Origin of the sequence: Sphingobacterium sp. PCS056 (assembly GCF_023273895.1) — a bacterium.
Taxonomy (GTDB): Bacteria; Bacteroidota; Bacteroidia; order Sphingobacteriales; family Sphingobacteriaceae; genus Sphingobacterium.
The window spans coordinates 2,191,513-2,306,855 of the sequence record NZ_CP096883.1; the positions used below are offsets into that span (position 1 = coordinate 2,191,513).

Sequence of the window (115,343 nt, forward strand, 5' to 3'; positions counted from 1 at the left end):
ATCTAATTCGATCGTTTCATAAACAATCTCTCTTTTTTTTAATCGATATTCTAAAATATGGATCATTTTTTCGAAAGCGATTTTTCCAATATTTTTTGCAGGTTGAGAGATACACGTGAGTGGTGGATTGAATGAAAATGCATAGTTTGTATTTGAGAATCCAATCAAAGCAATCTCTTCTGGAATTTTAATTTTCTGTTGCGCTAATAATCCTATTGTGCGATTTGTCAATAGATCGGTAGCCGTAAAAATTGCGTCAGGAAGGTGCTGTTCTTTTTCTAATTCTTTTAATTTAGATAGAATTTGCTGTTCTACGATTTGAATCTGGGATAGATCACAGCGTAAAAGAAGAGTCTCATCGAAAATTATTTTGTTCTGTTTTAAGGCTTCTTGAAAACCGATGAGCCTTTCATTGGTAACACCATTAGTAAGTCCCGTAATATGCAAAATATTACGATAATTTCGATCAATAAGTTCCTGTGTTGCTCTTTTGGCAGCTTTCTTATTGTCTATTCCAATTTGAAATGTATTGAAACTGTTATTGATACGATCAAATATAACAATAGGGCAATCGCTATGATGTAACTGTTCTAGATAATTTAAGTTTGCTCTATCAGATACCGGTGAAATCAATATGCCATCTACCCCTTTGGAATAAAGAATATCAATGCATTTCTTTTCAATTGACGGATTTTCTCTGCTTTGCATAATAATAATATTATACTGTTGAAACAGTGACGATTCTTCAATTCCTTCTAAAATTTGAGAAAAGAATGAATTGCTTATTGTTGAAACGATGACACCGATAATGTTTGTTTTACCAGTTTTTAAACTTCTTGCTAGTGCATTATATTGATAATTATGTTCATGTGCATAGGCAACGATTTTCTCTTTTGTCTCTTTCTTGATCTCATGGCTATCGGAGAGTGCTTTGGAAATCGTAGGGACTGATAAGTTTAGCGCTTTTGCAATATCTTTAAGAGTTAATCTTTTCATAATTTCCTAATGTAACTCATAAAGATAATAAATTGTGTAAAGATTAGTCTATTTGAAGCCATATATTATAATTGAAATAATTAAAACCTCTGAATTCTTTCTATCTTTGCATTTATGAGTACATTATTAGACATAGGACAAAAACCATATCATCATTATGGATCTTATTTAAAAAAGAAATATGATGGTCTGCGTGTGTATAAAGTCATTGTAGATGGCAATTTTACTTGCCCTAATCGTGATGGAAGTAAGGGGTATGGTGGCTGTTCGTACTGTAATGTGGATTCATTTACTCCCGAATCAGCTCGTAAATTGCCGACTATTCGTGAACAGGTAGAAGAAGGTATCAAACGTGCTAGAGAAGGTTATCGTGCAGATAAATTTATTATTTATTTTCAACCTAATACCAATACTTATGCTCCTGCACATTTTTTAAAGGCGATGTATGATGAGGCATTAGCTGTTTGTCCAGAGGATACAGTGGGTTTATCTGTAGGTACACGTCCTGATTGTATTGATTTTGAAAAAGTGGCTCTTTTGGAGAGTTACTGCGATCGCTATGATGTTGATTTGGAGATGGGCATGGAATCAATTTACGATGAAACTTTGGATAGAATCAATCGTGGCTGTTCACATGAGGAATTGCAAGTGGCTTTGAAATTAGTGGAAAATAGTCCATTAGAAATTTGTGTGCATACTATTTTTGGCTTCCCTTGGGAATCTAAAGAGATGATGTTGAAATATGCTGATGAAATCAATAAACATCCGCAGATCAAATTTGTGAAGCTGCATCATTTACATATTGTAGAAGGATCCATTATGGGCGTTCAATATAAACGGGAACCTTTCCATGTTTTTTCTATTGATGAATATTGTGACTTTTTAGCGGAGTTTATTCCATTATTACGTCCGGATATTGTCATCCAAAGATTATTTGGATTGGCTGATCAAGAGTTATTGATTGCTCCAAATTGGGGGATGAAAAAATCAGCGATTCAGTCGTATATTGATAAAGCACTTGAGCGAAAAGAGGCCATACAGGGTTCTCAATATAGAGGATAAAAAAAGGTTTGCTAATAGCAAACCTTTTTTTATTTTTCTATGATTGATTTTAGATCTGCTGGAGAATAATTGATTGATTTTAATGTTTTGTTATCCTCTGTTCTGAATACTAAAAACAAGCCATCTACTTCTTTGTAGTAACTGTCTACATCTTTTGTATTTTTATAGTGGTCTATAGTGGCTTCTGCTTCTTCTATTGATTGACAAGCTTTACTCATATTGGAGCGTTGAACTTCTTCAAATAACTCATTAAACTTATCTTTTAGACCAAATTCTAGAACGGCACCTGCCAATACATACTGGATATCACATAATGCATCTGCTACTTCTACAAGATCGTTATTTTGAATAGCTTCTTCCAATTCTTTCAATTCTTCTGCAATCAGAGATACGCGTAGTGCACTGCGTTTCTCACTTGGAATTGTTGGTTTTTCTAATATCGGATGTTGGAAAACTTTATGAAATTCAGCTACGGATGTTAATGTTTTTGGATCAGTCATGTTATATTTTATTTGTTGCTAAATTATGTAATATTATCTAATTTAAAAATTAGGTGTAATAAAAAAGCAGCTGTGAAGCTGCTTTCTGTATAAAGGAGTAATAATTAAATTAAATGCTTCAATTGAACTAATTCTCGCTCTTCAATATATCTCCAACGACCTCTAGGTAAATCCTTTTTAGTCAAATTGGCATAAACAACGCGATCTAGTTTTACGACTTCATAGCCTAATGATTCAAAAATACGTCTTACAATACGATTTTTACCACTATGGATCTGTACGCCAATTTCTTTTTTACTTCCACCTATTACGTAGCTCAGGTCATCCGGTTTTACAAAACCATCTTCCAGCTCAAGACCGAATACAATTTTATTGAAGTCACCTTGAGTTAAACTTTTATTAAGTTCTACGTTATAGATTTTACTGATATTATTGCGAGGATGCGAAAGCTTTTCTGCTAAATTACCATCATTTGTCATCAACAATAAACCTGTTGTATTTCTATCTAAACGACCGACAGGGTAAATACGTTCTTTTGTTGCTTTTGATACTAATTCCATTACTGTGTGACGTTCTTGCGGATCATCAGTTGTCGTGATGTAATCTTTTGGTTTATTTAATAAAACATAAACCATTTTCTCACGTTTCAGACGTTCACCGTTATATTTGATGTCATCTTTTGCAGGATCTACTTTAGCGCCTAATTCAGTGACAGCTTCACCATTTACGCTCACAACACCTGCTGCAATCAATTCATCTGCTTTTCTTCTGGAACATACCCCAGAATTAGCGATATAGCGATTTAAACGAATTAAGCCGTCATTTTGAGATGAAGATTTAGCACGCTGAGGTCTTTCAGAGCTTCTTCTTTCTGTAGATCCTTCTTTACGATCTTCTTCACTATTGAATTTTTTATAAGAAGATTTGTATTGTCTATCTGATTTATCCCTAGCAGGACGCTTAAAGTCTGTCTGTTCTCCTTCAGATTTTTGAAAAGATCTACCTTCTTTATTAAAAGGTTTGTCAAAACTTCTTTTTCTATCTGAGTTTTCACCGTCTTTTTTGAAAGGTCTATCACCTCCAAAAGATCTACCTTCTTTATTGAAAGGTTTGTCAAAACTTCTTTTTCTATCTGAGCTTTCACCATCTCTCTTGAAAGGTCTATCGCCTCCAAAAGATCTACCTTCTTTATTGAAAGGTTTGTCAAAACTTCTTTTTCTATCTGAGCTTTCACCATCTCTCTTGAAAGGTCTATCGCCCCCAAAAGATCTACCTTCTTTATTGAAAGGTTTATCAAAACTTCTTTTTCTATCTGAGCTTTCACCATCTCTTTTGAAAGGTCTATCGCCTCCAAAAGATCTACCTTCTTTATTAAAAGGTTTGTCAAAACTTCTTTTTCTATCTGAGCTTTCACCGTCTCTTTTGAAAGGTCTATCGCCTCCAAAAGATCTACCTTCTTTATTAAAAGGTTTGTCAAAACTTCTTTTTCTATCTGAGCTTTCACCATCTCTCTTGAAAGGTCTATCGCCTCCAAAAGATTTACCTTCTTTGTTAAAAGGTTTGTCAAAACTTCTTTTTCTATCCGAGTTTTCTCCATCAAATTTTTTGAAAGGTCTATCACCTCCAAAAGATTTTTTGTCGTTACTATATGGTCTGTCTGTGTTATCTTTATTGCCGAATGATGAACTTCTCGGTCTTTTACTATCTTTGAAATTAGATGATCTATCATCTTTTGAACGATCACCTCTTGGTTTGAAGTTTTCTGAGGTACTTCTTGAGTTTTTGGAGTTGTCATCACGACTGTTCCGTTTATTGCTGAATGGCATCTTATTACTATAAAATAATGTGAATGGCAAAGTTAGCTATAAAATTCTTTTTTTTCTAGGATTTAATTTAAATATTTTTTTTGTGGATTTAAAGTTACAAAATAATCAAGGTTAAAATAGCTTTAAACCCTGAAAATGGTAAGTGTTTGTTTTTTAAGTAAATAGTCTTTATCTTTGTAGCCTTGAATTTGTACCAAGCTATTTTTTGATCGATTTTATCGTGGATAGGGTAGCATTAAGGGAGTGAATGTTTAGAAAAAAAGTACTATGTTGTAGTCTGATTTTGTCGGCGTTAGTGTTGTCAAAATTATACTCAAACCCAAACACAATTGCTACAGGTGATGATAAGATCATTGCTATGAAAGCGCCAAGTAATCTTGCTCATGAGGAAGATGAAAAGGAAAAGAATGATAATGAAGAAAATAATCATTATTTAAGTTCATTGACATTTGCTAATGATACATTACCGATCGATCGGCCACATGTTGAAAGCAAATTGTTACGATATTTTAAAAACTTCTCTTTCAGTAAGAGAGGCTCTTACAGTCTTCATAAAAAAGCAGAGACCTATCTGCCGCAGATTGAAAAGATTTTAGCATCCTATGGTATTCCTGAAGACTTTAAGTACGTTCCATTAGTAGAAAGTGGATTGGACAGAGGAGTAGTTTCAACTAAAGGCGCTGGTGGTTATTGGCAATTTATGCCTGCAACTGCAAGACTTTATGGGTTGAAAGTAAATGGAAGTGTAGACGAGAGACGGGATTTGGTTAAATCCACTCATGCCGCAGCTAAATACATTAAATCACTTTACAAACAGTTTGGAAATTGGACTCTTGTAGCAGCTGCATATAATGTAGGTGGGGGTAGTCTTAAGGGCTCCATCAGACGCCAGAAGGAGGATAGTTATTACAATTTGAAATTGAATAATGAAACTGGATCGTATGTTTATAAATTGATCTCGATGAAGGAAATCATTGAAAACCCTCAAAAGCATGGTTATAAGCGTTATGCTAATCGGGTTGACGAAGAGGATCCAAACAAAAACATGTTATAAAAAAAGGGCTTGAATTTTTCAAGCGGGAGTGTAACGTCAACTGTGTCATTGGATTAAAATCTTAAAAACCTCTTTCCAGTTTGAGTCTATCCCCAAATTTAATATAAAGTTGGGATATGGTCAAACCCCAGTTATGCATTGGCATCGTCCATTTTTTTGCGATATCCTTTATGATCAGATACATCAATTTCATTAGTGCCTGTTCAGAACTGAAAGCGCCTTTAGATTTAATGATTTTTCGTATCTGACGGTGCATTCCCTCAATCGGATTTGTGGTGTATATAATCTTGCGAACCTGATCCTCGTACTCAAAGAAAGTGGAAAGATTGGTCCAATTATCCATCCAGGATTTGGCAGCAAGAGGATATTTCTTGCCCCATTTTTCCTCGAAAGACAGCAGGTTTTCATATCCCATTTCTTCGTTCACGGCTTTATAGACCGGTTTTAGATCCTCCATTACAAGCTTTTTATCTTTCTCAGTTACATAACGCATGCTTGTTCTGATCTGATGAACAATACACAGCTGAACCTTTGTTTTTGGAAAAATAGTTTCTATGGCCTCGGGAAACCCTTTTAGACCATCAATACAAGCAATAAGGATGTCTTCAACGCCACGCTGCTTCAGATCTGTAAGCACAGAAAGCCAGAACTTAGCCCCCTCATTTTCTGAACTATAAAGACCGATCAGATCTTTTCTACCATCCATACCGACTCCTAGTATGTTATAAATAGCTCTTGATTCAACCGTTCCATTCTGGCGAACCTTAATGTGCATACAGTCTAAGAATACAAAAGGGTAAACAGCTTCCAAGGGCCTACTACGCCACTCATTTACTGCCGGAAGCACACTTTCTGTTATACGGGATATTTCTGTGGCAGAGATCTCCATAGCATACATTTCGCGGATAAACTCACTTATAGCCCGTGTGCTCATTCCTTTGGCATACATGCTCAGCACGTGTCCCTCAAGTTGTTCAGTGATGATTAATTGTCTTTTAGGCACTACTTTAGGCTCAAACGTGCCGGATCTATCACGGCTTGTTTCTAGCTCAAATGTTCCGGTATTGAGACCTCGGACAGTCTTTTTTGTCTTGCCATTTCGACGGTTGCTATTACCTGACGCTTTTTCTTCGTTCAGATGATTCTCCAGCTCACCATCCATCATTGATTCCAACAGATGCTTCATTAACGGCGCTAGGACGCCATCATTGGGAGACAAACTTTTACCTTCGTAAAGACCTTGTATGGCTTCTGCCTTGAAGCGTTCAAAGTCGAATGGGTCTTTTTCTTTCATGACCGTGTCGTTTGAATAATTGAATATAAATAATCTTATTGAATTATTCCTCTGACACAGTTCAGGTTACAGTCTCTTTCAAGCCCTTTTTTATGTTATTATTTATCTTAAATCTACGATTTCATATCCGCTATATTTGCTCTTATTAAAAGTAAATAGACTGTTGTCTAAGCTCTTATTTGGGGTCTGACTTTTAATCGTGTAATTATATTGACCTCCATTTTTATCATAAATGGTAGCATCGTGAATCAACTTTGTTGATTTATTAATGCGAAGTTTGATTTTAGTATAATTCTTTTTCGTATCAGTTGGCGTTAACTGGACGACATTAAGTACTGTAGTCCCAGCTTTTTCATTACCAACTAAGGTATATTTAAAACCTGTTTTATAAAAGCTGAAAATATTGCTTGGATCTATCGCATCTGTATTCTTTTCTATTTCGGCTATTTGAACTTCTTTTTCATCTTTCAATATGGTGTGCAAATTTTTACTGTCTGATATCAAATCTTGACTGTTCATCGTAATTTGATATTTATTATTTTTTTTGTCCAAATAAAGAATTCCAGTATCTGAATAACGCCCTTTATTGGCTGCTTGAACCACTGAAAAAGAAAAGTTTGCTTGAATAGTTTGATAGCTATCATACTTTTTACTCACCTCAGCTAATAATTTTTTTGCAGCATCTTGCTGTGCAAATGCTGGCATTGCGCCTACTAATGTGATGACACCTAGTAATACGGACATTGTTTTTTTCATTTTTTTAATCCTTCCTTAATGTTTCTAAAAACTGTTCTAAAGAATATTCGTCGGGATAGAGTACTTCACGGGCTTTGCTGCCTTCAAAAGGTCCAACAATTCCTGCTGACTCTAACTGATCAATTATTCTCCCAGCTCTATTGTAGCCCAGCTTTAACTTACGCTGGATTAAAGATGTTGATCCTTGTTGATGCATGACAATCAGGCGCGCTGCCTCTTCAAATAATTGATCTCTATCGGAGAAATCAAAATCTGTTGAACCAGATCCATCGCCACTTTCGTCCACATATTCAGGTAGCATAAATGCGGATGGATATCCACGTTGACCACCAATAAAGTCAGAAATCATTTCTACTTCTGGCGTATCTACAAATGCACATTGAATACGTATCAGATCACTACCTGTCGATAACAACATATCTCCTCGACCAATTAATTGGTCAGCACCTCCAGAATCTAAAATAGTTCGTGAATCTACTTTAGATAAAACGCGGAATGCCAAACGTGCCGGGAAATTGGCTTTAATCGTACCTGTAATGATATTTACTGATGGACGTTGCGTGGCAATTACTAAGTGAATCCCTACGGCACGGGCTAGCTGCGCTAAACGTGCAATGGGTGTTTCAACCTCTTTACCAGCGGTCATCATCAAGTCGGCAAACTCATCTACTATAAGAACTATAAAGGGTAAGAATCGATGACCCTCCTCAGGGTTTAATCTGCGATTGACAAATTTTGCATTATATTCTTTTAAATTACGTACTTGTCCATTTTTTAACAAGTCATAACGTTGATCCATTTCGATACAAAGTGAGTTTAATGTATTGATAACCTTCTTTGTATCTGTGATAATGGCATCTTCTTCACCAGGTAGTTTCGCTAAAAAGTGACGTTCTATTTTTTTAAATAATGAAAGTTCTACTTTTTTTGGATCGACTAGTACAAATTTTAATTCTGCTGGATGTTTCTTATATAAAAGAGATGTCAAAATAGCATTGATACCTACTGATTTACCTTGACCTGTTGCACCAGCAACTAGTAAGTGAGGCATTTTGGCCAAATCTGCTATATAAACTTCATTCGAGATGGTCTTTCCTAAAGCAATCGGAAGATCCATATCTGTTTTTTGGAATTTTTCCGTTGCAATTACAGATTTCATCGAAACCATTTCTGGATTGCTATTTGGTACCTCGATACCGATCGTTCCTTTTCCTGGCATCGGTGCAATAATACGAATACCTAGAGCGGCTAAACTTAAGGCGATATCGTCTTCCAGGTTTTTGATTTTCGAAATACGTACACCAGGCTTAGGGATGATTTCATATAAGGTTACAGTTGGACCAATGGTCGCCTTGATGTGTTCAATCTCAATGTTATAGTTTCTTAACGTATCAACAATTTTATTTTTATTGACTTCTAGCTCTTGTTGGTTAATCGTAATTTTCCCCGTTCCATAATCTCGCAATAGGTCTAATGTTGGATGTTGGTATCCTGCTAGATCTAACTTGGGATCATATTGACCAAACTGTGCAACGAGATCATTAGCTGTAATGATTTTTTCTTCTTTTAATGATTCGACCTCTAATTCGTGATCCGTTTCGGGAGTGTCCTCTATAACTGGATCTAATTCTATCGGGTCGTCTACCGTAAATGAAATGCTGTTATCCGAAGCAACCTCTTGTTCTTCCTTAACTTCACGAGCTGGTTCTTCAATTTCAAATGGAATCACAACCTTATTTTCAGGTTTGATTTCCGAGATGGGTAAAACAATCTCTTTATGGGGAGGAGGCAGGTCTTCATTTAATCGAATATCTCCATTTCTATGAGACTGAAATTTATCGTTGAGGCTAGGTGCAGGAGTATAAGTCTCCCTTCTATTGATTAAAGGCTCTGATACGATCGGTTCAGAAGACCGAATCGTGTTGGTATAACTATCTTCTTCCTCAACATTTAATTCGTCCTCATCTTCTTCGCTGTTTTTACGTGAATCGAAAATACTGAATTTAAGGTCCAGATTGTATACTAAGATCAATGTTGTTAAATACGCAAAGATCAATATACCAGCTACACCTACTGTACCGATTTGAGCCTCCAATAACTTATTTGTCCAAAAACCAAACTTTCCTTCTAAGATATGGGGAACTTTGGCAAAAAAACTATGTAGAAATCCTAATGTAACAGATATGAAAACAATCGCTATAAAGGAATAGATAATAGTACGGTAGACCGGTAGGATTGATTTTTTGTACAATAATTTATACCCAATTACAAAAAATACAAGTATAAACAAGAAAGAAGCTACACCAAACCAATTGTAGATAAATTGATTTGCGAATAATGCACCGTATTTTCCTAGTCTATTTTGTACAACAGGAAGCTCTATATCAGGATTATCGATTTCTTCGGCTGTATTCATCACGACGCCCCAACCACCATTATTAGTGGCGATATAGCTTTGATCTTCTGACCAGGTGAATAAATACGAAACAAATGCAATCCCCAATAAGACTGCACATAGTATGAGAAATGCACCTAAAATTTTTACTAATTTTTGTTGCATTTCTGATAAGTCTCTAGCTGGAGCTTCCTCTTTATCTTCTACCTTCTTATTCTTGGGAGTCTCTTTTTTTGTACTCCTCTTAAATGATGTATTAGCGCTAGATGGTCTGAATGTATTTCCTTTATTTGACATGAATGTTTCACAGTTATCCTTCATACAAACTTAGGTATTTAGAAGGAAATTTAATTGTCTTATAAACCTTTTATTTTTTGTTGTAGCATTTTATTTATAACAAACGTTTTTTATACAGACGATCGTTGAATTTGTTGAAAAATAAAAAAATAAAAATGAAAAAAGTATTATTTTTTGGATTCAGTGTAATAGTTTTTATGCTGACATTAAATTCATGCAATAAGCTAGATGATGATTTCACTTATGTAGAAATCTCTGCAGTGTCTGCCGTGAATGTTGTACCTGGTTCTGCTGGATTGGATATCGGTCTGGATCAGAATAAATTGAATAATAATTGGGAAGGTGTTTTTTCTTATAACCGATATTTGTTTTATAAAAATGCTTATCCCGGCAGTAGACTAGTACGCGTTTTTGATCCAAGATCTAATACCGGAGATACCGCATTAGTAAGTAAAAAGGTAATCTTTACACCGGGTAAATTCTATAGCCTTTATGTGATCGGTAAAGACAAAGTTGATGTGCTGGCTACTGAAGATGATTTTGGTACATTAAAGCCTGGATATGCTAAATTTAGATTTATGAATTTAAGTCCTGAAGCACCTAAATTGACGCTTACGTTAAATGATGTGGATAGTTTAGCTGTTAAAGATAAAGCTTATAAGGATCTTACTCCTTTTAAGACTATTAAAATTGCTGATGTATATAAGCTGAAAATAAATGGTGCTGGAATGACTGAATTGTTAGGGGATTTTAAACCTGAAGATAAAGAGGTGTATACGATTTATGCTTCGGGCTTAACCTCGAGTAGCGATACCAACAAAAAATATGGTTTTCAAATTATTAAGCATAAATAAATATTTCCGTTATAATTTTGGTTGATTATAATCATGAAGCCTGTTCTGAGAAGAACAGGCTCTTTTTTATCTGGAATAATTCGTCCTATTTTCAGAAACTGTATTTAATCGGATTGGTAAGATGTAACTAACATTGACGGGAATACCTCTTTGCTTTCCAGGTTCCCATTTTTTCATTTTTTTAGCTACTCTGAGTGCTGCCTCGCCGGTACCATATCCAAGATCACTTTTGATTTTAAAATTTCTTGGTTCCCCACTTTTATCGATAACAAATTCCACTTCTACTACTCCGTTTATTCCTGACAACAATGCTTCTGATGGAAAATTATAGTTTAAGCCTATAAATCTCATCAATGATGTGATCCCCCCCGGATACTCAGGTTGCTTACCTGCGCTAATCGAATCGTAGGGTGTTTGCTGACCTAATGAATCTGTTGTAACGCCCGAAATCAGCTTACCTGCTGTGAAAGTCTCAACGAACGTATATCGCTTACCATTAAAATGACCTTTCCATTCGCCTTCTTTTTTATGGTTTACATAATTTCCTTCTTCATAGCTATATTTATCGCTATCATCCGAGACTGCGTAGCCATTTCCATTTCTTAATAGCATGTTTCCTATAGAATCGATATAGGCTAAATAGAGCGGTTCTTCGATTTTATATTTTCCTTTTTTATTTATGGTGTAGGGAAAATATAGGATGGATTTAACTCTACCATTCTCATGATAGTAAAAAGCGGTATCGATCTGTTGGGAATGCTTCGAGTACATGACTTCAGATTTCATGTTTCCGTTTTCAAACAGTTCATATTTTTTACCTTTAAATTTTGTTGCAAAAATATCGGTTACTTTACCTTGAAGCTTGAGCGCATTATTTGAAAGGTAAAACTCCTCGATAATCGTATCATTAGATTTTTTTTCAGGAATAGTTACTATGCGTGCGTAGTATGCTTTTTCTAACTCTTTGGTTACTTTATCTTCTTTTGTATATAAGGTCTGAATATTGATTTGACCATAAGCGATGGTACATGTAAGTAGCGATAAAAAGATAATTAGCGCGATATTTCTCATTAAATTTAAAATTTTGATGCAAATGTAATTTTATAAAGTGTAAAGATAGCAAAAGTTTATAAAACAAAAATGACCGATCAAATCGGTCATTTTTGTTTTATAAACTTAAAAAAACTTACTCAGCAATAATTAAATAGTAATTTTTCTTTCCTCTTTGTGCAATGATATATTGATCATTGATCAAGTGTGATGTGTTGATTACTTGGTCGATATCTGTCGCTTTCTCGCGGTTGATCGATACACCACCACCTTGTAGCATTTTACGTGCTTCACCTTTAGAAGGGAATACCTGTGTATTGACCGCTAGCAGATCTAAAATATTGATCCCGCTGCTTAGCAATTCTTTTGAAATATTAAATTGCGGAATACCTTCGAATACATCTAAGATCGCTTCATGGTCCAATCCATTTAAGAATTCAAGCGTACCATTACCAAATAAGAAATCTGACGTTTTGATTGCCGTTTCATAAGCTTCTTCCGAATGGGTACGGATGGTGATGTCTTTTGCCAAAGCTTTTTGTACTGCTCTTGTATGTGGAGCAGCATCATGCTCTGCTATAATGGCGTCCAGTTCTTCTTTTGATTTTAAGGTGAAGATCTTAATCCAGTTTTTAGCATCATCATCTGAAGTATTTAACCAAAATTGGTAATATTTATAAGGGGAAGTCTTCTTTGGATCTAACCATACTGCTCCTGATTCTGTTTTACCAAATTTTTGACCGTCTGCTTTCTTAATTAATTGTGTTGTGATCGCAAAAGCAGTTCCTTGATCTTGACGACGAATAAATTCGGTACCTGTTACGATATTTCCCCATTGATCCGAACCGCCCATTTGTACTTTACAATTGTGATGTTTCCAGAGATAATAGAAGTCATATCCTTGAATCAGTTGGTACGAAAATTCTGTAAATGAAAGGCCGTTTTCACCTTCCAAACGCTTTTTTACAGAATCTTTAGACATCATATAGTTAACAGTAATCAATTTACCCACATCACGAATAAAATCCAAAAATTTGAAATCTTTGAACCAGTCGTAATTGTTAACCATTTTGGCGTCGTTTTCACCTTCTCCAAATGCCAGGAATTTCCCTAATTGATTTTTCAAACAGTTCACATTATGATTTAATGTGTGTTCGTCCAATAGGTTACGTTCTGCAGATTTGAAAGAAGGGTCTCCAATCATTCCCGTTGCACCACCAACCAAAGCGACAGGCTTATGTCCTGCATTTTGGAAGTGTATCAATGTCATGATTTGTGTCAAGTGACCTACGTGTAAAGAGTCACCAGTTGGATCAAAACCAATATAACCAGATACTTTTTCTTTATTTAGTAAGTCTTCAGTTCCTGGCATAATGTCTTGAAGCATGCCTCTCCAGCGTAATTCTTCTACAAAGCTCATTGTGTAAAATGGATTAAAAATTTTAATATAAGCCACAAATATAAGAGATTAAGCTGTATATTGAGTCAATATTTATCGTTAAATGACTACGACGGGTATAAAAATGATGTTATGAATTTTTTGTCACACTTTTATTTCGAACGTTTTGCAACGACTCCAGAGCGAGTTGTCGGTAGTTTACTACCTGATCTATTGAAAAATGCAGATAAGAATTTTGTACTCAGACCCAATAATTTTGAAGATAAACTTAGTGTCAATCCTTTACATTTGGATTTATTGAAAGGATGGAATGGACATGTCGAAGTGGACCGCTTATTTCACAACTCGGATTATTTCTTTCACCACACGCACGAAATTAAAGAATCCATCCGGCAGGAGCTAATCGGCTTGCCGATCCGTCCATCTTTTTTTGCCCATATTGCACTTGAATTACTGTTGGATCATCTTTTGATAGTGGATAAAGCAATATCTATTGCTAAATTGTATACGGCATTGGAAAAAGTGAACCGTAGTGCTTTACGATCTTTTTTAATGATCAGCGAATTGAAGGACATAACCAAGTTTGAGACCTTTTTTGATAAATTTCAATCCTCGCAATATCTGTACGAGTATGCTGATATGCAACAGCTTACTCGAGCTTTATTTCAGATTTGTAAACGTTTATGGTCTTTTGAAGTCGGAGAGGAGCAGGTTTTATTGGTAAACAGTAAATTAACGGCATATATGGATGCAAATTTGATCGATTTCCACAAGATTTATCAGTATATCCAATATGAAATGATAGATTTTGAATAGTATGCGTATTATATGCTTACTATCCATCTATTTTTTTTATTTTCGTAACCAATTACATAACTTATTAACATAAACTACATGTTTAAAAGACTTTTTCGCAAGAAAAGTGTTGATCAAATTATATACGACTCCCAACATGGAGAGGGTTCTGGGCTTGCAAAAGTACTAGGTGTAAGAGATTTGGTTTCACTTGGTATCGCTGCCATTGTTGGTGCTGGGATTTTCAGTACAATTGGATTGGCAAGCTATGAAGGTGGACCAGCGGTTTCACTTTTATTTATTTTCACCGCTTTTGCATGTGTATTTACAGCTTTATCTTATGCGCAGTTCGCGAGTACGGTTCCCGTTTCAGGTAGTGCATATACTTACGCTTATGTTGCTTTTGGCGAATTGTTTGCTTGGATCATAGGTTGGGCATTGGTTTTGGAATATGCTGTATCTAATACGGTTATTGCGATTTCGTGGTCACAGTACTTTGCTTCCATGCTTGAAGGATTTGGGATCCATATACCGGCATGGCTATCTATGGCGCCTGGTTATGCATTGGATGCATCTAAGAAGCTTGCAGAACACGGTGCAGCAGCTTTAACTGCTGCTGATAAACATGGGTTAGAAGCTTATTTGAGCGCTCCTCGCGTAGGAGGGGTACCTATTATATTTGATCTTCCTGCGGGCATTATCACCGTCTTAGTGACTGCTTTAGTTTATATCGGGATTAAAGAGTCTCAGCGTGCTAGTGCTATTATGGTGATGATTAAAGTTGGGATTATCTTGGCTGTTATTTTTGGTGGTATGTTTTACGTTAAACCGGAAAATTGGACACCATTTGCTCCAAATGGAATGCATGGTGTCATGGGAAGTGTTGCCGCTGTCTTTTTTGCTTTTATCGGTTTTGATTCTATTTCAACAACAGCTGAGGAATGTAAAAATCCACAGCGTGATCTGCCTAAAGCCATGATCTGGTGTTTGGTGATCTGTACGGTCCTATATGTAGCCATTACGTTGATATTAACGGGAATGGTCAACTATACGGAATTGAATGTAAAAGATCCGTTGGCTTTTGTATTTAAATATGTTGGCTTTGACTATATGGCAGGTATTATATCGGTTACTTCAGTGATCGCTATTACAAGTGCCCTATTGGTCTATCAATTGGCACAACCGAGAATCTGGATGACTATGAGTCGTGATGGACTGATGTCCAAGAGGTTTGCTCGTATTCATCCAAAATATAAAACTCCTTCTTACGCAACAATTGTGACAGGCATTGTCGTTGGCGTACCTTCCTTATTTTTTAAAATGGACTTTTTCGTTGATTTGACTAGTGTAGGTACTTTTTTTGCTTTTATCATGGTATGTGCGGGTGTACTGTATATGGATTATTCCGGATTATCTGAAAAATCAAAATTTAGGGTACCTTATTTAAATGGTAAATATCTGGTTGGGGTGGGGTTATTGACTGCGATTGTTTTGATCGGGATATACGGTCAGTCTATTTTAGTAGAATGGAAGAACTTAACCTTTATGGAGATCGTCGAGCATAAAGTGCTGGTAATTATTTTTTGGTTGACCTGGTTGGGGCTGAGTATCTATAGTTTTAAGATGAATTTTTCATTATTGCCCGTTACCGGTATTTTGATCAATCTTTATTTGATGACAGAACTGGGGGCCAGTAATTGGATTATATTTATTATATGGCTCATTGGAGGTCTCGTTATTTACTTTTTGTATGGATATAAACATTCAAAACTAAATAAGGAAAGTCTTTCTCCCGAATTGTAAAGACATAAAAAAAGCTCTAAATTATTTTTAGAGCTTTTTTTATGTCGTCTAGAATCTCCAAAGGAGTATTCGACCCACTTTATTTCCTTGTTCCATTCGGATTACCTCTACTTCTGCGACATTGAGTTTTTTCAGTTTGTGCTGCAAACTTCTAATATCTTCTCGATGTGCGACCAATGTGGAGAACCATTTTACTTGATCTTTATAGAACTGACTTTCAAAGATCATTCGTCCGATAAAAGCCTTTTCACCACCATCACACCACAGCTCGCTTCCTTGACCTGCAAAACTTTGAACGATATGCTCCTGCTCTGCCGACTTTAAGCTTTTTATCTTACGGTCTGCTTGTGCCAATGCTTCTAATTGGGATGAGAAGAATGGGGGATTACAGATCACCATATCATATTTTTCATTTTCAAGAATGATATCCTTGAAGATGGCTTTGGGATTATTTTGTAACCTAATCTGAACATTATTTTTAAGTTCTGTATTTAGGCGGACTATCTCAATGGCATTTTTGTATGCTTTTTTTACAATCTCCGAACCTACAAAGGACCAACCGTATTCATGATGACCTACAATTGGGTAGATACAATTAGCTCCAACTCCAATATCTAAAATTTTGACTTGCTTTCCTTTTGGGATCTCGTTGTTGTTTCCTTTAGCTAAGATGTCAGCAACATAGTGGATATAATCTGCACGACCTGGAATTGGTGGACATAGGTTTTCCTTTGGAATATCCCAAAATTGAATATTATAGTATTGTTGAAGTAATGCTTTGTTTAAAAGTTTTACTGCTTCTGGATTTGTAAAATCTATGGTTTTTGTACTATAATCATTAACAAAAACAAAAGGTTTGAGTTCAGGAACGATTTTAATTAATTTATTAAAATCGTATGCATTAAGATGTTTATTTCTAGGGTGAAGTTTTTTTGTGGGAGCTGTTGCTGTTCCTGCCATAATGTTGTATTTGATGCAAAAATAAGCTTTTATTTTAACACATTTCTTAAATAATAATAGCTTGCATTAAAATCTAATAAATGATTGATCGATATTTCTTTTTCCTTTTGTCCTGACAATTATTGGGTATAGCGGCATTTCAATGAACCTGAAGGGAAATGGGGATTTTTAATATATAAAAATGCCTCCAAATCGTTTTGATGTATTTGGAGGCATAACGTTTTCAATAGTATGTTTTATTAATTGTTCTTTCGCTTTAAGTCTATCGTAGTGGTTTGTGGTAAACTTAAAGGGACCCGTTCAATGGTTACAAAACTAGCATCCAATCCAAATCCTTTTTCTTCAGAAAGACTTAGTTTTTTGAGATAACCATATATTTCCATAATGATACGTTCCGACCAGCTCAACTGATTTCCTTTTGACAATACTTTTTCCAACACGACAAATTTAAAATCTCCGGGGATTTTGTGTTTTTTTAAAGTATCGTATTGGCTTGTGATATCGATTTCACCTTTTTGAACCATATCTTCAACGACTTTTCTAAAGAGCAAACTGATACGTTGTTCTTCTCTAAAGCCGAGTTTGAAATCTATGCGAATGAGCTTTCCCGGAATTAATTGATCGATCGTATATTCGCGTGTATGCGGGTGGTCCATCACATCAACGTGAACCAACCAATAGACGTCAGCGCGTTTTGGTTTTTTATTCAATATGGAATAAATGATCTTGGATTCAATTTCTGATTTGAAATTGGCACTAGTCAAATACACTAAATGTGATGCGTAAGGTGGTACGGACTTGTCTTCACTCAATTCTGAAATGATAGGATAGTATTTGTCGATATTGATGAAATTAACAAATCTGTTTTTAATGCGTCTAGCACTCCACCAAGCATACATGATGAGAAATAGGAGAGAGGCTAATAATAAGGTAAGCCATCCGCCATGCGCGATTTTAACTCCATTTCCGACTAAAAACACCAACTCTAGTATGAGGTAAAAACCTGTAAATAAAACAATCACATATTTATTGACTTTTTTAGCTGCAAGGAAAAATGTCATTAAGACGGTTGTCGTCAAGAATGTTAAGTTGATCGCTAATCCGTATGCAGCTTCCATATTACTGGATTCTCCAAAAATTTTAATAATCAGCATACATCCAGCCCACAGAATCAAATTGATTGAAGGTACATATAATTGTCCTTTTTGATCACTTGGGTACCGAATGGCAACCTTTGGCCAAATATTTAACCTTACAGCTTCTGATATGAGCGTATATGATCCAGAAATCATTGCTTGACTGGCAATAACTGCAGCCATGGTGGCAATCGCAATACCATAACCAAGAAACCAATGTGGCATGATGGCATAAAAGGGGTTGTTTTCTCCTAAGACTTTCCCTTCTTGGGTTAATAACCACGCACCTTGACCAAAATAATTAAAAACGAGTGTTAGTTTTACGAAAATCCAACTGATTCGAATATTATCTTTTCCACAGTGTCCCATGTCAGAATATAGCGCCTCAGCTCCAGTTGTACATAAAAATACCGCCCCAATAATAAAAAGTGCATTGGGATAAGCAATCAGTAATTTAATGGCATAGTACGGATTGAGAGCTTTGAGCACTTCATATTCGAGGTGAATATTGCTAAGCCCCAAAATACCAATCGTCGAAAACCAAATAAACATGAGTGGCCCAAATATCTTACCGACGACGGATGTTCCAAATCGCTGAATGGCAAATAAAAGGGTGATGATGGTCACCACAATTGGAATTGTCGGTAGACCAGGATACTTAATGTCCAAACCTTCAATCGCAGAGGAGATGGTGATTGCCGGTGTAATCATACCGTCGGCAAGAAGGGTTGCTGCTCCGATCATCGCAGGGAAGATCAACCATGGTGCTCTTTTGCGTACCAATGAAAATAGGGATAAGATACCTCCTTCACCTTTGTTGTCGGCCTGCAGTGTAATCAGTACATATTTTACAGTTGTTTGTAAGGTTACTGTCCAAAAGACACAGGATAACCCACCAAGAACAAGGTCTTTGTCGATGACCCCCTTATTCATGATAGCCTTAAATACATAGAGCGGAGAAGTACCAATATCTCCAAAAATAATCCCTAAACTAATTAGGAGACCTGCAAGGCTTACCTTTTGTGCGGTACTTTGATGACTTGTCGTCATTTTTTTATTTGATTTAAGTAAAAAAACCTTCATTTTAACACGAATATGAAGGTTCGTTGCAATTGAAAAACTCGTGCCAAATTTTAGCAATTTGTTTGACAACGCCAAATCTTGTTAAAAATTGTTAAAACACAAATTTTTATTCCATATAAGTTCATAATATCTAAACAAATAACCTACTTTTGTTGTTGATATATTGGTTTAGAAATATTATATTTGATTAAACTATAACCAATCTAAGAAGTCGTATATACAAATGAAAATTAATTTTAAGAAAATAGCTTATTTATGTCTGCTCTGCGTGGTAACGTTGACAGGAAGCTTGGGCTATGCTTCTGTATTACACGCTTCATCTTCTACTAAAAACGAGGATAATCATCATTTATTTTCCTTGGACAAAGCTGATGTTTTAAGTTTTGTCGCAAATCCGGACAATACCAAAGATGCGGATAAGTTAATCAACAATGTTAAGGTTTTTTATAATCCCATTTCTGAACAGATCAGTTTATCTTTTAAATTGAATAAACAGAGTTCTGTGGCCATTAAAATTATGGATGCTTTGGGTAATGAGGTTGTTCAGTTAATGAATGGAAGCTTAGATGCCGGTAATCAAAATTTATCTTTTGATCCGAGTGGTAAACTTAATTCTGGTTTTTATTTTATCCGAGTAGTTTCTGGCTCAGAAACGGTTGTAAAGAGATTCTCTGTTCGTAAATAATCGAAATAATATAACATAAGAAAGGCTTAAATGATATCATTTAAGCCTTTTTCTTTTTAATTGGGTATCTCGTTCTCTTCAATCCACAAACCATCAGATTTGATGATATTGATAAGCTCGTCCAATGCATGTGCAGAGCTCACGTTTTTCTTGACTACTTGTTGTCCACGATATAGTGTGATTTTGTCTGGACCAGCTCCTACGTAGCCATAATCCGCATCAGCCATTTCACCTGGACCATTGACAATACATCCCATGATGCCAATCTTTAATCCTTTCAAGTGATTTGTTCGATTTCTGATCATCTGTGTTGTTTCTTGGAGGTCAAAGAGTGTTCGACCGCAGCTTGGACAAGAAATATATTCTGTTTTAGAGATCCGTGATCTTGTGGCTTGTAGTATACCAAATGATAAGGATACGATTTTGTCCAAAGGTGTCGCTGGTGACTCGATCCAAACACCTGAACCAAATCCATCTATTAACAGTGCTCCCAGATCAGTTGCCGCATATAACTGGATTTTAGAAATCGGCTCTTCTGGATTCATAATATCACCAATAGGTCCAGAAAATGCAGCTGGATCATAAGTTCTTTTAATAATCACAGGATTATCTAATCCAATTTCTTGTAGATTTTTAAAAAATTGTCTTTGTTCCGCCATTCCATGTGTGGCTGTTGTTTCTAAGACAAATACGATTGTTTTATCCAGCTGTAGGTTTTCAAATAAACTTGTCGCTAAATCCGTGTTTTTTATTTTGATCAGATTGAGTACAGGATCTTTGTCTGTAGATTGATTGAATTCTTCCAGTGTAAATAAGGGATGGATATTAGCTTTGTTTTGTATATTTCTCCAGGTCTTGTAGTTATAGAGTTGCTTTAAATTTGCCGGCATATTAAATGAGGGCAATTGATCAGCTAAATACACAAAATCAACAGATTGTTCACCCATATGATATTTGTCCAATAGCATATCATATCGATAACCTGCTTGTGACAAAACGTGGGCATCTTTCAAGTTTTGTGTAGATATATCGACAACAACGCGGGGCACTAAGGATCCTCCAATAAAAGTATTGACTTCTTTGGATATATACGGTGTAGCGATATTATTATCTGTTAATTTTAAGATTTGGGGTACCTTTTCCGTATTGATATCATGTTGTCTTTTTGTATATCTATTTACTAAGGCGATTGCCACTGGTGCTTCTTTTTCTGGCTCCTCGGTCAGAGATACGCGCACAGTGTCACCCAATCCATCTTCTAATAAAGTCCCAATTCCTACGGCTGATTTGACTCGACCATCTTCTCCGTCTCCAGCTTCGGTAACGCCTAAGTGCAGCGGATAGTTCATGTTTTCGGAAACCATTTTCTCAACTAAAAGTCGATAAGCACGAACCATTACCTGCGGATTGCTTGATTTCATGGAGATACATAAATTATAGTAATTTAAGTCTTCACAAATTCGAATAAATTCCATGGCTGATTCGACCATTCCTTCTGGCGTATCACCATAATGGCTCATGATCCGGTCAGAAAGAGAGCCATGATTGGTTCCGATACGCATAGCCGTGCCATACTCTTTGCAGATATTGACTAGTGGCTTGAATTTTTTATAGATGCGATCTAGTTCTGCTTGATACTCGCTATCAGTATAACTGAGTTGATCAAATTTTTTCTTGTCGGCATAGTTGCCTGGATTCACACGAACTTTTTCAACAATTCGTGCAGCCACTTCAGCTGCATTGGGTGTGAAATGAATGTCAGCAACTAGGGGTACCTGATATCCCCTGAGGCGCAATTCTTTTTTTATATTGGCTAGATTATTTGCTTCTTTAATAGATGGTGCGGTGATCCTTACATATTCACAACCAGCGTCAACCATTTTTATGGTTTGCTCCACAGAACCTATGGTGTCCATGGTGTCAATGGTTGTCATGCTCTGAATACGTATCGGATTGTCCCCACCCATCGGTACATCCCCAATCTGCACTTCTCTTGTTTTCCATCTTGAATACGTGGTTTGCGAGTTGCAATAAATATCAGGCAATGTCAAAAGTTTACTTGTGTCCATATCTAATTGCAAAGTTATGTATTCTACTGCACTTATTTAAGCTCTTTTAATAACGAGTTATCGATACAGAAGTAATGCCACCATCGATGGAAATCTGGAATTTATTTTTTGCTTTATCAAAATTAGGCGTAGATAGTGTTCCTTTTTCATTGCCTTTTATAAAACTATCGTCAGCATTTACGGAAGACAAGGCCATTTCTGTCATGATCTGACAAGCCGCATCTTTCGGAATGGCAATTTGAATTGAAGATGCTCCAGCATCAATATTTATATTAGAATTTGTTTGCGGATAACCTAATTTTAGGTCCAAATTACTAGCACCAGCATCAATTGTTAGATTTCTAAGTTTGAAATTTGACAAATCACCTTGAATATCTGCAGCGCCTACATCTAAGTTTAGGTCCCAAATGATATTCTTATTGAGCTTGATCAGCGTTGTGTTGCCTTTTGAGTTTATTCCCTTCTTTGTTTTTCCGCTTAAATCCAGCGTCGTATGCTCTTCTTTTGAATCGGCATTCAGCGAAAGAAAATATTTATTGGAATTATTGGTTGCTTCAAATAAATTTGAATCAGTTGTGTCTTTTAACTTGATCTGTGTAGCACCTAAATCAATATTGGCCGTTGCATGTGTGATATTGCCAATTTTTTTAGCGGATACAAAGTTTGAAGTTCCCTTAAAGTCTTCTTCATCCATATCGATATCGATGTGGTTATTTTCCATGATACGAGATATAAAACTTTGATTGGGGGTGGTGATACCGATATAGGTAAATACCGATAAAATAACACATGTTGTTCCGATAGATATCATATAACCAATATCTTTTTTGGGAACTAGAATATTTACTCCTACCAATATAATCAGTAATGGCCAGTAGCGAAAAACCTCAAACCAATTGAAATCTATAACGTCCAACTTACTTAAAAGCAGTATGATTCCAATGAATAAAAATATAATACCTGTTGTGATTCTCTTTGCGTCCATAATATAATCGTTTATTCTTTTATTTTTAAACTACATCACAAATGTAAACTAAAAATAAATTTTTGATTTTATAAATTAGGTTATTCATGTACTAATCTCGGTAAAATATATCATTTCATCGGTAATTGAGTTAAGCTATTTCTGAGGAATGAGTATTTAATAGTTATTTAGAAGTATTGGTTATCTTTGATGCGAAGCATATTTTATCATGGCACTATAAAAAACCAATTTGTATATTATGGTGTTATAATAGTATCTTAGATTTTAATGAAGAAAAAACACTGTAAAAATATATGATATTTCACCATATTGGTTCTTATTTGCTATTGCTACGCTCGGTTTTGAAGAGACCAGAGAAAGGAAAGATTTACTGGAAAGAGACCATGCATGCCATGAACGAAATAGGTCTCGGATCGCTTGGGCTTATTGTTATTATCTCCACCTTTATCGGAGCGGTTATGACGATGCAGATTGCTTTCCAATTGGTTTCTGATTTAATTCCGAATTCAATTATTGGCTCCATCAATCGAGATTCCAATATTTTAGAATTGGGACCTACTATTTCGGCATTGGTGCTCATGGGCAGTGTCGGATCTTCCATCTCCTCACAGATTGGTTCTATGCGTGTGACGGAGCAGATCGATGCTTTGGAAATCATGGGAATTAATGCTCCCGGATATTTGATATTACCTAAAATACTAGCAGGTATCACGATGGTACCGGTTTTAGTGACGATCGCTATTTTTTGTTCTATTGTTGGTGGTCTTATTGGCGGAGCGCTTTCTGGCGCGGTAACACCTTCAGATTACATTATGGGTATCCAAGAAGGGTTTAATGGTTTCACCGTTACGGTTGCATTGGTGAAAGCTTTGGTCTTTGGTTTTATTATTACCTCCATATCTGCATATAAAGGTTTTACTGTAAGTGGTGGTGCTCTGGAAGTCGGCCAAGCAAGTACGAAGGCGGTTGTTATTGGTTGTATAACCATCTTGGCAGCTGATTATTTGATAACGGCGCTGATGCTTTAATTTCTTAAAAAAATTATGATACAAATAGAGCATATTTATAAATCCTTCGGAAGTAACGAGGTACTGAAAGGTATTGATGCTACTTTTGAACCGGGTAAAGTGAGTTTAATTATTGGTGGTTCGGGATCTGGAAAAAGTACTTTGTTAAAATGTATGGTTGGTTTACACGAACCTGATAAAGGTCGTGTTCTTTTTAATGGTCAAGATTTTTCAAAATTGAGTTTTGAAGATCGTATTCCAATCCGTAAAGAAATTGGCATGTTGTTCCAAAATTCGGCACTCTTCGATTCTATGACTGTAGAGCAGAATATTATTTTCTCGTTGGATATGTTTACGGAGATGTCCAAGTCTGAAAAATTGGATCGTGCTAATTTTTGTTTGGAGAGAGTAAATCTGAAAGGACGCAACCAGCTTTATCCTTCAGAGCTATCCGGAGGAATGAAAAAGCGTGTAGGTATAGCTCGTGCAATAGCCATGAGTCCGAAATATCTTTTTTGTGATGAGCCAAATTCGGGCTTAGATCCAGAAACTTCAATCTTGATCGATGAACTGATATTAGAATTGACACAGGAATATAATGCAACCACCATTGTGGTGACACATGATATGAATTCGGTTATGGGAATTGGTGAATACATTCTTTACCTCTATAAGGGACAAAAGTTTTGGGAAGGTTCAAATCAGGATATGATGCGGTCTGATGTAAAGGAGTTAAATGATTTTGTATTTGCAAGTCCATTGATGAAGCGCGCAAAAGAAACGATGTAATCTGTTGATCTTTGCTTATTTGTTTTTAGATTTACGTATCTTTGCGCCAAATTATTGATTTTGACTACAACAGATATACAATTATTGACACCACAACATTGGAAAGATTACGAGTTAATCGATTGTGGTGATTTCGAAAAATTAGAGCGTTTTGGCGATTTAGTCTTAATTCGTCCTGAACCACAGGCTGTATGGCCAAAAACATGGTCAGAGGCGGAGTGGAACAAACGTCATGACATTAAATTTAAAGGTCGTTCTGCTACTTCTGGTGAGTGGATGAAAAAAAATCCTAAAGCACAAGATCGCTGGCATATACAATATAAAAATAATGATGTTGCTATTAAGTTCCGTCTGGGATTGACCTCGTTTAAACATGTCGGTATTTTTCCTGAGCAAGCTGTCAATTGGGATTATATCTCCCAGTCTGTACGTGCCTTTGAAACAGATAAACCGAAGGTTTTAAATTTATTTGCCTATACTGGCGGTGCCTCATTAATCGCGCGTGCTGCTGGTGCTGATACTACGCACGTAGACTCGATCAAACAAGTGGTTACTTGGGCTAATGAAAATCAAGAATTATCAGAAATTGACAATATTCGCTGGGTGGTAGAGGATGCTTTGAAGTTTGTAAAACGTGAGGTAAAGCGCGGAAATAAATACAATGGTATCATATTGGATCCGCCAGCTTATGGACATGGTCCGAAGGGAGAGAAGTGGAAATTGGAGGATCATATCATGGAAATGATGAACGATGTTGTACAATTATTAGATCCTAAAGAACATTTCTTGATCTTGAATACGTATTCACTGGGTTTTTCATCAGTGATCGTAGAAAATCTAATTCGTACTGCATTTCCTAAAGTGGAAAATCTAGAAGTTGGAGAACTTTATTTACAAGCTACAGCAGGGCCTAAATTGCCTTTGGGTGTCTTTGGTAAATTTAGAAAAGTAGCTCAATAGAGATATAAATTACAAAAACAACAAAGGAGTAACATGTTTAGTTACTCCTTTGTTGTTTTTGGACATTAGATTCGCGTAGATCTGATCCCTTAAAATTTGATCCCGGCAAGTTCCCTTTCGGCATTGTTGAGCTGCTCGGGTATACGCTCTATAACATGATTTGAAAAGCCTTTCAAATCATTTTTTAATTTATCATAATAAGCTATTCCTTCTAAAAGCTGATTTTTAAATTTTTCTAAATATTTTATTTTCTTATCATTGACGGTATCGGCATTCATTTCTACGTATTTTTTTATATGTGCCACATAGAGTTGTAGTTCGTTAATAAATAGAAATGGACGGTTATCATTTTTGATCAAATCATCTTTTCCATAGATATGGTTGATCATCTGGTCGAGTGAGCATTTACTTTTAAACCACACCGTATTTGGACCTGGACAAATAGATACAGCGCTTTGTTCTTTAGGTTTTAAAATATCGTATTTTAAATAGGCAGGTGCTGCAAGTCCGTCGCAGAGACATGTTTTTTCAGTAATTCGTGCAAATTCTTTGTCATAGTCTTTTTGTTCTAATGATTTTGCCTCTAATTCTTGAATTTTTTTGTGTTGATATGCGCGAGATGCCGTACAAAGGGGTTCAGCACCAAAATCTGTGTTGGATACAAGGTATTTCTTGATACATGGACTTCCGGGTCTTCCCTGTTGTATTCTTTTTAAACGTAGACGCTCTGCAGAGCTTTTTCTAAAATTATTGAAAGGTACTCCGAGTGGTGAAGCTTCACTGATATAAAAGTCCTGTTCTTCTGAAGTGGTCAGTGCCATTAATGTTTCTTCGTCGACAGTGGTAGCTTCGGGTACGAGTAAAAATGGAGACCCCCAACCTACGGCATCAAATTCATAATATTGGAGTAAAAATTGATGTTCGCTAGCCGTTCCCACTCCGCCTTGTACCGTGTACTTAATGGGTGGAGCTTGTTGAAATTTTTTGTCTTTTTGAATCCAATATTGTTGATAAATATGAAACAGCTCTTGCTGTAACTCTTGTTTTTTATTTTTGAATTCAGATAAAATAGGGCCTAATAAAAAACCATCTGTAGCAAATGCATGTCCACCACAGTTTAAACCCGACTCTACACGGAACTCGGAAACCCAAACTCCTTTTTTTGCTAAATACTTTGCTTGTATTAATGCAGATCTGTAATCACTGACCTTTAATGTTATCTTCTTTTTAAACGTGCCGTCATCTTGTTGCCAAAAAGCAGGCAATTCGGCGACATATGCGTATAGCTTGGGGTTCATACCTGCAGAAAGAATAACGGAAGATTGTAACTGCGAATTTGCATATCCTCTTAATGCTGCTAGTGCATCTGAAAAGATGTCGTCCTGTGCATTTCCGTTTTTATCATAATTGATCTTATCCACTTTAGACATGATATTGACATCAATATCTCCGGCTTGGATCCATGTTCTGAGGTTTTGTTTTTTCTTTGCCTTTTCTACAATATCGGTTTCGGATAGCATGTCATGGTAGATCTTTTTTGCAGGATGAGATTCCGGTATGAGTTGAAAATAGCGATCAATTTCAGAGCCTTTTTCAAAAAATTCGGTACGCATATGCTCAATCTGTTCTTGGACTAATTGAGCAACCAGGTTGAGATAACTTGAAATTCGGTGCGACCTAAAATCGGCCTCTGTTTTTTTTATGGGAACATATTCTTTCTTATTTATCTGACAATAATATGCCCGAATACGTTCAATTAATTCATCATCTACGATGGATATAACAGATGATATCCCAAATCGAGCGACTTTTAACGGGGAATCTATTGAGAATGCTAATCCCAAAACGGGAATATGGAATGAGTGCGTCATATCAGTTTTATTTCAATACGAAATACCGAATAAAAAGGATATGAAAAAGTAATGTTTGCCTGATTAAAAAATGATATAAATCACTTTTTATTGAATGTGAAAATGTTTTCTGCTTTTATATGGCTACTTCGATGTATGGTAGCAGCCATGTCAGTCTGGTGGTCGGTACTTTTTAGATTATAGCAAATGATTGGAAATGCTAGAAAGAAAAAACAAGCGGGGTATCTTAACCCGCTTGTTGTGTTTGTTGTTCTTCTTTAGCAATTCGAGCTAGCTCTTCTTCAAGATCGAGTTCAACGCGAAGATTATTAACAATATGTTTTTGTCTATCGGGAGTATTTTTCCCCATATAATACTCTAATAGTTGCTTTATTTTATTATCCTTGGATAAGAATACTGGATCCAAGCGCATATCTTTTCCGATGAATAGACCAAATTCGGAAGGGGAGATCTCACCAAGACCTTTAAAACGTGTGATCTCTGGTTTGTTTCCTAATTTAGCGATTGCACGTTGTCTTTCTTCATCCGAATAGCAATAGATCGTTTCCTTTTTATTACGCACACGGAATAGTGGTGTCTGCAAAATAGAGACGTGACCTGCTTTAACAAGATCTGGGAAAAATTGCAAAAAGAAGGTTAACAATAATAGTCGTATGTGCATACCATCAACATCGGCATCTGTCGCAAATACAATATTATTATAACGTAAACCGTCCAAGCCATCTTCAATATTTAGGGCATGTTGCAACAAGTTGAATTCTTCGTTTTCGTAGACGATCTTTTTGGACATCCCATAAGAGTTTAATGGTTTTCCCTTTAAACTAAAAACAGCTTGTGTCTGTACATCTCTAGATTTGGTAATAGAACCGGATGCAGAATCCCCCTCTGTAATGAATAATGTAGTTTCTTGATTTCTTTCGTTTTTATCGGAGAAGTGAACTTTACAATCGCGGAGTTTACGGTTATGTAAGGATGCTTTCTTAGCACGCTCATTGGCCAGTTTTTTAATTCCTGCGATATCTTTACGCTCTCTTTCGGATTGAAGGATACGTTTTAACAAGGCATCAGCTGTCTCCGAATTTTTATGCAGATAATCGTCTAATGCTTTTTTAAGAAAATCATTGATGAATGTTCGCACAGTAGGGCCATCTGGTCCAATACTTTGAGAACCAAGTTTTGTTTTTGTTTGCGATTCAAAGACAGGTTCTTGTACTTTTATGGCAATTGCTCCGATGATAGAAGATCGAACATCTGAAGCATCAAATTCTTTTTTGTAAAACTCACGTATTGTTTTTACCAAGGCTTCGCGGAAAGCTGCTTGATGTGTTCCTCCTTGCGTAGTGTGCTGGCCATTGACAAAGGAGTAATACTCTTCACCATATTGCTGACCGTGTGTTATTGCGATTTCGATATCTTCTCCTCTCAAGTGAATGATCGGGTAGCGCATGGATTCTGTATCGATATTCCGTTCTAAAAGATCTTTTAGACCATTTTCAGAGATGAACTTTTGTCCATTGAAATTAATGGTTAAACCTGAATTTAAGAAAACATAATTCCAGATCATGTTTTCGACAAATTCTAAGCGGTATTTATAATTTCTGAATATGGTTTCATCGGGGTAAAATATCACAGCGGTACCGTTACGTTGCGTGGTTTCTTTTTCCTCGTCAGACAATAATTCTCCTTTGCTAAATTGTGCGATACGTGTTACTTTTTCGCGGTATGATTGTACGGTAAATTGTCCAGACAGCGCATTAACCGCTTTTGTACCGACACCATTAAGCCCTACGGATTTTTGAAAAGCTTTACTATCGTATTTACCTCCTGTATTAATTTTTGACACGACATCTACGACTGATCCGATTGGGATACCACGGCCATAATCCCGGACGGCAACTTTATTGTCATTGACCGTAATATCGATCGTTTTACCAGCGCCCATTACAAACTCATCAATAGAGTTGTCGACTACTTCTTTTAATAAGACATAAATACCGTCGTCGTAGGCAGAACCATCTCCTAATTTCCCAATATACATACCGGGACGCAAGCGAATATGTTCTTTCCAATCGAGGGAACGTATACTATCTTCGTTATAAGTACTCATGTTTTTTAATTATTCTTCGGTGTTTAGCAAAAATAGTAAAATAAAGATTAAATATGTGTAGTCAATTTCTTAATTCAATTATTTAGAAGGGCAGAAATCTACAAGCTATCTTTGGTTTGGATAGTGAGCTGTAAATTCTATAAATATTTACTTTAGATTGCTGATTATTTATTTAAATTTAGGAAACGTTATAGCAATAAATTATGGGATTGTTTGATAAAATAAGAAATGAGTTTATCGATATCATCGAATGGGTTGATGATAGTCCTGATACGATTGTGTGGAAATTCCCTCGTTATCAGAATGAAATAAAAATGAATTCACAGCTTACTGTACGTGAGGGACAGGTTGCGGTGTTTATGAACGAAGGGGTGATCGCCGATGTTTTTACTGCTGGGAGACATGTGCTGACTACGCAGAATATGCCTGTGATGACCACCTTGCAAGGATGGAAATATGGATTTAATAGTCCTTTTAAAGCGGATGTGTTTTTTATCAGTTTAAGACAATTTACCAATCAAAAATGGGGAACTAAAAATCCGATTATGCTACGGGATGCTGAATTTGGTCCTGTACGATTACGGGCTTTTGGATCGTATGCTTTTCAGGTTAATGATCCTGCTGTGTTTTTAAAGCAAATTGCTGCAACCAATCCAACATTTACCGTTGAAAATATTAATGAGCAACTTCGCAATATCGCGGTCACTCGCGGGATGGATGCTATTGCTGAGTCTAAAATAGCCGTTTTGGATCTCGCATCTCATTATGATGAAGTATCCAACTTTATCCAAGAGAAAATACGCCCTGAATTTGAAGAGATCGGGTTGAATCTGAATAAATTTTTGATTGAAAATATTTCATTGCCTGAAGAAGTTGAAAAAGTATTGGATAAAAGAAGTAGTATGGGTATTGTTGGAAATCTGGGCGCTTACGCTCAATTTCAAGCTGCAAATGCTATGGAAAAAGCGGCTGAAAACCCCAATGGTGGTGGTCTTATGGGGGCTGGACTGGGGGTAGGACTCGGAGCGGGGATGGCTGGCCAGATGACCAGTGTGTTCCAGCAAAATAAGTTTGACGGTAACCAACCTACGGGTGCCTCTCCATCGGTAAGCCCACCAGTAATACCACAAGCGGTCCAATACTACCTCGCGATCAATGGTGTGCAAGAGGGGCCATTTACGATTGAGCAGCTGAAAGATGAGATACATACTGGTAAACTTACTTCTTCTATTCTGACTTGGAAAGCAGGGATGGAAAATTGGATGGAAGCGCGTGAAATAGAAGAATTGACAAGCTTGTTTCATGCTGGTCCTCCACCAATTCCGGGGGCATAGATTCTGTTTATGAGTTTTGAGGATAAAACAACGGAAATCAGTCAGGATTTGAAGTGTCAGGGCTGCGGAGCGATTTTAGCCTATCAGCCTGGTACGTCATATTTAAAATGTGCATACTGCGGTACTGAAAATCAGATTGTGGAACATGCGGGTATTGGAGCTGCCATACAGACGATCGATTATGATGAATTTACAACTGCAATGCGGGATATTCACGATGCCCGGTTTACGATCACGGCTGAGGTCGTGCACTGTCAAAATTGTGGAGCAAACTCAACTTTGGATCCACATGTTACAGCAGATTTATGTGCTTTTTGCGCCTCTCCTCTGGTTATTGATCATCAAGAAAGACGAATTGTCAAACCTCATGGTTTAATTCCGTTTGTTATTGACGAAAAGAAAGCATTTCCGCTTTTCAAAAAATGGGCTGGGGGATTATGGTTTGCTCCAAATGATTTTAAACGTATATTTAATGCGCAGAATAATAGGTTAAAGGGAGTTTATATTCCTTTTTGGTGCTATGACGCTAAAGCAACCTCTTCTTATCAAGGTCAAAGAGGGGAGTATTACTACGTCACGCGGACGCGTCGTACTGCAGATGGTAAGTCAGAAACCTACGAGGAACAGCAGACACGCTGGTATTATGCGTCTGGCCAAGTGTTGAATCGCTTTAAAGATGTTTTGATTAGTGCATCAACATCGTTACCCAATGATTTTGCTTCGAAAATAGGTCCTTGGAACATGGCCTATTTAAAACCGTTTAATGATCAGTATTTGAGTGGATTTATTGCTGAAACTTTTAGTATCGATCATATTGCCGGGATTCAAGCAGCGAAAAGGGTAATGGAAGATATCATTAGCGATACTGTGCGATCTGACATTGGTGGCGATACGCAAAGCATAGATCATATTGATTCGGATTATGAGGACATCAGGTTGAAGTATATTTTACTTCCCGTATGGTTGTCTGCTTATCGGTATAAAAGTAAGAGTTATCAGATTATGGTGAATGCATTTAACGGTAAGGTATATGGACAGCGACCTTATAGTTTTTGGAAAATAACCTTGTTTATATTGCTGATCATTGTCATTATCCTTTTATTAAGTAATATGGGGTAAATTTGAGGCACTGATAAAAATAAAAAATGGTCTTATTGATTTCAACAAGACCATTTTTTATTGACTCTTTTTAATTGTACTATTTATTTAATGAGAGTAAGAAACCAATTGTAAAGTTGGCATCCCAATCAAAAACAAAGGTATCGCAGTTGGTTGCATCTTTTATTGCTTTATAGATGTTAACACCACTTTTGATTTTGACTTTGTCAGTATTGTATGTTTCGGGATTGTTTAATACCGTAAAACGTTCTTCTCCTGTACGTGTTTGTTGTGCTAATTCAAAAGGAACTCCACCGATGATAAAACAGATTTCTCTATTAGCTGATGGAATTTTTGCTGTCAATGATTTTACTTCATTATAAACATCTTCATCTTTGAGGTTCTTTTCATAATATTTAGCACCCGGAGCCTCCAGTGAACTTGTCTGTCCTGCAACCCAAGAAATTTTGGTGTTACCCGAGCCAATATCAACAACAAAAGAATTATCTTGATAAGAAGGAGGCAATACGCATTTAAGGGCCAATTTACCCTCTTGTTCTGCTGTGACTAAATTGACAACAAATCCCATTTTCTTAAGCTCAGAAACAATGATAGCTGTTTTAGGTTCTTTTTGAGCTCCGGAACTGATCACAAAGTGTATGTTTTTTGATTTTACGCCCTTATCAAACATGGTTCCGATATAATCTTTAAGACCTTTGCGAATATCTTCGGTATTGGCCATACCTTCATATACGAATGATTTGCCAAAATCTTTGGAAATAATCTCCCAATGATTTTCTTTATCTATATTCACAACAAAAGAATTGAAGCCCGAAGCACCTACTTCTATTACTCCTTTGTATTCACCGTTTACCGGTTTTTCGGGTTGGTAATTAAAAGTTCTTTTATCATCATTTGATTTATGGGCAGGATTTGAAGAGGTACTGTTTATTGTGGTATCTGCAGTGGATGTTGCTGTACCATCAAATTTACCAGAATTAAATGCCCAGTAGCCAAGTGCAATAAGTGGAATGGCAATAATTATTGCTTTAATTGGCCAGCGTAATCTAGCCCAAGTTGATTTTTCTTCCATAATTTTTATAATATAATTTGTATAACGATTAATCTAATAATGTAAATCCTTTGTCTATTTTTTCTTCGGGTTTGAGTTCGTAACTTGAATCGGCCATTTGACTGACATTCAACACTTTCAAATTGCGCTCATCAACTTTTCGGATAAACTCTTCCAGTTCTACCTGCGTAGGTGCTCCGCCCACCGTAATATTATTGTTTTGATCTAAAAAGTCTAGATTAGATCTGATCGAAGCAATATTTTGGCTGATAGCACCTGTTGCCGCATTCATTGCTTCTTGGAAAGCCCAGCCATCTTTGATATTAAATACGTCGGCAAGCCCTTCTGTCGCATTTTTCATTTTTTGGGTAGCTTCGAGTTTTTTTGAAATAATAGATATACTACTGTCCAGTGTGCTTACATAAATACGGGCGGCACTTTCATTATCTTTCAATACTTCCAAAACTTTAGCAAATTGGTTGGCATACTGTACATAGCTTCGTGCATTTTGTTCTTCCGATTCTCCTTCTTTACCTAAGAGAAATGCTTTTGTGCGCGTCTCTTTTGCATTTCGCAGGTAAGCGTTTGCTTTTTCGGTATTGTTGTTTTGAGTTTCTTTTTTAGCGCTTTCATCTAAATTTGCGGCTTCTGCGGTAAAGCGCTTTGCATAGATATACTTTTCTTCTGCGGTTTTTTGTGCTGTTTCACCACTTTGAATCATATCGATACGGACGCCATCTACATTACTAATTTTTTCTTTAACCCTTTTTAGGGTGTCCTTTGCATCTTTTGATAAAAGCTGTAACGTCTCTATGGGATTATTGCGGATGATCGCTTTTTCACCTTTAAATAATAAGACAGTACCCAATCGATGTAGTAACGCAATGATTTTTGGAGCTAATAATAATAGTGTTAATAATAGGATGCTGAAAATGACAAATAAAATGCTTTTTGCAGCATATTCCAACATGATCGGAAGAAACTTGAAAAAAGCGAAAGCACCTCCGAGTACTAATGCCCAAAAAAATATACTGGAGATTGTCTTCTTGGCTTGAGGAGTTTGCATCTGCGCGGGCAAATGATCACCCAATACTTGAAAAATAGGTAACTGAGATTTTATTTCAGCGGGTATATTGATATAGTGTTCTTTCTTTTCCATTGATTTGTAACTTATGAGATTGATCTCTCTATAATTGCTAAGGTTGTTTGAATATCGTTAACTACTTCATTGACAGCTGCGTTTCCAATCGAAATTTTTTGTTCGATCTCTTTTAATTTGGGCTCATATTTCGTGTTAATTTGAGCAAGGGCAATTTGTTTTTTCTGTAAGTCGTCTTGAAGCTTAGAAATGCTGTCGGTTAATGTTTTGATTTCATTGTTTAGTGTTGTCTTTTCAAATTCACGGTCTTGTTCTACCTTTTGTATTTCCGCTTCCTTTTGTTGTGTTTCTTTGGCTATGGTTTCTTTCAGTTTGTTAGCATAATTAGTGCCAGTTGTTTTTAACTTTTCTTTGGTCAAGCTACTATCCACATATTTCAGTGAAGTATAGGCTGCTTTTAACGTATTTTCATCTACTTTTCCCATTGCTGCAGCTGCATTCCACACTTCAAAAAAATCTAATCCTTGTTCGTTGAGTCTTTCTAATATGCCAAGAACTTTCAGTTTCATTTGTTTGATATCAGTAGATCCATCATTGGCTGTTATCGGAATAGCGGGGGGCTGTTGATTGTTTGAAAGTGGATTTCCTGCGACGGCAGCTGTGTATTCCTTCGTGATCTTTGGAGGAATAGGTTCTTCTTTTATATGGGGCGATGGGGATCGTTCTTCAGATGGAGTCTCTTGGTGGTCTGTAAAAATTAGCTTTTTAAGACTATTCAATATACTTGAGCTTTTATTGTTTTCTTGATCAGTCATAATCTGTGTTAGTTTAGTTAAGTAAAAATAACAAAAAATGGCAATCTTGGTTCATGTCATTTGATTTTTAAAATGATATATGATGTAGCGCGATTTTCTAACCGAATTTTAGGGAATGATTTGTGGTGTTGAAATCATTCTATTGGTATTTTGAATATCAGATCATGTGTTTGTACAATATTATAGGACATAAAAAAACTCGAAAATTAAATTTTCGAGTTCTTTGTGTTTAATACGAGATGTGATACTCAGGTACTATCTTCCGAAATCATCTTGTACACGAACGATATCGTCTTCATTAGAAGGGTTTTCGATATCGGTGTGTTGCCAAATTTCAGCTAATATGCCATAACCATCTAATCCAATTAACCTGTGGCGTTGTCCTTGACGTAATTTGATAATACTACCTGCTGTCAATGTTTGAACAACAGATTCATCATCGGTATCTGATACCATAACACCAACAGTTCCGTGAATTACCTTCCAAATTTCGGCACGACGGTGGTGATACTGCCATGATAATCTTTTTTCGGGTGCTACCACGAGAATTTTTGGACTTAATTTTCCAGAAATTTTTAGATCTTTTACATCTAATCCGTCGAAATATTCGTCGGCAAATTTTTGCGCTTGATCTTCGTTGATGACAAAGAAACCGCCCCAAGGTCTGGTTTGATCAGATTTATCAATTTCAAATCCTTTTTCTTTTAACGCTTTATCTAATTCCTCAAATAGCGTTGATTTATCCGTTATCATAAATATGTATCTTAGTAAGTCTATTATATGTTTATTTGAGTGATAAATATAAATAAAATCTTTTAAATAAAAATAGCATAAACGTTTTAGCTATTTTTAACGATCATACTACTGGGGCTGATATATTGATGCTGTTGAGTCATGGTGAACACTTTATCGTCAGATCGATACGTATAAATAAACCAAAAGCATAGTAGGTTTTCATTTTTTGACTCGGACTCGCTATTGGCTCATGATCCGATCACAGGTAGATCTAGCTTACGCTGGTCTATCGCTTGAAGAGATGGATCAGTGCTTGTTAAATCTCTAAAAAAAACATGGTCTGGCGTATAATAAACTTATTTTTTCGGGTTATTAGCTTATCAATAAGTATAGCTAAAGTCAGTAGGTTATTCGAATTTCCTTCATCTGTAATGCACACTATATTCTTACCATATACAGCATAAATCCGTGTTAAGTCCGTGGTGACTGCGTGTTAAGTCCGTGTTTTTAGTATTTTGACGATGATATTACCATTTATAGACTCTGCTTACCTATATCAGATATATTGAAATGGCATCCTATTATGATCGGGACGTAGTGCCATAGATTACGGACAAGAGGCGCTATTACTTGATCTTAGAGCAGATCGTATCCAGTATAATCTTGACCAAGATTTCGCTAATAACCATCATTGGGTGTTTTGATATCAATATCAATAATTTGAAAAGTGGTATGGTTTAAAATATACAACAGGTTGTATAGCGGTATATGATGTGCTCATGTTTTTTACGATACCTTACTTCATCAGACTTAGATCGTATCATTATTTCCTCTCAGAATATTTGATTAGTTTTGTAATTCCACATTAAAATTATCAGTATGTCAGAAATAAAAATAGATCGTGAAAATACGGCTTTTATGCAAGCTGTTGCTTTTGTTAATCAAACAAATCAACATATTTTTCTTACTGGAAAGGCTGGAACCGGGAAAACGACATTTCTGAAATATATACGTGACCATAGTTATAAAAAAATGGCGATCACTGCTCCGACCGGAGTGGCGGCTATGAATGCGGGAGGGACTACTCTTCATTCGCTTTTTTGGTTGCCTTTTGGGACTTTTATTGAAGATCATGAATTGAAATGGGACGAACAAGATGGCCACATCTATAACAAAAGCCGTTTGTTTAGTACGATTAAATTAACGAAACAGCGTCGTACTATCCTTCAGGAGCTGGAACTGTTGGTGATCGATGAGGTGTCGATGGTTCGTGCTGATACATTAGATGCTATCAATGTTATCCTGCAATCAGTACGTCGTGATATGCGTCCATTTGGTGGTTTGCAATTGCTTTTTATTGGCGATTTATATCAATTGCCTCCTGTCGTGCGTGACCATGAGTGGCAGGTGCTACGCAATCATTATACTTCGGTATTCTTTTTTAATGCTAAAGTGCTTCGTGATAATCCTCCGATTTTATTGGAGTTAGATAAGATCTATAGACAGCAGGATGAAGGTTTTATTTCCATCTTAAATGCCATTCGAAATAATAACTGTGATACGGAGATGTTGAAGGAACTGAATACGTATTATAAACCTGATTTTGAACCGAAGGAAGGAGATCAATTTATTACGCTTACTTCCCACAATCGGAATGCTGACGATATCAATGGTAAAGCACTGGCTAATCTATCGGGAAAGATGCTCAATTTAAAGGCTGTTGTCAAGGATGATTTTGCACAGGGATCTTATCCTGCCGAAGAAATTCTGTCTTTAAAAATTGGTGCTCAGGTGATGTTCATACGGAATGATACGGGAGAGGATCGAAAATACTATAATGGCAAGATCGGTACGGTGAAGGATATTAATCTGCAAGCGGGCACAGTGGTTGTCAAATTTCCGGACGGGAGTGAGGATGTGACAGCGAAACGAGAGACTTGGGAAAACATCAAATACAACTATGATAAAGGACAGGATCAGATCAAGGAAGAGGTATTAGGTACATTTTCGCAATTTCCGCTGCGGTTAGCGTGGGCGATCACGATCCATAAGAGCCAAGGTTTGACATTTGATAAGGCGATCATAGATGCTGGAACTTCTTTTGCGGCAGGACAGGTGTATGTTGCACTGAGTAGATTGACGAGTTTAAAAGGATTAGTATTGAAATCCATTATTCCGGCATATGCAATCAGAACGGATAGCCAGGTCGTCGAATTTGCTTTGCGTTCTTCATTTCAAACGGATATTAAAGAAATTTTGGAGCAATGTCAAAGAACTTATCTGGCACAAAATTTAATCCAGTGTTTCCGTTGGGACTATTTGACTACTTCCTGTCAAGAACAGGTGGTTGCATTGGCCGACCGCAATATTGACAATAAAGTGGAAGCCGAGGCTTTTTGGTCTACGATGCAATCAAATTTGCTTACGCAAGAGAAGGTGGCGCATAAATTCATTACTCAATTGTACGAGCTATTGAAAAAAACCGACCAACATGTCGATTATGCTTTGATATGTGAACGTACTACATCTGCCGTCAACTGGTTTTTACCTAAGATGGATCAAGATCTGGTCGCCGCATTAGATCAGCACATAAAAGATTGGCAGATTAAGAAGCGAACAAAAAAATATATCGATGAAACCAAAGAGCTGCTTTTGGATTTTAAGCGTAAGCGCGAGCAGCTTCAACAATGTTTGACTATCGCTGATGCTTTATCTAAGAAAGATGATTTTCAACAAGCTTTGGAGCAGGTGCAGGAACAGTCTAAGACAAAAGAAAAAGAAGACCTTGTGGTGCAAAATGAGGAGGGAGAAAGTGCTAAAAAGCTTGATACTAAACAAGTAACTCTCGAGCTTTATAAGGACGGTGCTACTATCGAAGAAATTGCGGTGAAAAGGGGGATGGTAGCAGGGACTATTTATGGGCACTTAATTCATTTTGTTGGTACAGAAGTCGAGGCTACAGAATTGATCGAACAGGATAAATTGGATCTCATTATTAATACCATAAAGGCACATCCTGGTAAATCTTCCTCAGAATTGAAGATGATGTTAGGGGCTAGTATCGATTATCCTCATATTAAAATCGGACAAAAAGTTTTAGAAAATCCAGTTCATGATTAAGATGTTTCAAAATATGTGTATGTTTGTAAAAGTTAGCTATAAATAGCCATGGGAAAGTCTAATAAAAACCCAAATAAGTGGATGGTTTTTATCTCGTTGCCACTGCAAATGGGAGTCACCATTTATTTGATGTATATGTTAGGCACATGGCTAGATGAGAAATACCATTTTTCTAATGGTCTTGCCATGAAAATATGCACATTTATCGGTATTTTCGCCTCACTTTATCATTTTATACGAGAAGCTAATCGATTGAACAGGGATGAATAATTACATTAAATTTATTGCAATACTTCTAATTTTTACTGTTATCCTTTTTGGGGCACACTATTATGCGTTACCATCTTTTGGGATTACTGATTTTAAAAGTTTAACGGGTTTTGAACTGTATAGCTTATATGCATTTGAATCTGTTGCATCATTAGTGCTAGTAATTGTTATCCTGATCTCCGATGCTGTAATGCCCAAAAATATTGGTTTTATTTTTTTGGGATTGATCACGTTAAAGGCTGCATTAAGTTATGTGTTTTTTAGAGGTGGTTTAAATCATTCGTCGGGTGATATCTTCGAATATAATTTTTTAATCGTGTTTTTTCTTTACTTGTTTTTTGATGTATTAGTCGCATTTAAGGTCATTAATAAAGAAGTGGAATCAGTCAATAAGTAATTTTAATAAAAAGTTCAAATTAATCGCAAAAAATGACAAATAATATTGTATTTTTGCGCAAAAATAAAAAAACAGAACATGGGGAGCGTTAAGAAAGCATTTCTTTTTTTTGCAGTGATTTTATTTACTGTTAATCCGTTTTTTGCTAAAGCTAATGAAGTAAGCGAAGAGCCTAAATCTCAAGACGAAGAGATTAAATCCTACATCGAGCATCACTTGCAAGATGATCATTATTTTTCTTTATTTACAGATAAAGAAGCGGGTAAAACTTTTGGATTCCCATTGCCTGTAATATTAATTGATGGTGGAATTAAAGTTTTTATGTCTTCGGCATTCGATTTCGGAAAACAAGTAGTCGAAAAAGATGGTCAATTTTATACATTATACCATGGTAAAATTTATAAAACGGATGCTGCGGGTACACTTAATTATGATGAACATCATCACCCTACCAATAAAAAACCTTTAGACTTTTCTATCACGAAAAATGTTTTTGGTTTACTGTTAACGACTGTAATATTATTTTGGGGCTTTTTAGGCCTAGCAAAAACATACAAAAAAGGTGCTAATAACTTACCAAAAGGTTTTGGACGTGTGTTGGAGCCCATGGTACTTTATGTACGTGATGAGATGGCGATTCCAAATATCGGACATCGTTATAAAGAATTTATGCCTTACTTATTGTCGGTTTTCTTTATGATCTTGGTTTTAAATCTTTTGGGTTTAACACCGCTAGGATTCAATGTGACTGGTAATATCACGGTTACTTTCTGTTTAGCAATCTTTACATTTTTATTTATCAATCTGAAAGCAAATAAGGATTATTGGAAACATATTTTCTGGATGCCAGGTGTACCAGTTCCTTTCAAAATTGCTTTAGCACCCATTGAGTTTTTAGGTTTATTTACTAAACCATTCTCTTTAATGGTTCGTTTATTTGCCAATATTACGGCTGGTCACACAGTTGTAATGGGTTTAATTGCCGTTGTTTATTTGCTACAGGAGCAACTATCGGTAGGTGGAAGTATCGGTGTGTCAATGTTATTGACGACCTTCCTTATGGTAGTTGAAATATTAGTCGCATTTTTACAAGCGTTTATCTTCACGATGTTGTCATCTCTATTTATTGGAATGGCTGTCGAAGAGCATAACGAGGCACATCACTAAGAAATTTTTTGTTTAATTATATTTAAATCATTTATTATGTACAATTTAATTGGAGCAGGTTTAATCGTTATCGGAGCAGGATTAGGTCTAGGTAAAATCGGTGGTTCAGCAATGGAAGCAATCGCTCGCCAACCAGAAGCAGCTAGTAAAATCCAAACTGCGATGATCATTATCGGAGCCTTATTAGAAGGTTTAGCTTTCGGTGCGTTATTATTAGGTAAATAATCACCCAATGAATTTAAAAGTATTATTTATGACGGTTGGTCATAAATAATACTTTCAATTAGACGAAATACAAAAAATATTATCATACATCAATGGAAAAATTAATAGAACAGTTTTCATTTGGTTTGTTTTTCTGGCAAGTCATCATCTTATTAATCATTATCTTTTTATTAGGTAAATTTGCTTGGAAACCGATCATGGCTGCTTTGGCAGAACGTGAACAAGGTATTTCTGATGCTTTGGAATCTGCTGAAAAAGCTAAGTTGGAGATGGCACGGTTGACAAATGAAAATGAATCCTTATTGAAGGAAGCTCGTGTAGAACGTGATCTTATCTTGAAAGAAGCTAAAGAAATGAAAGATAAGATTGTTGCTGAAGCAAAAAATGTAGCGCAAACAGAAGGTGCTAAAATGATTGCTCAAGCTTCAATCGAAATCAATGAGCAAAAGAATAAAGCAATGGCAGAAGTAAAAAATCAAGTTTCTACTTTAGCATTGGATATTGCTCGTAAAGTATTAAGCAAAGAATTTGAAGACCAAAATAAGCAAGAAGCGTTGATCGCAGATTTGCTCAAAGACGTGAAAGTAAACTAATCGGTCATTCAAATTTTATCATTAAAGAAGTATGTCAGTATTTAAAGTAGCATCAAGATATGCGAAATCATTAATTGATTTGGCAAAAGAACAAGGTAGTTTGGACGCTATCAAAACGGATATGGATCAATTCATCGAAGTTTTGAAAGCTAATCCTGAGCTACGTGCAGTATTGTCTAATCCAATTATTAAATTGGACAAGAAAGTAAATATCTTAGAGGCATTATTTAAAGATAAAATCAATCCTGCTATTTTATCATTCTTCAATATCATGATCCAAAAGGGTCGTGCTGAAGTGATCGAAGCTGCTGCTCATGAGTTTGTTCGTGAGTACAATGAAGTAAAAGGAATTGTAAACGCTACAGTAATATCTGCAGCACCACTTTCTGATACTAATTTATCAGAATTAAAAGCAACAATTGCCAATCAAATTAATGCACAGGTATTGATTACAAATAAAGTTGATCAATCGTTGATCGGTGGATTTGTGATTACTATTGGTGATAAACAATATGATGCAAGTATTGCAGGTAAATTAAATAGATTAGAAAGATATTTTGAAGGTCAACGCGTATAGTGTTGATTTTAACATTTAACAAAATCAAGAACCCCTTATAATAATAACAATGATAGAGGTAAGACCAGATGAGGTTTCGGCAGTTTTAAGAGAACAATTGTCGGGCTTTAAATCAGAAGCCGAACTAGAGGAAGTTGGTACCGTACTTAGTATTGGTGACGGTATTGCTCGTATTTACGGCTTAACTAAAGTTCAGTCCGGTGAATTGGTTGAATTTGATAACGGATTACAAGGTATCGTATTAAACTTAGAAGAAGATAACGTTGGTGTTGTTCTTTTAGGTCCTTCAGACATCGTCAAAGAAGGTGATACTATCAAACGTACTAATCGTATCGCATCTATTAAAGTAGGTGAAGGTATGTGTGGTCGTGTTGTAAATACATTAGGTCAGCCAATTGATGGTAAAGGACCTATTACAGGTGAGACATACGAAATGCCAATCGAGCGTAAAGCTCCAGGTGTATTGTTCCGTCAACCAGTAACTGAGCCATTACAAACAGGTATCAAAGCTATTGATGCGATGATTCCGGTAGGTCGTGGACAACGTGAGTTGGTAATCGGTGACCGTCAGACAGGTAAAACTGCTGTATGTATCGATACAATCTTAAATCAAAAAGAATTTTATGATGCTGGTCAACCGGTATTCTGTATCTATGTTGCTATCGGTCAAAAGAACTCTACAGTTGCGAATATCGTTCGTACTTTAGAAGAGCGTGGTGCAATGGCTTATACCGTTGTTGTTGCTGCTTCAGCTGCTGATCCAGCTCCATTACAGTTCTACGCGCCAATGGCGGGTGCTGCTATCGGTGAATTCTTCCGTGATACAGGTCGTCCGGCTTTGATCGTATATGATGATTTATCAAAACAAGCGGTAGCTTACCGTGAGGTTTCATTATTATTGAAAAGACCTCCGGGACGTGAAGCATATCCAGGTGATGTTTTCTACTTACATAGCCGTCTATTAGAAAGAGCTGCGAAAATCAATGCTTCTGATGAGATTGCTAGAAATATGAATGATCTTCCTGAGTCTATCAAACACTTGGTAAAAGGTGGTGGTTCATTGACTGCTCTTCCTATTATTGAGACTCAAGCGGGTGACGTTTCTGCGTATATCCCTACAAACGTAATCTCGATTACTGATGGTCAGATTTTCTTGGAGTCGAACTTGTTTAACGCAGGTATCCGTCCAGCGATCAACGTCGGTATTTCTGTATCTCGTGTAGGTGGTAACGCTCAGATCAAGCCAATGAAAAAGGTTGCTGGTACATTAAAATTGGATCAAGCACAATACCGTGAGTTAGAAGCTTTCGCAAAATTTGGTTCTGATCTAGATGCAGCAACTAAAGGAGTTTTAGATAAAGGTATCCGTAACGTTGAGATTTTAAAACAAGCGCAATACTCTCCGGTTTCTGTTGAAAAACAAGTAGCCATTATTTATGCAGGTACTAAAGGTTTATTCCGTTCTGTTCCAGTAAATAAAGTGAGAGAGTTTGAAGAAGAATATTTAACGTTGTTAGAGCAACGTCATCCAGAGGTTTTAAATGCTTTTAAAGCAGGTAAATTCTCAGATGAATTAACTTCAGTATTAGAAACAGTAGCTAAAGACTTAGCATCAAAATATTAATTAGATATGAGTATAGAGTATTGAGTATAGCGAGTTATACTCAATACACAGTACTCAATACTCAAATCTCAAATTAAATATGGCAAATTTAAAAGAAGTAAGAATCCGTATCGCATCGGTAACATCGACACAGCAGATTACTAAGGCGATGAAAATGGTATCTGCAGCGAAATTAAAACGTGCTACTAATGCAATCGTTCAATTGCGTCCGTATGCGAATAAACTTCGTGAAATTTTGGCAGATGTATCTGCAAGTGTAGAAGGAAGTAACTCTCCTTATACGGTAGATCGTGAACCAAATAAAGTGTTGATTATTGTTGTTTCTTCTAATAGAGGTCTGGCTGGTGCTTTTAATGCGAATGCAATCAAAACTGCTAATAAGTTAGTTGCCGAAAAGTATGCTGATCAATTACGTAAAGGTGATGTAAGTATGATCACCATTGGTAAAAAGGGATACGATTTCTATGCTAAAAAGCCTGCTTATAATATTATTGCCAATCATAGTGATTTATTCGGTGCTTTGAATTTTGAAAATACTTCAAAAATCACTGAATTTGTAATGGAACAATTCAAAGAAGGTAACTTTGACCGTGTAGAGGTGGTGTATAACCAATTCAGAAATGCTGCGGTACAAATTTTGACTTCTGAGCAAATTTTACCATTACTTCCTACGGAAGATACTCTTTCGACTAAGGAAAAAACTGCTGAGGTTGATTATATTATCGAACCTTCGAAAGAGAAGATCATTGAGGAATTAATTCCTAAAGCTATTAAAATTCAATTGTACAAAGCTATTTTGGATTCACATGCTTCTGAGCATGGTGCTCGTATGACAGCTATGGATAAAGCAACTGATAATGCTGGAGATTTGTTAAAAGCATTGAAGCTTTCATACAACCAAGCGCGTCAGGCTGCTATTACTACAGAGTTAACGGAGATTGTTTCTGGTGCAGCTGCATTATCAAATGGATAATTAAGAGTAATATCAATATAGAAAAAGGCGATGCACATACATGCATCGCCTTTTTTTATTTTATGATTTTTTGTTGGTTATTATAGAGTCCTATTAAAAGGCTATTTCCTTTATTATCGACTTTAATTCCTCCAAATTTTGCTTGCTCATATCTTTGAGCATGACCTTCCTGAAAAAAGAAAGACTCTGCACCAATGTTTAGATTGTTCCTGTTGGATTTTGTATAATTAATCAAAAATTCACCGTTATTCAATGGCGTCGTATGCTGTTGGACGCGTACTCCTTGTGCTATGTTCTTTTCATTTAATCTGACCACAAGATAGCCTCTCAATGGAGCTTCTTGTGTGTCAAGGCTATCTGCTATGCTATATCTCATTTGCATATAATCACCTTGCATAAGTGATCTTGGATCTATGGGAGATAATTCTAACAGGATCAGTTTTCCATTCTTAAGGATGTTTTCTTTTTGAATTATAGTGAAACTAAAGTAAGCTATGATGGCAATTAAATTTGCAGCGATGATCCAGTTTTTATATGTTTTCATTCTTGACTTTCTTTGAATTTATGATATAGTAAATGACTAGAAACACGAGTCCAGATAGCATTAAAAATATGGATTTGGTCAATAGCGAAAAGTTTAGGTTGTAGTAGAAATGCGATAGAAAAAATAATAATGCAATTATTCCTGAATAAAGACCAAATTTATATTGATAATAGAAACAAAATAGTATGAGCACTATGGCTCCTGATATCCCGGGATTAATAATTGTTGAAGCGAGTATGAAGGTGACGAATATATAAATTAATATTTGGGTATTAGACTTTACAGTATCAAATTTTGCTATGATTTTGTGCACGATAAATAAGGTTGCAAATGAATATATGATCGATAATGCGTACAATGCGATGGCAGAGGTATTGAAAGGTGATGCTTCAGTCTCAAAATGTGATAGTACAATAAACGCTGTTGTTGCTATTGTCGAAAGTGCGAGCGCAACTCGTATAGGTTGGTAGAGTTTACTGATGAGGTTTCGTTTGGAAAGGATTGGTGCTTCTTGTGTCAAGATATAGATTAACGCGGCTATGAGTACCATGTTGATTAGTGCGATAAAGATTAGATTGTCCGAATTATGGCTGGTCAGTGCTATGCATGAATAGATGATAAGAAGTATGTTTAACAGAGACATGAGATAGCGCTGTACTATAGCTAACGTGCATAGATTAATCATGAGGCATGCGATGAGCATATTATTGATATCATCATGATCTAAACCATAGATCAACATCCATCCTCCCACGACGTAGCAGGTGATACTCGCAGTATCTATGATGATGCTGTTGTATTTTTTAACGCACCATAATGAAAGAATGAGTAATATGGATCCGCAGATCATTACATTTAACTTGTCATCGAGTAGGTGTAGTGAAAATAAAGCGGCTAAAAAACATAAAACACTGCTGATCACTCCGAGTATAGATAGTATTTTTATGGTTATGTTTGAGCTGTTTTTATCTAAATGTGCATACTCAGCTAATACGTTATCCGTATTGATTTGAAAAGCGGGATCACTGTCTTTACTTAGTCTTTCTATTTTATCTCTTATTGCCTGTTTATTTTCCATTGGTCCATTTTAATTGAAGATTTAATAAAAATTTAATAACTGCTGTTACACCCATAATAAATAAGATACTGATGATAAGTAATGCGATGTCATCATTATAAATTTCCAGGATGATACAATTGATCATGATCAATAAGCTGAAAGCTATAGAGCCAATAAAAAATGTGCTTTTGTTTGATAATGCATATCGTATACTGTATAAGTAAAAAGCAATTGTGCCACAGATCAAAAGTGTGCCTTGTTGGAGTTTGGAGTCGAAGATCACGAAACAGATCCCCACAGTTGCAATAGTAGTAACTGCTAGTGCTAACGTATTTCTAAACCACAGGGGAATGTCTGCTTTGTCGTATTTATTTAATGTTAGTAATGCTATGAGTGCCAGACCATCGATGAAAAATAATAGGGTGGTTAAACTTATTGAGTCAAAATTGTTAGACACCTGTTCGTTGAATAAAACGATTGTAACATTGGTCAGGACTATAAATAGTAACCAAAGGGGATAAAAATGAGTGATAATAACCCAAAGTGTAATGAATAGCGTCCATGCCAGAAAAAAGTCGTAGGCATTGGCTCCTGTTTGATATATTTGACCAAAAACTGCAAATAGGACCCCTACTAACATTGCAGCCGCAGTTATTAGCATCTTTTTATAAATTTCTTTGATCCGCAACTGAATGGCGCAGATGATACTGGCAGCCAATAGTAAGAGTATAATGCCTATTTTGATAAATTTATTGAGTTCAGCCCAATTGAATGCAAAGAAAAATACAATTCCAGATACGACAAATCCCAATCCCAAAGTCAATAAAAATAGATCTAGAAACTTTTTCCAATCTTTTGGTTTGGCATAGATATATTTTTCTAATAGTGATTCGATTTGTTTTTTTGACCGATTACTGTGCTTACTGGTAATCATGATATCTTCCCGATCTATTTTTTCCATTTATAAATTTAATAATAAATAGTGGTAATTATCGGCTGTGTTTTTTTGATGCATGGACAGCATTGGAAAGGAGAATTCTTGTTTTGCTATGCGTTATTTTGGTTTTCCACATGAGTTATTAACATAATGTTAATAACTCATGTGGAAAACCCACTATTGCTCTTAATCTGCTAAAATGAAAAGAGCTCGTATATGTTAAAATAAACGAGCTCTTCTATATCTAGGTTTCAAAAGGAATTTACCAGCGTATTAAAGCTGATCCCCATGTAAATCCAGCACCAAAGGCTGCTAGACAAATGAGATCCCCGTCTTTTATTTTGCCAGCTTCCCATGCTTCACACAAGGCAATTGGGACAGATGCAGCTGTGGTATTTCCATATTTTTGAATATTATTAAATACCTGATCGTCATTGAGCTTAAGGGTTTTTTGAATAAACTGTGAAATCCTCAAATTTGCTTGATGGGGAACCAATAGGTCAATATCTTGTGTAGTTAAGTTATTTTTAGTCAATGCTTCTCCGATTACTTCTGGAAATTTTACTACCGCTTTCTTAAAGACGGCTTGACCATCCATGACTGGAAAGGCAGTTCCATCTTCCAACATCTCTGCTGTCATGAGCATTCCTCCGAGTTCTTGTTCAGGCCATGTTGGTTTTTCATCGAGCCAAATTCCTCCTGAAGCACCTGGATAATACATAGCTAATTTTTCAGCATCTGCACCATCAGCGTGTAAATGTGTACTTAATATTCCCTTATTGGCATCTTTTGTCGGTTGAAGTACAACTGCTCCTGCTCCATCTCCAAATATAACCGACACATTGCGACCTCGTGTCGAATAGTCCAAGGCAAATGAATGTTTTTCTGAACCAACTACTAAAATATTTTTGTACATACCTGTTTTGATAAACTGATCGGCTACAGATAATGCATATATAAATCCTGAGCATTGGTTTCGAATATCCAAAGCTCCGACTTCTTTCATTCCCATTTCTCTTTGAAGCAAGACCCCACAACCCGGGAAATAGTAGTCTGGCGATAATGTTGCAAAGATGATGAAATCAATTTCTTCGGCAGTGGTATTGGCACGCTCAATGGCTATTTTTGAAGCTTCGACCGCCATAGTTGTAGTCGTTTCGCCAATGCGATCGGCATATCTTCTTTCTTTTATACCTGTTCTTTCTTGAATCCACTCATCGCTAGTATCCATAAAACGAGTTAAATCTTGATTGGTATAAACATTTTTTGGTACATAGTATCCTATACCTGCAATTTTGGATTGAAACATGTGCTTATATTTATGTTAAGTTCAAATTAAGTAAAATTACGTAATTTTTGAAAATTAAAGTACTTTTGTAGCATGAGTACAGAAACTGCACAAGAAACCTATTCCTTGTCCGAAATTTTAGCTTCCGTTAAAGATTCCAACCGACTAATTCTTTGGAATGATGATATCAATACGTTTGATCATGTTATTTTTTGTATGATGCATCATCTTCAATATTCAGAACCAGAATCCGAAAGGATTGCATTCAAAGTTCATAATGAGGGTAAGTGTGCTGTCCTAGAAGGGTCGATGACTGAAATGGAAGTGTACCGGAAAATTTTGAAGGCAGAGGGCTTGACTGTTTCTGTAGAATAATTTCTATGGTGTGTTTGCTACCTGATTGCATTAAGTAATAAAGTGGTTACGAGTCGTTTTTGTTCAACAAAAAAATACATTTTTGTAAGATTACTGCTTACAATTATATTATGCTCTCTAAAAATCACACCTATTCCTTTGCTTTTTTAATCACTATTTTATTCTTTCCTATATGGGCTTTTGCTCAATCTGGTAAAATATCTGCCATACTGGTGGATGAAAAAACTGGTGCTACTGTCCATTATGCTAGTGCCTCTTTGCTTACGGGTACAGCCCAAGCTTATTTAAAAGGCACTCAATCTGACGATAATGGTGTCATTACTTTCCAAGATGTCCCAGATGGTACTTTTACCTTGCGTGTTACGTATGTTGGCTACGCTGACCTCATAAAACCTAATATTGTTGTTTCGAATGCTTCAAATTTAAATCTTGGCAAATTGATGCTCAAGTCTTCTGGTGAATTGCTAAGTGAGGTTGTGGTAGAGGGAAGGGTTCCGGCGATGCAAATTGGGATTGATCGTAAGGTATTTAATGTAGGAGAGAGCTTGGTCAGTGCAGGTGGTACTGCAACCGATTTATTGGCCAATGTACCTACATTGCAGGTCGATCAAGATGGTACGGTTAGTCTTAGAGGTTCTAATGTGAAGATATTGATCGATGGTAAGGAGTCTGCAATGGCAGGTAATGATGTGACGGCTTTATTACAGAGCTTACCGGCGAATTCCATTGATAAAGTGGAGATTATTACGAATCCTTCTTCTAAATATGATGCCGAAGGACAGACGGGCATTGTGAACATTGTCTTGAAAAAAAATATACGGACGGGTCTGAATGGTGCTGTTAATGCTTCGGCAGGTTCTTATGATAACTACATGGCTGGTCTGACCCTTAATTATCGGGACAAGAAGTTTAATTATTTTGGAAGCTATAATTTTAACCGCCGTAATATGGTGGGTAGCGGTAAGGTGGATAACACTTTATTAGATAATAATAGTCGCATCTATAATGAATCTGAGTCTTCTCGTAAAGGGAAGGGACATAATGTTAAAGCGGGAGTGGATTATAACATAACGGATCATACTACCGTGGGGCTTTCTGGTAATATGAGCATCCGTAATAATGACCGTTCTGAAGATCTGAATTATCAATATTTCAATCACCCTACACTTATAGGTACTAGTAATCGTACTTCACGTCAATTTGAAGATGACTTTGCGTACGACTTGAATTTTGATTTTAGACATCAATTTAAACGATCTGGTGAAGAATTGACGGCTAATGCTAGCTACGGAAATGATAAAGAGGATGGAACAAATGATTTCGTACAAGAGTTTAGTGGTCCCACTCTGGGTAGTGGTCGTAAAAATGTGACTTCTGAAAACGGAAAGGTGATCAACTTACAAGCTGATTATGTTTTACCTTTTTCTGAGACCAGTAAGTTTGAAGCTGGATACCGGACGCAGATCAGAAAATCTTTTGATACGCAGTTTTCAGATACGTTGGTTGTAAGTAATGGGGATTATCTGCCCGATTATAAGATCAGTAATGATTTTGACTTTACAAGTACCGTTCATGCTTTATATGTGAATTATCAGAATAAATTAAGCAAAAGGATTGGTTATCAATTGGGATTACGTGGCGAGCAGTTTGAATTAAAATCAACTTACTTTTCAAAGGATCCTGACGTACTTGATAAAGAAACAAATGCTAATCAGGATTTCTTTCGCTTGTACCCGACTGTTTTCTTGACGTACGATCTGGATGATAATGGTGATAATAAGTTGCAGTTGAGTTATTCTAGAAGAGTGCAGCGCGCCAGAGGGTGGCAGATCAATCCATTTCCTGATGTGACCGATAATATGAACCAACGCCAGGGTAATCCAAATCTGAAACCTGAAGATGTACATGCTTTTGAGTTAAGCTATGCAAAAACTTTTGGTAAAGTAAACTTGGTCAGTTCAGCATATTTTAACCATACCAATGAAGTGATTCAACCTTACGTATTCTTTGTGGATTCAAATAGTGTGACTTACAGTAAATGGGAAAATTTAACAAGCCGTAATTTATCTGGTCTTGAATTTATTGCTAAAGTAAATGCAACAAAAGATTTTGATTTTACATTCAACCTGAACTTGATCAATACCAATTTTAAAGCGAATGACTTGTACCAGTTGCCCAGTAGGAAGGGATTTTCTTATAATTCTAATTTAACCATGAACTATAGGATGACACCAACATTTTCTGCACAGGTTAGAGGCGAATATAATTCTTCTCGAGTAATGGCTCAAGGTAAGATGAATGCGATGAAAGGTATAGATGTAGCTTTGAAAAAAGACGTCTTTAATAAGAAAGCTTCTGTTATGCTGAATGTACGTGATGTATTTAATTCTAGAAAAATGGAAGGGTATACGGAGACACCGAAGTTGATTTCTAATTTTGAAAGACGCTGGATGAAAAGGATGGTTACTTTGTCAGTTTCGTATCGATTCGGAGGCCAGGATTTAACAAAGTCTAAGAAAAAGGAGACCAATACAAATGAAATATCCGGAGAAGAATATTAAGATATATTCTTGATTCCGATGATTTTTTTTTAAATTTAATCCATATAAATACTAGATATGAAATTAAGAACAATCGTTTTAGCAGCTACTATGCTCGCGGGTACTGCAAGTGTGGGTACTGCTGTCGCACAACAGAAGAAAGAAGTCCCTGCATATAAGGTTTTGGATCTACCAAAGGTAGATTTGAAAAATTTTAAAAAAAATAAGCAAGGTGCATATATCATTTTCGACGGTACTTCCATGACCGGATGGAGAGGTTATAATAAAACCGTAGTTCCTAAAAAATGGACTGTTGATGAGGGTGCCATAAAATTTGATAGTAAGGCAAATGTTGGAAATGATGAAGGTGGAGATTTAATTTTCGCACACGATTTTAAAAATTTCGAATTGGAGTTGGAGTGGAAAGTTGCGAAGGGGGCTAATTCGGGTATTTTCTTTTTAGCGAAAGAAATTGAAGGTCAACCGATCTATATTTCAAGCCCTGAATGTCAAGTGCTGGATAATGAAAATCATCCTGATGCGAAGATGGGTGTGGATGGTAATCGTAAATCAACATCTTTGTATGACATGATTCCGGCGAAGCCACAAAATGGCAAGCCATTTGGTGAGTGGAACAAAGTGAAAATCGTTGTGAACAATGGCAAAGTTGAACATTGGCAGAATGGTGTCAAAGTGGTCACCTACACACTTTGGGATCAATCTTGGATTGATTTATTGCAGAAAAGTAAATTTAGTGAATCAAAATGGCCTTTGGCGTATGAGCTCTTGAAAAATGTTGGTGGTAAAACCAAATCAGGTGTGATTGGATTCCAAGATCATGGTGATGATGTTTGGTTTAAAAATATTACCGTAAAAAAACTATAATCTCATTTTAGATATAAACAAAGAGCGAGCTTAATTTTTAAGCTCGCTCTTTGTTTATATCATTTTGCGTTTCTATATTAAGATCGAGTAAGGCTGGCCATGCTGGTCGCTATTTCACTCTTTTGATTGCTATAACCGTTTTCGGAAACGAATGATAGGTGGTCAATCCTTGCTAGAGGATTTCTTGTAGTTCTTTAAGATTATGGATCATATGGTTGATATCCTGTGGTTTTTCAATTTGTGTTGGATTGAAGAATATCGCGTCCATTCCTACATGCATAGCTCCGCGAACATCGGCATCGATATTATCACCGATCATGAGGGAATGATCAGTTTTTGCATGGGCTTTATCTAGTGCATAATTGAATATTCTGGGATCCGGTTTATTGACTCCCACCACTTCCGATATGAATATGTTTTTAAAGTATTTATGAAGATCACTTGTTGCAAGTTTTACTTCACAAGCTTCTTTGAAGCCATTTGATATCAAGTGTAAGTTATAATTATTATACAGATAGCTTAATGTTTCATGTGCATGAGGAAATAGATTTGTCTTTTGCGGACAGATCAATAAATATTCTTCCTCAAAATCATTTGGGAAAAGGGAAGGGTCTACACCAAGCTGTGTGAAGGTGTCTGCAAATCGCGCACGGCGCAGTTCTGCTTTATCGATTTTACCGTGATGGTATAAGTCCCATAGTCGATGATTATTGATCGTATAGGTCTTAATAAATGTCGTAGAGGATTCTTGTTGAAAGAGTTGATCAAATTGGTAGTGGTAATAGAGTTCATCCAATGTCTCTTCCGCATTTTTGTCAAAATCCCAAATGGTATGATCTAAATCGAAGAATATATCTTTTTTTTCTTGTTGAAACATAGTACAAATATAGGGTAAAAGGACTGATTGCAAGAAATATCGAAAATTCGATTTTCCTCTTAGTGTCATAAAGTCTAACACATTTTTTTATACCTCCCATTATCGTTATTTTTGTTCCGTTGCAATATATCGTATGAAAAAAGCACTTGTTTTATTTTATTTTCTAGTATTTTATGCGACTTCTCAGTTGATATGGTGGGGGGTTATGCTTGCTCGATTTCAACCTGAAAGAAAGTCGATGATTATTGGTGAGGGTATTTTTTTCTTACTGATCTTTTTGTGGGGAGCTTTGCGATTAAAAAAGCTTTTTGTACGTGAGCAGAAGTTACAGCAACAGCAGCAGAACTTTTTGCTGGCGATAACGCATGAACTTAAATCTCCATTGGCTTCTGTAAAATTGTACATTCAGACCATTTTGAAAAGAGATCTGGATAAAGAACAGCAACAGGTTTTTTTGACAAATTCTTTGAAAGATATCGAACGACTGGACGATTTGGTTGAAAATGTGCTGATCACAACAAAACTTGAAAGCCGTAACTATAATCTTCCTAAGGAGAAGTTTAACTTAACTGAATTAGTCGAACAGATTGTCGACCGTCTTCAAAAGAATGCTTGTAGAACACAGGTGCTGAAGCCGAAATTGGATGCTGATATTATGTTGTATGCTGATAAATTTGCTATTAGTAATGTGGTGACTAATTTGATCGAAAATGCCATTAAATATTCTCCTCCATGTGCCAATGTTGTTGTCAAATTGACAAATGAGGCTCAAGGAATTATTTTTTCTGTTTCTGATCACGGAATTGGTATCAGTGATGCGGAGAAAAAACTTATCTTTAATAAATTTTATCGTGTTGGAAGTGAAGCAACACGTAAAACTAAAGGTACTGGTTTGGGGTTGTATATAGTGAAGACGGTTTTGCAAAAGCATAACGCGTCTATTAAGGTAAAAGATAACACTCCTTCGGGGAGTATTTTTGAAGTAACATTTGATAAAAATGCAAAGTAAACAACGCATACTACTCGTAGAGGACGAAGAACACTTGTTAGAGGCTATCAAGTTGAATTTGGAGTTAGAAGGTTACCGTGTGACAACAGCTACAGACGGAAAAAAGGCTTTGAAAATATTCAAGGAAGAACGTTTTAATTTAATTATCTTGGATGTTATGATCCCTGAGATCGATGGATTCCAAGTGGCCGAAACTATTCGACTTCAAAATACGGAAGTCCCTATTATGTTTTTAACAGCTAAAAACAGTAGTGAAGATCGTATCACAGGTCTTAAAAAAGGGGCTGATGATTATTTAATCAAACCTTTTAATCTGGAAGAGCTTATTCTTCGGGTGGGTAATTTGGTTAGAAGAAGTTTGAAGCCAGATGATCTGAAAGAGATTAACTCTTACCAAATCGGTGATAAGACCATTTATTTTAATTCCTATGAGTTGCACCATGCAGATGGTACGATTACATCATTGACCAAAAAAGAAACGATGTTGTTGAAGCTGTTAATCGAGCGTCGCAACGAAGCTGTTTCTCGTGAACAAATATTAGAAACGGTCTGGAATTATGATGTTTATCCGTCGACTCGTACTATCGACAATTTCATATTGACTTTCCGTAAATATTTTGAACCTGATCAAAAGCATCCTATTTATTTCCATTCCATTCGTGGCGTTGGATATAAATTTACGGACAATAACCACTAGTACTCTATGATGACATTTAAGGCTCGCGTAGCTGTTATTATTATTGCATTATTGTTAATTGGTTATGGTGTATATGCGGGACATTATCAGACTTCGATCCTCATAGCTGGGGGAGTTTGTTATCTTGTTTGGAGCCATCTACGTGAGAGTTCTGTTGCGATGGCTAGTGATTCTTTTCATAAGCAGAATTATGCTAAAGCAAAAGCATTACTGGCTGAAGTGAAGAATCCGGATCGATTGCGAAAAGGCCGTCGTAATATTTATGAATATATGATGGGTACTATTTCTTTACATGAAGATCGGATCGATGAGGCAGAATATCATTTTCAGCTAGCATCTCGATTGCCATGGAAAAAGGATAATGAAAAGGGAATGATCTTGATCAATTTGTCCAATATCAGTTTAAGAAAGGAAGAGTATGAACGTGCTCAGACGTATATTGATGTTGCTAAAAAGTTGAACTTGACCGAGCGCCAAGCTAGTATAATTGGTAAAATACAAAACGAAATTTCAAAACATATATAGTGATTACTACTTTACAAAACGATTTATTGATTAGAGCTGCGCTTTCGCAGCAAACTGAACGCCCACCTGTATGGATGATGCGTCAAGCAGGAAGATTTATGCCAGAGTATTGGGCAATAAAAAATAAATATTCCTTTTTGGAAATGTGCAAAACTCCAGAGATTGCTGCAGATGTAACCATGTTACCTGTTGATCTATTAGGAATTGATGCCGCAATCTTGTTTTCGGATATCTTGGTTACAGCGGAAGCAATGGGGGGAGATTTAAGTTTTGAACAAGGGGTTGGTCCTCGTTTTGCAAATCCAGTACGTTCATTTGCGGATGCGGATAAATTAGCGACGGATTGTCTACCTAAATTGGAATACGTTGCTGATGCTATTAAAGTTATTCAACAGCGTTTGAATGGAAGTATACCGCTCATTGGTTTTGCTGGTGCACCGTTTACTATTTTAAGTTACTTGGTCGAGGGTGCGTCTTCAAAAGATTTTAAGCTGACTAAGTTAATGTTGAATAATGAACCAAAATTGGCTCACACTATTCTTCAAAAGATTGCTGATGTAACGGTTGAATATTTAAATATGCAAATCGCTGCTGGTGTAAATACTGTTCAGCTTTTTGATAGCTGGGCTTTGGCATTATCTTGGAACGATTACAAAGAGTTTGCTCATTATTATAATAATCAAATCATCTCGAGATTGAATCGTCAAGATGTTCCTGTAATTTCTTTCTGTAAAGGTTCTTCTGTCTTTGCTCCAATTATGGCTGAAGCAAAACCAGATGTAATTTCTGTAGATTGGAATGCTGATCTGAAAAATATCAAACAATCTTTACCTGCTGGTATTGCGGTTCAGGGAAACTTAGATCCGTTTGTACTATATGCGGATAAAAAAGTGATTAAGGATAAGATTCTTCAATTATTTGAACGTATGCGTGGTGAAAATGGCTTTATTTTTAATTTAGGTCATGGAATCATGCCTGATATCCCTTTTGATCATGTAAAATATGCAATTGAGGTTGTTAAGGAATTTAGATACTAACAACAGGCAATTACTACACAAAACAAGGAACAAATTTTTTGTTCCTTGTTTTGTTTAAAGACTGTGAACTTTTTTAAGCAATAAAAATATTCGACTATATTTGTCTTAATTTTATACGACCATGGTGTACTTATACGCTAAAGCAATTCATATTATATTTGTCATTTGTTGGATGGCAGGCTTATTTTATATGCCTCGCTTATTTATCTACCATACCGAAGCAAAAGATCAATCCAAAGAAGCCTATCATGTCTTGCATAAACAGTTTTCCATTATGGAAAATCGACTGTGGTGGGTAATCACGACTCCTGCGATGTATATCACTGTGATTTCAGCTTTAGTGATGTTGTATATAAATCCTGGATTATTACAGATGGGATGGATGCAGGTCAAACTCCTATTTGTTGCCGGTATGATCGTTTATCATTTTGTCAGCCAACGCATGATGTTCAATCTAAGAGATGAAAAATCAACGCTGAGCTCTTCAAAACTTAGAATGTGGAATGAAGTATCAACTGTTCTATTGTTTTCTATTGTCTTTACGGTAGTTCTTAAATCAGCATTAAATTGGATCTATGGTGTTGTTGGCCTGATATCGTTAGCGATTTTATTGATGGTTCTCATTAAAGCTTATAAAAAATACCGTATTTCAAAGGGAGATAAATAAAACCCATGTCCGGTCTAGGTTAATTTGTAACGTGTTGAACATTACCCACCTACTTTAAAAATAAAAAGTATTTGTACTTCATCTTCTCTATTGATACCTGCTCCGTAACTTTTGAGAATAAATAATAGTGTACATTTGCAAGTAAATAAAACGTTTTTATGTCATTTGAGTCTTTAGGATTATCACACAATATCATTAGTTCTGTTAAACAGTTGGGTTATCTAAAACCTTTTCCAATTCAAGAACAAGCCATTCCAGTCATCTTATCAGGTAAAGATCTGATGGGAATCGCGCAGACAGGTTCTGGAAAAACTGCATGTTTTGTGATGCCTATTTTAGAGAAATTGCAAGTTGAGGTTGTTAAACGTGACCGAAATATTGAAATATTAGTTCTAGTTCCTACACGTGAATTGGCGATTCAGATTGATGAAGTTTTTAGAGCTTTCACCACGAATTTGAAACGCGAAATCAAAACGATGGCGGTATATGGTGGTGTATCTATCAATCCACAGATGAAGGGTATGCTTGGGGTTGAAGTTTTGACCGCTACTCCTGGTCGATTGCTAGATCTCATTAATAGTAAAGCATTGAGCATTAGTCATATTCAGCATCTTGTTATTGATGAGGCTGATAAAATGTTTCAATTGGGGTTTGAGGATGAGCTGAAACAACTTTTAGCTTTAATGCCTCAGAAAAAACAAACAACTTTATTCTCCGCAACGTTAAATGATAAAATAGCAGAAATCAATCAACTTCTTGGAATTAAACCTGTGGTGATAGAGATTGCAAGTGAAGAGGCAAATATTGACCATATCGATCAGATTGCTTATCATGTCACTGCCGAATCTAAAGGTCCATTTTTACGCTATCTGATCAAAGAGAACAAGATGACTCAGGTTTTGGTCTTTGTCTCTTCTACACGTACAGCAGATAAGCTAGTGGATAAATTGTTGAAAAATAAAATTAGAGCTATCTCGATACATGGTCAAAAATCACAAGGGAGTAGAAGAGATCATCTTGACTATTTTAAAAAGGGTGATGTCCAAGTTCTCGTGGCTACAGATTTAATCGGTCGTGGAATTCATATTGACGGCTTACCTGTTGTCATTAATTTCGAATTACCTCGCTCTCCTTTGGACTATGTACATCGTATCGGTAGAACAGGTCGTGCAAATGATGTCGGTACCGCCATTACACTATTGACAGATGAGGATTTACATCATTTTTCTGTTATCCAAAAGAAAATGGGTAAAACGGTAGCGATCAAATCTACTGAGGATGTGAATTTGCATGGATATTAATCGATTTTGTTAACCCACTTCCTAGTGGGTTAACTGTTTTTGGTGCTTTTGCATCTTCGCATGTTGAGAACTACGCTACATGTTTTATGCGTTTAAAAATCAAAAATAAGGTTGTTCGATTTCGTTGAATACAAAATTGGTACTGTCGTAGTTGATGGAAACATCGGGGGCATAATAGGGGATATCCATAAAACTCATGACAGCACCCGAGCCTAGTTTTAAGGTCTTTCCTTTCTGTAGCAATGCAAATGGTTTTCTTTTTTTTACTCCACCACTATTTGGCATGTAAAAATAGTCTCCAAGTAATGTGTCGCCTAAAATATTTCCTCTGATTTCACCCGAGTCTTTAGCGCTATTTCCGTATTTTACGATATATTGCCCATAAAAATAATTTTCGCGTTTGGTAATTTTCAGGTATGCCGTGTCTCTTTTTGAAATTGCTAAATAGTGTTTCGAAGGGTAATCTACTGTATTGGAATGGCAACTTATGGCCAATAGTATGATGCTCAGACAGAAGTATCTTAAAATTAGCTTGGCTGAGATCTTATCAATATGTAACATGCAAATTTATAAATGGTGTGTATATGATCGTTGTATTTTTAAAGCTATACACTGATCATTCTGATATATAGTATGAAACTGAATTTTGTATTTCTTCGATTAACTCTTGATCCATGTACTTGTATTCATCTGCTATGTCCAAAATTATTATTTCTAAATCTTTAGTTTCATTTGGAAATTGTTGTATTAATTTTTCTTTATGATGCTTTTCCATAGCAAATACAAGGTCAGCCCATAAAAGCTGTTTTCCATTTACTTTAATTCGGGCATTATTTTCTGTACCAGCCGATTTTGCTCGTATTGTTTTATGTTTCTTATAAATGGTTTCTGCTGTTAAACTTCTCCAGCGGTTGCGGCTACAAATAAATAATACATTTTGCATTTACATTTCTAAGTTTTTTTAAGCAGAAGATTTAATTATTTTAATAATCTCCTGCGGAATTTTAAATTAAGGTCGTTTTTATTACATTGGGTTGATCGGCTAATAGTGTTCCATAGTTAGGTCCAAAATTTTTGATGTATGGTTGTTCGTTGTGTGCATCTAAACCTGCTTGATCTGTCCATATTTCATAAAACGTAAATACATTTGGATCTTCTATACCTTGATGTAGATTGTAAAGCTCGGCTGCGGGCTCTAGTCTTGTTAAACGGACCATTTCTAGTAAGATTGTTTTGATCTCCTCACGATGTGCTTCTTTTACTCGTAATACTACTGTTAAATAAATTTTCATTGTTTTAGATATGATATAAATAAGTTGTACATGATATATTGTTTATTTTTTGATGTTACACAGATTGTGTTTTACTATTGTCTTGACCAATGTAGATACTAACCCAATTTAGTTTTTTACCTGTGCATATTATATCAAAAATATCGTTTATTCCTATCTTCTAAAATAGGATTTTTTTAATAGCTAAACCAATTGTACTTGCATTGTTATCTAAAATTTAGGTGCTCTTGTTGGATCTTTTTGAAATAATGTATAATATTACATTTAATCTTCCAAATGATTATAAAGCTAGATCGAGAATATTTAACATATTTTACTACAGCTTTATTATCGAATAAGAAGGAAGTCTTATTTTTAGAATAATCTTTATGAAGAAATTGAAATTTTTAGTTGCTGTTCTATTGGTGACAGGATCTAGTCTATGTGGATTTGAGAGTGTTGCACAAACATTGAAAAAGAAAGATATAGGCTTACAATTGTATTCTGTTAGAAGTCAGATCAAAAACGATACGGACTATTTTCCTGTATTGAAAAAGTTATCCGCTATGGGCTATACTGCAGTTGAGGCGGCAGGTTTTAGTGACGGAAAATTTTATAATAACTCACCGCAGGAATTTAAGAGTAAAGTGGAGAAAGCAGGGATGAAAGTGATTTCATCGCATGCTACAAGAAATCTTTCAAAAGAAGAATTGGCTACTGGTGATTTTTCTAAAGCTTTGGAGTGGTGGGTTAAGGCGATAGAGGCGCATAAGGCTGCTGGGATGCAATATATTGTTACTCCTTGGATGGAAGTTCCAAAGACAATAAAAGATCTGGATACACAGTGTAAATACTTAAATGAGGTGGGTAAACTATGTCGCCAGCATGGGATCAAGTATGGGTATCATAATCATGCTCATGAATTTCAAAAAGTGGAAGATAAAGTGATCATGTTAGATTATATGATTGAACATACTAATCCTGAAGATGTATTTTTTGAAATGGATGTGTATTGGACGGTTATCGGTAAATCTAGTCCTGTCGATTATTTCAATAAATATCCAGGACGATTTACGGCACTTCATATAAAAGATCACCGTGAAATCGGTCAAAGTGGAATGGTCGGATTTGATGCGATCTTTAAAAATGCTAAAACTGCTGGAGTGAAACATATTTTTGTTGAACTTGAAGAAGTAACGGTTGATCTGGATAAAGGTCTCAAAGAAAGTATTGATTATCTTTTAGCTGCTCCGTATGTTCAAACAAGTTATTCTAAATAATTACTCGGATTAGATGAGTAAGATTTTATAAAAAAGCACGAGCGAATCACTCGTGCTTTTTTTTATATCAAATGATTTATTATTCGCCGAAGCAGAGGTATTTTAGCTCCATATATTCGTCTAGTCCATGTTTGGATCCCTCTCGGCCGACTCCTGATTCTTTTACTCCTCCAAATGGAGCTGCAGCATTTGAAATCAATCCGGTATTGATACCGACCATTCCAGCTTCTAGTTGTTCAGAAACGCGGAAACAACGATTTACATTTTGTGAATAAAAATAGGAGGCTAAACCAAATGGGGTATCATTGGCCAACTGGATAACTTGTTCTTCAGTGGTAAATTTAAACAGAGCACACACGGGGCCAAATGTCTCTTCTTGTGCTATAAGGGCATCATGGGATAGATCTGTCAATACCGTTGGTTCAAAGAAAAGTCCTTTCTGAGGTTTTCCACCTGTTGCAATTTTTCCACCATGTTTAACGGCATCTTCAATATGGTGTTTGACTTTTTCAAGTCCTTTGCTATTGATGAGCGGACCAACTTCAACTCCTTTATCCAATCCATCGCCTACTTTCAGTTTTTTTACGGCTTCAGTAAGTTTTTGAGCAAAGGTATCGTAGATATTTTCTTGGATATAAAAGCGATTGATCGATACACAGGTTTGTCCTGAATTTCGAAATTTACCAGCTATAGCTCCTTTTACTGCAGCTTCGATATCAGCATCTTCAAATACGATAAATGGGGCGTTGCCACCCAGTTCCATCGATACCTTTTTGATGTTAGAAGCAGCTTGTGTTATTAGTGTTTTTCCAACTTCTGTCGAACCGGTAAATGATAATTTTCTGATCACAGAATTGGTTGCCAGCTCTTTTCCAAATCCAGCGCTATCTTTACTGGTGACCACATTGAAAACACCTTTTGGTATACCGGCTTCTTCGGCTAATTTTGCTAGGGCAATTGCTGAAAATGGCGTTTGTGAGGCTGGTTTTAGAATAATGGTACAACCTGCTGCTAATGCCGGAGCTACCTTACGTGTAATCATGGCTACAGGAAAATTCCACGGGGTAATGGCTGCGACCACGCCAATACCTTGTTTGATCGTCATCAGTCTATTTCCATTTTGAGCCAATGGTAGTGTCTCTCCATAAGCGCGTTTGCCTTCTTCAGCAAACCACTCGACAAATGAATTACCATAGTCGACTTCGGTCAACGATTCCTTTAATGGTTTACCGCTTTCGAGTGTTATTATTTCAGCTAAGTGCTCCTTATTTTGTAAAATAAGTTCGTACCACTTTCGAATGAGGGAGCTACGTTCGGCAGCTGATGTTTTACGCCACGATGTCCAGGCTGCTTCTGCTGCGGCTATCGCTTTCTGGCACGCAGCAATTTCAAGATCTGGAACGGTATCAATGACTTTTCCTGTGGAAGGATTGACGACATCGAATGTCTTTTTATCGGAAATGAATTTTCCATTTATATATGCTTGATTAAGCAATAAGGGATTTTTCATCGTTTATTAATTTTATGAAATGAATTTTTTTCGATTTTGCTCAGTAGGTATTTCACAATGATCCTTTTTGCCAAACCATCGATATCTATTTTTTGCTATATAATCATAACAACAGTCTCGCCAAGATGTTGGGAGATACTTGAAAATGCCCATTAATTTATAGGGATATCCTAAATCTTGGGCAATATAAAGAGCTGCGGTACTTTTTATTAAAATTTCTTGGTTTCTAACGTAAACTATCGAGTCTATATTTGAGGGAAGCCTGTGAATGAAACTTTGCCCCAGTTTTGACTGCAGTGTAGCAAATCTAAACTGATCCTTCTTATCATTATGAATGATAAAATTGACGGTGCTATTGCAAAAATTGCAAACTCCATCAAATAAAATAAGCTGTTTGATATCTTGTTTTATCATTTGATGTAATAAAATAAAAGGGAGAACTTACGAACTCCCTTTTACAAGTATGATTATAGATTCTTCATAATGGTATGACCCATTCGATCTCTTTTTGTTTTTAAATAGACCTCGTTAAAAGGGTTTGATTTGATTTCAATCGCAACATTTTCAACGATCTCTAATCCATATCCAACTAAACCAGCTCTTTTGGATGGGTTGTTAGACATTAGGCGCATTTTTGTTACGCCAAGACTACGTAATATTTGAGCTCCTACTCCATAATCTCTTAGATCGGCTTTGAATCCGAGTTGAATATTAGCATCTACGGTATCGACTCCAGTTTCTTGAAGTTTGTAGGCTTGCAATTTATTCACTAGACCGATGCCACGACCTTCTTGGTTCATGTAAACGATGACTCCTTTTCCTTCTTGTTGGATCATTTCCATGGCTTTGTGTAATTGTGGTCCACAATCACAACGGCAAGAACCAAAGATATCTCCCGTAAGGCAAGAGCTGTGTACACGTACAAGAATGGGTTCATCTTCATTCCACTCACCTTTGTAAAGCGCTAAATGATGCTCACCTGTATCCTTTTGTGTATAAGCTTTTAATTTGAAATCGCCAAATGCTGTTGGCATATCCACTTTCACCTCTTCGACGATAAGTGAATCATGCTTTAGACGGTATTCGATCAAATCTTCAATGCTGATGATTTTTAAATCGAATCTTTTAGCTACTTCCATTAATTCTGGAAGTCGAGCCATTTCACCGTCTTCTTTTAAAATTTCAACCAATACCCCGGCAGGTTCAAAACCGGCAAGGCGCGCTAAGTCTACCGTAGCTTCGGTATGACCGGTACGGCGCAATACGCCACCATCTTTGGCAATTAATGGAAAAATGTGTCCAGGACGTCCTAATTCGACAGGATCTATATTGGGGTCAATAAGTGCTTTTATTGTTTTTGAACGATCTGATGCTGAAATACCTGTTGTACAACCATATCCTTGTAAATCGACAGAAACGGTAAAGTTTGTTTCGTATACAGCGGTATTCTTTCCAACCATCAGCTCAAGTTGCAGTTCCTCACAACGTTCTCTCGTCAACGGCGCGCACACTAATCCTCTACCATGCGTAGCCATAAAATTAATTATTTCTGGTGTAGCATTTCTTGCTGCTGTTACAAAATCACCTTCATTTTCGCGGTCTTCATCATCTACGACAATGATCACTTTGCCCGCTTTTATATCTTCGATTGCTTCTTCAATCGTATTTAATTTGAAATCCATGGATATCTTAAATGTATATATGCAAAGTTAGTATAGAATTCTATTTTATTTATAATGTATAAGTCAAAATGAGCTTATTATTGCGCTTTTGCCTTTTTCTTGCTCATCTTACTTTTGATCCAATTGAAGCCGGCTTCAGCTTTTAACTTATACTGGTCGATATCAAATAGTGCCGAATCTGTTGTGGATTTGTAAGTTAGGAATCCTGCCAATGGAGATAATACGATAATCGCCATCCACATTCCCAGAATAGGTGAGATGGCTCCATCTTTTGCAGACTTTTCTGCTACTGTAGAGATGATATGATATATTAAAAAGAAGATAATAGCCATGATAACCGGAAGTCCCAATCCTCCTTTTCGGATAATCGCTCCTAAAGGTGCACCAATGGCAAATAATAATAAACAGGATACTGCTAGCGTGAATTTTCGATGAAACTCAATCCGATAGCGAATATCTTTTCCATTTAAGTCTTTATAGTCAGGCAATTTATTATTCAGATCATCTTTCATGTAGTTCAACTGACTCAGTGCATTTCCTGTAATTTGTGCCCGCTGTTCAACTGGGATCACATCTTGCAATAGATCGTTGAAGGGCTTGATTTTGGCCGGTTTAATCTTTTCATTTCCTTGTCTATTGTTAAAATAAGGTGAATAGAGATTAAAACGATGATCCATCGTATTAGATAACAGGTGTTTGACACTGTCCAATTTCATTTTATTGGAGTCTGTGTACACTTTTAGTTGCTTCAAATTTAACATGGCGTGATGGCTCTTGAACAAATTTTCGTCTGTTCGTTGCATCTTATTCCATTCCATATCAAATTTTTGTTCTGTTTCTTTGAACTTGAATCTGGTGAACTGTTGACGGGGGTCATAACTTTTTGAGCTTTTAACACGTGCGTCTTCATAGCGGATCCCATCTTTGAGCTTTAGGATCATATAGCTGTTGTCGGGAGAATTGTATATAAATCCTTCTTTAGCGATTAATACGGTATTGCCGGCATTTCCACCTTGATTGTCATAAATCATTAAATCATACAGGATGGTTCCATTTTCATTTTTGCCTTTGGCGCGAATGGAATATCCTGGAATGGTGTTATTAAAAATACCGGGTTTAATGAGGAAGTCAGCCTTTTTATTGCGCACGTCATATAGCAATGAACCCATTTTCAAATTGACAATAGGTAGTATATAATCCGAAAATAGGAAGGAGCTTATGCTAAAAAAACCAACTAAGATAAAGAGGGGTGTCATGGCTTTTCTGAGTGATACTCCAGCAGCTTTGATGGCTACAAGCTCATAGCTTTCTCCCAAATTACCAAATGTCATAATGGATGACAAGAGCATAGAAAGTGGCATAGCCATAGAAATCTGAACCGCACATTGATAGCCGATTAGTTTCAGTATGACATACCATTCAAAGCCTTTTCCTATTAAATCATCGATATATTTAAATAAGAAAAGCATTAAAAGCACAAACATCACAATACAAAAAGTGACGAAAAATGGCTTTATAAAGGATTTAAGAATAAGTAAATAAATCTTTTTCATCCGATCACATGTTCCTTTCTAAAGCTTATTTTTTTTGAAGCTTCAGAGGTCTATTTTTTAAAGACCTAATTTAGATGCAAAGATATACTTTTTTATCCTCCAATTACACTTTGGAGATATTCAATTGAATTATTCCAAATCATTTTACGGTTTTCAACATCATCTTCTTTTGCGAAATCTGTAATTCGCAATGCAACATCATTTGTTAGTTCGTCTTGGTCGATCTCCAATTCGAAGTAATAAGGCTCATCTTCAAGCCATTTATAGCGTATCAGCTTATTTTCCTTAATATTGACGATTTTAGCTTTGTGACCTTCATCATCCCAAACAAATTCATACACGGATTCGCGATAATTAACATCATCAGCGAGCCATTGTGAGAGGGCATTAGGTTCTTGTAAAAATGGGAACAGAATTCTAGGTGAAGAATTTACAATATATTCTAAGTTTAATTTTATTTTTTCTGCCATATTGCATGAATATTTATTTTTTATTTATTAAAAAAAATCTATATTTGCATTCCCAAAAACGGCGGGGTAGCTCAGATGGTTAGAGCGCAGGATTCATAACCCTGAGGTCGGCAGTTCGATCCTGCTCCCCGCTACTAAACTCAAAAGCCCCTCTTTATTATTGCGTATGGGTTATACTTTTATAGTATTATATGTAATAATACATATTTATTTTGTCTTTGCAATTATTTTATAAAAAAGTTTTGGATTAAAAAAAATAAAAAATATTGCCTTTTTAGGCGGTATGTTTTTTTATCTAGTCACTTTTATTTTTTTATGATTACTATTTGTTTCATTATAAAGGAATTGCGTTTTTTTTGTGCATAAAGGCATTAAAACAATGAAAAAAAATAAAAAAAAGCTTTTTATTTGACGGGTAATTACTATATTTGCATACCGAAAAACGGCGGGGTAGCTCAGATGGTTAGAGCGCAGGATTCATAACCCTGAGGTCGGCAGTTCGATCCTGCTCCCCGCTACTAAAAGCTTCAACTTTACTTGAAGCTTTTTTTATTTTTGTCTCTTTTTCCCTTTTTATATCATTCTTAATCACTCTACAATGAAGGGATTCTATCTTAGATTTCAATATTTTTATTGATGAGGGATAGACAATAAGCCAGCGCGGTACGGTAGTATCAACTTTTGTCTTCATGAGAGTCTCTTAAAGGAGATCTAACCACTAGGGATGATCGAATTGGAGAATGTATTCAGTATACTGCTAGTGAGTCTTCATGATGAGGGGAAGCGGTATGGGTTATTTATAATTGTGATTCGACGTATTTTTTAAAATTATTAAGAATAGCTTGCCAACCTTTATGTTGCTGCTCTTCTGTATGTGTGGTCTCACTATCAAAACTTTGAACGATGGTAACTACATTTTTATTTTCGAAAAAAGTAGTGCTTACTCTTCGGTTATCTTCGAGACTGTATGAAATATGTCTTAAAGGTCTTACTTCATCGTATTGTCCTCCGAAATCAAAACTAGAGCTTTTGTCTTTTGCAGTCATATGAAAACTAAATCTGCCTCCATTTCGAAGATCATTGGTTGCTGATGTAGTTTCCCAATCATCGCTGGCCGTGTTCCATCGCATAATATGTTCAGGCAGCGTGAATAGTTTCCAAACAAACTCTAAAGGAGCATTGATATCGGCACTGACAGTTATTGTTGACATAATTTTTTTATTTATAAATTGTAAACTTCTTTAAATATAACGCTTTTTTAATCTTCGTCATAGAGCATCTCCACATCTATAGTTGTTTCTTTAATATTGAGGATACCTTTTTCATCGATTATTTTTATTAATCTCCCTGCGAAAAAATCTGCTGGAATTCCGTATGGGAGATGATAGCTAAAATAATTTGTGAATATGATGATAGGTTGTATTTTATTTATTTCTTCTGTCAGGATGTCATCATCATTGTATATAGATTTAACCATTTCTATATAAGAGTTTTGATCAGCGTAGTAGTTATTATAAAAACTAACAAATTTTTCATCGATATAATCGTTATAAAACTCGGATTTACTGACTAAAAGATGATTTGATAGCGGGTTTGGTAATTCAACTTCTGAATAAATAGTATCTTTAGTGTCGTATACGCCGCCATATAAACTGCACAATAATGGTATTTCAGGCAAGATAAAGTTTTCGACTCCAGATTTGGACTCGAACATTTTAGTGTACTTTTCTAATATTAACTCATTGTCGTTTTGATTTGGGCTATTCTTCAACAAACTTTTAAAATATTTAATAGAGAATTCACCGATCACTTTATGATTTTCTATTTCTAAAAACCGACCTAATGTATCCGTTTTGAAGATAATTTGAGAATTATTTAAGGCCATTGCATCCAAGAGTAAATCTTCTGGAACATCTTTTTTTTCTGGATTTAAATTTTCAATAATTTTCCATTCGATGCGATATCCATCTTCTAAAGAGTCTAAGACAATAAATTGTGCAATATAGGCGCGCTCTTCATGTTTTACAAGTTTGTGATCAACGCTATCCGTATTTTTTTTAATGACCTTAAATTTGAAAGTATCTCCTTGATCCCAATAAGCAATAATGGGTACATGGCGTACAGTGTCTTGCACGTTAACCTGTGCTTGCGAGGCTTGGAAAAATAATGTTATTAAAAATATAGATGTGATTATTGTTTTCATTATTATACAATTTTTAATTGTCATCAAAAGCTAAACTTTTCCAGTTTTCTTTTTTTAGGTATTTTATCATAATTAAAAATACAATCCAGGCGATAATAGCTATTGCCCAAATAATTGTTTCGTATTGGTGGATGACAATATGCAAATAACCTACAATGGCTAAGAGCCCTAATACCAAAAGATTGATCAACACTCTACTTTTCCCATTTTCTGCTGCTTGAGAAAAAGGATAGGATTTAACCAAAAAGAGCATTACGAGAACACTCTCAATACCTCCGACAGCTGTAGCTAGCAGAATGTCATTGGTGACATGTGCGCCAAAAAGTGGTACACAAATGATTAGAAATATCAGATTGAAGGGTATAAAATATTTCAGAAATGCAGATTTTAGTACTCCTGACATTAGCTCTCCAGTTTGCTGGATAGGTGCGGCATAATAGATCCATGCTGCTTTGTATTTTTCACTTTTAGTGATCAGTTGGAAGACGGTCAATACCGTAAATAACGATAGATAAAAAATCATGATATAGAGCCCTGATGTATTGACATTATCGATTCGTTCCGCAAATGTATCGTTTTTCCCTTGCAGAAATAGAAATATAAAATAGATGGGTAAATAGGCCATGGTGGGATAGAGCTGCATCTTAAATTCTCGAGATCGTGCCGTTATCAGCCAAATGATGGAAAATCCAGCTTTTTCTAGTGGACTGTTTGTGACTATTTTTTCTATTTTCTTATACAATGGAACTTTTCCTTCTGGATATTGTTGTTTTTTCTCCACTGGGTTATCTCCTCCTGCCAATTGTGCGATTTTTGAATTGAAATCTTTAGAAAATAACTGTGATGATCCTGAGATGGCTATAATGAGTAAACATATGCTGAGTGCAGAGAATGAAAGTGTAAGCGTACTGAAGTCTTGTACAAGTAGTGCTTGGAATGAAGCGATCCAGGTGCCCGGAGAAAGCCAGAGTAATTTTATATGATGGACACTGGTTTGTCCTTCTGTAAAACTTTGCATCACTCTAGGACCAATTTGATAGCCTAAAAAGATAAAAATGGAGAAAAATATTTGGATGTAATTGATGACATCTTTAAACTTTTGAATCGATAGAAACCGTAAACACAAGGAATAAAAAATATTAACAAAAAATACAGCGATCAAGGTGACGAGTATTAATTGGATCAAAAAAGTAAAAGCGGCTAAAATGTTCCAACTTGTAAACACAAAAATTAACCCAGGTAAGGACATGGCCATCAACTGTGTTGAAATCTTGATAAGCATATAAAGTACTCTTGAGAATGCTACTGTTTTATCATTGACGGGTCTTGGCAATATGATATATTGATCTTTATTGTCAAGTAAGATTGTGGAGAAATCAGTTATCAGGGATAACGATAACATGGACAAAATTAGTGTTAAAAACAATGATGTTGCGAGAAATTTGTCAGGAATGACAATAACAAATGCGAGAAACATCAACCCCATTAGGAGAAAAATAAAAAATTGAAACCATGTTGAATATTTGGATGGTTTCTTGTTTTGATTTTTTGTGAATGATGCTAAAGGGCGACGATCATCGATGATCAATTTTGTTTCTATAATTATTTTTAATTGCGCAACATCAATTCCCATATTTGTCCATAATTTGCTAAATAGCAAAATGAATTTTAACGTTAGTTTTTGCATAGGATATTAGCGGATTGCTGAAATTATATGTGATGCCTCTACACTTCCATCTTCTTTGCCCGTGAGTTTAGAAAAGATTTGTTCTAAAGATTCGGATTGGTATGTTTTCAATTGTTCAAAGGTGCCATCTGCAATGATATGCCCCTCAGAAATTAACATGATGCGGTCGGATACTTTTTCCACTACATCCATCATATGCGAACAGTAGAATATTGTTTTACCTTCTTTGGCTAAAAGGGAAATTAATTCTTTGACTATGATGACGGCATTTGCATCTAGACCAGACAAAGGCTCATCCAAGACGATGATCTGTGGATTGTGAATAATACCTGATATCAGTAACACTTTTTGACGCATACCTTTTGAAAAGGTATCCATTCTATTATTTATGTTTTGTTCGAGACCAAATGCTTTGAGCAATTGTTGAGACCTTTGTTGAATCAGTGTATTTTCCATACCGTAGAGCTGACCTACAAAATCAAGATATTCCAGGGGTGTAAGCACATCATATAGCTCTGCATTTTCGGGAACATATCCAATCTGGCTTTTTATAGCTAGTGGATTTTCTTTGATATCGATATCGTTGACCATGACTTCGCCTTCAAAATCATTGATCAATCCTGTAAGAATTTTTACTGTTGTTGATTTTCCGGCTCCATTTGGACCTATATAACCGATGACTTGACCCGGGTAGATGTCTAAGTTGATTCCTTTTAATATTTCTTTAGATCCGTAAGATTTGCGAAGATTGGAAATTCTGATGATTGGTTTGCTTACTTCCATAAAATAAATTATTATGAGCTAAAGATATAAATTCGAAAGCTAATTACATTAATTTAAGAGAGAAGTAAGGTTAGTTTTGTGAGGGGGTAGGAAGGGGGGCTCCAAATGGAACAAGATGTGCGAATAAAATAATTGATAAAAATATTATTTTATTGGTGATCGGTATATTTATTGACAATTGCTAAAAAATAACTGTTAGTCTATTTTTTAGCAATTGTTGACATATGATCTGATTTTATGGAGTTAAATTAGTCATAGTTGATCGGGTAGCCCTCATCATCTAAATCGTCTCGTAAGTCTTCTGGTGTCTCGGCCAGTAATTTATCGATTTCACTTACTTTAACTTCTCCTTCTATACGCATGCCATCTTCATCAAGTTCATCTTCTTCTAGATCTTCCAGATCAGCATACTCATCACCAACATATGGATTTGAGTTATCGTACGTCGAATCATCATCAGCTGCTCCTTCTGCAACAGTTTCATAATCACTGGGATGGTCATAGTCCGGATCATCATCATCTACATCCAAGGAAAATGATTTTTTTTCCTCGTCGTAGGCTAATTGATCGGGGTTTGAATTGTTAATATCTTCGTCTTCAGTTGTTTTATTTTTATCTATCGACATTTTATATTCTCCTTTCTGTAAAAAATAAACAAACTAGAAGCCGAAAAGTTTAAAAATTAGGATTCAATTTTAATATCATATTCAGTTAGCAGACCTGGTAGACTGAGGAGTGAAAATTTGGCTTTTTTTAATTTATTTCTATTCGGAGAAAGAGTTAAATTTAATGCATCACGAAAATCCACCTGTTCAAGATTGGTTTGATCGAATAGGGCTTGATTTAAGTCACAGTGTTGAAAAGATGATCCGGTTAGATCGGATTCTGAAAAATCTACTTCTTTTAATTGACAGTTTTTAAAGGATGTCTTTTTTATCTTAAGCTGATAAAAAGAAGCGTGATCGATATTGCAGTTGTCAAAGGTAAATGATAAACCAAAAGTATTGCATTGCTGAAATTGTAGACCTAATAATTTACAGTTTTTGAAAAATACTTGTTGGAATGTAGTTCCAGAAAGTTCGGCTAACGAAAAATTACAATCTACAAATGTACAATCTGTGAATATGCTGTTGTTCAATTTGTTATTGGAGAAATCACATTTTTCGAAGCGACAATTATCGTATTCTGCCTGTTGAAATACATTTTTTTTAAAATCAATGGAAACTATTTTCTCCCCTTCGTAATATGCGCTAATCATATTCAAAAGTAAAGAATTTAAATCAAGAATATAGGATCAATCCATCCTTTATTTTAGGTAAGATGATCGATTTAATCGATGTCACTTTATGCATCCATCACCATAATAAGGAGTTGATGTCCAATGGGGACACATAGCTATTTTGCGATGAAGCAGAATTCATTTGCTTTAGTGTGCCATTCTTTAGCTAGGTTTACTTGTTCTGCACTTCTAATCCAAACTGTCGAATGTAGTGTTATTGTGGTCATGTGGTTTTAATTTATTCGGTTTCTAATTTTGTTTTTAACCTTTGAAGGCCTACTTCTAGATCTTGACCTAACATTTTGTCAAAGTCCATAAATAGCAGCATGAGATTCATGGGGTAATTCATATGTCCATCAAATCCCCAAATTACTTTTGTCATATTGGACGATAAGGAGTCGGTGATCATATAGGCCTTATCTTTTGATTCAAACGGTTTGATAAATCTAATTTCGAAATCAATACGTTTTCCTTGTTCAATTTTGACAATTTCCTGCTCGCCTTTTCCTACACTATCCGCTTTACTGTCCCATGCAGAAATAAATCCGACAGTTCCATCAGTACCCTGATATGTTTTTTTCATCAGCGGATCCATCATTGCCCATTTGCTGAAGTTGTTTTGATTTCTGAGGTATTTAATATAGTCGAATACCTCTTGATTGGGTTTGTTAATGGTGATTTCTCTTTTGACTGCATAGTCTTTTTTAACAAATAGTGCGATGATCAAAAGTAGTACTACGATGGAAAGTAATACAAATACTATTTTTTTTAAAATTTTCATATAAGTAGATTTAAGAGTTTACATCATCACTTGTTTTGGAAATTTGTCAGCGATTAGGTCTAAATCGATTCCGTGTTCTAGGTATGCTTTACACCCATCGAGTACTGTTGTGAATCCGCCGGTAGAATCCATTAAAACTTGTAGTAGTTCATCTCCCGATTGTTGAAAATCTTTCTCATAGATCGTGACATATGTCCGATCTGTAGATAGTGATTTGAAATTGAATTCCACTAAAGTTTCGGGCGGTCCCCATCGTACTGTAATTTTTTCATTGGTAATAATATCTTGTACTTTAACTGTACTTTTTACAGCATACATTTCCCATTCCCAAATAATTGTTTTGCCAGTTTCCAGTTTTCCGGAGCTTTTGGTAAACCAAAAATGGACCGTAATAGCAGGATCTATAAATGCCTGGAAAACCTGTTCAACAGGTTTTCTAATTAACATTTGAGCTGTCACACATATTTGATTTTTCATCACGGGTATTACTGAATCTGTTTTAGATAATTGATTATGCCGATAACATCTTGCTTTCCAAAACCTGCATCGTGGGCCTGTTGATAAGTCTCGATTAATACCTTGCTCAGCGGACTATTCGCTCCTTCATTTTTAGCTAGATTGATATCTTTTAACATGAGATCTAAAGCAAACGCAGCTGAGTAATCTTGTTGTAGGAGAAGTGGCGTTTTTACCTTCGTGGCACCACTACCGCTTGCGCTTTCATTGATAATTTCTAGCATGTCTTCTCTCTTTATACCACTTTGCTCACCAAATAGTACGGTTTCGGCAAGTCCTTGGTAAGTAATGGATAGAAAATAATTGATAGCTAATTTGGCTGAGATACCTTGTCCGGTAGGACCGAGATGTTTTACTGCTTTACCCAGCTTTTGAAAATAGGGCAGTACCTCCTGAAGATCTTTTTCATCACCACCTGCCATAATAATCAATGTCCCTTCCTTGGCCGGTACTGTACTGCCAGCTACAGGTGCATCGATGAAGCGTGCTTGCTTTTCTTTTAGCTGGCGCGCTGTGCGGAGCGTAAGTTCTTTGGAAATAGTACTCATATCAACGAATAATTTTCCTTCAATGTCTTCAAGTTGAAAAATATCTGCGTATAGATCTATAATGGCAGCATCGTTGGAAACCATTGTAAAAATGATATCACAGTTCTTGACCAATTCAAGGGCACTGATATAGACTTCTGATCGATCTGTAAAAGGTTCTGATTTGCTGGGTGTTCTATTGAAAACAGAAAGCGGAAATCCAGCATTTTCGAGATTTTTTGCCATCGGAAACCCCATGTTTCCGAGTCCGATCCAACCTATCTTTTTATGATGCATATGTTCTAAGTTTACAACAGATATAACAACTCATTTTTAAGTTAGTTTTTATCATCTGTCGTGTTGTGGTTTTTTTGATATTAAATTTTAAATCAATAGGTTATAAAAATAAAAAAATATAATCTAAACGTATCTGCCCATTAGGAGATGAAGCGGATAAATTATCTTTTCTATACTACTGCTAGTACATTTTTTATAAGAAGGTGGATCCCATTATCGCAACTATTTACTTTCGTACTGATATATCTTGAGATACAATTCTTCTACCTTTTTTCTTGCCCAAGGTGTTTTTCTTAAAAAAACGAGTGAAGATTTTATACTTGGATTTTCATTGAAGCATTTGACGTTGATGCGCTCACCTAAGCCTTCCCAACCTCCAAAGTAGGCAACCAGGTATTCTAATATGGTGTCCAATCGTTGTCCATGAAGTGGGTTATTTTTTTGTTCCATTGTTTGTCTGTTTTTTAAAATTGAGATCTTGAAAGTCAAAACTGAAATCTGTCTGCGGAGAAATCGGTTTCATTGTAAATCCAGCGACCTGATTGTCTTGAATGTCCATATATACAAATGCATCAGCATACATAAAGCGATTATACCATTTGACAGCATAGGTGTTGTCTTGATAATAGAATAGTTCCCCAGTGAGCTGTGGCGAACGTTTAGAAATAAATTCTAACTGTCCATTTTTATTCATATGAAGGGCTACTTCCCCAAGCCAATTATCATTATATGTGCCTTCTATGGTTTGATGGTGCTGATTTTTTATATTTTTATGCTCATCTACGATCTGCCATGTTTTTTGCGTTATGAGATCGGCATCGGCATTATTTTTTGCGATCAGATCTTGATAGGTCGTGATCCAATGTTGATCTGGAATACCTAGGTAGAAATCTTTTATACTGTTGCATATGGCAGTGAATGCAGCACCTTCTTGTTGATTGGTCAATACGACAATGCCTAGCTTTAATTGTGGAATCATAACGATTTGAGTGACAATTCCTTCTAAACCTCCGGTATGCGAAACTTCCAATTTTCCTGCTACATCTGTAAGGACAAAGCCTAGTCCGTAATTCTTAAATAAGGAGTGGTATGGTGCAGTGGTCCGCACCGGCATAATGGTCTGGGGACTCGTCAATTCTTTCAGTTGTTTTTTAGATATCAATTGTTTTCCTTGATGCTCCCCATTATTTAGATGAAAGATCATCCATTTGTTGAGGTCTTCAACATTTGAGTATATTCCACCAGCCGCATCTAAGATTGTATTGGTATATCGTGTGCTAACTTGATTTTTTCCATCTATCGGTACGTGAGGGGAAATGACATCGTCTCGATCCATTAATAAGTTCCAGTTTGGAGCTGAATGATTCATCTCTAGTGGTTTAAAAATTCTTTGTTGAATAAATTCTTGCCACTGTTGTCCAGATACTTTTTCTAATACTTCTCCAGCGATGATGTATAAAAGATTGTCATAATCATATTTTGTACGAAAGTCGGAAGTTGGTTTTAAAAACCGGATATTATGGACGATGTCTTTTGGGCTAAAGTCATGTCCGTCTGGCCAGATCATTAAATCTCCTGCTCCCAAGCCTAAACCACTTCTATGGGTCAGCAAATCTCGAATCGTAAAATTCTGACTGACGTAGTCATTATATAATTTGAATTCGGGGATATATTTTTGAACTCGATCATCCCAATTAATTTTCCCTTCATCAACCAAGATCGCTAGTGCAGATGTTGTAAAAGCTTTGGAATTAGATGCAATACCGAAATTTGTACTTGCATAAACCTTGTTTTTTCTGTTTAAATCTGCAATACCGTATCCTTTGGCCAAGATGACTTGATTGTCTTTGACAATACCTACTGCAATTCCGGGTACATTAAAAGCGGACAATGCTTTTTGAACGAGAGAGTCTACGGTATTTTCTGCTATTTGCTGGGCAGATAAAGACGATCCGCTAAAAAATAGGAGTGTTATAAAGGCTATTTTTTTCATTCCTGTGTTATTATTGTCAAATATCTAAATAAAACAACAATTGTCTAGCCTTTGTATAAAAAACAATCGTATTTATTCGCGCTAGTTTAAGTGCTTTTTGCTCCTCGGGTCAATTTTTCTACCGTATCCCACTGTTCATCAGTCACCGCATCGAGTCCATTGAATTCTCCGGCACCTTTTAGCCATTCTCCACCATCTATCGTGATGACATCACCATTGACATAAGCTGAATAATCAGATACGAGATATGCCGCTAAATTGGCCAGTTCTTGTAAGTCGCCCGTGCGACCTAATGGAATTCTATTGATAGGGTTGAGGGTTTCACTTAGGTTGCTTGGAAAAAGACGGTCAAAAGCTCCAGTGGTATGAAAGGGGCCTGGTGCAATGGCATTCAATCGAATCCCTTTACGTCCCCATTCTACGGCTAATGATCTTGTCATCGCCAATACGCCTGATTTGGCGCAAGCTGAAGGAACTACATATCCTGAACCTGTACTTGCATAGGTAGTCACAATATTCAAAATCGTTTTATCTTGATCTTTATTGGCAATCCAGATTTTTCCAAGAGCTAAGGTGCAGTTAATGGTACCTTGTAGGACAATTCCTAAGACAGATTCAAATGCACGGTGGCTTAGTCTTTCTGTAGGGGATATGAAATTTCCAGCAGCATTATTGACCAGAACATCAATGGAACCTAGTTCTTGAATACCAAAAGCTATGACTTTCTCTACAGATTCATAATCACGGACATCGCATGCTATAGCGATGCACCTACCTTTTGTTTCTTGACTTAGTTCTGTTGCGGTTTGCTGTATGACATCATCTTTGCGGCTCGTGATCAGGCATTGGGCACCTAATTGTAAAAAATATCTGGTCATGGCTTTACCAAGCCCAGTACCACCGCCGGTAATTAAAATGTTTTTTCCTTTTAATGCATCATCACGAAGCATGCCTTGTGTCGTACTCATTTTGGATATCATTTAGTGATGTATAATCAATGTTATCAACCAATTTACAAAAAATATGTGCTTTTGGTACTATTTATTTTAAATGTAATAATTTGATCTCTTTAATTTCTAAAGTTGATTTTGATTAATTCTGTTTATTCTATTTAACATAGCTTACTTCATTTTAATGAGTTTTTGAAAGGTAAATAAATTGAAATAAGCAACTGTTAATCATGTAGATTGAAGAGGTAGATTGTAATGGATTGATATAAAATAAAAAGTATATTTGTTTGACCTAAATTTTAAAATTATGAAGAAGTATATCTTTATCATGGCTATCCTGCTTATTGGGCTACCTAGTTTTGGACAGCATGTACGGCAGTTGTTGGGATCTGGTGCAAAAAATACGATACCTGGAATGAGATCTAATTTACATAAATGGCAAGATTCTACTAATTATAAATTAAATGTGATACCTGATTATTTTATGTTGGGCACTTTTAGTGATTATTTGGATCGGTTTAATGGTCGTAATAAGGAAATTAATATTGATGAATATGGTTCTTCAGAAAAAGCATTGTTCACGTATTTAGCTGCATTTTTAGAAGATAATTATCAGCTGAAAATTGAAAAAAAAATATATAATGATATTCAAAGCGAATTGAATAATCCACAATTGGCTCAACATTTTAATACGTTTTATACCGATGATGGTCATTTGATTGGCGAAAATTTTGATAAAGATGAAAGTAGGAAATATTCATTTTTACTTGGATTATATATCCGGTATGGGGAGCGGGTTTATGATGATGTTTATAAAATTAGAATTATAAATTCATCAAAAGATAAGATTTTATATCCTTTACTGAAAGATCTGGGCTGTAATAAAATTTACTATAAAATGTTAAGAAATTTTATTCCTGTGAGTGAGTATTTCTATTTTGAGGCTACCCCGATAATGATTAAGTATTTTAAAACGGTTGATTCTATAAAAGCAGATGATTTGAATGTTTTTGTTCAGCATCCGTTTTTAAAAAATTTAAGAGAGGAAGATAGGAAAGAAATGGAACGGGTGATGATGGAAAATAAGGAAAAGGAGATGCAGATGTTGAAAAACTGGTTTTCTGCAAATGAATTTTAATGATATAGTTTTGAATTAAAATAAGAAGACCTATCTCTTTTGGAAATAGGTCTTCTTTATTGAATAACGTTAATTATGCTCCTAATTGAACACGTTTGAACGCTGTAACTGTTAAACCTTTAGAAACTGAATCTAAGAATTGTGCGATAGATTTAGAGTTATCTTTAACGAATTCTTGGTTCAACAAAGTTGTTTCTTTGTAGAATTTATTCAATTTACCAGCAGCGATTTTTTCTGCCATTTCAGCAGGTTTTCCTTCAGCGATGATTTGTTCTTTAGCAATAGCCATTTCACGCTCAATAGTATGTGAATCTACACCATCTTTATCGATAGCGATAGGGTTCATTGCAGCGATTTGCATAGCTACATCTTTACCCGCTTCTTCAACACCATCAGCAGCAGCTGATAAACCTACTAAAACACCTAAACGGTAGTTTGCGTGGATATAAGCAACAACTTTCTCAGCAGAAATAGTTTCGTATTTAGAAACGTCAATTTTCTCACCGATTTTACCTGTTTGATCGATTAATAAATCAGCGATTTTAGTACCACCGATTTCTAACGCTTTTAAGTCTTCTAAAGAAGCAGGTTTGTTAGCCAAAGCAACTTCAGCAACTGACTCAGCGAAAGCTACGAAATCAGCATTTTTAGCTACGAAATCTGTCTCACAGTTTACTTCAACTACGATACCTGATTTACCATCAGTAGCAGCTTTAGCAATGATAACACCTTCGTTAGAATCACGGTCTTGACGGCTAGCAGCAACTTTAGCTCCTTTTTTACGTAAGTAATCAACAGCAGCTTCAAAATCACCGTTTGCTTCTACTAACGCTTTTTTACAATCCATCATACCTGCGCCTGTTTGTTGACGCAACTTGTTTACATCTGATGCAGAAATTTGTACTGACATGATATATTTCTTTTTTAAATTTTTGACTTATTATTTTCTTGACAATATTAACCTAACTCTTGTTAAGTTAATATAAAGTTTACCATTTCTTTTTAGAGCAATGGTAAACCAAAAAACCGGACAGATAGGTTAGTCCAAGAAAAGAATTCTTTTCCAGAAACCAACGCTACGCTATCCGGTTTGGAATAAAAAATATTATTCTCCGTCTTTCGCTTTACGAGGACGTTTAGCTTCTGAAGCTTCAGTAGTATCAACTTTAGCTTTAGCTGCAGCTGCTTCTTTTTCTGCTTCGTCTTCTTTATCACGTTTACGTTCGTCCAAACCTTCTTGGATTGCTTGACCAATGATTCCAGCGATTAAGCTAATCGATTTACTAGCGTCATCATTTGCAGGGATTGGGAAATCAATGTTTGAAGGGTCAGAGTTTGTATCTACCATTGCAAAAGTAGGGATGTTTAACTTGATTGCTTCAGTTACAGCGATGTGTTCTTTTTTCACATCGATGATGAATAAAGCAGCCGGTAAACGGTTCAAATCAGCAATACCTCCTAATAGAGATTCTAATTTGATACGCTCACGTTGAATCATCAACTTCTCTTTTTAGATAATACATCATATGTACCATCTTTTTGCATTTTGTCAATAGTAGACATTTTTTTGATAGACTTACGCACTGTTGTGAAGTTTGTAAGCATACCACCTAACCATCTTTCCGTAACGAAAGGCATGTTAACTGCCTTCGCTTGTTGAGCGATAATTTCTTTTGCTTGTTTTTTCGTTGCTACGAATAAAACCTTACGACCTGATTTTACGATTTGTTTGATAGCTGATGCAGCTTCTTCCAATTTCGTAAGCGTTTTGTTCAAGTCAATAATGTGGATCCCGTTGCGTTCCATGAAAATGTACTTAGCCATTTTCGGATCCCATTTACGAGTAAGGTGACCAAAGTGCACACCTGCATCCAATAAGTCTTGATAAGTTGTTCTTGCCATTTTTTGATCCTCCTTTGATTAACGTTTACTGAATTGGAATCTCTTACGAGCTTTCTTGCGTCCTGGTTTTTTACGCTCAACCATACGGTCATCACGTGTTACTAAACCTTTAGCACGTAAAGCTGGTTTAACTTCTGGGTCTAATTCAACTAATGCTTTCGCAATAGCCAAACGAACAGCCTCAGCTTGTCCTTTTACACCACCTCCATTAACGTTCACTTTCGCATCAAAATTCCCAGCTTGACCTGCTACTTCTAATGATTGAGTAACAATGTATTGCAATGGCAATGTTGGGAAATATTCTTTGTAGTCTTTACCATTAATAGTAAGGACTCCGCTACCAGCAGTTAAGTAAATGCGGGCAACAGCAGTTTTTCTTCTTCCTGAAGTATTAGTTGTTGACATGTCGATTCTCCTTAAAATTTAACTGGTTTTGGATTTTGAGCCTCTTGTTTGTGCTCAGTTCCAGCATAAACATAAAGATTTTTAAACAATTGACGACCTAAACGGTTTTTAGGAAGCATACCACGAACAGCTTTCTCAATGATGCGCTCAGGGTGTTTTGCCAATAATTCTTTTGGAGTGATGAAACGTTGACCACCCGGGTATCCCGTGTAGCGAACGTAAGTTTTGTCGCCCAATTTATTACCTGTCAATCTAATTTTTTCTGCATTGATAACGATAACATTATCTCCGCAATCTACGTGAGGGGTAAACGATGGCTTGTGCTTTCCGCGAATTACTTTCGCAATTTCGCTTGCCAAGCGCCCCAAAATCTCGCCTTCAGCATCAACAACGATCCATTCTTTGTTGATGGTGTTCTTGTTGGCAGAGACAGTTTTGTAACTTAACGTATTCACTTGCTTTTAATTAAATAATTAATAATATTTTATTCACTTCTTTTCCCTGTATCTCAAGGGTCTGCAAAGGTACTTTTAATTTTTTGATTACGAAAATCTATTTTACTTTATTTTAGGGACTTTCATTATCCATAAGTATGTTTTACTCTAGTTTAAAATAAGGAGATCGTCAAAAATAACCCATTGAATTGCAATACCGTTATTTACAATTGTCGTTTATTAGTATATTGCAACATAATTAACACAGTAATTGGTGAACGAGAAGGATTATTTATGTTTAAAAAATATTTGAAGTATGCGCTATTAGTAACAATGTTATCTGCAGCTGGAGAAACAGCATTAGCACAAAATAGTACCCCAGAAAAACCTTATTCGCAACAATTAAAAAATATAGAAGCTTTTTTAAGAAAGGGTGATTATAAACAGGCGATGGATTCGTTAGATGCGATTACAACGCGTTATCCCAAAGCAGATGACGTTTATTTTACGAAGGCAGTATTATTTGGACAGATGAGAAATGCTGATCGTGCTCTGGAGGAAGTAAATAAAGCGCTCGAAATAGATCCTAAAAACGAATATTTAAGTTTTAGTATTGATGTCAATAAGGGTAAAGGCGACCTAGCAAGTGCAATCCGGTCATTGGATATGTTAATGAATAAGGATCATGTCAATATCGCTGCATTAAATAGGGAAAAAATCATGTTATTGTTCAATAATGAACAAAAGGAAGAAGCTTTTGCACGTTATAAAAATGTCCGTGAATCGGCCGGTGCTACTGATACATTGGATGTCATTGGGGCTACTTTGTTATTGGATAAAAACGATTTTCCTGCTGTAATCAATGTTTTGGAACCTTGGGCTAATAAAAAATCTCCTTTAGCACAAGTATATAGTCAATTGGCGCAAGCGTATCGTGAAAATAAAGAGCCTAAAAAATCACTTGCTGTTTTGAATGCGGGTGTTTTAAATACTAAGGATGATTATCTTTTTTTGGATTTAGCTGATGAATATCGTTTATCGGGTAAAGGAAAACTCTCATTTGAGTACTTAAAACAGGCTTTTTCGTCTAAAACTATTGATTTTTCGGAAAAAAATAGAATTATTTTATCCCTCTTGGCTCCGAATAGCAGCTTCACACTCGATCAGGCGCAAGAGCTGGCGAATATTTTAGTAGATATGCATCCGCGTGTAGCAGAAAGCCATGTCGCAAAAGGGCAAGTAAACTGGATGCGTAATGACCTTGTTGGTGCACAATCATCATTTTCGATTGCCGTAGGGATCAATCCCTATCAAATTGACGCTTGGCGGATGTTGATCAATGTCGATCTGGCCATGGAGCAGTATGATCAAGCGATAGCGCATGGGGGAGAGGCTTTACACAATATCCCAAACAATCCTGTTATCTTGTATTTCAGTTCGATTGCCTATACATTAAAGGGTAATTATGAGCTTGCTCGTAATTTGATGGAAGCTGCACTGAATAATGGGCAAAATGAAAATGCTATTTTTCAATCCAATATATATAGCGGACTGGGTGATATCTACCATTCACTTAAAATGGAATCAGCGTCGGATGTGGCCTATAGAGAAGCGATTCATCTAGATAGTACAAATGTAAGTGCTATGAACAATTTAGCCTATTATTTGTCGTTAAGAAATCAGGATTTAGAAGATGCGGCCCATTTTGCTGAAACTGCAAATAAGTTGAGACCAAATGATGCAACCTTAGAGGATACGTATGCTTGGGTGCTATTTAAACAGGGTAAGTATGCTGATGCTTTGGTCTGGATCGAAAAAGCTATTAAAAATTCAAATACGATTTCTGCAGTTTTATTAGAGCACTATGGTGATATTCTAATTAAAAATAAAAAACCTGCAGAAGCAATGAAGCAATGGAAACTAGCGTTAAGTAGAGGTGGTCAATCAGAAATAGACTTGGATAAGTTAAAAGAAAAAATAAATGCGAAAGCTTATGTGGAGTAGATCTATTGCTATAATGGCCGTGCTTTTAATATTTGCGTCTTGTAGTACGAAGAAGAAAGTTGCGAAAGTGAAGAGTGATCCTGTAGAGATTCTGACGATAGATAAGGAAGATTCTAAGACCGAAATTGCGCAAAAATTTTTATTATCTAACTTGGAGTTTACGACGTTCTCGGGCAAAGCTAAGAGTAAAATAAGTATTGGAAAATCTTCTCAAGATGCAACGGTGAATATCAGAATAGAGAAAGATAAGAAAATATGGATTTCCATTACTGCATTGTTAGGTATTGAGGTTGGGCGAGTTTTGATTACACCGGATAGTGTTCAGATCTTAAATAAATTTCAAGGTGAATATACTGGAAAACCATTTAGTTACTTGTACCAATATGCAAGTGAGGATTTGACTTTTGCAAATGTACAAGATCTGCTTTTGGCGAATTTTTCTACAAATCTGTTAAATGCCAATAATTTTGAAGTGGATCAAAAAAGTATACCGATGCAATTGAAGGGTCAAAAGAATGAACTTACTTATAGGTATTTAGTGAACCAACAAAATAAATTGGACTCGTTTAGCTTAGAACAAGTTGCTAAGGGACAAAAATTGGAAGCAAATTATGCAGGCTATTCAAATAACGGAGGGATGTTGTTTCCGATGGCACTTGAATTACTGATTTCGGGAGGTGATACCGCTATAAGCGCTAACTTTAATTATAGCAGAGTATCGTTCAATGAGGCACTGGAAATGCCTTTTACAATCTCCAACAAATACAAAGTAATTCATTAATGTTAGCACGATAATCCTTAAGATTTATTACTTTCGCATCTGGGACTGTTTTTAATGAAAAGATGTTAATTCGGACTCAACTGCTAGTAAAAGATTACTATAGATGAATTTAAAAAAGATAATACTAAGTCTACTTGCGTTTTTTTTGATGCTTGGAATCGGTTTTTCACAAACCCGGGCGGAGCTTGAAAAGAAACGTGAAAAAATAAATCGTGAAATAGCGGAACTTCAAAAGACGCTTAAGGAGACTACGACGGAAAAGATATTGACGCAGAAGCAGGTGAGTGCGCTGAGTAGTCAGATTAATCTTCGTCAAGAAAAAATTACTACCATTAGTTCTGAACTCAGTTTGATTAATCGCCAGATTAATGTCAATACTGCTGCTGTTGATAAATTGAAGGCTGAGTTGGAAAAGATGCGCAACGATTATGAGAAAATGATCATGTTTGCGTTTCGAAACCGTAATGCTTATAATAAATTGATGTTTATTTTCGCTTCAAAAGATTTTAATCAAGGGTTTCGACGTGTAAAATATTTGCAACAATTCAATGATTCACGGAAGTTAAAGGCGAGTGAGATTGAAGGGACTAAAAAACAAATTGAACAAAAGATCGCACAGCTTCAGGCTGATCGTAATAAACATAAACAGTTATTGAACGAACAAGAACAAGAGAAGAAAACGATCGCTCAGCAACGTGCTATTTTCTCGAATGAATTAAATTCTTTGATTACCACTGAAAGAGGTGTAAAACGCGATATTACGCAGAAACAAAAAGAGGAGCGTAAGTTAAGATCTGCCATTCAAGCAATCATTAAAAGAGAGATTGAAGCCGAGCGTAGAAGACAAGAAGCTGCTCGTAGAGCTGCAGAAGCTGCTGCGGCAAGAAGTGCTAAGAAAAACGACACTAAAGTAGAAGAAAAAGAGTCATCTAAATCTACTGCCCGTAAGTCGGATTCAGAGGTGTTACGCGCTACTCCAGAAGCAGCCCGTCTATCGGCTGATTTTAGATCTAATCGCGGACGATTGCCATGGCCAGTTTCCAATGCTAAAATATTACAAAGTTTTGGTACAGATAGGACAGGAAGAAACGTGTCTGTGAGCCATGAGTCCTTGAAATTACAAACAGCAAGTGGCGCTACGGTTAAGTCGGTATTTTCTGGAACTGTAACAAGTACGTTAACGTTGAATGGACTTAAGGTGATCATCATTTCACATGGTGAATTCTTCTCGGTGTATAGCAACTTAGCAAGTTTTAGTGTTTCGAAAGGACAGAAAGTGTCTGCAGGTCAGTCTATTGGAACTGTTGCTAACGATCCTGATCTGGATGCGCCGGTACTGGATTTTCAAGTTTGGCAGGGTCAAATTCCGATGAATCCACAATCTTGGTTAGCAAATTAAAAAAATATAGAAATAAAAATTATTATGTACATTTGTTTTTAAGGTATAAGTGTATATACTCAAAGAGAATATTGAAAAACAGTAAATCATAAGTTATGTTGACATCAGGGTTATTAATAATGGGTATTGGGGGTCAGGAATTAATTATAATCGTTGTAATATTATTACTACTATTTGGCGGTAAAAAAATTCCTGAATTGATGCGTGGATTAGGTAAAGGTGTAAAAGAATTCAAAGACGGACAGAAAGAGGATTCTACAGATGATACTAAAGAGAAAACAACAGAGAATAAATAATTCTGCTGTGTGTTAGAAATAAGATTTTACCTCTTCGTAAAATCTTATTTCATTTTTTACCATTTCTAATCTTGTAAAAGAAAAGCGTATTTGAAAAAAATTATACTTTATTCTTAGGACGATTTAGTTCTAATTGTCAACCATAATTAAAAAAGATGATTGAAAAAAAGAGGACTCTATTCACCATAGGCTTAGCCATCACGACGTATTGTTTGTGTGCACAAGAAAGGTCTATAGATGAGATGAGAAATTCTACGCAAGCAATTATGTCTGCGAGTATTGATCGCGAAAATGCATCGATCTTACAACAGCTTGACAGCATTAAATTTGTTAATATAGGAGAGAAAGACGCCCAATCGATCGTCTTTGATATTGAAGATGTCAATGTTGTTCGAAAACTAAATTCCTTAGAACGTGAAGTCCCCTTAGACTACAACCAACATGTTCGCAAGTATATTGATCTTTACAATTCCAAAAATTATTCTGGGCATATGTCCCGAATGCTGGGACTGGCGCAATATTATTTTCCGCTTTACGAACGTATTTTGGCTGAAGTGGGCGTTCCTAAAGAAATAAAATACCTGTCGATTATTGAGTCTGCTTTAAATCCTCATGACGTATCACGTGTTGGAGCAACAGGACCGTGGCAATTTATGTATGGTACTGCTAAGATTTATAACTTAACGATGGATACGTATGTTGATGAACGTAAGGATCCTATTGCATCCAGTTATGCTGCTGCCAAATATATGAAAGAAGCTTATGCCGAATTTGGTGATTGGCTGTTAGCGATTGCTTCCTACAATTGTGGAAAGGGTGGAGTCAAACGTGCGATTTTAAGATCTGGAAAGATTCAACCTACATTTTGGGAAGTCGCACCTTATCTACCTAAGGAAACCAGAAATTATATTCCTGCTTACATCGCGATGACTTATACCTTAGGCTATGCACAGGAACATGGCATCGAAGCTCAGGAAAGTGAAATCGCTTTGAATACGCAGGTGTTAGAAGTTGATAAGTTTATTTCGATAGCTGAGGTTGCTAAGGCAATAAATGTGTCAGAAGAGAGCTTAAAACTGCTTAATCCGGCTTATAAGAAAGGAGTAGTCAATGGCTCCGATGAAATTCATCGCCGTTTAATTATTCCTGCACTGGGTGACGGCATCAATAAAGATCAACTTTATCTAGCGCTCAATACAACAGTAGAAGCTCCTGTTCAATCCATTGCGGCTGTAGACGCTGATATTCGTAAGAATAGTAAAGGTAGTGCCCAGCCTAGTCGCCATCAAGTGCGTAGAGGAGAAACCTTGGCTATAATTGCGAGAAAGTATGATGTTAGTGTTCAAAATTTAAAAGCTTGGAATAACGTGAGCGGATCTTCTGTAAAGGCCGGAACTTCTTTAGTTGTCAATAGCAATGGAATAAATAGCCGATTAGCTCAGAAGGCTACTGCAAGCTCGTCCAAAAAGTCAACTGTTCTGGTATATACTGTCAAGAAAGGTGATACACTTTCTGAAATAGCGAATAATAAGGGGGTGTCTTTATCTAAATTGAAAGCGGATAATAATTTATCACACACAAAACTAAAGCCTGGAATGAAATTGAAAATCAATAAGGGTTAGCATCAAGATGTCAATCTATAAAAAATTAAAAGCCTTCCATACGGAAGGCTTTTAATTTTTTATATCGTTTTATGCTCTTATACAAGCCACGCTGCATCATCTTCTGCTTCAAAACCTTGCAGATTAACTTCTACATGTTCCTTCAAGATGGTCGATAGTTTTAATCCATAATAATCACTTACAATAGGGAATTTTGGGTGACTTCGGTCAATAAGTACGGCAGTACGCATTTTCTTAATTGGAACGTTTAAGAATACCCCTAATCCATAAGCAAGCGTTCTTCCGCTATTCAATACATCATCAACTAAGATTAAGGTTTTATTTTTAGCACCTTCAATGGGTTGATCGGTCTCTGCTTTTAATGAACGACTTGTTTTACTCATCGTCACCTTTAAGAGCTCAATATTTTTATCTGATATTTCTTCTAATATTTTTTGCAAGCGTTGTGCAAAAACATAACCTCTATCCGCAATACCTACTAACACCAACGTATTTTCTTCAAAATTATCTTCTAAAATCTGATAAGCGATACGTATCGATTTTTGTTTGATTTGTTCTTTATCTAGTATGAGCGTTTTCTTTGACGACATAATGGTATTAAATTTATTTAAGCGTAAAAGTACTAAAATCTTTGCAAAAAAAAGTCCGAATGTCAATACATTCGGACTCGTTATCGTGGCGTGAAAAAATCAAATTAATTGAATTTATCTGCTTTTTCACCATTTAATATCTCAGCAGTAAGTGATTTGTTATCATCAGGTAATCTACCACCATCATAATAATAACGTCTCCAATATGCTTCTCCTAAGTTGCTAATCATAACACCTTTGCTTGAAGAAGCATGGGCAAATTTATTATCACCAATATAAACCCCAACGTGCGTAATACTTTTACTTCTGATCTTAAAGAACACCAAATCACCAGCTTTTAAATCATCTTTCTTTACTGGTTTTATTTGAGAATATTGGTTACGACTATTATAGCCTAAAGTTGTATTAAAAACTTTATCGTACAATTCAAAAGAGAATTTTGAACAATCGATACCTCTTTTGGAGTCACCTCCTAAGCGGTAAGGAGTTCCTAACCATTCATAAACAAATTGATATAATTTTGTGTTTGTAGTTGCTGAAACCGCAACACCCATGATTTGGGAGAAGTATTCTTTAGCGAGATTGTCCGGGTCTGATTCCGGTTTAGATTGGGTTTTGGTTGATTGTGCCTGCGACACTAGACATAAGCCTATAAATAGCATTGAAGCTAATATTTTCTTTGTTTTCATTAAATCGCTTTTATGTACAACTTTAACTTATTCTTTTATTATTAGATGTTAACTATTTTGGACATCACTGTTGCGAATATAATACAACTCATCTTACTTTGCAAAAAATATGACAAGTATTTAACGAAGTTTTAACGTTTTTAACACTTTTTTTATTGAAACGCAATTTATCGAGGCAGAATAAATTGTAAGCATCCAACGACAGGTATATGTGTATTATAAAAATTACATGTAGTACTTAATAATATGTTATTTATATATAAGATGAGCTTTTCTTAAGAAATATCAAAAAAAACATTAATTTATTTTGATACTTGATAAATAATCCCTTATATTTACGAAAGTAAAATAAAAAAGAATGAAAACGACTACAATTATTACATCGATTATTATTACCACCGGGATAAAACTTAGGAGGAGGTAGTTTCGTTGTATAGAAATGTAGACAAGATATTTCGCAAACGCCTTCCTCTCTGAGTGAAGGCGTTTTTTTTTATGCTTTAAAACAAACAACTAAACAGTATACATTATGAAAATTTTAAAATTTGGAGGAACGTCGGTAGGCTCTGCAGATAGCATCAAAGCAGTACTTCGTATTGTGAAGAAATCGTATGATTCCGGGGAACAACCGTTGGTAGTTTTATCGGCCATGTCGGGAGTCACAAATTTATTATGTAAAATGGCCGTAGATGCTTCTGAAGGAAAATCATTTCATGAAGATTTAGCATTAATCGAAACCAAGCACTTTGAGGTGATCAAGAAATTAATCACAGTTAAATATCAAAATCCAGTATTCACGAAACTAAAATTATTTTTCAATGAAATTGAAGAGTTATTGCAGGGGATCTATGCGCTAAGGGAGCTGAGCGAACAAAGTAAGGATTTGATCGTCAGTTATGGCGAACGTTGTTCGACTTTTATGGTATCTAAGATTTCGGAACAAGATTTAGCGGCATCACTATTTGTCGATGCATCGCATTATATTAAAACCGATTCTCATTTTGGACATGCACATGTCAATGACCAGTTGACAGAGCAACTTGTTAAATCTTTGTATCTAACAAATAGCGATAAACTCATGTTTGTAACTGGGTTTATAGCATCTAATGAGAACGGACGAATGACAACTTTAGGTAGAGGTGGGTCAGATTATACAGCTGCAATCTTTGGTTCTATTTTAAATGCAACAGCGATCGAAATATGGACAGATGTAAATGGTATGCTGACAGCGGATCCACGTATTGTTAAAAAAGCATTTTCATTGCCCGTTCTATCCTATACAGAGGCTATGGAGTTGTCCTATTTTGGTGCTAAGGTCATCTATCCGCCCACTATGATTCCTGCTTTTCTAAAGAAAATACCAATTGTTATCCGCAATACTTTTGAACCTGATTTTGCAGGTACTTTTATTCAATTTGAAAGTGGTAAAACAACTTTACCAATAAAAGGTATCTCTTCGATCGAAGAAATATCTGTTATCAATCTTACGGGTTCGGGTATGATTGGTAAATCTGGATTTAGTGGTCGATTATTTACTTTATTAGCGCGAGAGCAGATCAATGTGGTTTTGATTACGCAGTCTTCGTCTGAGCACAGTATTACTTTTGCAGTCAATCCTGAGGATGCATTACGCGCCAAGAGTTTGATCGAGAATGAGTTTGAATTGGAAATACAAGTTAATAAACTCATCCAACCAGAGATCGAAAACAATTTATCTGTTTTAGCCATAGTAGGTGAGAATATGAAAAAAACTCCAGGAATGTCTGGTCGGTTATTTTCCTCTTTGGGAAGAAATGGGATCAATGTACGTGCTATAGCTCAGGGATCTTCGGAGTATAATATATCTGTTATTATTTCAAAGAGTGATTTATCAAAAGCACTGAATGCTGTGCATGATGCCTTTTTTGCGGAACTTAAAAAAACGCTTTATGTGTTTAATTTGGGAACAGGAAATATTGGTTCTACTTTATTTAAGCAATTGGAGAGTCAATATGATTTCTTGTTGAGTAAAAACGATCTTGAGATCAAGGTTGTCGGTATTTCAAATAGCAAGAAAATGTTGTTTAAACTAGATGGTGTTGATTTAGCAAATTGGGATACGGAACTAATGGAGCAAGGGGAAGATGCTGACCTAGCCGTTTTTGTAGAACGTATGAAAGGCTTTAATCTTCCAAATTGTGTATTTATAGATAATACAGCAAGTCGATTGCCTTCTACTTATTACGAGGGAATTTTTCAATCTAATATTTCGATCGTGACGTGTAATAAAATTGCTAATTCTGGAAAGTACGAACAATATAAAACACTACGTGAAACTGCCCATAAGCATGGTGTGGACTTCTTTTATGAAACCAATGTTGGTGCTGGTCTGCCTATCGTGCGTGTTTTGAAAGACCTGATGTTAAGTGGTGACCGTATCGTTAAAATCGAAGCTATTCTTTCTGGAACGATCTCTTATATCTTTAATAATTTTAAAGACGATGTATCTTTTTATGATGTGGTAAAACAAGCACAAGATTTGGGTTATACGGAGCCAGACCCTCGTGACGATTTAGGTGGAGTCGATTTTATGCGTAAAATGTTGATTTTAGCGCGTGACGCAGGTTATACCATCGAAGCGGAGGATGTCAATTTAGGCGCCATATTGCCTGAGGCATGTTTGAAAGCAGATTCAGTAGAATCTTTCTATGAAGAACTTAAAAATGAGAACAGTTATTTTGAGGCCTTAAAAGAAAAGGCTCGTCTTGAAAATAAAGTGATCCGTTATATCGGGAAATTGGAAGATGGAGTTGTGTCTATTTCTGTACAGATCGTTGATGACAAGCATCCTTTCTATGCCCTGTCGGGAAGTGATAATATTATCTCGTTCACCACAGAGCGTTACAAAGAAAGACCATTGGTGGTTAAAGGACCTGGTGCCGGTGCTGAAGTAACAGCTGCAGGAGTATTTGCAGATTTAGTAAATGTAGGCGCTTAATCAAAAGTTTCACAGACCTGTTATTGCTTTGGATAACAGTCATAAAAATTAAATATGAAAACTTCTCTATCGAAGAAAAAGATAAATCTGGATAATATGTTGGATCACGTTCATGTTTTCGCTCCAGCAACCGTAGCGAATATGATTTGTGGTTTTGATATTTTGGGGTTCGCTTTAGATGAACCAGGAGATGAAGTAATCATGCGGAGAAAAAGTACTGCAGGTGTTGTCATCACTAAAATTACGGGTGATGACGGTCGTCTTCCTCTGGATGCAGACAAAAATACAGTGTCTGCATGTGTACAGTTTCTACTGCAGCATCTGGAGTTACATGATGAGGTGGGAGTGGAAATAGAACTGCATAAACATATGCCTATAGGATCAGGTTTGGGATCAAGTGCGGCAAGTACCGTTGCAGGTCTATTTGCTATTAATAAAATGTTGGGTGATCCACTTTCAAAAGAAGAACTATTGCCTTTTTGTGTGGAAGGCGAACGACTGGCATGTGGACATGGTCATGCGGATAATGTAGCGCCTTCGTTATTTGGTGGCATTACATTGATCAGAGGACATGACCCATTGGATCTAATTCCTTTACCTGTACCAGAAGAACTTGTTGCTGCTGTGGTGTTTCCGCAGGTTGATGTTCCCACACGCGATGCGCGTCAACTGATTAAAGAAAAGGTGCTGTTAAAAGATGCCGTCATCCAATGGGGAAATATTGCAGGACTAATAGCAGGATTGTTTAAAAATGATTATGATCTCATATCGCGAAGTATGCAGGATGTACTCATCGAGCCAACACGAGCGATCTTGATCCCCCAGTTTTATGAGATCAAGCAAATTGCATTAGAAAATGGTGCGTTGAGTTTTGGAATATCGGGTTCTGGACCTTCAGTTGTAGCTATTACACGAGATAAGGAGGTTGCTAAGCAGATTGTTGATCAGATTAAAGCGCATCTCTCCGAATCAGAAATTGAAAGTTATGGTTATGTATCGGGTGTAAATGTTGATGGCCCTAAAGTATTAAATTAAGATTATTATGAAATTTTACAGTACCAATAATAAAGCATTACGTGTTTCTTTCAAAGAAGCAGTTTTTAATTCATTGCCTGCCGATAAAGGACTTTATATGCCTGAGGCCATTCCTCAACTGGATCCTTATTTTATAAAAAATATACAGCAATATTCGCTGCAGGAAATTGCATTTACAGTAGCGCAGGCTTTTATTGAAGATGATATTCCTGCAGATGTGTTGAGGGATATTATCGCGGATGCTATTAATTTTGAAGCACCTGTCAAGTTTTTGAGCCCAGATACTGCGGTATTAGAACTATTTCACGGTCCTTCGTACGCCTTTAAAGATTTTGGAGCTCGGTTTATGAGTCGTGTAATGGCTTATTTTTCGGGTGCAGATGATGCTTTATTGGATGTTCTGGTCGCGACATCTGGAGATACGGGTGGAGCCGTTGCGTTAGGTTTCTTGGGGGTAGCAGGTACACGTGTCACCATCTTATATCCAAAAGGTAAGGTTTCTGAAATTCAGGAATTACAGTTGACCACCAATGGACAGAATATAAGAGCCATTGAAATTGATGGAACGTTTGATGATTGTCAAGCATTGGTTAAACGTGCTTTCAACGATCCGGAGCTTAATGAACATCTGAGATTAACTTCCGCTAATTCCATTAATATCGCACGTTTGATCCCACAGACATTTTACTATTTTTATGCTTATGCACAGTTGAAGGCACAGGGTTCAGATCGAGTTGTCTTTACGGTTCCAAGTGGTAACTTTGGTAATATCGGTGCCGGGTTATTGGCTTTCAAGATGGGTCTTCCGGTCGAGCAGTTTGTTGCTGCTACCAATGCGAACGATACCGTGCCCCGTTTTATTAAATCTGGAAAATATGAACCCAAGCCATCTGTACAAACATTAGCCAATGCTATGGATGTTGGTGATCCTAGTAATTGGGTTCGTATTCAAGATTTATTTGATAATAATCTCGATGACTTAAAGAGCATGATCACTACTTATACCTATACGGATAAGGAAACTAAGGCTGCTATGGAACAGTTACATCATACTTATCATTATGTTGCTTGCCCACATACCGCTATTGCTTGGTTAGGTTCACAAGCCTACCGCGGCGAACATCCAGGTTCTTATGGATCGGTGTTTTTATCCACAGCGCATCCTTGTAAATTTCCGGATGCTATTTCTGAGCAGGTATTCAGTAAAATTAAATTGCCTGTAGGGGTAGAACAGTTACACAACAAATCTAAAGTTGTAGAAGCTTTTTCTGCTGATTATGCTGTTTTTAAGAATTACTTAATTACGCATAAATAATTGAAAAGGCCCATTGAGATGGGCCTTTTCAATTCTCATGCTCTTTGTGATGAATTTGGATTTAATTTTCTGATAAATTTAATTAGCAAGATGTTTCAAATAACTTGAAAACCTGTACTTTTGTTGCGATGAAAAAAATTATTCTGAATAAGGGGAAAGATAAGGCAGCTTGGCAACTTCATCCTTGGGTGTTTTCTGGTGCAATAAAACGGATAGATGGGACACCCGATAATGGGGATGTTGTTACTGTTTTTAATGCAGAAAATGAGTTTATTGCTTTCGGACTTTTTCACGATTCATCTCGTGTAGCTGTTCGTTTATTAGAATGGCACCCTGATCAGCAAATCAACGAACAATGGTGGAGAAAGCGTATTCAAAAAGCTGTAGACGCACGCCGCCATTTATTAATTGAGGGAAAGAATGATACGGCAAGGTTGATCTTTGCTGAAGCAGATTTTGTGCCGGGATTGATTGTCGATAAGTATGCTGATTTTATTTCAATACAGGTGCATGCAGCTGGTATTGAAAAAATCAAGGATGTGGTTATAGATGAACTTAATACATTATTAAGTCCTAAGGGAATATATGAGCGTTCAGATCTGAAGTCGCGTGAACATGAGGGATTGCCCGATACAAATGGTTTACTTTTTGGTGAACTCCCTCCTGAATTTGTAGAAATTATTGAAAATGGTATCCGTTATCAGGTCAATATTATTGATGGCCAAAAATCAGGTTTTTATTGTGACCAACGAGAGAATAGGGCGTTAACAGCTCAATATGTGAAAGGTAAAAAGGTCTTGGATTGCTTTTGTTATTCAGGAGGTTTTACGTTAAATGCTTTCCATGAAGGTGCGGCAAGTGTTACATCTGTAGACAGCTCTGCTTTAGCGATTGAAACGTTAAGACGCAATATACTGTTAAATGGCTATAGTGAAGAGAACCATATGGCGATCCAGTCGGATGTGAATAAGCAATTGAAAGTTTTTGCTGAAGAGCATCAAAAATTTGATGTCATTGTCTTAGATCCACCAAAATATGCTCCTTCCAGATCTTCACTGGAACGTGCATCACGTGCATATAAGGATCTTAATCGGAGAGGTTTATTGCTTTTAGAATCAGGAGGCTTATTGGCCACTTTTTCATGTTCTTCAGCCATGGATATCGATACTTTTAAACAAGTATTGGCATGGGCAGCATTGGATGCGGGCAAAGAAATACAATTTATCAGACAATTTCATCAACCAGATGATCATCCGGTGAGAGCATCATTCCCAGAAGGGGAATATTTAAAAGGATTATTAGTAAGAGTTATTTAAAAAAACAAAAGAGGTTTCTAATATGAGGGACCTCTTTTTTACGTTATGGAAGTACAAAATAATAAGATCAGACCTGAGTTTTCTATTTTACTCGCAGTTAGTTTTGCACATTTATTAAATGACTTGATTCAGGGAGTCATTCCATCAGTTTATCCCTTATTGAAAGAAGAACATCAATTAAGTTTTTCACAAATTGGTATGATCACATTTGTGTATCAAATTGCAGCATCGATTTTCCAACCTGTCGTTGGTTCTTTTACCGATAAAAATCCGATTCCTTATTCCCAGATTATCGGTATGACCTTTTCAATTGCGGGTATGGCGCTGTTTGCTTATGCACCTAGCTACGCACTGATTTTATGTGCTGTATTTCTAGTTGGAATAGGATCATCTATCTTTCATCCTGAATCCTCACGTGTGGCCTATATGGCATCAGGAGGTAAACGAAGTATGGCGCAGTCGATTTTTCAGATAGGAGGAAATGCAGGAACAGCATTAGCTCCTATTATTGTTGCTTATTTGGTTTTACCAAAAGGACAATCTTCTATTGCTTGGTTTTGTGCGATTGGGCTTATCGGTCAGGTTGTTTCGTTTTACATTGGAAACTGGTATAGTAGGAGGCTGAAAAATAGAGCCAAAAATGCTTTAAATGCTATCAAAATACCTGATCTCTCGGAAGCCCGAGTGGTGTCAACTGTTATTATATTGATGCTATTAATTATTTCTAAGTATTTTTATATTGCTAGTATTACCAATTACTTTCAGTTTTATACCATGGAAAAGTTCGGTATAACAGAGATTCAAGCACAGGTATATTTATTTTACTTCTTAATTGCTGTCGCAGCTGGCACCTTATTAGGTGGTTTATTTGGCGATCGTTTTGGAAGGAAATACGTCATATGGTTTTCGGTATTGGGAGTAGCACCATTTTCTTTACTGCTGCCTTATGTTGATTATACCATGACAGGGGTTTTAGTTGTGATTATTGGTTTAATTTTGTCTTCTGCTTTTCCTGCCATTATTGTGTATGCACAGGAGTTGTTGCCCAAGAAATTAGGTATGGTATCTGGATTGTTCTATGGTTTTGCTTTTGGTATGGGAGGTTTAGGTTCTGCATTGTTAGGATGGCAGGCCGATCACACATCGATTGAGTTTATTTATCATATCTGTTCTTATTTGCCTTTGATAGGTGTAGTTGCCTATTTCTTGCCCAATCTGCAAAAGACTCCATATAAAGAAGTTTTGTAAATCAGCTTAGAGTTATATAAAATAAATAAAGCGCTCTATAGAGCGCTTTATTTATTTTATAACATCAAGCCAACCCTTGGCCATTAGACTAGCGCCTGCCAATGAAGTATGGACACCGTCTGTTGTCCAATAAGATCCAGAAGCTTTACGCTGTGCTTGATCAAAAATCGATTGGTACGAAATTAGTGCCGCATCAAATTCTTTGGAAATCTCAACACAAGCATTTTGATAAGCTAAGAAGTCTGGATACCAATCGTCAGTAACATGTTTTACATCTTTTACTCCAAATGGTTCTCCAATGATCAATTTCACTTGAGGTAATTTGGATAGTGTTTGTTGCAATAAATCTTGATATTGTTTTTTAAACAATTCAGGTGTATTTGTTGCTCCACTATCTTTTGTTCTCCAAAAATCATTCACCCCAATCAAGATACTTAAAATAGTAGGTTGAAGATCGATGGTATCTTGCTGCCATCTATTTTGCAAGTCAGGTACTCGGTTGCCACTGATACCGCGATTGTATATTTTTAGATTTTTGTCCGCATATTTTTCAAGCAGACTTGCAGCAGCAAGATTGACATAACCTGATCCTAGGGCACCATTATCATTCACATTTTTATTGTTTCGATCTCGACCATTATCGGTGATCGAGTCTCCCTGAAATAGGATAATATCGTTCTGATTTATAGTAATCTTTTTTGATTTCTTTAAACTGGTCATACTTTCAGCCTGAGCAGAAAACAAATTAGCGTTCGTTAATAAGGTGGCGCCAACAATACTTTTGGTAATAAATGATCTCCTATTAGTTTTCATATTTGGTTATACGTTGATAGCTTAAATATAAAAAAAACTAACCATACTTTTCAATACCGTCAAGGATAATTTTACATGCCTTCTCAATTTCTTCGTTTGAAATGGTCAAAGGGGGAGCGACGCGCAACGCTGTTTCACAGTGTAGATACCAATCAATCATGATTCCTTGTTGTGCACAATAATTGCTGACATTATATACTTGTTCAAAGTTTTCAAGCTGCAGGCACATCATCAATCCTTTACCTCTAATTTCTTTAATTTTAGGATGTTGCAGGAGGTTTCTAAATAATTGTTCCTTTTCAGCTACTTGTTCCACTAATTGATCTTCTAGGATTACTTCTAAAGAAGCTTTTGCTGCAGCACAACTTACGGGGTGTCCACCAAAGGTCGTAATATGGCCCAGCATAGGATTATCTTTGATCACATCCATCACCTGCTTAGCTGCTACAAATGCACCTAGTGGCATGCCACCGCCAATACCTTTGGCAAGCATTAAAATATCAGGAACTATACCATAGTGTTCAAAAGCAAATAATCTGCCGGTTCTACCAAAGCCAGTTTGGATTTCATCGAATACCAGTAATGCTCCTGTTTCATCGCATCGTTTACGTAAAGCCTGCATATAGGCAACATCTGGTACACGTACTCCAGCTTCTCCTTGAATGGCTTCAATAATGACTGCGGCCGTTTTATCTGTAATATGCGCTAGGTCTGCGATATCATTGAAAGTTATGAATTCAATCTCCGGAAGTAGCGGTGCATAAGCCGTATGGTATTCTTCATTACCGATAAGACTTAAGGCTCCTTGTGTACTACCATGGTACGCTTTTTTTGCAGCGATAATTTGTCTTCTACCTGTAAAACGCTTTGCGACCTTCATGCTTCCTTCAACAGCTTCAGCTCCTGAATTTGTAAAATATACGGATTCAAAGTGTTTTGGAAGAACGGCTAATAAATCGCTTGCAAATTCAACTTGTGGGGCTTGTACAAATTCACCATATACAGTCACATGTAGGTACTTCTCCAGTTGTTGTTGGATCGCTTGGATTACCTTAGGATTTCTATGTCCAATATTACTGACATTGAAACCAGACACCAAGTCCATATATTCTTCACCATTGGGTCCATATAAATAAACTCCTTCTGCTTTAGCTATTTCAATCATTCTAGGTGAATTAGATGTCTGAGCGGTATTGAGAAGAAAAAGTTGGCGGTTATTTAGCATCTTATGATTTGTTTAAAAAAAAGAAGAAGTCTTTTGGACTTCTTCTCATATGCGTATTAATTATTGTTTTTTCGATTATTGAGAGATTTGATCAAATATTCTCGGAACTCCTGCTCTACTTGAAAAAATTGAGAGGATCGCGAAGTTCCAATAACTTTAGAAAATTTCTCACGGTAATTTTTCTTGATCTCCAATTCTTTGGCATCATAAGCGATGACATCTCGAGACCCTCCTCTTAGATTATTTCGGGAAGGACTGTTTCCCGTTTTAGCTTTTTTAACGCTCCACATCTCCTTGGAGTATTCATTATAAATAGGAAAAAAATCTTGAGCTTCTTTGCGTGATAAATTTAGCTCTCTTGTAATAAAAGCAATTTTTTCATTTTCAATGATTTGAAAACGTTCATTGTCCTGTGCATAAGTTGTTGATAAACCTATGATACAGAAACAAAATATGATCATTATATTCTTAATTTTCGACATCATTATAACGTATATTTAAGATAATCCTCAATATCTTCGTCCTTAACTTTACTATTTGTTCCTACTATATCTTCATCGTCGATATATTTAGCAACATAGAGCAGATCGTCACTATTTCCTGTTTGTGCCAAGTAATTAATAATTTCCTGATCAGAAACATGACTCAGGTTTTTTTGTTCATCTTGAACGTTGTTATTTTGTATTCCAAAGTAACCACCTATACTTAAAACGGCTGCCAGAGATGCAGCTACCGCATATTTGTTCCAAGAAATTTTTCTTTTGATAGAACGAACAGTAGAAGTCTCAACAGGAATATCTAAATCCAAATCTGCACGAATCGTTTTAGTAATTGTAGCATTTAATGCTTCAAAATAACCCTTAGGAGCTTCAAAGCCATCTGTAGAAACGATTTGCCTTAAATTGTCCGTAGTTATTTTAGCGGATAGTTGATCATTGAATTCATTGAAATATAAAGACGGGGTTACAAATCCATCTTGAGTTACTTTCGATTTTAAATTATCTTCCGCTACTTTTATTAATATATCATTTTGTAAAGAAGAAAAGTAATGATCTGGATGACTAAAACCATCGGTTTTAACCTGATCTTTTAATTTTTCTTCAGATACTTTACTTAAGATATTTTGTTGAAGTTTTTCAAAATAGCCAACAGGTACATCGAGATTTTTTTTCTGTAATGATTCCAATTTGGCCTGGGAGATTAGAGACTCATGGAGATCTTTAAAGTATCCTTCAGGCACATCAAAAGGATTTACACGTAGTGAATCGGGTAGATTATTGGCTTCCATTCCCTCATGATATGTGTTATTTTCCTTCATAGTAAATCATTAGAGTATCTTAATCAAAAAAGGTTTAATCGTTGTTATGAAAAAAAGCTTCTATTTTTTTTACTGCTAAATGATACGATGCTTTTAAGGCACCGACACTTGTTCCTAATACTTGTGAGATCTCATCATATTTCATATCATCGAAGTATTTCATGTTGAAAACAAGTTTTTGCTTTTCTGGTAATGTTAATAAAGCTTGTTGCAATTTCATTTGTGCTTTATCACCACTAAAGTAACTACCACTTGATAAAGAGTCAGCTAAATAAGCAGAACTATCGTCATCCAACGATACGTTCTGCTTCAGTTTTTTCTTATTCAAGAATGTGATACATTCATTGGTTGCGATGCGGTAAAGCCATGTATACAATTGGGAATCCTCTCTGAAGTTTGCCAAATTGCGCCATACTTTGATAAATATGTCTTGTACAACATCATCCGCATCATCATGATCAATGACCATTCTTCTCACATGCCAATATATTTTTTGCTGATATTTAGTCAGCAGATGATTAAATGCTTCTTCACGCGTACTTTCGTTAGCAAATTTTGAAATAATTAAAGCATCTTCCATATAGTGACGTTGTGATCGTTGTTTTTTATTTTCTATTAATAACACGTTGTGCAGCCGCAACAATTGCAGCAGCATTCAAACCATATTTTTCCATTAATTGAGCGGGAGTACCTGATTCACCGAAGCTATCATCAACTGCAACAAATTCTTGTGGACTTGGTAAGTTTTTCGCTAATACTTGAGCAACACTGTCACCCAAACCGCCTAAACGATTGTGTTCTTCAGCAGTTACTACACATTTTGTTTTAGCAACAGATTTTAAGATCGCCTCTTCATCCAATGGTTTGATCGTGTGGATGTTGATGATCTCAGCATCAATGCCCAATTCTGCTAATTGCTCACCAGCTTGGATTGCTTCCCATACCAAATGACCTGTAGCGATAATCGTTACGTCAGTTCCTTCATTTAATGTTACCGCTTTTCCGATTACAAATTCTTGATCAGCAGGGGTAAAGTTAGGAACAACAGGACGTCCAAAACGTAAGTAAACAGGACCTTCAAATTTTGCAGCAGCAATTGTTGCAGCTTTAGTTTGATTGAAATCACAAGGATTGATCACTGTCATGCCTGGTAACATTTTCATCAAACCGATATCTTCTAATATTTGGTGAGTAGCACCATCTTCACCCAATGTTAATCCAGCGTGTGAAGCAGCTATTTTAACATTTTTGTCTGAATATGCAATAGATTGACGAATTTGATCGTAAACGCGACCCGTCGAGAAGTTGGCAAATGTACCTGTAAAAGGAATTTTACCACCAATTGTCAAACCAGCAGCAATTCCCATCATGTTTGCTTCAGCAATACCAATTTGGAAAAAACGCTCTGGGAATTCATTTATAAAATCGTTCATTTTTAATGAACCGATTAAATCAGCACATAAAGCAACAACATTTTCGTTTTGTTTACCTGCTTCTAATAATCCAGCACCAAATCCTGAACGGGTATCTTTTGATTCTGTGAAAGTATATTTTTTCATTTTTTACTAGTATGGAGTAGTTAGTATGGAATAGGTAGTATATAGATTTTTTTTAATGACGTTTGATGGTCAATTTCTAAATACTAATGTCTTAAATACTAATATCTAATATAATTAATAATCGCCCAAAGTTTCTGTTAACTGACCTAAAGCCGAAGCCAATTGATCATTGTTTGGAGCAACACCGTGCCATTTGTGAGATCCCATCATGAAATCAACACCATTACCCATTTCAGTATGTAATAATATAATAACCGGTTTACCTTTACCTGTATGCGATTTCGCTTCTTCAAGTCCAGCAACTACAGAGGTCATATCATTACCTTTTGCTACTTCTAGTACATCCCATCCAAAAGCTTCCCATTTCGCGCGAAGATCGCCTAATGAAAGAACTTGATCTGTAGAACCATCAATTTGAGCACGATTATAATCAACCGCTGCAATCAGATTGTCTACTTTATTATGAGGAGCATACATTGCTGCTTCCCAAACTTGACCTTCTTGCAATTCACCATCACCCATTAAAACATACACTAAATTTGTGTCTTTGTTTAATTTTTTAGCTTGAGCAGCACCAATTGCAGCAGAAAGTCCCTGACCTAAAGATCCAGAAGCAATACGAATTCCAGGAAGACCTTCGTGAGTAGTCGGGTGTCCTTGAAGACGAGAATTGATTTTTCTGAAAGTAGCTAATTCGCTTACTTCAAAGTATCCTGCACGTGCAAGTGTACTGTAGAAAACGGGCGAAATGTGACCATTTGATAAGAAAAATAAATCTTCACCGATGCCATCCATATCAAAAGATGGATTACGTTTCATTGCATTGAAATAAAGAGCAACTAAGTAGTCCGTACAACCTAATGATCCACCTGGGTGGCCAGATTGACAAGCATGTACCATGCGTACGATGTCACGTCTTACTTGTGATGCAATTTGTTCTAGTTTATTGATATCTGCACTCATTTTAATATATTGATTTCACAATTAGCCGTAAAGTTAGTCATTTTTAACAGAGTAGGGGTTATAAATTGTAAATTTTAAGGATAAAATAGCTATTCAAATAACGTCTTCTGGATCCCTATAAGAACAACATATATTTTTTTTGAAAACATGGCATTAAAAAGTCTTCCAAAAAAAATGTCCATGGAATAACTTTGATTGGGATTTGCTTGATTTCTTCCTCCATATGATTTCTTTTGTTCATATCCGAGCCCAATATATGGCGGTTAAAATTAGCGCAAGGGAGAGGTGTCCAAAGGTATTTTCAATCCATAAAAAAAGCCGTTCACAAGATGGAACGGCTTTATATTTGATATCGTTTTATACTTACATCGATTCAGCAACAACTTCTTCAACTTCTGGCACCATACGTTTTAATAAACCTTCTATACCAGATTTTAAGGTGATACTTGAAGAAGGGCAACCACTACATGATCCCCGCAGCTCTACTGTCACAATACCACTATCAAATGATTTGTATGCAATAGCACCACCATCTTGCTCTACTGCAGGACGTACATAATCATGCAATACCTGTTGGATCTTGATTTCGATATCCGACCCTTCAAAAGTAACATCCTCTGTATGTTCGATTGGTTTTACAGCAAGTTCAGATTCTATAGCACCTTTTATGAAGTCTTTTAATAGCGCTTCGATATCAGTCCACTCAGCATCATCACTCTTCGTGATGGTCACAAAATTACTTGCGAAAAATACGCCGTTTACAAAGTTAAATTTAAATAATTCCTTTGCGAAAGCAGATTCTTGTGCTTTATCCTTATCCGGATAATCCAAACTACCGTTGATCAACAATTTATTGACCAAAAATTTCATCGTAGATGGATTCGGAGTGGATTCTGTATATACGTTAATTGTTGCCATATTAATCAGTGTCTATTTCAAAAAACAAATATAAGCTAAATATCAGGTGATGTTAGTCATTAAAGCGTAAAAGCTTACAGACTTACACCGGTATAGTTAGCAGGGCTGATTGATTTTAATTCTGCCTTTACTTGGTCTGTCACCTTTAAGTTGTCCACAAATTCGGCTATAGTAACTTCCGTTACGTGCGTATTGGTACGTGTCAGATCTTTTAAAGCCTCGTAAGGTTTTGGATATCCTTCTCTTCTCAACACTGTTTGTATCGCTTCAGCAACGACAGCCCAATTGTTATTAAGATCCGCCTGTAGCGCAGTTTCATTTAAAATCAATTTGCGTAGACCTCGTAATGTAGATTTTATTGCTATTAACGTATGCGCAAATGGAACACCAATATTACGTAATACGGTTGAGTCTGTTAAATCACGTTGTAAACGAGAGATCGGCAATTTTGCAGCTAAATGTTCAAATAGTGCATTTGCAATCCCTAAGTTTCCTTCAGCATTTTCGAAATCAATAGGATTGACTTTATGCGGCATCGCTGAAGATCCTATTTGACCAGCTGTAATTTTTTGCTTAAAATACTCCATGGATACATAGGTCCAGATATCGCGACACAAGTCGATCAGAATTGTATTAATACGTTTGAAAGCATCACAACTTGCAGCAAAGTTATCATAATGTTCAATTTGAGTGGTTGTTTGCGAACGGCTCAAACCAAGTGATTCATTGACAAATTTATTTCCAAAAGCGACCCAGTCTGTTTGTGGATATGCGACATGGTGCGCATTAAAATTACCCGTTGCTCCACCAAATTTGGCCGAGTAAGGCACTGCTTTCAGTTGTTCAAACTGACGTTCAATACGTTCTACAAAAACTTTAATTTCTTTACCCAAGCGCGTTGGGGAAGCGGGTTGACCATGCGTACGTGCCAACATGGATACGTTTGACCAATCTGTAGACAATTGTGTTAATTCTTGAATCAATTCTTCAATCGCAGGTGTGTAAACATGTGCAATAGCATCTTTCCATGAATATGGGATTGCTGTGTTATTGATATCTTGTGAAGTTAATCCAAAGTGGATAAATTCCAAAGAATCATGCAATCCTAATTTTTCAAATTTATCTTTCAAGAAGTATTCAACTGCTTTTACATCATGGTTAGTTACTTTTTCAGTATTTTTAATCCAAGTTGCATCTTCTTCTGTAAAATTTCTATAAAGGTCACGTAATTTTTCATTTAACGAGCCATCAAAATGACTTAATTGTTCAATTCCTGATTCAGAAAGTGCGATGAAATATTCAACTTCTACTAAAACTCGATATTTGATTAAGGCAAATTCTGAAAAATAAGCCCCTAATTCTTGAGTTGCGTTATGATAACGACCGTCTACTGGAGATACGGCGGTAAGTGATGATAAGGCCATAATACGTTTTTGTTTGTGCAAAGGTAAAAAAATGAGGGGAGCTTATCAATTTAAATCAGAGGTATATAACAAAAAAAAGCTCCAACAAGTGGAGCTTTTAATATTTTTAAAATCAGTTCCCTGAAATTAGTGAGCAGCTTTTGCTGAATCAATAGCAACTTTAGCTGAATCAACTACAGTTTTAGCTGAATCGATAGCTGTGTTAGCTGAATCAATAACAGTGTTAGCTGAATCAATAGCTAATGAATCAGAAGTAGTTTCTGATTTGTTAGCAGTACCATTACAAGAAGCGAAAGCTACAGTTAAAGCTAATCCTAAGAAAGCGAATTTGAATGAATTTTTCATTTTGATGTTATTAAATTTTATTAAATTTTTTTATTCATAGGTTTATACCTTAAATATGAAAAGGTAACCCATTTATTTTTATTTTTTTTAAAAGAAAGCTTACATCACTAAAATGTAAGCTTTTATGTTGTCAACAGTACTAAATTATTTTTTAGTAACAGCAGAATCAACTTTCGCAGCAGCAGAATCAACTTTTGCAGCAGCAGAGTCAACTTTGTTAGCAGCTGAATCTAATACAGTAGCAGCAGAATCAACTAAAGCAGCAGCTGAATCAGCAGAAGCGTTAGTTTTAGTTTCAGCACCACCACAAGAAGCGAAAGCTACAGTTAAAGCTAATCCTAAGAAAGCGAATTTGAATGAATTTTTCATTTTGATTTTTCTAAATTAATTGAAACAAAATTGTTATTTAAACATTAATACTTAGAATGATAAAAGGTAACCTTCAAAATGGATTATTTTTTTATTAAATATTTATACGTTGATTATCAGTTATTTATATTTTATGTTTTTTGTAATTTATCTGTTGATTTTCTGTTGAAAGAACTTTTTATTTTAAATACCGTATATTGAAGAGACAAATTGTTGACAGTTAATTTTAAAGAAGGAGACTATGTTTGATAAAATGAAAAATATTTTAGACCTCTTGAAGGTCGTTGATTTAGAAAAACTGAACGAAATTTCTCAAAAAATTGATTTAGGTCAGGTATTGAATGCGGTATCCAAGATGGACGATCATCAGTTGAGGGGAGCGATGAAGCTGCTAACCGCATCCGGTAAGAAAAAAGATTTGCCTCCTATTAACGGAGATTTCTATCATATTGAAGATAAGTTATCTACTGAAGACAAGATCATCCAACTGAAAGTGCGTGATTTTATGGAGAAAGAAATCAGCCCTATTGTTAATAATTATTGGTTAAGAGATGAGTTTCCGTTTGAAATTATTGAAAAGTTTGCGGCATTAAATATTTGCGGATATACCTATGAGGGCTATGGTTGTGCAGGCGGGAGCTCTTTGATGGAGGGAGTGATCGCTGCAGAGATCGCTCGAGTAGATGCATCGATAGCGACATTTTTCGGTGTGCAAAGTGGCTTAGCTATGGGCTCTATTTATATTTGTGGTTCAGAAGCGCAAAAAGAAGAATGGTTGCCGCGTATGCAGCAGATGAAAGTTATTGGTGCTTTTGGTTTAACAGAGCCCGAAGTCGGATCCGGTGCGGCAGGAGGATTGACTTGTACCTGTAAAAAAACCGAATCTGGTTGGGTTTTGAATGGACAAAAGAAGTGGATTGGAAATAGTACTTTTTCAGATATCACCATTATTTGGGCACGAGATCTGGATGATGGACAGGTGAAGGGTTTTATCGTGCGTAAGGAAAATCCAGGTTTTGCCGTAGAAAAGATAAAAGGAAAGATGGCACTGCGAATTGTTCAGAATGGTTTGATTACGTTGACTGATTGTGTGGTACCAGAATCCGACCGATTGCAAAACGCCAATAGTTTCAAAGACACAGCTAAAGTGTTGCAGATGACAAGAGCGGGTGTGGCTTGGATGGCAGTGGGTTGTGCAAGAGGAGCTTATGAAAATGCACTTGATTATACGCGCAAGCGTGAACAATTTGGAAAACCGATTGCCTCATTTCAATTGATTCAAAACCATTTGGTCGAAATGCTCTCTAATTTAACGGCAATGCAAACCTTAGTTTATCGCTTATCTGAAATGCAAGATAAAGGTGATTTAAAAGATGAACATGCTTCTCTAGCTAAAGTTTTTTGTTCATTAAGAACACGAGATATTGTATCCAAAGCACGAGAAGTAATGGGCGGAAATGGAATTTTATTAGAATATAATGTTGCTCGATTTTTGGCCGATGCCGAAGCAATATATTCTTATGAAGGAACAAAAGAAATTAATTCTCTAATTGTAGGGCGAAGCATAACGGGTTTCAGTGCATTTGTCTAACACATTATTTATGAAATAAAACTTAAAATAATTTTAGTGTTTTTGTGATTGCTGAAAGTTTGCTAGGTATAATTGAATTGTAAAATTTGTCAGTCTGCATTCTTTTATCAAAAAATAGAAATGCTGAAAGAAAGTGAGAATCAGGCTGTACACATTTGTTCTTGGATTAGAAATGTTATATGATTGCGTACTTAGGTGATCCTCTGTCAATAAAAAAAGATCAGGCTAATAAGCTCTGATCTTTTTTTGTTGACAGATGTACGATTTAGATAAGGACTCCTTGAATGATGTTCATTTTCTGTAGATCGTGTCGATTTTATTACAAATCTTTAATTAAAAACAAATTTCTGCCTGAAATAATGGTTGGTCATTTCTGTATACGCAGGACATTATTATCCTAAAGCGACATCCAATGTCATCATTAAAATAAATCCTCCAATAAATCCTATTGTTGCAATATCTGAATTTTTATTTTGTTGTGCTTCTGGAATTACTTCTTCTACTACGACAAAAATCATGGCTCCTGCCGCAAATGCCAGTGCGTATGGAAGTATCGGAGTAAAGGTGACTACAGCCATTGCTCCTAAAACACCAGCAATAGGTTCTACGATTGCCGATGCTTGTCCGTAGAAAAAACTTTTACGTCTGCTCAGTCCCATTCTTCTTAAAGGCATAGCGACAGCAATACCTTCTGGGAAATTTTGCAGTCCGATTCCTATTGCCAGTATAACTGCGCCTGCAATTGTCGCTTCTGGAACACCTGCTGCAACACTCCCAAAAAGGACACCCACGGCAAGTCCCTCAGGAATATTGTGAAGTGTAATGGCTAAAATCATTAGCGTCGTTTTCTGCCATGGGGTCTTTACACCCTCTACTTTCTTAAAATTGATATGTAGATGCGGTAAAACCTTGTCTATGCTAAATAGGAATGCGGCACCGATGAGAAATCCAACGACAGCTGGGACAACTTGTATAAAACCTGTTCCCTCACTCATGTCGATCGCCGGTATGAGAAGGCTCCAGACACTTGCAGCTACCATAACCCCGCCCGTAAATCCCAGCATTCCGTCCAGCACATTCTTATTCATTTCTTTAAAAAGAAACACAAAGGCAGCTCCTAAAGCAGTCACTAGCCAAGTAAACAATGTTGCATACAAAGCTGCTAAAATCGGGTCGATGCTTTCAAGGTAGGAGATAATTGATTCAATCATAGTATATGCTAATTCTTTATTTTATCCATCTTAAGATCTATTCGTTTATGGGTGCAACAGCGCTTTAACAAGGCGAAAATCTATTGATTTTGCTTGACATTTTAGTTTAACTGTGTTTTAAAACTTCAAGCTTAAAAATATAATAAGTCCGAGATGGTATTTAACAAAAGTAATAAGTTAGATTGAACTAACAAATATATTTCTAACATTTTTGTTAGTTTGTGCTAATAATAATTAATTCAGCTATTATTAGCATGCAATTGCATTACCTTTAGAGGTCTCATTGTGTTGAATTGATTTTTAAAATATCCATGTCCCACGTTTTGACCGAGTTGCTTTTTTAAGCAGCTGCTTCCTGTGCTTGGTCTATTTTTCCTTTTTTAAAGATGGCATTTAATACAATTGCTATTGCGCCGTCTCCAGTTACGTTGCAGGCAGTACCGAAACTATCCATGGCGATGTATAAAGCTATCATTAAAGCTTGATTTTCAGCATTGAATCCAAGCATACTGCCGATAATGCCTATAGCCGCCATAATGGCTCCACCTGGTACACCTGGAGCTGCAATCATCGTGACCCCCAGCATACAGATAAATCCCATCATTTGTACAAAATCTATAGGAATGCCTTGCATCATCATGAGTGCAAGTACACATGCAACTATTTTTAGTGTGCTACCCGCAAGATGTATTGTCGCGCATAAAGGGATACTGAAATTGGCAATATCCTCATCAACACCTAGTTTTTTTGCTTGTTTTAGCGTTACGGGAATCGTTGCTGCGGAAGATTGTGTTCCTAAGGCAGTGAAATAAGCAGGTAGCATACCGATCAATAATTTGAATGGATTTTGTTTAGAAGCTATACCTGCTATGATAAATTGAATGACAAGTAAAAGAATATGAATGACGAATATAATACCGATGATTTTAATAAAGACATGTAATATCGTGAATACTTTACCGGTATAAGTCATATCGTAAAAAATACCAAGAATAAAAAAGGGGAGTAGTGGTATGATCATTTTTTCAATGATAAAACTGATCACTTTTTCAAAATCAATAAATACTTTTTCTAATGCCGAGTTTTCCAATTTTGATAAACCGATGCCAATACAGAATGCAAGCACCAATGCAGACATGACATCAAATAGCGGTGGAAATTCAATGGTAAAATATGGGCTAAGTGTTTTCGTGCTTTCGGTAATGAGCTCGGTATTGATCTGATTTTGGAGCAAAGATGGAAATATGCTCATACTGACTGTGTATGAAAAAAGTCCGGCAAATAACGTAGATCCGTATGCGATCAGTACAGTCGTTAGTAATAGTTTTCCTGCAGTTTTTCCAAGTTGGGCAATTGATGGGATAATTAATCCAACGATAATCAATGGGATCAAAAATTTCAAAAATTGGTCAAAGAGAAAGTTATATGTTGTCAATATGCGCCCTAATGATTCAGGAAGATAGAGCCCTAGTAGAATTCCAGAAATAATAGCAATGATTACTTTAAAAAGAAGATTCTCCGTAATTTTTTTCATTTGATTCATAATTATATATTCATTTATCCCGTTTTCCTGTTGTAGAAATCAAAGGCGAAGTCACGAAAATAAGAATTTATAATTGAAAAGGTTGCTATTCTTTTTGGAATGAGTGGTCGGTATTGGTTGCTTTTATAGGGTTAAAATGAAATCCTTCAATATTTTTTTTTGTATTTTTATACAGTTGAATTGCGTTAGGCGATACAGATGATATCAGCAAAATTAGCATGTGTTACTTTGATCAAGTCATGGGGGTTGATTTCAATCTGTAGGCCCTTTTTGCCGGCGCTAATGATTATTTTATTTTCTAAGGAGGCGAGTTCTTCTAGGTATGTTGGAAATGCTTTTTTCATTCCTATAGGAGAACAGCCACCTCTGATATAGCCCGTTACATGCTGCAGGTCTTTCATCGGGAGCATTTCACATTTTTTATTACCAGAGATATGAGCTAATTTTTTTAAGTCTACCTGTGCATTTCCTGGTATAACAGCGACGATATAGGGATCTTTCTGTCCAGTTAGCACTAGGGTCTTGTAGATCATTTCTACTCGAATTCCTAAAGTTTTCGCCACTTCCGTTGCACTTTGGTGCTCATCTTTTACTTCATAATTCTTTAATTCATAAGTAATGTCCAGGTTGTCGAGGATGCGAGCAGCGTTAGTTTTTACCATTTCTTTGAGATGTGTTTTTCTATAATCTAATAAGCGTCATGTAATAAAAAATGAATGTAACGATGTTTTTGTAAAAAAACAATTTGTAAATCTATGGTGTGAAATTTAAAAATTGGACTTTGATGATTATGGTGTTTTGGTTTTTATTGAAATACTAAGCGTTTGTTTTATGAAAAGTAATCGTATTGTTTTTGTGAATTATTAACAAAAAAGGGATTGAACAAATAAAATGAACAATCCCTTTTTTATTTAAAATCTTACTTCATTGTCAAAATAATATGTCCTGTTCGGAATGCTTAATTGTTCACATAAGCCTCCTGACTATTCCGAAAAACATAACCTATTATATTTTAAATAAGGATTTTTGTATGGTTGACAGTCTGATTATGTTATTTTTTAGAATGCATATACAAGTGCAAGTGAAAACTGTCCAGCACTTTTTGTTGGAGAAAGGTCTTGCTTGACAAACATTTGTGAATCGCTGTTGTCCAATCTAATTTCGGGGATAAATGTAAATCCATGATGTTTGAAGTTTGCTGTTAGAGTGGTTGCGATAATTTTATTACTGCTTGTTTCGGTTGTGGGCATTTCCTTTGTTTTGAAGTATTCTCCACGAATACCTATGCCAATATTTTCATTGATATTCACCTTTGGATATAGTGCTACTCCCGCATATCCACCTTCACCTTTTCTATTGTAATTTGTCGCATTTGCTCCTAATGAAAACATAGGGGAGAATGAATAGTTTCCTACGAAATCAATCAAGGTTCCGGAGCTATAATTAGCTGCGCCACCTTGTGAAGAACCCGTAAGAAAGTTTAGATAAAAACTTGATTTTTCATTTGGTGTTACTGATAATTGCGATCCAATGTGCGATACGCCATTTAGATCTTGGTATACATTCCAGTCATTAAAGATTCCAACCATCAGCCCCACTTTGTCAGAAAAAGCGTATTGCGCTTTTATTCCGGCATCTTGAAAAGGTCCGGCGCCAAAAAGATAAGAAGTAGAATAATGAAAATTGAATGAAGGGCAAATAACCTCGTAGCCCACAAACGTACCCATAAATCCAGCTGTCAGACTAAGTTTTTCCGTAAGTGCGTACGATATATAAAGATTTTGAATATGAAAACTGTTTTTGTCATCTCCATCTTGACCATCTCCATTCAATATAGATCGATACTGGCCTCTTGGTCCAAAGGATAGTTCACCTACGAATGATGCTTTTCCAGTCGTTTTTTTAAGAGCAAGGTCGACCATTCCAATGGATACAGAATTGTTGTCTTCTGTAAAATAGGTATTGATATTCGGTTGTTTTTGAAAATCATATTTCCAGTATGTATCTACCGACCCTGATATTTCCAAGTCTAATAAGTCGTATTTTTTACTTTGTGCGTATATTTTTCCAAAAAATATGACTAAAAATAATGTTGCTGAGATGATTTTTTTCATTTTTTAATGTTTTTAAATGTTTGTTTTTAATTTTTACTCATTTAAAATCACTAAAACCTCTAGTTGTTATATGTATTTGTGCTGCATGTAGATTTTTTTTAATTAAAATTTATAGTTTTTAGCATTTATTCTAGTTGTTTTTGTGTTTTTAGGTTGATTATGTTTAGGATCCTACTGTAAATATATGATTTTTTTTATATTTTATTGATTTTTTAATTATTTGAAGTTATATTTGAATAAAATAAAATCAATTACATTTGTTTTTGGTTATTTTGTAACAAAAAATAGTATTATTTATGAAATTATTAAACTTAAATCTTTGAATATTATGAAAAAATTCATTCCTCTTATTATTTTGGTATGTTTAGCAATTGTCGGCTTACTTACTCCTTCATTAGAAGTCACTAATGTAGCAGGTGTGGAAATTGACACAGGTGATACCGCCTGGTTGCTAGCATCGTCTGCTTTGGTATTGATTATGACTCCAGGTTTAGCATTCTTTTATGGTGGGATGGTCAGTAAGAAGAATGTAATCTCCACGATGATGCAAAGTTTCATCTGTATGTGTATTATTTCTGTGCTGTGGGTCATCTTCGGCTTTAGTTTAGCTTTTGGAGAGGATATTGGGGGTATTATTGGAGATCCTCGAACTTTTTATATGATGAAAGGCATGTTGGGTAATGTGTCTTGGTCAGCTCTGCCTACGATCCCGCTCGTATTATTTGCGATGTTTCAACTGAAATTTGCCATTATTACGCCCGCGCTTATTACAGGGGCTTTTGCCGAACGTGTTCGCTTTAACTCGTTTATGGTATTCATTATTTTGTTCAGTATTTTTATTTATATGCCCTTGGCACATGCTACTTGGCATCCAGAAGGTATACTAGCTAAATTTGGTGTTTTAGATTTTGCGGGTGGTACTGTTGTGCACATGTCTGCTGGATGGGCAGCGTTAGCATCAGCTATATATCTTAAGGGGCGTAAAAAGCCAACACACTCTCCAGCTCGTATTAGTTATGTGATTTTAGGAACAGCTTTGCTGTGGTTTGGCTGGTTTGGATTTAATGCTGGTTCTGCTGGTGGTGCAAATAGTCTTGCAGCATATGCTTTTGCTACAACAACAACCGCATCAGCTGTAGCGGCTATTGCTTGGATATTTGTAGATATCATTCGTGGCAAAAAACCATCTGCTATGGGCGCTTGTATTGGAGCTGTTGTTGGATTGGTGGCCATTACACCTGCAGCGGGTTTTGTTACCATTTCACATTCCATTGTTATTGGACTTGTAGCTGCTTTAGTCAGTAATTTAGTTGTGTTCTTACGTAGCAAAACAAGTATTGACGATACCTTAGATGTATTTCCTTGTCATGGAGTCGGTGGTATGGTTGGTATGATCCTTACAGGTGTTTTTGCTAATAGCAGTGTCAACAGTGTCGTGACGACAAATGGCTTATATTTCGGTGAAACGGGTTTGTTTATCGCGCATGTAGTGGCGCTTATTGCTGTGTCTGTATTTGCATTTTTCGGATCTCTTCTTTTGATTAAAATAACAGATCTAATCACGCCGCTTCGTGTACATGAAGTGGAAGAAGAACTTGGATTGGATATTACTCAACATGATGAGGAATTGTAACACTAACATTATTTGAACCAATATTAACTCTTGTAAAGGTGCAGTATTTGCTGCACCTTACTTGTTTTTAGGTCAGTTATTAATTTAATATCATCCTTTTTTTAATTTTCAGTCCTCACCGACCATCATTAATCTTTCTTTTCTATAGCTTTGATTAATGGTCTAATCTTGCTCCAATATTTTTTATAGGAGGTGAACTTACCAAGTTTATTTTTTTTATCTACATCCCTGTGAGAAACCAACAGTAAGCGCCATTTAGACATTTCTTCTGCTTCCTTTTTCGCTTGAGCATGTCTGTTGTTATTGTTAATTATAAAATTTCAGGTAGGTGAAACGATTTGAATAGAAAATTTCAGATAACTTTGTTCAAAGATTACCCTATTATGTGATGGTGTGTGATCTAGACTTTGCGGAAAATGGAAGAAATCAATTATTCTGATAAAAATAGACGACTAGTGCCTACCCGTTTTAAACGGATGTTTTTGGTCGTATTTGCATTTGTTTTGCATTATTTAGTTTCTTACATCCTCGATCCGTATTCTGCCTATTGGCAAGATTATTTTAAAAGAAGCATCTCTGAGATTGTAGCAGAATGGGCGGTTTCTTTTTTATTTTGTTTTCTGATTTCTGAAGTAAGTATTTTTATCCATCGAAAGTTGAACATGCGCGTTCCTTGGACACAAAATAAATCGAAAAGGCTTTTCCTTGAAATCACCCTTAATTTCATCGCTGTACTGACGCTTATTTTGATGAATATGATTTGCTATGCGATCATAGATCCTCAGTCTGCTCAAATAGAATCAGTTCCTTCTATGGAGGAAATAAAAGATATTTTGCAATGGATCGTCGTGAGTTTAGTGATTTCTTTTATGATTATTTCCATCAATACCATGAGTTATCTGATCAACAATTGGATTGAAACAGCTACGGAAATGTCTGCCCATAAAATAAAAGCTGCTGAATTAAAACAAGCATCTGTAGAAGCTGAGCTTAATGCATTGAAGATGCAATTGGATCCTCATTTTATATTTAATAATCTCAGCGTACTTTCCGAATTGATATTGGAAGATCAACAGCTTGGATTCGAATATTCTGAAAATTTTGCTAAAGTGTATCGGTTTTTATTAGTGAATAGTAAAAAAAATATGATAACGCTAGATGAGGAAATTAGATTTTTAAATGCCTATATATTTCTAATAGAACATCGCGTTGGTAGTGGTGTCAATTTTACGATTGATATCCAAGATCATAGTCGTCATATGTATATTCCCTCATTGACTTTACAATTGCTCATTGAAAATGCAATTAAACACAATTCTACCAATAAGCGACGTCCTTTAATGATTCATATTTCTAATGCCGAAGTCGGCAAGGTTGTTATCGAAAATACGTTATCACCTCTTGATCATTCGGAAATTACATCGACTGGTATAGGGCTTAATAATATTACAAGCCGTTTTCAGTTGCTGGGAGAACAAGTTCCAGAGGTGACAAGAGATCAACATACTTTTCGCGTGAGTATCCAATTGGTAACCTATGATAGTGAACATACATAGCTATATGGTTACACGGGTTACAGGATGTTGCCGTCGGTCAGATCAATTCAAATATTGAACCCAAACAGGAATTTCTATATTAAAATATGGAGAGCTGAATTGATTTGGATGAGCTTAGGAATAGTGTTTAAAAAACGGGGTGTAAAACTGTTTTGATACCCTTTTGATTTTTTAAATTGGTGATTATTAGTGCTATATTGGGTGCTCTGTAAGCCAGTGTTTTAATGGCATAAAATGTCATTTATTTTATTTTT

The 115,343-nt window shown here is 36.0% G+C and carries 107 protein-coding genes, 2 tRNA genes and 1 pseudogene (1 of these 110 running past the window's edge); 47 read left to right on the forward strand and 63 right to left on the reverse strand.

The window, feature by feature from the left end:
* Positions 1-996: the 5' portion of a LacI family DNA-binding transcriptional regulator gene (locus tag MUB18_RS09005; protein ID WP_045752132.1), read on the reverse strand. Its footprint begins 30 nt before the window's first position; the window shows 996 of its 1,026 coding nt (coding positions 1-996); its start codon is at positions 994-996; its stop codon lies off the left edge, out of view.
* 114 nt (positions 997-1,110) lie between these two features.
* On the opposite strand from MUB18_RS09005, the gene MUB18_RS09010 reads away from it, so the two are divergent.
* Positions 1,111-2,058, forward strand: coding sequence for a TIGR01212 family radical SAM protein (locus tag MUB18_RS09010; protein WP_045752131.1), 948 nt, complete (start codon positions 1,111-1,113; stop codon positions 2,056-2,058).
* Positions 2,059-2,087: 29 nt separating this feature from the next.
* Here MUB18_RS09010 and MUB18_RS09015 read toward each other — a convergent pair whose 3' ends face one another.
* Entirely contained in the window at positions 2,088-2,558 is a 471-nt protein-coding gene (locus MUB18_RS09015) for a nucleoside triphosphate pyrophosphohydrolase family protein (protein WP_248755689.1), read from the reverse strand.
* A 104-nt stretch (positions 2,559-2,662) separates the two neighbouring features.
* Entirely contained in the window at positions 2,663-4,384 is a 1,722-nt protein-coding gene (locus MUB18_RS09020) for a pseudouridine synthase (protein ID WP_248755690.1), read from the reverse strand.
* Positions 4,385-4,742: 358 nt separating this feature from the next.
* Between MUB18_RS09020 and MUB18_RS09025 the strand changes: the two genes are divergently transcribed.
* A complete protein-coding gene (locus MUB18_RS09025) occupies positions 4,743-5,438 on the forward strand; it encodes a lytic transglycosylase domain-containing protein (protein ID WP_248755691.1) in 696 nt (231 codons plus the stop codon).
* A gap of 61 nt (positions 5,439-5,499) precedes the next feature.
* On the opposite strand, the gene MUB18_RS09030 is transcribed toward MUB18_RS09025, so the two are convergent.
* From MUB18_RS09030 to MUB18_RS09040, 3 genes are all read right to left on the reverse strand, one after another.
* On the reverse strand, positions 5,500-6,732 hold the full coding sequence (locus MUB18_RS09030; protein ID WP_248755692.1) for an IS256 family transposase: 1,233 nt from the start codon (positions 6,730-6,732) through the stop codon (positions 5,500-5,502).
* 102 nt (positions 6,733-6,834) lie between these two features.
* Entirely contained in the window at positions 6,835-7,488 is a 654-nt protein-coding gene (locus MUB18_RS09035) for a LolA family protein (RefSeq protein ID WP_248755693.1), read from the reverse strand.
* 4 nt (positions 7,489-7,492) lie between these two features.
* The gene (locus MUB18_RS09040; protein WP_248755925.1) at positions 7,493-10,180 is read right to left on the reverse strand and encodes an FtsK/SpoIIIE family DNA translocase; all 2,688 of its coding nucleotides are present in this window, start codon (positions 10,178-10,180) and stop codon (positions 7,493-7,495) included.
* A gap of 155 nt (positions 10,181-10,335) precedes the next feature.
* Between MUB18_RS09040 and MUB18_RS09045 the strand changes: the two genes are divergently transcribed.
* Complete coding sequence (locus MUB18_RS09045; protein WP_045753250.1) at positions 10,336-11,034, forward strand: DUF4397 domain-containing protein; 699 nt, start codon at positions 10,336-10,338, stop codon at positions 11,032-11,034.
* 66 nt (positions 11,035-11,100) lie between these two features.
* On the opposite strand, the gene MUB18_RS09050 is transcribed toward MUB18_RS09045, so the two are convergent.
* Together MUB18_RS09050 and tyrS are read right to left on the reverse strand one after the other, a co-directional pair.
* Complete coding sequence (locus MUB18_RS09050; RefSeq protein WP_248755694.1) at positions 11,101-12,105, reverse strand: energy transducer TonB; 1,005 nt, start codon at positions 12,103-12,105, stop codon at positions 11,101-11,103.
* Between the two features lie 115 nt (positions 12,106-12,220).
* Positions 12,221-13,504, reverse strand: coding sequence for a tyrosine--tRNA ligase (tyrS, locus tag MUB18_RS09055; RefSeq protein WP_045753251.1), 1,284 nt, complete (start codon positions 13,502-13,504; stop codon positions 12,221-12,223).
* A gap of 111 nt (positions 13,505-13,615) precedes the next feature.
* Here tyrS and MUB18_RS09060 point away from each other — a divergent pair, with 111 nt between their 5' ends.
* Together MUB18_RS09060 and MUB18_RS09065 are read left to right on the forward strand one after the other, a co-directional pair.
* Positions 13,616-14,299, forward strand: coding sequence for a hypothetical protein (locus tag MUB18_RS09060; protein ID WP_248755695.1), 684 nt, complete (start codon positions 13,616-13,618; stop codon positions 14,297-14,299).
* A gap of 78 nt (positions 14,300-14,377) precedes the next feature.
* Complete coding sequence (locus tag MUB18_RS09065; RefSeq protein ID WP_045753253.1) at positions 14,378-16,081, forward strand: amino acid permease; 1,704 nt, start codon at positions 14,378-14,380, stop codon at positions 16,079-16,081.
* Positions 16,082-16,129: 48 nt separating this feature from the next.
* On the opposite strand, the gene rlmF is transcribed toward MUB18_RS09065, so the two are convergent.
* Entirely contained in the window at positions 16,130-17,041 is a 912-nt protein-coding gene (gene rlmF, locus MUB18_RS09070) for a 23S rRNA (adenine(1618)-N(6))-methyltransferase RlmF (RefSeq protein WP_045753254.1), read from the reverse strand.
* A gap of 239 nt (positions 17,042-17,280) precedes the next feature.
* Positions 17,281-19,227, reverse strand: coding sequence for a KUP/HAK/KT family potassium transporter (locus tag MUB18_RS09075; protein WP_094771425.1), 1,947 nt, complete (start codon positions 19,225-19,227; stop codon positions 17,281-17,283).
* A 256-nt stretch (positions 19,228-19,483) separates the two neighbouring features.
* Here MUB18_RS09075 and MUB18_RS09080 point away from each other — a divergent pair, with 256 nt between their 5' ends.
* Entirely contained in the window at positions 19,484-19,945 is a 462-nt protein-coding gene (locus MUB18_RS09080) for a T9SS type A sorting domain-containing protein (RefSeq protein ID WP_084405297.1), read from the forward strand.
* Between the two features lie 56 nt (positions 19,946-20,001).
* Here the strand turns inward: MUB18_RS09080 and ispG are convergent, their stop codons facing one another.
* Positions 20,002-22,014, reverse strand: a complete 2,013-nt coding sequence (gene ispG / locus MUB18_RS09085; RefSeq protein ID WP_248755696.1) for a (E)-4-hydroxy-3-methylbut-2-enyl-diphosphate synthase — start codon at positions 22,012-22,014, stop codon at positions 20,002-20,004.
* Between the two features lie 46 nt (positions 22,015-22,060).
* Positions 22,061-22,999 (reverse strand): LiaI-LiaF-like domain-containing protein, encoded by a 939-nt coding sequence (locus MUB18_RS09090; protein WP_045753256.1) that lies wholly within the window; start codon positions 22,997-22,999, stop codon positions 22,061-22,063.
* Positions 23,000-23,292: 293 nt separating this feature from the next.
* Here MUB18_RS09090 and MUB18_RS09095 point away from each other — a divergent pair, with 293 nt between their 5' ends.
* The 3 genes from MUB18_RS09095 to MUB18_RS09105 are packed head-to-tail and all read left to right on the forward strand — an operon-like array spanning position 23,293 to position 25,755.
* Positions 23,293-24,027 (forward strand): MlaE family ABC transporter permease, encoded by a 735-nt coding sequence (locus MUB18_RS09095; RefSeq protein ID WP_045753257.1) that lies wholly within the window; start codon positions 23,293-23,295, stop codon positions 24,025-24,027.
* Between the two features lie 15 nt (positions 24,028-24,042).
* A complete protein-coding gene (locus MUB18_RS09100) occupies positions 24,043-24,795 on the forward strand; it encodes an ABC transporter ATP-binding protein (protein ID WP_045753258.1) in 753 nt (250 codons plus the stop codon).
* 54 nt (positions 24,796-24,849) lie between these two features.
* Positions 24,850-25,755 carry a class I SAM-dependent methyltransferase gene (locus tag MUB18_RS09105; protein WP_045753259.1) on the forward strand — a complete coding sequence of 302 codons (906 nt, stop codon included), beginning with the start codon at positions 24,850-24,852 and terminating at the stop codon, positions 25,753-25,755.
* A gap of 89 nt (positions 25,756-25,844) precedes the next feature.
* On the opposite strand, the gene MUB18_RS09110 is transcribed toward MUB18_RS09105, so the two are convergent.
* The gene (locus MUB18_RS09110; protein WP_248755697.1) at positions 25,845-27,626 is read right to left on the reverse strand and encodes a hypothetical protein; all 1,782 of its coding nucleotides are present in this window, start codon (positions 27,624-27,626) and stop codon (positions 25,845-25,847) included.
* 226 nt (positions 27,627-27,852) lie between these two features.
* Positions 27,853-29,733, reverse strand: a complete 1,881-nt coding sequence (locus tag MUB18_RS09115) for a DNA topoisomerase IV subunit B (protein ID WP_045753261.1) — start codon at positions 29,731-29,733, stop codon at positions 27,853-27,855.
* 203 nt (positions 29,734-29,936) lie between these two features.
* Between MUB18_RS09115 and MUB18_RS09120 the strand changes: the two genes are divergently transcribed.
* Positions 29,937-31,067: an SPFH domain-containing protein gene (locus MUB18_RS09120; protein ID WP_248755698.1), complete on the forward strand. Its 1,131-nt coding sequence runs from the start codon at positions 29,937-29,939 to the stop codon at positions 31,065-31,067.
* 9 nt (positions 31,068-31,076) lie between these two features.
* Complete coding sequence (locus tag MUB18_RS09125; RefSeq protein WP_248755699.1) at positions 31,077-32,186, forward strand: zinc finger domain-containing protein; 1,110 nt, start codon at positions 31,077-31,079, stop codon at positions 32,184-32,186.
* Positions 32,187-32,265: 79 nt separating this feature from the next.
* Here MUB18_RS09125 and MUB18_RS09130 read toward each other — a convergent pair whose 3' ends face one another.
* From MUB18_RS09130 to MUB18_RS09145, 4 genes are all read right to left on the reverse strand, one after another.
* The gene (locus tag MUB18_RS09130) at positions 32,266-33,258 is read right to left on the reverse strand and encodes a hypothetical protein (RefSeq protein WP_045753264.1); all 993 of its coding nucleotides are present in this window, start codon (positions 33,256-33,258) and stop codon (positions 32,266-32,268) included.
* Positions 33,259-33,286: 28 nt separating this feature from the next.
* The gene (locus MUB18_RS09135; protein WP_248755700.1) at positions 33,287-34,396 is read right to left on the reverse strand and encodes a hypothetical protein; all 1,110 of its coding nucleotides are present in this window, start codon (positions 34,394-34,396) and stop codon (positions 33,287-33,289) included.
* Positions 34,397-34,407: 11 nt separating this feature from the next.
* Positions 34,408-35,151, reverse strand: coding sequence for a hypothetical protein (locus MUB18_RS09140; RefSeq protein ID WP_248755701.1), 744 nt, complete (start codon positions 35,149-35,151; stop codon positions 34,408-34,410).
* 255 nt (positions 35,152-35,406) lie between these two features.
* Positions 35,407-35,904: a phosphoheptose isomerase gene (locus tag MUB18_RS09145; protein WP_045753267.1), complete on the reverse strand. Its 498-nt coding sequence runs from the start codon at positions 35,902-35,904 to the stop codon at positions 35,407-35,409.
* An 861-nt stretch (positions 35,905-36,765) separates the two neighbouring features.
* On the opposite strand from MUB18_RS09145, the gene MUB18_RS09150 reads away from it, so the two are divergent.
* The 9 genes from MUB18_RS09150 (at position 36,766) to atpG (ending at position 44,832) form a co-directional block, all read left to right on the forward strand.
* Positions 36,766-39,006 (forward strand): helix-turn-helix domain-containing protein, encoded by a 2,241-nt coding sequence (locus tag MUB18_RS09150; protein ID WP_045753268.1) that lies wholly within the window; start codon positions 36,766-36,768, stop codon positions 39,004-39,006.
* A 48-nt stretch (positions 39,007-39,054) separates the two neighbouring features.
* Positions 39,055-39,276 carry an AtpZ/AtpI family protein gene (locus MUB18_RS09155; protein WP_021188663.1) on the forward strand — a complete coding sequence of 74 codons (222 nt, stop codon included), beginning with the start codon at positions 39,055-39,057 and terminating at the stop codon, positions 39,274-39,276.
* Positions 39,269-39,673, forward strand: a complete 405-nt coding sequence (locus MUB18_RS09160; RefSeq protein WP_045753269.1) for a hypothetical protein — start codon at positions 39,269-39,271, stop codon at positions 39,671-39,673. Before MUB18_RS09155 ends, MUB18_RS09160 begins: the two co-directional genes overlap by 8 nt.
* A 78-nt stretch (positions 39,674-39,751) precedes the next feature.
* Positions 39,752-40,840: a F0F1 ATP synthase subunit A gene (atpB, locus tag MUB18_RS09165; protein ID WP_248755702.1), complete on the forward strand. Its 1,089-nt coding sequence runs from the start codon at positions 39,752-39,754 to the stop codon at positions 40,838-40,840.
* Positions 40,841-40,876: 36 nt separating this feature from the next.
* Positions 40,877-41,065, forward strand: a complete 189-nt coding sequence (gene atpE, locus MUB18_RS09170) for an ATP synthase F0 subunit C (protein ID WP_021188666.1) — start codon at positions 40,877-40,879, stop codon at positions 41,063-41,065.
* A 92-nt stretch (positions 41,066-41,157) separates the two neighbouring features.
* On the forward strand, positions 41,158-41,658 hold the full coding sequence (locus tag MUB18_RS09175; RefSeq protein WP_045753271.1) for a F0F1 ATP synthase subunit B: 501 nt from the start codon (positions 41,158-41,160) through the stop codon (positions 41,656-41,658).
* Positions 41,659-41,689: 31 nt separating this feature from the next.
* Positions 41,690-42,235 carry a F0F1 ATP synthase subunit delta gene (locus MUB18_RS09180; RefSeq protein ID WP_045753272.1) on the forward strand — a complete coding sequence of 182 codons (546 nt, stop codon included), beginning with the start codon at positions 41,690-41,692 and terminating at the stop codon, positions 42,233-42,235.
* Positions 42,236-42,284: 49 nt separating this feature from the next.
* A complete protein-coding gene (atpA, locus tag MUB18_RS09185) occupies positions 42,285-43,859 on the forward strand; it encodes a F0F1 ATP synthase subunit alpha (protein WP_021188669.1) in 1,575 nt (524 codons plus the stop codon).
* Positions 43,860-43,938: 79 nt separating this feature from the next.
* Positions 43,939-44,832, forward strand: a complete 894-nt coding sequence (atpG, locus tag MUB18_RS09190) for an ATP synthase F1 subunit gamma (RefSeq protein ID WP_108158480.1) — start codon at positions 43,939-43,941, stop codon at positions 44,830-44,832.
* 55 nt (positions 44,833-44,887) lie between these two features.
* On the opposite strand, the gene MUB18_RS09195 is transcribed toward atpG, so the two are convergent.
* From MUB18_RS09195 to MUB18_RS09210, 4 genes are all read right to left on the reverse strand, one after another.
* The gene (locus tag MUB18_RS09195; RefSeq protein WP_248755703.1) at positions 44,888-45,376 is read right to left on the reverse strand and encodes a GDYXXLXY domain-containing protein; all 489 of its coding nucleotides are present in this window, start codon (positions 45,374-45,376) and stop codon (positions 44,888-44,890) included.
* A complete protein-coding gene (locus MUB18_RS09200; RefSeq protein ID WP_248755704.1) occupies positions 45,363-46,454 on the reverse strand; it encodes a DUF4401 domain-containing protein in 1,092 nt (363 codons plus the stop codon). The genes MUB18_RS09195 and MUB18_RS09200 overlap by 14 nt, the downstream gene beginning before the upstream one ends.
* Positions 46,444-47,397, reverse strand: a complete 954-nt coding sequence (locus MUB18_RS09205; RefSeq protein WP_248755705.1) for a DUF2157 domain-containing protein — start codon at positions 47,395-47,397, stop codon at positions 46,444-46,446. Before MUB18_RS09205 ends, MUB18_RS09200 begins: the two co-directional genes overlap by 11 nt.
* A gap of 238 nt (positions 47,398-47,635) precedes the next feature.
* Positions 47,636-48,682 carry a 3-oxoacyl-ACP synthase III family protein gene (locus MUB18_RS09210; RefSeq protein WP_045753277.1) on the reverse strand — a complete coding sequence of 349 codons (1,047 nt, stop codon included), beginning with the start codon at positions 48,680-48,682 and terminating at the stop codon, positions 47,636-47,638.
* Between the two features lie 72 nt (positions 48,683-48,754).
* Between MUB18_RS09210 and MUB18_RS09215 the strand changes: the two genes are divergently transcribed.
* The 3 genes from MUB18_RS09215 to MUB18_RS09225 all read left to right on the forward strand — a co-directional run bounded on the left by MUB18_RS09215 (position 48,755) and on the right by MUB18_RS09225 (position 52,461).
* Positions 48,755-49,036, forward strand: coding sequence for an ATP-dependent Clp protease adaptor ClpS (locus MUB18_RS09215; protein WP_045753278.1), 282 nt, complete (start codon positions 48,755-48,757; stop codon positions 49,034-49,036).
* Positions 49,037-49,146: 110 nt separating this feature from the next.
* Entirely contained in the window at positions 49,147-51,597 is a 2,451-nt protein-coding gene (locus MUB18_RS09220) for a TonB-dependent receptor domain-containing protein (RefSeq protein ID WP_248755706.1), read from the forward strand.
* Positions 51,598-51,654: 57 nt separating this feature from the next.
* Complete coding sequence (locus MUB18_RS09225) at positions 51,655-52,461, forward strand: DUF1080 domain-containing protein (RefSeq protein WP_248755707.1); 807 nt, start codon at positions 51,655-51,657, stop codon at positions 52,459-52,461.
* A 172-nt stretch (positions 52,462-52,633) separates the two neighbouring features.
* Here MUB18_RS09225 and MUB18_RS09230 read toward each other — a convergent pair whose 3' ends face one another.
* Entirely contained in the window at positions 52,634-53,338 is a 705-nt protein-coding gene (locus MUB18_RS09230) for a YjjG family noncanonical pyrimidine nucleotidase (protein WP_248755708.1), read from the reverse strand.
* A gap of 133 nt (positions 53,339-53,471) precedes the next feature.
* Between MUB18_RS09230 and MUB18_RS09235 the strand changes: the two genes are divergently transcribed.
* The 6 genes from MUB18_RS09235 (at position 53,472) to MUB18_RS09260 (ending at position 58,574) form a co-directional block, all read left to right on the forward strand.
* On the forward strand, positions 53,472-54,347 hold the full coding sequence (locus MUB18_RS09235; RefSeq protein WP_045754390.1) for a sensor histidine kinase: 876 nt from the start codon (positions 53,472-53,474) through the stop codon (positions 54,345-54,347).
* On the forward strand, positions 54,337-55,044 hold the full coding sequence (locus MUB18_RS09240) for a response regulator transcription factor (protein WP_045754389.1): 708 nt from the start codon (positions 54,337-54,339) through the stop codon (positions 55,042-55,044). The genes MUB18_RS09235 and MUB18_RS09240 overlap by 11 nt, the downstream gene beginning before the upstream one ends.
* A gap of 6 nt (positions 55,045-55,050) precedes the next feature.
* Positions 55,051-55,569, forward strand: coding sequence for a hypothetical protein (locus MUB18_RS09245; protein WP_228115869.1), 519 nt, complete (start codon positions 55,051-55,053; stop codon positions 55,567-55,569).
* Positions 55,569-56,606 (forward strand): uroporphyrinogen decarboxylase, encoded by a 1,038-nt coding sequence (gene hemE, locus MUB18_RS09250; protein ID WP_248755709.1) that lies wholly within the window; start codon positions 55,569-55,571, stop codon positions 56,604-56,606. The genes MUB18_RS09245 and hemE overlap by 1 nt, the downstream gene beginning before the upstream one ends.
* Positions 56,607-56,727: 121 nt before the next feature.
* The gene (locus MUB18_RS09255) at positions 56,728-57,273 is read left to right on the forward strand and encodes a CopD family protein (RefSeq protein ID WP_094771364.1); all 546 of its coding nucleotides are present in this window, start codon (positions 56,728-56,730) and stop codon (positions 57,271-57,273) included.
* 158 nt (positions 57,274-57,431) lie between these two features.
* Complete coding sequence (locus tag MUB18_RS09260; RefSeq protein WP_045754386.1) at positions 57,432-58,574, forward strand: DEAD/DEAH box helicase; 1,143 nt, start codon at positions 57,432-57,434, stop codon at positions 58,572-58,574.
* 99 nt (positions 58,575-58,673) lie between these two features.
* Here MUB18_RS09260 and MUB18_RS09265 read toward each other — a convergent pair whose 3' ends face one another.
* The 3 genes from MUB18_RS09265 to MUB18_RS09275 all read right to left on the reverse strand — a co-directional run bounded on the left by MUB18_RS09265 (position 58,674) and on the right by MUB18_RS09275 (position 59,866).
* Positions 58,674-59,135 carry a hypothetical protein gene (locus MUB18_RS09265; RefSeq protein WP_045754385.1) on the reverse strand — a complete coding sequence of 154 codons (462 nt, stop codon included), beginning with the start codon at positions 59,133-59,135 and terminating at the stop codon, positions 58,674-58,676.
* Between the two features lie 55 nt (positions 59,136-59,190).
* Complete coding sequence (locus tag MUB18_RS09270; RefSeq protein WP_045754384.1) at positions 59,191-59,517, reverse strand: low molecular weight protein tyrosine phosphatase family protein; 327 nt, start codon at positions 59,515-59,517, stop codon at positions 59,191-59,193.
* A gap of 61 nt (positions 59,518-59,578) precedes the next feature.
* Positions 59,579-59,866, reverse strand: a complete 288-nt coding sequence (locus MUB18_RS09275) for a putative quinol monooxygenase (protein ID WP_248755711.1) — start codon at positions 59,864-59,866, stop codon at positions 59,579-59,581.
* Between the two features lie 368 nt (positions 59,867-60,234).
* On the opposite strand from MUB18_RS09275, the gene MUB18_RS09280 reads away from it, so the two are divergent.
* On the forward strand, positions 60,235-61,125 hold the full coding sequence (locus tag MUB18_RS09280) for a sugar phosphate isomerase/epimerase family protein (RefSeq protein WP_248755712.1): 891 nt from the start codon (positions 60,235-60,237) through the stop codon (positions 61,123-61,125).
* A 79-nt stretch (positions 61,126-61,204) separates the two neighbouring features.
* On the opposite strand, the gene MUB18_RS09285 is transcribed toward MUB18_RS09280, so the two are convergent.
* The 5 genes from MUB18_RS09285 to MUB18_RS09305 form a co-directional block, all read right to left on the reverse strand.
* Positions 61,205-62,635, reverse strand: a complete 1,431-nt coding sequence (locus MUB18_RS09285) for an NAD-dependent succinate-semialdehyde dehydrogenase (RefSeq protein ID WP_248755713.1) — start codon at positions 62,633-62,635, stop codon at positions 61,205-61,207.
* A gap of 12 nt (positions 62,636-62,647) precedes the next feature.
* Positions 62,648-63,049, reverse strand: coding sequence for a thiol-disulfide oxidoreductase DCC family protein (locus MUB18_RS09290; RefSeq protein WP_248755714.1), 402 nt, complete (start codon positions 63,047-63,049; stop codon positions 62,648-62,650).
* A gap of 53 nt (positions 63,050-63,102) precedes the next feature.
* Entirely contained in the window at positions 63,103-64,317 is a 1,215-nt protein-coding gene (locus MUB18_RS09295; protein WP_045754379.1) for a bifunctional 3,4-dihydroxy-2-butanone-4-phosphate synthase/GTP cyclohydrolase II, read from the reverse strand.
* Between the two features lie 77 nt (positions 64,318-64,394).
* Positions 64,395-65,870 (reverse strand): LptF/LptG family permease, encoded by a 1,476-nt coding sequence (locus MUB18_RS09300; RefSeq protein ID WP_045754378.1) that lies wholly within the window; start codon positions 65,868-65,870, stop codon positions 64,395-64,397.
* A gap of 92 nt (positions 65,871-65,962) precedes the next feature.
* Entirely contained in the window at positions 65,963-66,340 is a 378-nt protein-coding gene (locus MUB18_RS09305) for an START-like domain-containing protein (RefSeq protein WP_094771368.1), read from the reverse strand.
* Between the two features lie 60 nt (positions 66,341-66,400).
* Between MUB18_RS09305 and MUB18_RS09310 the strand changes: the two genes are divergently transcribed.
* A tRNA-Met gene (locus MUB18_RS09310) sits at positions 66,401-66,474 on the forward strand.
* Positions 66,475-66,784: 310 nt separating this feature from the next.
* Positions 66,785-66,858, forward strand: a tRNA-Met gene (locus tag MUB18_RS09315).
* A 279-nt stretch (positions 66,859-67,137) separates the two neighbouring features.
* Here the strand turns inward: MUB18_RS09315 and MUB18_RS09320 are convergent.
* The 12 genes from MUB18_RS09320 to MUB18_RS09375 form a co-directional block, all read right to left on the reverse strand.
* On the reverse strand, positions 67,138-67,551 hold the full coding sequence (locus MUB18_RS09320) for an SRPBCC domain-containing protein (RefSeq protein ID WP_045752210.1): 414 nt from the start codon (positions 67,549-67,551) through the stop codon (positions 67,138-67,140).
* A 47-nt stretch (positions 67,552-67,598) separates the two neighbouring features.
* Positions 67,599-68,543: a hypothetical protein gene (locus tag MUB18_RS09325; protein ID WP_248755715.1), complete on the reverse strand. Its 945-nt coding sequence runs from the start codon at positions 68,541-68,543 to the stop codon at positions 67,599-67,601.
* 13 nt (positions 68,544-68,556) lie between these two features.
* Positions 68,557-70,230, reverse strand: a complete 1,674-nt coding sequence (locus tag MUB18_RS09330) for a hypothetical protein (RefSeq protein ID WP_248755716.1) — start codon at positions 70,228-70,230, stop codon at positions 68,557-68,559.
* A 6-nt stretch (positions 70,231-70,236) separates the two neighbouring features.
* On the reverse strand, positions 70,237-71,013 hold the full coding sequence (locus MUB18_RS09335) for an ABC transporter ATP-binding protein (protein WP_045752213.1): 777 nt from the start codon (positions 71,011-71,013) through the stop codon (positions 70,237-70,239).
* Between the two features lie 248 nt (positions 71,014-71,261).
* The gene (locus MUB18_RS09340) at positions 71,262-71,639 is read right to left on the reverse strand and encodes a hypothetical protein (protein WP_045752214.1); all 378 of its coding nucleotides are present in this window, start codon (positions 71,637-71,639) and stop codon (positions 71,262-71,264) included.
* Between the two features lie 56 nt (positions 71,640-71,695).
* Complete coding sequence (locus MUB18_RS09345) at positions 71,696-72,271, reverse strand: pentapeptide repeat-containing protein (protein WP_248755717.1); 576 nt, start codon at positions 72,269-72,271, stop codon at positions 71,696-71,698.
* Positions 72,272-72,530: 259 nt separating this feature from the next.
* A complete protein-coding gene (locus MUB18_RS09350; protein WP_045752216.1) occupies positions 72,531-73,073 on the reverse strand; it encodes an SRPBCC family protein in 543 nt (180 codons plus the stop codon).
* 18 nt (positions 73,074-73,091) lie between these two features.
* Positions 73,092-73,550: an SRPBCC family protein gene (locus MUB18_RS09355; RefSeq protein WP_248755718.1), complete on the reverse strand. Its 459-nt coding sequence runs from the start codon at positions 73,548-73,550 to the stop codon at positions 73,092-73,094.
* Between the two features lie 8 nt (positions 73,551-73,558).
* On the reverse strand, positions 73,559-74,413 hold the full coding sequence (locus MUB18_RS09360) for an NAD(P)-dependent oxidoreductase (RefSeq protein WP_248755719.1): 855 nt from the start codon (positions 74,411-74,413) through the stop codon (positions 73,559-73,561).
* Positions 74,414-74,635: 222 nt separating this feature from the next.
* Positions 74,636-74,863 (reverse strand): VF530 family DNA-binding protein, encoded by a 228-nt coding sequence (locus MUB18_RS09365; protein WP_248755720.1) that lies wholly within the window; start codon positions 74,861-74,863, stop codon positions 74,636-74,638.
* Entirely contained in the window at positions 74,847-76,406 is a 1,560-nt protein-coding gene (locus tag MUB18_RS09370) for a serine hydrolase domain-containing protein (RefSeq protein ID WP_248755721.1), read from the reverse strand. Before MUB18_RS09370 ends, MUB18_RS09365 begins: the two co-directional genes overlap by 17 nt.
* Before the next feature lie 86 nt (positions 76,407-76,492).
* Entirely contained in the window at positions 76,493-77,374 is an 882-nt protein-coding gene (locus MUB18_RS09375) for an SDR family oxidoreductase (RefSeq protein WP_045755962.1), read from the reverse strand.
* A gap of 289 nt (positions 77,375-77,663) precedes the next feature.
* Between MUB18_RS09375 and MUB18_RS09380 the strand changes: the two genes are divergently transcribed.
* On the forward strand, positions 77,664-78,494 hold the full coding sequence (locus MUB18_RS09380; protein WP_248755722.1) for a hypothetical protein: 831 nt from the start codon (positions 77,664-77,666) through the stop codon (positions 78,492-78,494).
* Positions 78,495-78,567: 73 nt separating this feature from the next.
* Here the strand turns inward: MUB18_RS09380 and tsf are convergent, their stop codons facing one another.
* From tsf to rplM, 4 genes and pseudogenes are all read right to left on the reverse strand, one after another.
* Positions 78,568-79,404: a translation elongation factor Ts gene (tsf, locus tag MUB18_RS09385; RefSeq protein ID WP_045753025.1), complete on the reverse strand. Its 837-nt coding sequence runs from the start codon at positions 79,402-79,404 to the stop codon at positions 78,568-78,570.
* Positions 79,405-79,599: 195 nt separating this feature from the next.
* Positions 79,600-80,396 (reverse strand): annotated as a pseudogene (rpsB, locus tag MUB18_RS09390) (30S ribosomal protein S2).
* An 18-nt stretch (positions 80,397-80,414) separates the two neighbouring features.
* Positions 80,415-80,801 carry a 30S ribosomal protein S9 gene (rpsI, locus tag MUB18_RS09395; RefSeq protein WP_021188575.1) on the reverse strand — a complete coding sequence of 129 codons (387 nt, stop codon included), beginning with the start codon at positions 80,799-80,801 and terminating at the stop codon, positions 80,415-80,417.
* A gap of 11 nt (positions 80,802-80,812) precedes the next feature.
* Positions 80,813-81,256 (reverse strand): 50S ribosomal protein L13, encoded by a 444-nt coding sequence (gene rplM, locus MUB18_RS09400; RefSeq protein ID WP_045753023.1) that lies wholly within the window; start codon positions 81,254-81,256, stop codon positions 80,813-80,815.
* 273 nt (positions 81,257-81,529) lie between these two features.
* Here rplM and MUB18_RS09405 point away from each other — a divergent pair, with 273 nt between their 5' ends.
* The 5 genes from MUB18_RS09405 to MUB18_RS09425 all read left to right on the forward strand — a co-directional run bounded on the left by MUB18_RS09405 (position 81,530) and on the right by MUB18_RS09425 (position 87,337).
* Positions 81,530-83,239 (forward strand): tetratricopeptide repeat protein, encoded by a 1,710-nt coding sequence (locus tag MUB18_RS09405; RefSeq protein ID WP_248755723.1) that lies wholly within the window; start codon positions 81,530-81,532, stop codon positions 83,237-83,239.
* On the forward strand, positions 83,217-84,020 hold the full coding sequence (locus tag MUB18_RS09410; protein WP_248755724.1) for a DUF4292 domain-containing protein: 804 nt from the start codon (positions 83,217-83,219) through the stop codon (positions 84,018-84,020). The genes MUB18_RS09405 and MUB18_RS09410 overlap by 23 nt, the downstream gene beginning before the upstream one ends.
* Positions 84,021-84,123: 103 nt before the next feature.
* Positions 84,124-85,419: a murein hydrolase activator EnvC family protein gene (locus MUB18_RS09415; protein WP_045753020.1), complete on the forward strand. Its 1,296-nt coding sequence runs from the start codon at positions 84,124-84,126 to the stop codon at positions 85,417-85,419.
* 95 nt (positions 85,420-85,514) lie between these two features.
* Positions 85,515-85,715 (forward strand): twin-arginine translocase TatA/TatE family subunit, encoded by a 201-nt coding sequence (locus MUB18_RS09420; RefSeq protein ID WP_045753019.1) that lies wholly within the window; start codon positions 85,515-85,517, stop codon positions 85,713-85,715.
* 155 nt (positions 85,716-85,870) lie between these two features.
* Positions 85,871-87,337: a lytic transglycosylase domain-containing protein gene (locus MUB18_RS09425; protein WP_248755725.1), complete on the forward strand. Its 1,467-nt coding sequence runs from the start codon at positions 85,871-85,873 to the stop codon at positions 87,335-87,337.
* A 77-nt stretch (positions 87,338-87,414) separates the two neighbouring features.
* On the opposite strand, the gene MUB18_RS09430 is transcribed toward MUB18_RS09425, so the two are convergent.
* The gene (locus tag MUB18_RS09430; RefSeq protein WP_045755329.1) at positions 87,415-87,927 is read right to left on the reverse strand and encodes a phosphoribosyltransferase family protein; all 513 of its coding nucleotides are present in this window, start codon (positions 87,925-87,927) and stop codon (positions 87,415-87,417) included.
* A 104-nt stretch (positions 87,928-88,031) separates the two neighbouring features.
* The gene (locus tag MUB18_RS09435) at positions 88,032-88,616 is read right to left on the reverse strand and encodes a C40 family peptidase (RefSeq protein ID WP_045753017.1); all 585 of its coding nucleotides are present in this window, start codon (positions 88,614-88,616) and stop codon (positions 88,032-88,034) included.
* 529 nt (positions 88,617-89,145) lie between these two features.
* Between MUB18_RS09435 and thrA the strand changes: the two genes are divergently transcribed.
* The 5 genes from thrA (at position 89,146) to MUB18_RS09460 (ending at position 96,507) form a co-directional block, all read left to right on the forward strand.
* Positions 89,146-91,593, forward strand: a complete 2,448-nt coding sequence (gene thrA, locus MUB18_RS09440) for a bifunctional aspartate kinase/homoserine dehydrogenase I (protein WP_045753016.1) — start codon at positions 89,146-89,148, stop codon at positions 91,591-91,593.
* Between the two features lie 54 nt (positions 91,594-91,647).
* Complete coding sequence (locus MUB18_RS09445) at positions 91,648-92,628, forward strand: homoserine kinase (RefSeq protein WP_248755726.1); 981 nt, start codon at positions 91,648-91,650, stop codon at positions 92,626-92,628.
* A gap of 7 nt (positions 92,629-92,635) precedes the next feature.
* Positions 92,636-93,943 carry a threonine synthase gene (gene thrC, locus MUB18_RS09450; protein WP_248755727.1) on the forward strand — a complete coding sequence of 436 codons (1,308 nt, stop codon included), beginning with the start codon at positions 92,636-92,638 and terminating at the stop codon, positions 93,941-93,943.
* A 128-nt stretch (positions 93,944-94,071) separates the two neighbouring features.
* Positions 94,072-95,259, forward strand: coding sequence for a class I SAM-dependent rRNA methyltransferase (locus tag MUB18_RS09455; RefSeq protein ID WP_248755728.1), 1,188 nt, complete (start codon positions 94,072-94,074; stop codon positions 95,257-95,259).
* A gap of 45 nt (positions 95,260-95,304) precedes the next feature.
* Positions 95,305-96,507 carry an MFS transporter gene (locus tag MUB18_RS09460; RefSeq protein WP_045753012.1) on the forward strand — a complete coding sequence of 401 codons (1,203 nt, stop codon included), beginning with the start codon at positions 95,305-95,307 and terminating at the stop codon, positions 96,505-96,507.
* 51 nt (positions 96,508-96,558) lie between these two features.
* On the opposite strand, the gene MUB18_RS09465 is transcribed toward MUB18_RS09460, so the two are convergent.
* The 10 genes from MUB18_RS09465 to MUB18_RS09510 all read right to left on the reverse strand — a co-directional run bounded on the left by MUB18_RS09465 (position 96,559) and on the right by MUB18_RS09510 (position 105,072).
* Positions 96,559-97,320, reverse strand: coding sequence for an SGNH/GDSL hydrolase family protein (locus MUB18_RS09465; RefSeq protein WP_045753011.1), 762 nt, complete (start codon positions 97,318-97,320; stop codon positions 96,559-96,561).
* A gap of 37 nt (positions 97,321-97,357) precedes the next feature.
* Complete coding sequence (locus MUB18_RS09470) at positions 97,358-98,545, reverse strand: aspartate aminotransferase family protein (RefSeq protein ID WP_248755729.1); 1,188 nt, start codon at positions 98,543-98,545, stop codon at positions 97,358-97,360.
* Positions 98,546-98,601: 56 nt separating this feature from the next.
* Positions 98,602-99,006: a hypothetical protein gene (locus MUB18_RS09475; RefSeq protein WP_228115940.1), complete on the reverse strand. Its 405-nt coding sequence runs from the start codon at positions 99,004-99,006 to the stop codon at positions 98,602-98,604.
* A 23-nt stretch (positions 99,007-99,029) separates the two neighbouring features.
* Complete coding sequence (locus MUB18_RS09480) at positions 99,030-99,863, reverse strand: hypothetical protein (RefSeq protein ID WP_248755730.1); 834 nt, start codon at positions 99,861-99,863, stop codon at positions 99,030-99,032.
* 34 nt (positions 99,864-99,897) lie between these two features.
* The gene (locus MUB18_RS09485; RefSeq protein ID WP_094771427.1) at positions 99,898-100,443 is read right to left on the reverse strand and encodes an RNA polymerase sigma factor; all 546 of its coding nucleotides are present in this window, start codon (positions 100,441-100,443) and stop codon (positions 99,898-99,900) included.
* Between the two features lie 25 nt (positions 100,444-100,468).
* Positions 100,469-101,422: a transketolase family protein gene (locus MUB18_RS09490; RefSeq protein ID WP_045753007.1), complete on the reverse strand. Its 954-nt coding sequence runs from the start codon at positions 101,420-101,422 to the stop codon at positions 100,469-100,471.
* Positions 101,423-101,536: 114 nt separating this feature from the next.
* On the reverse strand, positions 101,537-102,385 hold the full coding sequence (locus MUB18_RS09495; protein WP_021192485.1) for a transketolase: 849 nt from the start codon (positions 102,383-102,385) through the stop codon (positions 101,537-101,539).
* A 363-nt stretch (positions 102,386-102,748) separates the two neighbouring features.
* The gene (locus MUB18_RS09500; RefSeq protein ID WP_045753006.1) at positions 102,749-103,303 is read right to left on the reverse strand and encodes a NifU family protein; all 555 of its coding nucleotides are present in this window, start codon (positions 103,301-103,303) and stop codon (positions 102,749-102,751) included.
* A gap of 74 nt (positions 103,304-103,377) precedes the next feature.
* Positions 103,378-104,727 (reverse strand): adenylosuccinate lyase, encoded by a 1,350-nt coding sequence (gene purB, locus MUB18_RS09505; RefSeq protein ID WP_045753005.1) that lies wholly within the window; start codon positions 104,725-104,727, stop codon positions 103,378-103,380.
* A 126-nt stretch (positions 104,728-104,853) separates the two neighbouring features.
* Positions 104,854-105,072 carry a hypothetical protein gene (locus MUB18_RS09510; protein WP_094771375.1) on the reverse strand — a complete coding sequence of 73 codons (219 nt, stop codon included), beginning with the start codon at positions 105,070-105,072 and terminating at the stop codon, positions 104,854-104,856.
* A gap of 124 nt (positions 105,073-105,196) precedes the next feature.
* On the opposite strand from MUB18_RS09510, the gene MUB18_RS09515 reads away from it, so the two are divergent.
* Together MUB18_RS09515 and MUB18_RS09520 are read left to right on the forward strand one after the other, a co-directional pair.
* Positions 105,197-105,460 carry a hypothetical protein gene (locus MUB18_RS09515; protein ID WP_248755731.1) on the forward strand — a complete coding sequence of 88 codons (264 nt, stop codon included), beginning with the start codon at positions 105,197-105,199 and terminating at the stop codon, positions 105,458-105,460.
* A 222-nt stretch (positions 105,461-105,682) separates the two neighbouring features.
* Complete coding sequence (locus MUB18_RS09520; protein WP_248755732.1) at positions 105,683-107,032, forward strand: acyl-CoA dehydrogenase family protein; 1,350 nt, start codon at positions 105,683-105,685, stop codon at positions 107,030-107,032.
* Positions 107,033-107,424: 392 nt separating this feature from the next.
* On the opposite strand, the gene MUB18_RS09525 is transcribed toward MUB18_RS09520, so the two are convergent.
* From MUB18_RS09525 to MUB18_RS09540, 4 genes are all read right to left on the reverse strand, one after another.
* Positions 107,425-108,243, reverse strand: a complete 819-nt coding sequence (locus tag MUB18_RS09525) for a ZIP family metal transporter (protein WP_094771377.1) — start codon at positions 108,241-108,243, stop codon at positions 107,425-107,427.
* 340 nt (positions 108,244-108,583) lie between these two features.
* Positions 108,584-109,777, reverse strand: coding sequence for a dicarboxylate/amino acid:cation symporter (locus tag MUB18_RS09530; protein WP_094771428.1), 1,194 nt, complete (start codon positions 109,775-109,777; stop codon positions 108,584-108,586).
* Positions 109,778-109,971: 194 nt separating this feature from the next.
* Positions 109,972-110,448, reverse strand: coding sequence for a Cys-tRNA(Pro) deacylase (ybaK, locus tag MUB18_RS09535; RefSeq protein WP_045754695.1), 477 nt, complete (start codon positions 110,446-110,448; stop codon positions 109,972-109,974).
* Positions 110,449-110,844: 396 nt separating this feature from the next.
* Positions 110,845-111,900, reverse strand: coding sequence for an outer membrane beta-barrel protein (locus tag MUB18_RS09540; RefSeq protein WP_248755733.1), 1,056 nt, complete (start codon positions 111,898-111,900; stop codon positions 110,845-110,847).
* Between the two features lie 328 nt (positions 111,901-112,228).
* On the opposite strand from MUB18_RS09540, the gene MUB18_RS09545 reads away from it, so the two are divergent.
* On the forward strand, positions 112,229-113,533 hold the full coding sequence (locus MUB18_RS09545; protein WP_045755626.1) for an ammonium transporter: 1,305 nt from the start codon (positions 112,229-112,231) through the stop codon (positions 113,531-113,533).
* 416 nt (positions 113,534-113,949) lie between these two features.
* Entirely contained in the window at positions 113,950-115,089 is a 1,140-nt protein-coding gene (locus tag MUB18_RS09550; RefSeq protein WP_045754697.1) for a sensor histidine kinase, read from the forward strand.
* The last annotated feature ends 254 nt before the right edge of the window (positions 115,090-115,343 follow it).

Coding starts and splice junctions, on each gene's coding strand:
- MUB18_RS09350 (WP_045752216.1), bottom strand. CDS start 73,073: ATGAAAATTTTAAAAAAAATAGTATTTGTATTACTTTCCATCGTAGTA.
- MUB18_RS09025 (WP_248755691.1), top strand. CDS start 4,743: ATGAAAGCGCCAAGTAATCTTGCTCATGAGGAAGATGAAAAGGAAAAG.
- MUB18_RS09270 (WP_045754384.1), bottom strand. CDS start 59,517: ATGCAAAATGTATTATTTATTTGTAGCCGCAACCGCTGGAGAAGTTTA.
- MUB18_RS09435 (WP_045753017.1), bottom strand. CDS start 88,616: ATGAAAACAAAGAAAATATTAGCTTCAATGCTATTTATAGGCTTATGT.
- MUB18_RS09155 (WP_021188663.1), top strand. CDS start 39,055: ATGGGAAAGTCTAATAAAAACCCAAATAAGTGGATGGTTTTTATCTCG.
- MUB18_RS09245 (WP_228115869.1), top strand. CDS start 55,051: ATGATGACATTTAAGGCTCGCGTAGCTGTTATTATTATTGCATTATTG.
- MUB18_RS09365 (WP_248755720.1), bottom strand. CDS start 74,863: ATGGAACAAAAAAATAACCCACTTCATGGACAACGATTGGACACCATA.
- MUB18_RS09120 (WP_248755698.1), top strand. CDS start 29,937: ATGGGATTGTTTGATAAAATAAGAAATGAGTTTATCGATATCATCGAA.
- atpE (WP_021188666.1), top strand. CDS start 40,877: ATGTACAATTTAATTGGAGCAGGTTTAATCGTTATCGGAGCAGGATTA.
- MUB18_RS09045 (WP_045753250.1), top strand. CDS start 10,336: ATGAAAAAAGTATTATTTTTTGGATTCAGTGTAATAGTTTTTATGCTG.
- MUB18_RS09530 (WP_094771428.1), bottom strand. CDS start 109,777: ATGAAAAAAATTACGGAGAATCTTCTTTTTAAAGTAATCATTGCTATT.
- MUB18_RS09240 (WP_045754389.1), top strand. CDS start 54,337: ATGCAAAGTAAACAACGCATACTACTCGTAGAGGACGAAGAACACTTG.
- tyrS (WP_045753251.1), bottom strand. CDS start 13,504: ATGAGCTTTGTAGAAGAATTACGCTGGAGAGGCATGCTTCAAGACATT.
- MUB18_RS09115 (WP_045753261.1), bottom strand. CDS start 29,733: ATGAGTACTTATAACGAAGATAGTATACGTTCCCTCGATTGGAAAGAA.
- MUB18_RS09200 (WP_248755704.1), bottom strand. CDS start 46,454: ATGGAAAATAAACAGGCAATAAGAGATAAAATAGAAAGACTAAGTAAA.
- MUB18_RS09375 (WP_045755962.1), bottom strand. CDS start 77,374: ATGAGTACGACACAAGGCATGCTTCGTGATGATGCATTAAAAGGAAAA.
- MUB18_RS09485 (WP_094771427.1), bottom strand. CDS start 100,443: ATGGAAGATGCTTTAATTATTTCAAAATTTGCTAACGAAAGTACGCGT.
- MUB18_RS09145 (WP_045753267.1), bottom strand. CDS start 35,904: ATGATAACGGATAAATCAACGCTATTTGAGGAATTAGATAAAGCGTTA.
- MUB18_RS09295 (WP_045754379.1), bottom strand. CDS start 64,317: ATGGATTTCAAATTAAATACGATTGAAGAAGCAATCGAAGATATAAAA.
- MUB18_RS09205 (WP_248755705.1), bottom strand. CDS start 47,397: ATGGAAAAAATAGATCGGGAAGATATCATGATTACCAGTAAGCACAGT.
- MUB18_RS09330 (WP_248755716.1), bottom strand. CDS start 70,230: ATGCAAAAACTAACGTTAAAATTCATTTTGCTATTTAGCAAATTATGG.
- MUB18_RS09125 (WP_248755699.1), top strand. CDS start 31,077: ATGAGTTTTGAGGATAAAACAACGGAAATCAGTCAGGATTTGAAGTGT.
- MUB18_RS09050 (WP_248755694.1), bottom strand. CDS start 12,105: ATGAGAAATATCGCGCTAATTATCTTTTTATCGCTACTTACATGTACC.
- thrC (WP_248755727.1), top strand. CDS start 92,636: ATGAAATTTTACAGTACCAATAATAAAGCATTACGTGTTTCTTTCAAA.
- MUB18_RS09255 (WP_094771364.1), top strand. CDS start 56,728: ATGGTGTACTTATACGCTAAAGCAATTCATATTATATTTGTCATTTGT.
- MUB18_RS09550 (WP_045754697.1), top strand. CDS start 113,950: ATGGAAGAAATCAATTATTCTGATAAAAATAGACGACTAGTGCCTACC.
- MUB18_RS09430 (WP_045755329.1), bottom strand. CDS start 87,927: ATGTCGTCAAAGAAAACGCTCATACTAGATAAAGAACAAATCAAACAA.
- MUB18_RS09020 (WP_248755690.1), bottom strand. CDS start 4,384: ATGCCATTCAGCAATAAACGGAACAGTCGTGATGACAACTCCAAAAAC.
- MUB18_RS09290 (WP_248755714.1), bottom strand. CDS start 63,049: ATGATAAAACAAGATATCAAACAGCTTATTTTATTTGATGGAGTTTGC.
- MUB18_RS09180 (WP_045753272.1), top strand. CDS start 41,690: ATGTCAGTATTTAAAGTAGCATCAAGATATGCGAAATCATTAATTGAT.
- MUB18_RS09285 (WP_248755713.1), bottom strand. CDS start 62,635: ATGAAAAATCCCTTATTGCTTAATCAAGCATATATAAATGGAAAATTC.
- MUB18_RS09265 (WP_045754385.1), bottom strand. CDS start 59,135: ATGTTACATATTGATAAGATCTCAGCCAAGCTAATTTTAAGATACTTC.
- MUB18_RS09100 (WP_045753258.1), top strand. CDS start 24,043: ATGATACAAATAGAGCATATTTATAAATCCTTCGGAAGTAACGAGGTA.
- MUB18_RS09035 (WP_248755693.1), bottom strand. CDS start 7,488: ATGAAAAAAACAATGTCCGTATTACTAGGTGTCATCACATTAGTAGGC.
- rpsI (WP_021188575.1), bottom strand. CDS start 80,801: ATGTCAACAACTAATACTTCAGGAAGAAGAAAAACTGCTGTTGCCCGC.
- atpA (WP_021188669.1), top strand. CDS start 42,285: ATGATAGAGGTAAGACCAGATGAGGTTTCGGCAGTTTTAAGAGAACAA.
- atpB (WP_248755702.1), top strand. CDS start 39,752: ATGGGGAGCGTTAAGAAAGCATTTCTTTTTTTTGCAGTGATTTTATTT.
- MUB18_RS09305 (WP_094771368.1), bottom strand. CDS start 66,340: ATGGCAGAAAAAATAAAATTAAACTTAGAATATATTGTAAATTCTTCA.
- MUB18_RS09095 (WP_045753257.1), top strand. CDS start 23,293: ATGATATTTCACCATATTGGTTCTTATTTGCTATTGCTACGCTCGGTT.
- MUB18_RS09015 (WP_248755689.1), bottom strand. CDS start 2,558: ATGACTGATCCAAAAACATTAACATCCGTAGCTGAATTTCATAAAGTT.
- MUB18_RS09510 (WP_094771375.1), bottom strand. CDS start 105,072: ATGAAAAATTCATTCAAATTCGCTTTCTTAGGATTAGCTTTAACTGTA.
- MUB18_RS09355 (WP_248755718.1), bottom strand. CDS start 73,550: ATGAAAAATCAAATATGTGTGACAGCTCAAATGTTAATTAGAAAACCT.
- MUB18_RS09010 (WP_045752131.1), top strand. CDS start 1,111: ATGAGTACATTATTAGACATAGGACAAAAACCATATCATCATTATGGA.
- MUB18_RS09280 (WP_248755712.1), top strand. CDS start 60,235: ATGAAGAAATTGAAATTTTTAGTTGCTGTTCTATTGGTGACAGGATCT.
- rlmF (WP_045753254.1), bottom strand. CDS start 17,041: ATGGCAGGAACAGCAACAGCTCCCACAAAAAAACTTCACCCTAGAAAT.
- MUB18_RS09520 (WP_248755732.1), top strand. CDS start 105,683: ATGTTTGATAAAATGAAAAATATTTTAGACCTCTTGAAGGTCGTTGAT.
- MUB18_RS09370 (WP_248755721.1), bottom strand. CDS start 76,406: ATGAAAAAAATAGCCTTTATAACACTCCTATTTTTTAGCGGATCGTCT.
- MUB18_RS09220 (WP_248755706.1), top strand. CDS start 49,147: ATGCTCTCTAAAAATCACACCTATTCCTTTGCTTTTTTAATCACTATT.
- MUB18_RS09075 (WP_094771425.1), bottom strand. CDS start 19,227: ATGACGACAAGTCATCAAAGTACCGCACAAAAGGTAAGCCTTGCAGGT.
- MUB18_RS09260 (WP_045754386.1), top strand. CDS start 57,432: ATGTCATTTGAGTCTTTAGGATTATCACACAATATCATTAGTTCTGTT.
- MUB18_RS09475 (WP_228115940.1), bottom strand. CDS start 99,006: ATGATCATATTTTGTTTCTGTATCATAGGTTTATCAACAACTTATGCA.
- ispG (WP_248755696.1), bottom strand. CDS start 22,014: ATGGACACAAGTAAACTTTTGACATTGCCTGATATTTATTGCAACTCG.
- MUB18_RS09275 (WP_248755711.1), bottom strand. CDS start 59,866: ATGAAAATTTATTTAACAGTAGTATTACGAGTAAAAGAAGCACATCGT.
- MUB18_RS09455 (WP_248755728.1), top strand. CDS start 94,072: ATGAAAAAAATTATTCTGAATAAGGGGAAAGATAAGGCAGCTTGGCAA.
- MUB18_RS09415 (WP_045753020.1), top strand. CDS start 84,124: ATGAATTTAAAAAAGATAATACTAAGTCTACTTGCGTTTTTTTTGATG.
- MUB18_RS09030 (WP_248755692.1), bottom strand. CDS start 6,732: ATGAAAGAAAAAGACCCATTCGACTTTGAACGCTTCAAGGCAGAAGCC.
- MUB18_RS09195 (WP_248755703.1), bottom strand. CDS start 45,376: ATGAAAACATATAAAAACTGGATCATCGCTGCAAATTTAATTGCCATC.
- MUB18_RS09235 (WP_045754390.1), top strand. CDS start 53,472: ATGAAAAAAGCACTTGTTTTATTTTATTTTCTAGTATTTTATGCGACT.
- MUB18_RS09540 (WP_248755733.1), bottom strand. CDS start 111,900: ATGAAAAAAATCATCTCAGCAACATTATTTTTAGTCATATTTTTTGGA.
- MUB18_RS09480 (WP_248755730.1), bottom strand. CDS start 99,863: ATGAAGGAAAATAACACATATCATGAGGGAATGGAAGCCAATAATCTA.
- MUB18_RS09340 (WP_045752214.1), bottom strand. CDS start 71,639: ATGTCGATAGATAAAAATAAAACAACTGAAGACGAAGATATTAACAAT.
- ybaK (WP_045754695.1), bottom strand. CDS start 110,448: ATGGTAAAAACTAACGCTGCTCGCATCCTCGACAACCTGGACATTACT.
- MUB18_RS09345 (WP_248755717.1), bottom strand. CDS start 72,271: ATGATTAGCGCATATTACGAAGGGGAGAAAATAGTTTCCATTGATTTT.
- MUB18_RS09140 (WP_248755701.1), bottom strand. CDS start 35,151: ATGACTGATCAAGAAAACAATAAAAGCTCAAGTATATTGAATAGTCTT.
- MUB18_RS09040 (WP_248755925.1), bottom strand. CDS start 10,180: ATGTCAAATAAAGGAAATACATTCAGACCATCTAGCGCTAATACATCA.
- MUB18_RS09230 (WP_248755708.1), bottom strand. CDS start 53,338: ATGTTTCAACAAGAAAAAAAAGATATATTCTTCGATTTAGATCATACC.
- MUB18_RS09380 (WP_248755722.1), top strand. CDS start 77,664: ATGAAGAAGTATATCTTTATCATGGCTATCCTGCTTATTGGGCTACCT.
- MUB18_RS09525 (WP_094771377.1), bottom strand. CDS start 108,243: ATGATTGAATCAATTATCTCCTACCTTGAAAGCATCGACCCGATTTTA.
- MUB18_RS09210 (WP_045753277.1), bottom strand. CDS start 48,682: ATGTTTCAATCCAAAATTGCAGGTATAGGATACTATGTACCAAAAAAT.
- MUB18_RS09500 (WP_045753006.1), bottom strand. CDS start 103,303: ATGGCAACAATTAACGTATATACAGAATCCACTCCGAATCCATCTACG.
- MUB18_RS09410 (WP_248755724.1), top strand. CDS start 83,217: ATGCGAAAGCTTATGTGGAGTAGATCTATTGCTATAATGGCCGTGCTT.
- MUB18_RS09135 (WP_248755700.1), bottom strand. CDS start 34,396: ATGGAAAAGAAAGAACACTATATCAATATACCCGCTGAAATAAAATCT.
- MUB18_RS09470 (WP_248755729.1), bottom strand. CDS start 98,545: ATGCTAAATAACCGCCAACTTTTTCTTCTCAATACCGCTCAGACATCT.
- thrA (WP_045753016.1), top strand. CDS start 89,146: ATGAAAATTTTAAAATTTGGAGGAACGTCGGTAGGCTCTGCAGATAGC.
- MUB18_RS09160 (WP_045753269.1), top strand. CDS start 39,269: ATGAATAATTACATTAAATTTATTGCAATACTTCTAATTTTTACTGTT.
- MUB18_RS09130 (WP_045753264.1), bottom strand. CDS start 33,258: ATGGAAGAAAAATCAACTTGGGCTAGATTACGCTGGCCAATTAAAGCA.
- MUB18_RS09490 (WP_045753007.1), bottom strand. CDS start 101,422: ATGAAAAAATATACTTTCACAGAATCAAAAGATACCCGTTCAGGATTT.
- MUB18_RS09325 (WP_248755715.1), bottom strand. CDS start 68,543: ATGAAAACAATAATCACATCTATATTTTTAATAACATTATTTTTCCAA.
- MUB18_RS09090 (WP_045753256.1), bottom strand. CDS start 22,999: ATGGACGCAAAGAGAATCACAACAGGTATTATATTTTTATTCATTGGA.
- MUB18_RS09425 (WP_248755725.1), top strand. CDS start 85,871: ATGATTGAAAAAAAGAGGACTCTATTCACCATAGGCTTAGCCATCACG.
- MUB18_RS09465 (WP_045753011.1), bottom strand. CDS start 97,320: ATGAAAACTAATAGGAGATCATTTATTACCAAAAGTATTGTTGGCGCC.
- MUB18_RS09110 (WP_248755697.1), bottom strand. CDS start 27,626: ATGACGCACTCATTCCATATTCCCGTTTTGGGATTAGCATTCTCAATA.
- MUB18_RS09335 (WP_045752213.1), bottom strand. CDS start 71,013: ATGGAAGTAAGCAAACCAATCATCAGAATTTCCAATCTTCGCAAATCT.
- MUB18_RS09225 (WP_248755707.1), top strand. CDS start 51,655: ATGAAATTAAGAACAATCGTTTTAGCAGCTACTATGCTCGCGGGTACT.
- MUB18_RS09300 (WP_045754378.1), bottom strand. CDS start 65,870: ATGAAAAAGATTTATTTACTTATTCTTAAATCCTTTATAAAGCCATTT.
- MUB18_RS09495 (WP_021192485.1), bottom strand. CDS start 102,385: ATGAGTGCAGATATCAATAAACTAGAACAAATTGCATCACAAGTAAGA.
- MUB18_RS09515 (WP_248755731.1), top strand. CDS start 105,197: ATGTTGTCAACAGTACTAAATTATTTTTTAGTAACAGCAGAATCAACT.
- MUB18_RS09360 (WP_248755719.1), bottom strand. CDS start 74,413: ATGCATCATAAAAAGATAGGTTGGATCGGACTCGGAAACATGGGGTTT.
- MUB18_RS09460 (WP_045753012.1), top strand. CDS start 95,305: ATGGAAGTACAAAATAATAAGATCAGACCTGAGTTTTCTATTTTACTC.
- MUB18_RS09445 (WP_248755726.1), top strand. CDS start 91,648: ATGAAAACTTCTCTATCGAAGAAAAAGATAAATCTGGATAATATGTTG.
- MUB18_RS09060 (WP_248755695.1), top strand. CDS start 13,616: ATGAATTTTTTGTCACACTTTTATTTCGAACGTTTTGCAACGACTCCA.
- MUB18_RS09215 (WP_045753278.1), top strand. CDS start 48,755: ATGAGTACAGAAACTGCACAAGAAACCTATTCCTTGTCCGAAATTTTA.
- purB (WP_045753005.1), bottom strand. CDS start 104,727: ATGGCCTTATCATCACTTACCGCCGTATCTCCAGTAGACGGTCGTTAT.
- MUB18_RS09175 (WP_045753271.1), top strand. CDS start 41,158: ATGGAAAAATTAATAGAACAGTTTTCATTTGGTTTGTTTTTCTGGCAA.
- MUB18_RS09065 (WP_045753253.1), top strand. CDS start 14,378: ATGTTTAAAAGACTTTTTCGCAAGAAAAGTGTTGATCAAATTATATAC.
- tsf (WP_045753025.1), bottom strand. CDS start 79,404: ATGTCAGTACAAATTTCTGCATCAGATGTAAACAAGTTGCGTCAACAA.
- atpG (WP_108158480.1), top strand. CDS start 43,939: ATGGCAAATTTAAAAGAAGTAAGAATCCGTATCGCATCGGTAACATCG.
- MUB18_RS09545 (WP_045755626.1), top strand. CDS start 112,229: ATGAAAAAATTCATTCCTCTTATTATTTTGGTATGTTTAGCAATTGTC.
- MUB18_RS09080 (WP_084405297.1), top strand. CDS start 19,484: ATGAAAATTAATTTTAAGAAAATAGCTTATTTATGTCTGCTCTGCGTG.
- MUB18_RS09405 (WP_248755723.1), top strand. CDS start 81,530: ATGTTTAAAAAATATTTGAAGTATGCGCTATTAGTAACAATGTTATCT.
- MUB18_RS09420 (WP_045753019.1), top strand. CDS start 85,515: ATGTTGACATCAGGGTTATTAATAATGGGTATTGGGGGTCAGGAATTA.
- MUB18_RS09150 (WP_045753268.1), top strand. CDS start 36,766: ATGTCAGAAATAAAAATAGATCGTGAAAATACGGCTTTTATGCAAGCT.
- MUB18_RS09320 (WP_045752210.1), bottom strand. CDS start 67,551: ATGTCAACAATAACTGTCAGTGCCGATATCAATGCTCCTTTAGAGTTT.